Here is a 115,343-nt window from a genome sequence, read left to right as displayed (position 1 = left end):
CACCTACCATTACGATTTAGCGATTACCAATGCCCAAGTCATTGACTTGGAAACTGGAAATGTTGAACAACAAAACATTTACATTTCCAATGGGAGAATCCAAGCAGTTACCGCGATAGATTCCGTGGCTAATATCAAAGCTGATTCTACTATTGATGCCACCGGAAAATACATATTGCCCGGTTTTTGGGACAACCACATTCACTTAAGAGGAGGTGATTCATTAATTGCCAACAACAAGAATTTTTTGAAGCTATTTATAGCCAATGGAATAACTACGGTGCGTGATGCAGGTGGCGACCTTACCCATGCTGTGATGGAATGGGAACATCAAATTGCCGTGGAAGACCTTGTTGGACCTACTATTTTTACCGCAGGTCCAAAAATTGATGGTCCTGGTGCCACTTGGGCTGGCTCATTGGAAGTGGAAACCGAAGACGAAATCATAAAGGCATTGGATTCCTTGGAGGCCTTAAATGTGGATTTTGTTAAAATTTATGATAGCAGGATTTCACCCGAAAACTACCTCAAAACCATAGAAGAAGCCAAGAAAAGAGGGTTCACTGTATCGGGACACATGCCATTTACTGTTACTCTGGATGAAACCATAAATGCAGGCATGGATGGCATTGAACACCTTTACTACATTATGAAAGGGTGCGCCAATAATGAACTTGAGGTAACCGAGAAAATAAACAATGGTGAAATGGGATTTTGGGATGCTATGCCAGCACTCTTAAATGCCTATTCGGATAGTACGGCCCAAAATACCTTTAACAAGTTAAAAGAGAACGATGTTTTTGTGGTCCCCACACTTCATATTGGAAAAACCTTAAGTTATTTGGATGAGGTAGACCATACCAATGATAAGTACCTACGGTATATGGGTACTGGAATCATTGATACCTATCAACGTAGAATCCGATCAGCCTTAAATTCATCGGAAGAAGCCCGAGAAAACCGTAAACAATTGGATACCTTTTTTGGGGAATTGACAAAATCACTTAACGATGCAGGCGTCCAGTTATTAGCAGGTTCCGATAGTGGTGCATACAACTCCTACACCTACCCGGGCATATCGTTGCATAAAGAATTACAGATTATGGTGGAAAATGGGATATCGCCATTGGATGCACTTCGCACATCAACAGTAAATGGAGCCAAATTTTTAAACCAAAATGATAATTACGGAGCTGTTTCCAAAGGAAAAGTTTCAGATTTGGTCATTTTGGATGAGAACCCATTGGAAAACATCGAAAATACCCAGAAAATTTATTCCGTGATTAAGGGAACCCAAGTATTTTCTAAAAGACAACTGCAAGAATTATTGAACAACTCCGTGATAGATTAATTCCAAACAACCAGAACATGCAATCAAAACATTATTTTTTCTTACTTCTATTTTTGTGTTTGAACAGTCTACATTCCCAAACCCTATTAATTCCTGAACGGGTTTTTGATGGTATAGCAATGCATGAGGATTGGGTCGTAGCTGTAAATGAAAATCGAATTACCTACGCTGGCCCAATGGATGGCTTAAAAACAGCTGGTTCATACACCAAACATGAATTAAAAGGCATGACCTTAATGCCTGGTATTATTGAGGGACACTCCCATTTATTGTTGCATCCATACAATGAAACCGAATGGAACGACCAAGTACTGAAAGAATCTCCCACGGAAAGAGCAATTAGAGGTGTGGTTCATGCTAAAAAATCTTTAAGTGCAGGTGTAACATCCATGCGAGACCTAGGTTCTGAAGGAGCAGGATACACCGACGTCTATCTCAAAAAAACTATAGATGATGGAATCATTCCCGGCCCACGTACTCTAATGGCAGGTCCTGCAATAGTCGCCACTGGTGCCTATGGCCCAAAAGGATTCCATGATGGGGTTAAAGTACCGTTGGGGGCTGTGCCCGTAAGCGGTAGCGACAAAGCGATCAAAGAAGTACGTACCCAACTTGGTAATGGTGCCAATTTCATTAAAATTTATGCAGATTATCGATGGGGCTCGGGCGAGCCCTCCCAACCTACATTTCTGCAAGAAGAAATTAATGCCATGGTTTCGGCGGCCACTACTGCGGGACGTTATGTTGTGGCACATGCCAGTACTCCTGAGGGAATGCGACGTGCCATTTTAGGAGGCGTGGAGACCATTGAACACGGAGATGGTGCAACCATGGAAGTGTTGAAATTGATGAAAGAGCGCAATGTAGCCCTATGCCCTACCCTCGCAGCCGGCGATGCGATTGAGCAATACAAAGGTTGGAGAAAAGGTAAAGAAGCCGACCCAGAAAGGGTGGCCAAAAAGAAAATATCGTTTCAATTGGCTTTGGAATCTGGAGTCGATATTGTTTTTGGAGGTGATGTTGGTGTGTTTACCCATGGTGAAAACTACCGGGAATTAGAGCTTATGGTCGAATATGGAATGGAGCCCATCAAAGCTTTACAATCGGCCACCTCTGTGAATGCAAGAATCCTACATTTTGATGGATTGGGGAGTATTCAAAATGGGTATTTAGCCGATATTATTGCAGTGGAAGGCAATCCCTTAGAAGATATCTCACAAATGAAAAATGTTAAATTTGTCATGAAGGATGGTATTGTTTATAAAAACGAATAAACCTCTATATTCCTACGATGCTTCATTAACATCATTTTAAGAATTGAGGCAGGGGTTTTTGGTATCTTTAGGCGACTAATTAACGACCAAAATGAAAAAGCCTGTCTATATGTTGATGCTTCTTGCATCGATGACCTCGTTTTCCCAAGAAAAAAAAGACGATTCCAAATGGGATGTCACCAATCCCAAAGGAGATTTCAACTTCAAAGAACACCAATTCAGTACTGATGAAGGTACCTGGATGAACCTAGATGTAAGCCCTGATGGAAAAACCATTGTATTTGACCTTATGGGTGACATCTATTCCATGCCCATTACTGGCGGAAAAGCAACCGCATTAAGAACAGGAATTCCTTTTGAAGTACAACCTCATTTTAGTCCTAATGGAAAGAAAATCGCCTTTACCAGTGATGCGGGCGGCGGTGACAATATTTGGGTGATGAACATAGATGGTTCCGATGCCGAACAGGTCACCAAAGAAAAGTTTAGGTTGTTGAACAACTCGTATTGGATGCCGAACGGTAATTATTTGGTGGCTAGAAAACATTTTACATCGGGGCGCTCCCTAGGAGCAGGTGAAATTTGGCAATATCATATCACCGGTGGATCAGGAATTCAACTTACCAAACGAAAAAATGACCAGCAAGATGTAAACGAACCATGTATTTCACCTGATGGAAAATATCTTTATTACAGTGAAGATGTCTATCCTGGTGGATTTTTTCAATACAACAAGGACCCGAACAAACAGATTTATGCCATAAAACGCTACGATTTTGAAACGGGAAAGACCATTACAGTGACTGGTGGTCCTGGGGGTGCAGCGAGACCACAAATTTCACATGATGGCAAAACCTTGGCTTTTATAAAAAGAGTTCGAACAAAAACCGTACTGTATCTTCATGATTTAGAAACTGGTGAAGAATGGCCAATTTTCGATGACCTCAACAAAGATCAACAAGAAGCATGGGCCATATTTGGTGTTTATCCCAATTTTAGTTGGATGCCCGATGATAAAGAAATCGTATTCTGGAACAAGGGAAAAATTTACAAAATTGATGTAAGTACATTGGCGGTGTCCAACATTCCATTCACTGTTGATGCCAAAATCCAAATTGCAGAAACCCTACACAACTATTCCCCTGTAGCTCCCGACCAATTCACGGCTAAGGTTATACGCCATGCTGTAACCTCTCCCGACCAAAAAACATTGGTTTTTAATGCATTGGGACATATTTGGACCAAAAAATTACCCAATGGAAAACCTAAACGGTTGACAAACGGAAGCGATTTTGAGTTTGAACCCACCTTCTCCCATGATGGGAAAACCATCGCCTTTGTTACTTGGAACGATGAAAATTTAGGCGCCATTTACAAAATACCTGCTTCTGGTGGAACTATGATCAAGTTGACCACGGAAAAAGGAATCTACCGAACACCAAGTTTTAGTCCAGATGGAAATATGATTACCTATCAAAAAGAATCGGGCAATAACGACCAAGGTAGAAGCTTTACCAAAAAAACAGGAATTTACACCATGAATACGGATGGTTCCAATGTAAAATGGGTGATAAATAATGGAGCATATCCAACTTTCACTAAAGATGGGAAACGTATTTTTTATCAAACTGGTGGCACCTATTTTGGAAACCTCACCAAATCGCTCAAATCCGTTAACCTTAATGGAAAAGACGAACGAACCCATATCAAATCCAAATATGCCAACCGCTTGGTGCCCAGTCCTAACAATGAATGGATTGCTTTTACTATTTTGCACAAAGCCTATGTGGCCCCTTTGGTGATGAACGGAAAGGAAATTGATTTGGACAACAATTCCAAAGCAGTACCTGTTTCTCAAATTGCAAAAGATGCAGGCATTAATCTTCACTGGTCCAAAGACAGTAAAAAAATATTCTGGACCCTTGGTGAGGAGTATTTTACCAACGATATAAAAGACCGGTTTACATTTCTCCCCGATTCACCGGAGAAAATTGCCAAGATGGACAGTGTCGGTATCAAGGTAGGCCTGACTTCAAAAACGTATAAGCCTTCAGGAAGAATCGCATTTACCAATGCTCGTATAATCACGATGGAAAATGACGAGGTTATAGAAAAAGGAACCATTGTCATTAACGAGAATAAAATAGAATACCTTGGAAAATCCGATGAGATCAATGTGCCAAGCAATGCCAAAGTGTATGATGTATCCGGAAAAACCATAATGCCCGGTATTGTGGACGCCCATGCGCACGTTGGTGGCTTCCGCTATGGACTAACGACACAAAAACATTGGCAATTATATGCAAATTTGGCCTTTGGAGTAACCACATCGCATGACCCCTCTGCAAACACCGAATCCATTTTTGCCATGTCCGAGCTCATCAAAAATGGAGATATGATTGGTCCTCGTTTGTTCTCCACTGGAATTATTCTTTATGGAGCGGATGGAGATTTTAAAGCGGTCATCAACAATTTGGACGATGCACGTTCCGCTATTCGAAGAACAAAAGCCTTTGGTGCCAAATCCGTTAAAAGTTATAATCAACCCCGACGTGAACAAAGACAACAGGTAATCCAAGCTGCTCGTGAACTGGGAATCAATGTGGTGCCCGAAGGTGGTTCTACCTTCTACACCAATATGTCCATGATTATGGATGGACATACGGGAGTGGAACATAACATCCCAGTGGCACCGGTATACAAAGATGTTTTGGAACTCTGGAAAACAAGTAATTCAGGCTATACTCCAACCCTAATCGTGAATTATGGCGGAGTAAACGGCGAATACTACTTCTACCAAAAAGACAATGTTTGGGAGAACGAAAAATTATTGAAATATACCCCGCGTCAAATAATAGACTCACGTTCCAGATACCGGACTATGGTACCTGACGAAGAGTACGAAAATGGTCATATTCTAGTTTCTAAAACTGTAACCGACTTATCCAATGAAGGCGTAAAGGTCAATTTGGGAGCCCACGGCCAATTACAAGGACTAGGCGCTCATTGGGAACTTTGGATGTTGCACCAAGGTGGAATGACGAATATACAAGCCCTACAAGCTGCTACCATTAATGGTGCAAATTACATTGGTGCAGGAAACGATATAGGCTCATTAAAAGTGGGCAAATTGGCCGATTTAATTGTACTCGACAAAAACCCACTGGAAGATATTCGAAATACAGAGACCGTAAAATACACTATGGTCAATGGACGCCTTTTTGATACTGAAACCATGAATGAAATTGGCAACACCCAGTCTGAACGTTCACAATTCTGGTGGGAAAACAATAAGTATAATGCTGCTTTTCCTTGGCATCAAGAAGCTCAAAGCTTTACCAGACCAGGTTGCGGTTGTCATGTTGGACACAACTAAATTAAACTCAAAATAATAAACCCTACTAATGAAAAAATCAATTTTTCTCTTTTTCTTGCTAATTGCAACAAGTATTACAGCACAAGAATTAAACATGGACTTGGTTCAGGATATGAAACCAAGAAATATCGGTCCTGCTGGAATGAGTGGTCGTGTGACTTCGATAGATGTTGTCCATTCCAATCCAGATGTTATGTTCGTTGGAACTGCTTCGGGCGGGTTATGGAAATCTACTTCCGGTGGCATCAAGTGGGAGCCAGTATTTGATAACCAAGTGACAGCTTCAATAGGTGCTGTGGCCATTCAGCAATCCAATCCGTCCGTAATTTGGGTGGGAACTGGAGAAGGAAACCCGAGAAATAGCTTGAATGGAGGATATGGCGTTTATAAGTCCTTGGATGGGGGTAAAACCTGGAAATCCATGGGATTGGAAAAAACACGGCACATCCATAGGGTAATTATCGACCCAACAGACCCAGATATAGTATATGTAGGAGCCATTGGTTCCCCTTGGGGCGAACACCCGGAACGAGGTGTTTTTAAAACTACCGATGGTGGCGAAACTTGGGAAAAAGTATTGTTTGTAAACAACAAAACTGGTGTTGCCGATTTGGTAATGGACCCAAAAAACCCAAACAAACTGATTGCTGCCATGTGGGAACACAAAAGAGAACCATGGTTCTTTAACTCAGGTGGTGAAGGCAGTGGATTGCACATTACGCATGATGGTGGTAAGACTTGGAAAAAAGTGACCGCCGATGATGGCCTGCCCAAAGGGGATTTGGGAAGAATTGGTGTGGCCATCGCCAGTAACAAACCCAATATTATTTATGCCTTGGTAGAAGCCAAAAAGAATGCCTTGTACAAGTCAACTGATGGTGGCTTCAAATGGAAAAAAATCAATGATAAGAGCGATATTGGTAATCGGCCGTTCTACTATTCTGAAATCTATGTAGACCCTCAAAATGAAAATCGAGTCTATTCTGTATTTACGTATATCAATGTTTCTGAAGATGGTGGAAAAAATTTCACCCAATTGATGCCCGCATATGGTGTTGACAATGGGGTTCACCCTGACCATCATGCCTGGTGGATTCATCCGAAAAATGGCCAGTTTATGATGGATGGAAACGATGGCGGACTCAATATCACCAAAAATGGAGGTAAAACATGGCGTTTTATAGGCAATTTACCTGCTGCTCAATTCTACCACATCAGTACTGACAACGAATATCCTTATAATGTATATGGTGGTATGCAGGATAATGGTTCTTGGAGAGGACCTGCTTATGTTTGGAAAGCACAGGGGATTAGAAATAGTTATTGGCAAGAAATCGCCTTTGGCGATGGGTTCGACGTAGTTCCGGACAGGGATGATAGCCAATATGGCTACGCCATGAGCCAGCAAGGATTTGTGAGCCGTTACGATTGGAAAACGGGGGATGGATATATTGTACGCCCTACCCCACCCGATGCTGACACCATGCTTCGATTTAACTGGAATGCTGCCATTGGCCAAGACCCTTTTGATAACAGCACCGTATATTTTGGAAGTCAGTTTGTACATAAATCCACCGATAAAGGATTGACATGGGAAGTGATTTCCCCAGATTTGACCACCAACGACAAAGAGAAACAAAAACAGAGCGAAAGTGGCGGATTGACCATGGATGCCACTGGGGCTGAAAACCATTGTACCATTATTGTAATTGAACCATCACCCGTGGAGCAAGATATGCTTTGGGTGGGAACGGATGATGGCCGCGTGCATTACACCCTTAATGGAGGACAAACTTGGATAGATGTAACCAAGAACATCAAAGGGCTACCAGCAGGAAGCTGGATTCCACAAATCAAAGCCTCAAACAATAACAAAGGTGAAGCTCTTTTGGTTGCCAATGACTATAGAAGGTTTAACTATACGCCTTATGCATATCGAACCAAAGATTATGGTAAAACTTGGACTCGAATCGTAGATGAAAATGATGTTGAAAGCTACACGCTTTCCATAATTGAAGACCCAGAAAATCCAAACCTCATGTTCTTAGGCACGGATGATGGCCTTTATATTTCTTTAAATGCAGGAAGTAATTGGAAAAAATGGAATAAAGGTTTCCCAACAGTTTCCACTAAAGATTTGGCAATTCACCCAAGAGAGCAGGATTTAGTGATCGGAACTTTTGGAAGGGCCGCTTGGGTATTGGATGATATCCGTCCTTTGAGAAAATTGGCCGGCAACGCTTCCATCTTACAGAAAGAAGTTAGTTTGTTCGATAGTCCAGACGCATACCTAGCGGCTTATCAACAACCTACCGGAGGCCGTTTTGGTGGTGATGCCATTTATAGTGGAGAAAACAGGGAATCTGGCGCCATGATTACCTACTACCTTAAAGAAGGAAGTAAAAAGGCCAAAGAAGAGAAAAAGGATGAAAAGGAAGACGATGAAAAAGAAGCTGACGAAGAAAAGTCCAAAGAAAAAACCAAGGATTCCATCTTCTTTGAGTTTTATGATGGCGATAGACTCATTAGAACTTTGAAATACAAAACTCCTGAAAAAGCAGGTTTCCACAGAATTTATTGGAACTTGGATGAAAAAGGACCGGACAGACCATCAAGAACCATCAGAAAAAACAACCGTGAACGCGGTGGTGTAAATGTAAAACCAGGCACTTACAAAGTGAAAGTTATTTATGGCGAAACGTCCGATTCAACCTCGGTAACCGTGAAAACAGATCCAAGGTTGGATGTTAACATGGCCTCCATCAACGAAGTGTACGAAACCAGTAAAAAGCTGGAAGGCTACACACAAACCGCTGCAGATGCCGTAAAACAATTGGTTGAAAGCAAAGATTTAGCAAACAAGTTCAAAAAAGAACTTAAAGAATTGGACAAGGATAAGTTCAAAGAACAAATTAAAGCCTCGGAAGAAATCGTAAAACAGATTGATTCCGTTGTAGTACTCTATCTTGGCAAAGATGATAAACGCCAGGGTATTGTTAGAAATCCCGAACCTAATGTAATGTCTAGATTGGGCAATGCATCCTACTATGTAGGTTCTAGAAAATCAGGGATTACGACAACTGAAAGGAGAATGATTCAGTTCGCCGAGGAAGAGCTAAAGGCTGCATTGGACCAAACCAATGCATTCTTTAATGAAAAATGGAAATCGTACCGAACTTCCATTGAATCATTGGACCTTTCTCCTTTTAAGGAAACAGAAAGCTTTAATCTAAAGTAAAAAACATGAGAAAAATATTGGCCATTGCCCTAATTGCAAGTATTTGGGCTTGCAAAGAAGAGAAAAAGGAACTTTCCATCGCCGAAACGATGAAGACCTATACCATCTCCCAAATGATGGACAACGAATCCATCAGGGGAGGCAGTTTTTCACCGGACAAATCCAAACTGTTGGTTTCGAGTAACCGTTCTGGTATTTACAATATGTACACCATTCCAACTTCGGGTGGTGATATGATGCCTATTACACAATCGGACAGTTCTTCTGTTTTCGCTATTTCCTATTTTCCAAAAGATGAGCGAATGTTGTTCCGTATGGATAATAATGGGGATGAAATCTATCACATTTTTGTTCGAGATACTGATGGCAGTCATAAAGACCTGACGCCAGAAGAAGGGGCACGATCTCTTTTTTATCAATGGTCAGAGGACAAAACCGCATTCTTTTACGGTTCCAATAAAAGGGAAAGTCGATTTATGGATTTGTACAAGATGGATTTAGAGACCTTGACTTCGGAATTGGTGTTTCAAAATGATGACGGGTATGATGTTGGTGTAGTCTCACCTGATGAAAAATATGTGGCATTAAGTAAGTCCATCAACACTAACGATAGTGATTTATTTTTATTCAACTTGGAGTCTGATGAATTGATGAAAATCAATAAAAACCAAAGTGGAAACGCTCCACAGGATTTTTCTCCTGATGGCTCTGCCCTATATTACACCACTGACGATGGTAGCGAGTTTTCCTATTTGATGAAATATACGATTGCCGATGAATCCTACGAAAAGGCCATGGAGCGTGATTGGGATATTTCAGGAAGTTATTTTACCCAAAATGGAACCTACCAAGTAACCTACATTAACGAGGATGCAAAAAATACCATTGAAGTAATGGATGTGGCTACCGGGGAGAATATAGACTTGCCCACTGTGGAAAACATGGAGGTTACAAGTGTTAGCTTTTCCGATGATGAAACTATGATGCGTTTTTACGCAGGAGGTTCGCATACACCCTCTAACCTTTACGTATACAATCTAGAAACCAAGGAACAGAAAAAATTGACCGATGTGTTGAATCCAGAAATTCAGGGTCAGGACTTGGTAAAAGCAAAAGTGGTACGTTATAAATCTTTTGATGGACTGGAAATTCCTGCCATTTACTATTCGCCCCATCAGGCAACCGCAGAAAATCCGGTTCCTGCCTTGGTTTGGGTGCACGGAGGGCCGGGTGGTCAATCCCGCCAAAACTTTAGCTCCTTCATCCAATATTTGGTGAACCATGGCTATGCAGTTTTAGCAGTAAACAACCGAGGAAGTAGCGGATATGGAAAGACCTTTTACCAAATGGACGATTTAAACCATGGTGACAAAGACCTTAAGGATTGTGTAGAAGGCAAAAATTGGTTGGCTCAACAGCCCGAAATTGATGGTGAAAAAATTGGAATCATCGGAGGATCCTACGGTGGTTATATGACGATGGCCGCATTGACCTACACTCCCGAGGAATTTGATGTAGGTGTGAACCTGTTCGGGGTCACCAACTGGATAAGAACGCTAAAAAGCATACCGCCATGGTGGGAATCCTTTAAAGATGCACTTTACAAAGAGTTAGGAAACCCATATAGTGCAGATTCTGTTCGTTTAAAGCAGATTTCCCCTCTTTTCCATACGGATAATGTTACGAAACCTTTGATTGTGCTTCAAGGTTCGCAAGATCCAAGAGTACTGCAAGCAGAATCCGATGAAATTGTGGCAGGAGTCCGTAAAAATGGGGTTCCCGTGGAATATGTGCTTTTTGAAGATGAAGGGCACGGTTTTGTGAAGAAAGAAAATCAAATCACGGCATACAGTAAAATTTTAGAGTTTTTGGACGAGTATTTAAAAGAAGAACAAAGTACCCCAATAAAAGAAGAGAGTAAATGATCAGAAAAATAGCAGGCCTTTTTATCTTATTTGGATTAGTGAACGTAAATGCCCAACAACCCGGAGAGGATGAAACGGGTGCGTGGTATATGTATTTTGGGACCAACAAGGTTTCGGAACGTTTTAGTGTGCATACGGAAGCCCAGTTTAGGCTTTATGAAACCACAAGCAACTTCAACCAATTATTATTGCGAACCGGTCTCAACTACCATATCAATCCAAATGCTATTGCAACAGCCGGTTATGGATTTATAGACACCGATACCAATTTTTATGAGTTTGATGGCGAGGTGAATTTGAAAGAGCATCGAATCTTTGAACAGTTTATTCTAAAAAATAAGGTATGGGAATTGTTTTTTGAGCACAGATACCGATTGGAGCAACGCTTTCTGGATTTTGGAGAAACCACTGACACCCAACACAGGGCTCGTTATCGCATTCAAATGACATTGCCTTTAACGGACACTTTTTTCTTGAATTTTTATGATGAACTATTCATTAACCTTCAAGATGATTTGTTTGGTCAAAACAGATTGTATGGTGCGCTAGGAGTTAATATTACTGAAAACAGTAGTATTCAATTTGGATACTTGAGAAACCAATTTGCCAATGCGGTATATGACCGTTTACAAATTGGTGTTTTTTACAATCCTGATTTAAGGGGACTGTTCAAAAAGGAGAAACCTTAAAAATCCATTGGTAAATAGCTTGACTTGGGTATATATAATGACTAGTTTATAGGCTAATCATAAAAATTCATTTTAATGAAAAAAGTACAAATAACAGCGATAGCGCTACTATTTATAACAGCTTTTAGTTGTAAACAAGCAAAAAAGGAAGCCGAAGAAACAGCCGAAGAGGTTGAGGAGACCGTTGAACAAGTTGCAGAGCAAATTGACCCGGAAGTCATTACGTTCACAATGGAACCCAAAAGCGATAGTAATGTAAGCGGTGAAGTTGTTTTTACCCAAAATGAAGGAGAAGTAATCATGAGAGCTACCTTTTTAGGACTCGATGAAGGTGAACATGCTATCCACCTGCACGAAAAAGCCGACTGTTCTTCATCCGATGGAAAATCTACCGGAGGACATTGGAACCCCACCCATGAACCACATGGAAAATGGGGCTCCGAAGATGGATATCACAAAGGTGACATTGGTAATTTCACAGCAAACGCAGATGGGAACGCCACCGTGGAATTTTCCACGGACGAATGGTGTATTGGCTGCGGTAATGAGAAAAAAGATATTTTAGGAAAAGCTGTAATTGTCCATCAAGGAACAGATGATTACACTTCGCAACCTTCGGGTGCTGCCGGTACACGAATTGCTTGTACAGGAATCATTCAATAATATTTTAAAAACACCAAAGTAAAAAGCTGTCCTTTTGGGCAGCTTTTTTTATTGACACCCCTTTAAATATTGCCTAACTTGGACCTAAATTTAAAAAATCCGAAATGAAAAAAATTCAAATTGCCGTATTGGGGCTATCACTGGTAGTCGCTTTCAGCTGCAAACAAACAAAAAAAGAAGAAGAAAAGACAGAAGAAGCGGTTGCAACCTATAGCATAGTAGAGGATTCTACCAATGTTCGGTTTACCGCTTACAAAACTTCAGACAAAGTTCCCGTTGGTGGTACCTTTCAAGAAGTTAAATTGACATACGCCGCTGGTGAAACTCCAATGGAAACATTGGATGGCCTAGAATTCTCCATTCCAGTGAGCAGCCTTTTTACCAATGACCCAACAAAGACAAGGGATCCAAAAATCATTGAATTCTTTTTTGATAAAATGGCAGAGACCCAATCGATTACAGGTACCTTTACTTTTAAGGATGATAAAAGTTGTGCTGTACGGTTGAGCATGAACGGAATGTCTACCGAACTTCCAATGGAATATGAAATCACGGAGGACAACCATGTAAATTTCTCAGGAGTTATGGACTTGAAGCAATGGAATGCTTTAGACGCCTTGGCTTCCTTGAACGAAGCATGCAAGATATTGCACACTGGTTCCGATGGTGTCAGCAAAACTTGGGAAGATGTTGCCATTGAAGGTTCTGTTTTATTGGAGCAGAAATAAGCAATAGCTTTTCAACAAAGATTTATAAAGAGGGCTGCCACGAGCAGCTCTTTTTTTATATATTTCGCCAACTTCAATGGATCTGGACAACCTCATACAACAATTTCAGAAAAAGGATACGGTCGCTTTTGAGACATTGTATAACATGTATGCTGAAAATATTTGTGGGGCAATCAATGTAATTATCAAAGATTCGGAGCGTTCCCAAGAGATTTGTCAAGATGTTTTTGGGAAAATTTGGGAAAAATCGGAGCAGTACGACACTTCAAAGGGTCGTTTCTTTACGTGGATATTGAATATTGCCAGGAACGCCGCTATCGATGAAGTGCGCTCCAAAACCCATAAAAACCAAAAAAAGAACCTTCCTGCGGATTCTCTCGCAGGTATTTTTGAAAATGGTGAGGATTTAAACAGTAAAATGGACACCATTGGTCTTCAATCCCTTTTAAAAGGGCTAAAAGAAAAATGCATTTTACTAATAGATATGCTTTACTTTAAGGGATATACACAAAAGGAAGCTGCCAAGGAGCTAAATACTCCCATTGGCACGATAAAAACAAGGATTAGAAGCTGTATTTCCAACATTAGAAAAAATATGGCATGAGCATAGATGTGAAAGAGTACATAGCGTCTGGAATATTGGAACTCTACGTTGCTGGAGAACTGTCCCCTGAAGAAAATCTTGAGGTGCAACACTATGCCATACAGTATCCGGAAATTAAGAAAGAAATTGAGGAGATTGAGAAGGCCATTCTCAAACTTACAGGGGCAGCTTCACCAAAAATGCCACAAGATGGGTTTGCCAAGGTAAAAGCAGAAATAAGGGATATAATTCCGTTCACGCCCGAAGCTTCTTCTGGCAAGGGAACTCCATGGCGCAGTTATTTGGGTTGGGCGGCATCTGTTTTATTGGCAATAGGCTTGTTCTGGATGTATACGGAAAACTCCAAACTCAAGTCCGAGATAGAGCTTACCAATCAGGAAAGGCAAAGCTTGGAAAATATCCTAACCGATACGCAAGAAGAAATTACCAGTAAAGAAACCTTATTACAACAAATAAGGGATAAAAATGTAACCGTAATCGCTCTTGGAGGACAAACGGCGTCCCCTTCATCTTACGCAAAAGCGTATTGGAACAAAGAGGAACAAAAGGTGATTATTGACGCACAAGGACTTCCCGAACCACCTGATGGATTCACTTATCAAGTATGGTCATTAAAATTGGACCCGCTCACCCCTACCAGTATCGGATTGTTGGATGATTTTGCGTCGCAGGACACCAAGCTCTTTACTTTGGAAAACGCAAACGAATCTGAAGCCTTTGGTATTACGTTGGAACCTGAGGGAGGTAGCAAAACCCCAACCTTGGAACAATTGTACACCTTAGGTGCGGTAGGTTCCTAAATTTGGGCAAAAAAAGAAGGCAGCCGGATAAACCAAACTGCCTTCAAAACTTAAATTACCTAAAAAAACAATCGAATATTAAAGTTTAATACCTACACCAACACCGAATACCCATGGGTTGATGTCCACATCAGCATCCACAGTAGCTCCTAAAGCAGTAGTTGCATCAACAGTGGCGGTAGTGTTCAAGAACAACTTTTTAATGTCCAGATTCAAGAACCATTTATCGTTTAGCATAAAGTCAAACCCTCCTTGTAATGCAAAGCCAACAGCTGTATCGTACTCAACATCATCGGCGGTAGGACCTTCATCAACCCCATAAAACAGGGTTAGATTGGGACCAGCACCTAAATAAGGAACAAAATCACCTCCTGTAAAATGGTACTGGGCCGTAAGCGTAGGGGGCAATAACCATACATTTCCCAAATCAATATCACCTGCAGCAGTACCCACAGCCTCAACATCGTGTTTAGTGGTGGCCAAGATTAGTTCCAAAGACCAATTATCATCAAAAAAGTAGGTAATGTCGAACTCGGGAACAACGGAAGTGGAAATATCAACATCTCCCCCAATGGCTTCAATATCGGCACTTTCGTCGGGAGAGACCACAATTCCCCTCAATCTAAATTGCCATTTGCTTCCATTATCTGCTGGGGCATCCTGTGCTATTGCCAAATTGGACAACCCCATTAAAGCCATTACTGCTACTAGTATTTTTTTTCTCATCATGTCTTAATTTTAAAATGATGAGACAAATCTACCGAGCGACAATTGCCAAGAATATGATGTTTATCATTGGATAAAAACGAGTAATATCCTATCCAACCTGTTTATGAGGAAAATAAGAAGGCTAAAACCATTTTTTTCGCTTAAAAATGATGATGGAAATTACAGTGACCATGAGCATCAACCCCAAAAGGGTAAAATAACCGTAGGGCCATTTCAATTCTGGCATGTTTTCGAAGTTCATACCATAAATACCCGCCATAAATGTGAGGGGAATAAACACCACCGAGAAAATGGTAAGGGTCTTCATTACTTCGTTCAACCTATGGCCTTGTACACTAAAAAACAAGTTAATTTGACTTTCCAATTCCATAATATCGGAGTCTATATCTGTAATCAAACCGTTTATTTGCTCCCTAAGTTCGCTAAAGTATTTGGTCTGAAACCCTTTTACTTCTACCCTTTCCAACTTGATGATGATATCTCTTAGACCATGCGAAGCCTTTTTAAAATCTTGAATCAAAGCCTTTTTCTGTTCCACCTCGAACATAAACTCCGGTGTAGGCTCTCGTTTTACAATGGCATCCAATGCATTCTCCATCACCACGCTCTCCTCATATTTGTCCTTGTAATTAATTATCAGGGTTTCCAAGATAAAGAACAGGAGATAATCCGCCCGTTTTTTCCTTATAATGCCCTTGTTTTCAAATATCCGTTGCCGAATCCAATCGAAATGGTCACCCCGCTTTTCTTGTATGCACCAATTAAAGTCTTTGGATATTACAAAATACATTTGTTCGGATTCCATATTATGATGCTCAGTTTTCAAGATTCGGGCAGCTATAAATAGTTGGTCCTCCAATACGATTACCTTGTTCCCCAATTTTTGGTTCAATAATAATCGAAGTAAAAAATCATCCAGACCATTACCATCTACCATTCGCTTGAATTCCTCCATATATTCCAAACCGTAGGTATTAACCCAAGTAATGGATTTATCTCCCTTGGACAACTGCAGGTCTTCCTGTAATGAGAATTTTCGGTTATAATAATTGTCCGGTGAGTAATTTATCACCCATGAATTTTCTTCGAAATCTGTTTTCATGGCTTAGAAAGTGAAAGGGTTTATTCGTAGTTTAGAACCATAAGTTAATCCAAATTTACAGAACTACTATGATTGATCCAATGTCCTTCAAATCCGAGATTTTATTTACCGTTGTTCTTTTGGCTATAATTATTGCCCTGAATTCTTTGAGTAAAAGAGCTATTAGACGATTTGGCAGAACAAGTGCCATTGACATGAACAGTAGAAAAATTATTTTTTATTTAATCAACTTACTGTTCTATTTGGTAGCATTCATGGGCATTTCGTTGATATGGGGCGTGAATTGGAAAGATTTTTCGGTGTTCGTATCCTCCATCTTGGCCATATTGGGTGTTGGTTTTGTGGCCCAATGGTCCATTTTGTCCAATTTAACGGCGAGTGTGATTCTTTTTTTTAATCACCCTCTCCGTTTGGGTGATAGAATACGAGTTATGGACAAAGATTTTGATTGGACCGGCAAAGTTGAGGATATAAGCGGTTTTTATCTTTTTATGCGAACAGACGATGGTAAGCAGATAACCATACCTACCAATTTGGTCATTCAAAAAGGAATAGAAATTTTAAAAGAGAAAAAAACAGATGCCGAGGAAGTAATTTCCAACGAATAAAAAAACACCATGGCTTTAACACCATGGCGTACCTAAAAACATCAACCCAGTTGAAGCCTTAAAGGTTTCCAAGCTTGTTTTTTAAATTTCGTTCACTCTCACCTACGGAACCTTTATTGAGATGGGGTGGTTTTGATGTATCAAATTATCCTAACGGTTTTTTATCGATGTCGTATCCTTAGGATAATTAAAGTCAGAGAAATTGTTTTACTTTGACCCGCTAATACATTTAAATGAACCCTTCTGCCTCCGGTTGGATCAATAAGTTTGGTCATCTCGTAGAACAAGAATCTTCAAAATTTGAAGATTTCAATAGTCTGTACAGGGAACTCAAAAAAAGTGGGTTCGTTTACGGCGTTCATTTAAACATACCCTCCTTTATTGAAGTGGAGCACACCTTGAGTGAAGATGAAATTGCTAAAATCAATTTACTGACCGCTCTATACTTTACCTATACTTTTGAAGTAGGAAAGACTGATTTTGAAGATTTCGTCAATAAAGTGTTTGAGTATTACCAATCTTTGGATGTTAGTCGAATTTCTTTCCTTAACAAGATATTGACCGGGTCCAAAACAGTATCGCAACTGGAAAAATTAATCGACTCCAGAATCTATTTAAGCGATAATACTTTTAGTAGGGCCCTTGGAAATAGTTTGACCAACTCCCTACTGTATGTTGATATACTCATCTTCATAATTTATCTCAGGGGCGAAAAAAATATGATGGAACACGCCCAGCTTTTGGAGTATGTCACTATCAACATTGTCTACCATGCACTCAATTCCAAAGAGACCCATGATTCGGATGCAAAACTGATTCAATTGTTGGGATCATCTTTAACTTATGTAGATCTTGATAAAGCAAAATATGACGGTGATTTTTCCGATCTATTGAACCAAAATTTCACTGCAAACGAAAGGGATTATTTTTTGGATATGGCCTGCTTGACCATATGGGAAGATAAGACTTTGGACTACACCGAAACAGACTATATTTTTGGTTTGGGAAAGAATCTTGACAAGTCCAAAAAAGAGGTGGAATTGGAGCTGGAATTTGTGGAATATTTCTTTGAAGAGAACAAAGAAAAAATCGCCTATTTAAGCAACAAAAATTTGGCCGTTCAATTCTATGATGGGATGTCCAAAAATGTAAGTAAACTGATTCTTAGAAATAGCAAAAGATTAAAAAAAGAGCTTACCGAAAGTAGGGAGTTGGTAGCACTTTTATCGAAGTCAACGGTAAAAGATTTGAATGCTGAAGAGAAGAAAAAAGTACAGAATCAATTGCTGGATATTTTTAAAAGTATTCCCTCTTTGGCCATTTTTATGCTACCTGGTGGAGCAGTACTTTTACCGATTTTTATTAAATTGATACCTAAATTACTCCCCTCAGCTTTTGATGATAATCGTATTGAGGAAAACCAGTGATTTTAATGTAAAAAATTCACTATAAGAAAAACTTATAGTAAGTTTTTTAATATTATTATATTTTGATATTCAGATTTTTAACGCCACTCACTCTAACCATAACTTAAAGTCCCTTACACGTTCTCTACTCACTATCACTTCGTGCTCATTAAAGCAGTTAAATTTGATTTGAAGCCTTGAATTTGTATATGAAATGATATCATCTATGTGATTGATGTTCACGTAGAACTTCCTGCTGATTCTAAAAAAAGTTTGTGGTTCCAACTCCTCCTCCAACTGTTCCAAAGTGGCATCCAATAAATAATTTCTTCCGTCCGAAGTGGCGGCGTAAGTTCCCTTGTTTTCGCTATAAAAACATTCCACTTCGTCGGCATTTATAATTTTTATATGTTGACCAACCTTCGCTGTAAATCGTTTTTTGTATTCCCTCTCCAAGGGGTTTACCAAAAGCTTTTTTATGTCCTCAAAATCGATGGGTATTTTTTGATTTTCAGGCTTAAAATTTCGGTACTTTTTTACGGCACTTTCAAGCTCTTCTTCATCTATCGGTTTTAACAAATAATCAATGCTATTCAATTTGAATGCTTGGAGCGCATATTCATCGTAAGCCGTGGTGAAAATGATGGCACTTTTTACTTCGACCACATCAAAAATTTCAAAGGAAAGTCCATCGGACAATTGAATGTCGAGAAAGATTAAGTCGGGGTGTGGATTTTCTTGAAACCAGGTTATCGAATCTTCCACGGAATGCAACATGTTAGAGACCTCAATTTCCATTTCTGAGAGCAATCTGGACAACCGTCTTGCTGCTGGTTTTTCGTCTTCAATGATTAGGACATTCATGTAATTGTGGTTTGGTGTTTTCGTGTTCGGTATTTATGCTTATTTATACGTTTCGCCATTATCTTCATCCATATATTTCTGGATTTGGCGTTGCTCCCACTTTTTAACAAAAGTAAATTTATCCCGAAATAAGATCAGTGTGTGTACCACCAAAATAAGGGCCCAAATGATCACATTAGCGTTTATCCAATCGTAGTAATAAGATTCTTTTGGGAATGCTTCGGGCAACAAGGAAGTCAAAACACCTGTCTTTAGAAGATACAGGATGCCATTAACGATGACAAAAATGGTAATATGACTGTAGTACCCTTTGAGTTCTTTAACTCGCTTTTTAGCGGTCTCCCTGGCTATATTTTTATCTGTCATCATCTTATTTGTACTTGTTCATTTCCTCTTTGTCCTCGTCCATATATTTCTGGATTTGGCGTTCTTCCCAGCCTTTTCCCAACAGTGGGTTAAATCCAAAGGTTTTAGAGGCATGGAAAAGTATTCCGATGCCCCAGGCGACCAAGGTGATGAAATGCTCCCACTGCCAAAAACTATCGGTATTTAGATATAAATTGATCAAAATAAAGGTGTTTATCACCAAATAAATGGTCAAATGAATGTAAAAACCCTTGATTTCGTCCACCCTTTTTTTTGCCCTATCGTACTTTTCTTTATTTATATTTTCCATGATTACTTCCATTTATTGTTTTGCTCATCATCCCTCATGAACTCCTCTAATTTGCGTTTTTCCCATTGCTTACCAAAAAACGGGTTCAGGTCAAATGTTTTAATGGCATGAAAAACAATTCCGATACCCCAACCAAAAGCGGCCCATAAAAACCAAGCGTAAGCAAAGTGATTGGTAAAGTAGTTGATCAGGGCCAATCCTGAAATTACCAGGACATAAGAGGTCAGGTTACCATAAAACTTTTTGAGTTCTTCTACGCGTTCCCTTGCCCGTATATATTTATTTTCTTTATCTGAAGTTTCCATTGTGTTGTTATTTGATGCGATGTTGTAGCTAAAAATACTCATTCCTAAAATTCTTTGTCCTTCATAAACTCCTCAATCTTACGCTCTTCCCACTCTTTTCCAAAAAGTGGGTTTTGTCCGTAGGCCGTCATCCAGTGGCCTACCAAACCAAAACCCCAGCCAATGGTAGGGAAAATGGCCCACGGGAACTCGGTTGTTCTGAAATTGAGGTATACCAAGAGAGGTATTACGATACAATAAGCGATTAGATTATGATAGAACGATTTGATATTCTCCACTCTTTCTTTTGCTCTGGCGTAGCGATGTTCGTTTGAATTTTCCATGATTGTTCGGTTTTTAATATTGATTGCATGTCAAAATTCGGCATACCCTAATACAAAAAGAAAAGTGAATGCCCGAACTGTAATTTTAATAGGATGAATTGTGGTTGATGAGGGTGAAGGGTGGGAATCTAATCATCAATTTACACTGAACCATAAATAATGTAAATTGATGCTAACCTTAAAATTGATGCTTCGGTTTAAACATGCAATATATTTTCAATTGTACCCAAACCGATATCTGACAACTTAATTCTAAAAGTCGTCCTTTTCCATGAGCTCTTTAATTTTGCGTTCTTCCCAACGTTTGCCCCATAATGGATTGTAACCAAAAGCGGCCATTCCGTGAGCGGTTAAACCAAATCCCCAGCCAATGGTTGGAAAAAACGCCCATAAAAATTCCGTAGTGCGGAAGTTGAGCCACCACAGAAAAGGTATTACAATGCAATAGGCCATAAGATTGCTATAAAAATCTTTAATATTTTTGACCCGCTCTTTAGCGTTTGCATATCGTTTCTCCTCAATATAACTCTCTTGAGTTTCCAAAACGGTATATTTTTGGGTAAGCATAGGGAGGAAGACACTAAAATTCTTTTCGGTTTTTTCGATGATCATTTCGCGGTCCGTTAAAATATTATACCGCTGTTTTATATTCTGCAGCCCCACTCCACTGCTCTTTTTAACGACTTGCTTTTCCTGAAGATTGTTGCTCACGACCAACATACCTTGTTTTTCAAAAACCCTTATGTGCAAAGGTCGAGATGAAGTCACCACATTATGTTTTACTGCATTTTCCAACAAAAGTTGCAAGGACAAGGGTACAATTTTTGCTTCTGGCTGGGAACAGTTATCCGGAATATCAAAGATGATACTATCCTCAAAACGCATTTTCAAAAGTCTTACATAGGTTCTAGCGAACTTCAACTCTTCATCCACAGTAACCAAATCCTTATTTTTTTGCTCCAGCACATATCTGTACACTTTGGACAAAGAGGTTGTAAAGTTTTGGGCCTGATGAGGATCCTCTTCTATCAAACTCGTCAATACATTAAGGCTGTTAAACAAAAAATGAGGATCCAACTGGTTTTTTAATGCATCGAACCTAGCCGATGCCGAACCTGCGATTATCTTTTGTTCCTTGACTTGTTTTTCCTTGTAGTACTTGTAATAATAAGCGGCATAAAAAACAAGGGCCACAACCATCGCAATTAAAAAAGAAATGTAATACTCCCGCGGAGTTTCCTCTGAAAGAAAAACACCAAGGCTAACCTTATAGATCAATACCTTTAAAACCAAACGGGCCAAAAAGATACCGATAATGGATGCCACAATATTTCCAATGATTCCGTAACCAATGTATTTGCGGGTAAACAGCTCTTTGTCATACTTCCGCATAAGCATAATAAAAGAAGCGGCATTGCAGAGGTAGATAATCGTAGAAAATACTATAGTTTCCCAAAAATCCTTGGACAATTCCTTAAAGGTGAATTCCCAACCATTAACAAAGTAGATAATAAGGGACACAATAAAAATGGCCACACCTATCAACAATGCCTTTAAAATCTCTTTTATTAAAAGTTTCATCTTTTTCTATTTCCCACAGTTTGCCAAAACTTGTTTGGCCCTTTCTTTCCCCCAAGATGGGTAAAAAGGAGTTTCAGATTTAAAGGTAGCGAAAAGTTCCAAGGCTCTTTCCACATCCTTACAATATGGCGTGGTATCCTTGCCAAAGTAACGCGCTGACCCCATATCCCATTCTGCCTTGGAAAGGATAACCCTGGGATTGTTCGGTGCCAGTTCCATTGCTTTTTTATAGAGTTGCGTATTTATTTGGGATAATGTCATTCCGTAGGTAGCACCATCAAAAGCAATCCAAGCTGTGTTAATAAGCGCCTCTTGAATCAGGAGCTCAGGATTATCCGGAGAGATAGCCTTGGCTACATTCAAAAATTCTTTGGCCCTTTCCAGCTGTTTGCTCAGTTTATCCTCATCTTTTTCGCCGAAAGAAATTACCGTGTTTATTTGAGAAACATAATAATAGGGCAACCATTTATCGGGTTCCGCCGTGGCTATTCGCTCAAAAAGGTTCGAGGCTTCCACTACTTTTTGCGTTTGCCATAGCTCAAAAGCCTTTTCCATTCCGCTGGAGTAACGATCTTGCGCTTTTACGAAGGTGACACCTAGTAATACGATTGATAGAATCAGTTTTTTCATGACTGTCGTTTTATGATTATTGATGTCACAAAGGTGAATCGGAAACCCTGTTTTTAAAAAGAAGGGTTACCGAACCGTATGTTTTTAGGGATGAATTGTATGATAAAAAAGTTTTTACAATATCTGTTACAGACTTAGATGGAATTCTCCTCTGTTCAAAGTCCATTTATATTTGCCGCACCCTTATGTTTTACTTAAAATATATTAAAGCAATACTGATAGGTTTCCATTACACCATCAGAAGGACATGGTTAAATTTTGTAGGAAAATACATTTATAATGATTTATTTTCTCAAACTAACCCTATTTTAGTTTATATTTAAGTTGCTCATTTACAATATTTTATTATATTTATATAGTTGGGCTTTAAAATTTATTTCCCCACTAAATTCCAACGCTTTTCCTATTTAAAATAGACCTTTACTTGTGATTGAAATCCAATCCATGGATCAATAAAAACAAGTTGTACCCCAGATTTCGAGACAAACTTTTATTCCATCTAACGTAATCATCATAATGATTACTTATTCCTCTGGTTTCAAAATCAGAGTATGAACTGACTTCGATTATTCTTAGACCGAAGTTATCTATTAACATAATCAACAATAAAACCTAAAAAATGAAAAAAATCATTCTCCTAAGCATTATGGCAGTACTTACATTAAGTGCTTGCCAACAAGGTCCTGTTAGATATACACAGGACTCACCAGAAATAGATACGGTTAAAAATTTGATATCGAATTACAATAGTAAATCATTCGATACAAGTATGTATGCCGATACTTCCAAAACCTTTTACAACACCAATAAAAATCCCATGTCTCCCGGTCAGGCCATGGATTATCACAAACAAACAGATTCAAATTATGCATCCAGAGGTTTTCAAAATGACGACCAAGAATATGAAATGGTGGTTACCGATGATGGTGAAACTTGGGTAAACTGTTGGCTACAATGGAAAGGTACTTTGGCCGCCAACAATAAAGCAGTGGAAATTCCTGTACACCTGACCTATCAATTTGTTGATGGAAAAATTGTTAGGGAATATGGTTATTGGGACCCTACAGAAATTGTTTTAGAGCTGCAAAAAATTGAACCGGAAGCAAAAATGGCCGAAAAAGAAATGGAACCCACTGAATAATTCAAACTTAAAAACCTTAGAACGATGAAAAATTTACTCTTAATAGCTTTATTGCTTCCATTCTTAATGGGAGCACAGGAAAATCAACAAGCTCCTATGTTCATGAATGTTATCATGACACCCCATCCCGAAAGAATAGATGCATTTGAAGCAGGTGTGGCCGCACACAACAAAAAATACCATACTCAAGGCACCCAACAGGTAGGTATGTTTTGGATTGCCAGTGGTAAAAATTCAGGCAAATATGTTTGGAGCCTCGGACCGACTACTTGGGATGCCATGGACGAGTCTAACAATTACAATGAGGAACATACCAAGGACTGGAACAACAACGTCGCCGCCAATGCATTACCAGAAATGGAAACCACGTATTGGAAGAACGACCCTTCTCATTCCAATTTTACCAAGAATTTTGAGTTGAAGAATCTCTCCATTTTCATGTTGGACATTAAGCGATTTAAATACCAAGAATTCTCGGCAGTTTTGGATAAAGTTTACAAAGTATTCAAAACCAAAGATTCCGATCAGCAATGGGGTGTTTATTTTAACGAACTGGCAAACACTGGCGAAGGTGATTTTGTTTGGGTCGATTTTTTTGATAAATCCGCTTGGATGGGTCAAGAGGACAAATTCCCGCAATGGTTTGAGGAAGTCCATGGTGCGGGAAGCTTTGCTTCATTTTTAAAAGATTTTGAGGCAACGACCAATGGAGAAATGCAGGAAATATGGATTTATAGAGAAGACCTAAGCAGCAGAGATAACGCAGTTCAGACTCCCGATTAACCATAAACCTATATAAAGTTAAAAGGCCCAGTACAGGGCCTTTTTTTATGTATTATTTAAGGGTATACCACCATCTGGAATCTTCAAAAAATGAATACATAATTTATATCTTTAACCGCACAATCCCAGAATTAAGACAACATAATGTACACTCCAGCTCACTATAAAAACCAAGACCTTGAAGAAATCAAGAACTTTATCCGGCAAAATAGCTTTGGTGTTCTAATCAATATTGTTGACAACAAACCTTATGGCACCCATATTCCTTTGGAACTTGAATCCGACCCACAAGGAAATGATGTTCTGGTAGGTCATATTGCCAAGGCCAACCCACAATGGAACTATTTTGAGGCCAAGTCCGAGGTGCTTTGTATTTTTAATGGACCGCATGCCTATGTTTCTTCCTCGTGGTACAAAGAAGAGGAAGTGCCCACCTGGAACTATATAGCTGTGCATGTTTATGGAACCTTACAGATTTTGACGGAAGAAGAAACTATGCAATCGATGCATCGATTGGTGGATAAATATGAAAAAGCCTCTAAAAACCCGATTTCCCTTAAAAATCTATCTTCAAAAACCTTGAGACAGGTTAAAGGGGTGGTGGGATTCCAAATACGGGTTTCCGATATTCAGGCTACCTATAAATTATCCCAAACACGGGTGGATGACCACCATAAAATAATCTCGGAACTTGAGGAACGGCCAGATTCAGGGAGTCAAAGTATTTCCCAGCATATGAAAGGCCAAAAAGCCTAATAACACTATTCAATATCTTGGAAAATGGCATCTGCCCAATTGGAGTACCTTGGGTTCTCTACGTGCATGATCCAAATTTCATCTTGGTATTTTCCTTTCATTTGTGACCTATACGCAGCATAGGCCTTTTCATTTTCTTCATATTTGGCCAAATAAACATAGTTTAGTCCATTGTCCGGGTTTGTGAAGTATTGCGCCTCCAACCCTTTACGCTTTAAATCTGCCATGAAGTTTTTTAGGTATGTCTCGTTCTTAAAGACATTGGCCACAATATAATGTCCTTGCCCTATTCCTTCTAGGTTTATATATTTTTCAATAGGTTTAAAAGCCCCGCCATGAAAGGTTCCCTCGCTCTTTTTCTCAGTTTGTTCGGATACGGTTTTTGTGTTTTCTGCCAAGGCCGAGGAGGTTGAAACCTCTATTGAATTATAAACAGAATCTAATTTCTCATTATCCGCCAAATATAATTTTTGGGCTTTCTCCTCAATATTTGGTATTTGATTTCCATTATGTCTTTTAACGAGTCTCATCACCATTTCGAAACGTTTTTCCATGTCCTGCTCTCTACTTTGTTTCATGGAATCCATTTTAAAAAGCAAATCATCTATTACGGCATAACTATCTTCTTGCTGTTCTCGTAACCGAGCAATCTGTTCTTCCCAAAAAGCTCTATCCTCTTTATTTGTTGGTTTTAAAGTGGTTTGTACATCCAACTTGCTTTTTTGCGAAGCCTTACCATTCTCTTCATTTACCTCAGCTACAGCAGTGTTTTCAATCTTCTTTTTCTCTTCATCATCATTAGAAACAAAGGTGTTTTTAGAAAGATTGGGGACAAATGAATAGGCTATTGAAATCTCGTGGGTTACCCCAAGATTGGCAATGCTATTGCTAAGGCTTTTCTCAAAATTATATCCAAAGGACAGTCTTTGGTTCAAATTGAAGCCAGTACCCGCAGATGCCCCATAAAACTGGTCGTAACCGCCTTGAATCCAACCTAATTTAGGAAGATCTAGAATGATACCGCCTCCAAAGACAGGGTCTTCGTTTCCTACAAAACGGGCCCGTGCCAATGGCATTAACCGGCTATCCTCAAAAATTCCTCTTCCGTTTTCGAACTCATACACATACTGTACGTGGCCAGAAAAGGTTTTTTGATTGAGATTGGTCAGGGATTTTCCTGATTTAATATTATAATCCACCAGATTTTGAGCAAAGACACCAAAATCAAACTTTCCCAAACTAAGATTTAGACCTGGTTGAAAAGAGATTATGGAACTTTCATTAGCATCGGTCAACAATGGGTCTTCCTCGTAAGCAATTGCTCTACTTGGGTCGTAACTACTCACATAATATGGAATGTTGACCCCAAATGTTAGACTGCTCTCCTCCCCCAATTGGATACCATGGGAATAGTTGGCCATTACCCCTAAATTGGAGATTACTCCTGCTTGTTGGTTGTATAGGCTAAAACCAAGGCCTATTCTATCATTCAACCTACCGCTGTAACTTAAAAAATAATTCTGACGGTTATTGTCGAAATCAGCACCTTGGCTTCGGTGAAAAAAGTTTACGTATGATTTATCCTCTCGTATCGAAGAAAAGGTGGGATTGATCAAAAACCGGTTGAACTTCAACAAATTTTGAAATGGGACATCATAACTAACATAGGGATTTCCTTCCTGGGCCTGAAGTGGAATACCTAGAAGAACAAAAATCAAAAACGCATAAATACAACGCTCAAATTGGGTCGGAAATGTAAATTGGGGAAACGGGGGTAGTTTTATCTCCATAGCCGATTGGGATTAGTAGGTTAATTTTCCTGATTGGGTCAGGTTGATATGTTCTTAATGTTGTCATCAGCAAGATTTGGGACCTTGTAAGAATTTTATGACTAATTATAATGTAAATCTACATATTTTATCGTCCAACCGATAATTTTTTCGTTGAACGGTTTATCAAATTGATAGTTGGGTAGTTTCAGTTCATAGAAATTGAATTTCAGTTTACAATTTATTTTATAATTCGAGTTATTTTTACCTAGAAAACCATTCATACTTCTCAACATGGAGGCATCTTGTAAAATCGTTCCCTATTCCGACATCTATAAAGATGCCTTTCGGAACCTTAATGAGGAATGGATCAATACCTATTTTAAAATGGAAGAAATGGACCGTCTTACGCTCCATCATCCCAAAGAATACATACTGGACAAGGGGGGATATATCGCCGTTGCTGTACAAGGTGATGAACCCGTCGGTGTATGTGCCTTGATTCCATGCAAGTACGATGGCTTTGATTTTGAACTTTCCAAAATGGGCGTTTCGCCCAGAGCACAAGGAAAAGGAGTTGGCAGATTACTGGGGGAACATATTATTGAAAAAGCCAAACTTTTGGGAGCTAATAAGATATTTTTGGAGAGTAATCGAAAATTAGTCCCAGCACTTTCGTTATACAAAAAGTTGGGTTTTGTAGAAATGACAAAAATTTCGTCACCCTATGCCCGCAGCGACATTCAAATGGAATTGACATTAACAGGTTCTTAATGTTTATTTACACATAAGTATATACCAACCCTATTGTTTTTATAGGTTTTTGTACACTTTTCTTTTATAAGAAACTATAAATGAGTATCTTATATACGAAAACCTTAAACTTCATCGCCATGGGGTATATTAAAAAACTCAATAAATGGGCCAATGCGCATACAAACCTTGTTATAGATTTATTTCGGGTTGTTCTTGGAGTTGTCTTTTTTGTTAAGGGAATCGAGTTCATGACCAATTTTGAGGAGATGGAGAGATTGGCAAGTCCATTCCAAAATGTGCCGGGCGGAATGATTATTCTTCATTATTTGGTTCCCGCCCATTTTGTCGGTGGCTTACTCATCGTTGTTGGATTACTTACAAGGTGGGCCTCTATTGCCCAAATCCCTATTCTTTTTGGTGCCATACTCACTAACTTTTTGGGCGAAATGAATACCAACAACCTTATCTTAGCCATAATTGTTTCACTGCTTTGTCTTTTCTTTATTGTATATGGTTCCGGGAAACATTCTGTAGATTATTACCTTAAAATGCAACAGTGACCTATAGATTATCCAACTGGTTGCTTTTACCATCCGAGCTTATTGTCCAGAAAAAACCAACAAAGAAAAAACTATCCGCCGGCGGTGTAATCGCTCTTCTATTATACACCCCATTAATATCCGGAGTATCTGCATATTGGTAGTTACTTACATTATTAAAGCTTAAAAGATTACTCACTGAGAAATACAGAATCTTCTGCTTATCTAAAAGATAGGCCCAGTTGAAGCTTAGGTTATTGTAAGATCTTGTCCTTTCCATCATAAAATCCGGGGTGTTGGGATTATTGTAAGGCCTTCCAGAACCGTAGGAATAAGAAAATCCAACTTGCGACCTCAGCTTATCCACCCAATATTTGGTAACCAAGGATAGATTATGCTTGGGTGCGAAGTTTGGTGTGGCCTTTTCAGGAAAGTTTCTAAAGTCTCTCTCCGTATCCAAATAAGAATAGGACGCCCAATAATCCAAATTCTCAATACTCTTACTATCTCTCCAGAATACATCAACACCCTTTGCATAACCACTTCCCAAATTGGTGTAGTTAGAATTGAACTGTGGCATATCGGTATCGTATTTTACCAATAGGTCATAATCCTTATAATAAAGCTCGGTCCTGAAGGTTTTTCCATTTTTGACATATTGATAGTTAAGTATATAGTGAGATGCTTTTTCCATTTCCAAATTTTGACTGAACTTAACCACTTCAGTAATCGGTCTTTGATAAAAATCACCGTAGGCAAATGAAAACTGCCCGTCTTCTGCTGGTTTATAGGCCAAGGAAACTCTTGGTGATATTTTAAACTCATCCAGTAAATTACTCTGGGTTGCCCGAACCCCTAGCTTTATGGCGAACTTGTTGCTCAAGAAAATATCAGATTCTGCAAAAGCGGCCCATAATCCATCCTTATAATCACTTTTAAACTGATTATCATCGAGGTCTGTGTAGGTTTCATTATAATTTGAATGGAAATGTTCGGCTCCAAAGCTTAAGTCAAATCGATTGCTAAAGTTTTTTCGAGCCTTTACCTTTACATGGGATGACGTTTCCTTGGTATCGACCTTATCTTCCTGTATCCCTATATCGTTTGTATCCCATGCAATGGATGCTCCAGAAGTCAGACTCCAATCATTATTAAAAAAGTATTTGTAGGATGAATTAAAGTAAAGATTATTGTTCTTCAATCGAAATTGAACATAATCATCAAAATTGATGTCCTCTTGCTCAATATCCAAGTTGGCATGGTTGAACCCGGTATAGAGTTTAAGCATGCTCTTCTCCCCTTTGCTTCGAAAAACAGCCTCACCAGAAAGAGATTCATAAGGGCTGTTCCAGCGAACTCCTTGGGTTGATGGAATCAAGGTCTCATATGGTGCTAGATTCAGGTATGAGGTATTTATACTTAAGGATTGGTCGCCCCAAATTGTAGTATGGCCCAAACCACCTCCCACGCTCATAATTGAAATATCCGTTTTTTCCTGTACCGGAACATCCGTGGTATTCAACAACAATACACTGGACAAGGCTTGACCATATTCTGCTGAATAGCCTCCAGTACTAAAGGAAATTCCCTTGAAAAGAAATGGTGAAAACCTGCCTCGTGTTGGCATATTATTGGCTGTGGCATTGAACGGCTGAAAAACTCGAAGCCCATCTATAAAAACTTGGGTTTCCCCGGCAGTACCACCCCTTACGAACAATCTACCATCCTCGTTTACGGTTGTTGTTCCAGGTAATGTTTGCAATGCCGCCACAAAATCGCCGGCAGCTCCCGCCGTAGTTACAATATCCAACGGTTTTAAAACAGAGACTTTGGAGTTATCGCCTGCTTCAAAAGTTCCTGCTGTTAAGGTTACCCCCGTTAAAGAGTTTATGGATTCCATCAATTTTACATCAAGGTTCTTGAAGTAAGATACATCCCCAGCTTCGTAATGGGGCTCAAAGGATAACATGGAAACCACCAAGGTTTGCAATCCCTTCTCGGTTGTTTCAAAACTAAAATTACCATTGGCATCCGAAGAAGCACCATCGTAAGTGCCCTCCAAATAAATATTGGCTCCTTCAATAGGCTTGTTTTTGGTGTCGGTAACTTTTCCGGTTACGGTTTGCTGCGCAAACACAAAACCTGTGCTTAATAATAATGTGATTAGGTTGATTACAATTTTCATGACTGTTCGATTTTATTGATAGCGCAAAATTGCCCAGTCAATCAGAGTCATGCCAAAAGGAAATACCCAATTGTGGTTTTTTAAAGATGAATTGAAAACCCATTTCGACTATTACAACTCACTCCCAAAAATCAACATTTCAGTAGGTTGAAATTTTTTGGCAAAAGCTTCTTTCTCAATTTTGGGGCATACAAAACATCAAAAACAAACATTATGAAAACTGTTACATTAGCTTTAAGTTTCTTCTTTGTGAGTCTAATAGCAATGGCCCAAGAAAATTCAGGCGTCGATATTACTGTGACCATCGAGAATGTAACCAGTAATGAAGGAAAGGTTTTGGCCGGACTTCATACACAAGAAACATTTATGGCCGGTCCAGGAATGCAAAACGAACAAAGTACTGTGGAAAATGGAAAAGTGGTTCTAACTTTTAAAAATGTAACACCCGGAACTTATGCCATTATGGCCATGCACGATGTAAACGGGAACAACCGAATGGACTATCAGTCCAACGGAATGCCAAAAGAAAGTTATGGAATGTCGGGCAACGATATGACCATGGGATCTCCATCCTTTGAAAGCGCCAAATTCGAGGTAGGTACCGAAGACCTCGAATTACTTATTAGATTTTAAGACTTCATTCCAAGAATCATCGCCAAAAGCCCGCTAGAAGCGGGCTTTTTTTGGTAGCTATTATATTAAATACTACATTTAAAGTACTGTAAATCAACCTTCAATAGCAACCTATCAAACGAGCAGGTAAAATATTGCTTTTCATTTTTTTGGCCTGGAGCGCTATAGTGTTTGGCCAGACATCTCGTATTGATTCTTTGGAGAACAAATATAAAGTCGCCACTACCGATTCAAGTCGAGTACGCATCCTCAAGGACATTTCTTGGGAATACCTAAATAATAGGGGCAACTTACAACTAGCCGAAACGTATATTGATAGTATTTACAATATTAGCCAAAGTGGAAACTTACCCTGGGGTACCTCAATAGCCCACTACCAATATGCAGTCCTAAACCGACAAAAGGGAGATTATAGTGAAGCATTGGAACACATTGAGCAATTTCTGGATTATTCAAGGGAAATCAACAAACCATTTTCAATTGCCAACGGATTATATCAAAAGGCCTTAATACTGGATAATCAAGGAGAGATTGAAGAAAGCTTGGAAATTTACTACGACATTCTTAAAATTTACCAAGATCATGACGATCCTTTCAGTATTGCTACTACCCAAAATGCCATAGGTGAAATTTTGAAAAAGACAGGGAAGATGGAGCAGGCAATGGAAAACTACCAAAACGCTCTCGAAATCTTCACATCCTTGGATGATAAAATTGAAATTGCCAACTGCCTTTTTAATATCGGGGATACTTATCTGCAACAGCATAATTACATTGAGGCCCGTTCTTACTTTTTCCGTGCTTTACAATTGGATGAGGAAATGGATAGCGATTGGGGCAAAGCCTTTGATTACGAGGCCTTGGGCAAGGTATACGGTGAACAAAAAAGTTACACCCAATCCTTGAATTACCACCAAAGAGCATTGGAACTACGAGAAAAATTGGGCATGAAGCTGGAGCTGGCCATGAGCCACAACCAAATTGCACTGATTTATTTGGAGCTAGAAAATTACCCTCTTGCTGAGAAAAACATTAAAAAAGGCATCACCATTTCCGAAGAAATCGGGGCTAAAACCCAACTTCAGGATAATTACGAAGTACTTTCAAAAATCCACGAAGCTTCTGGTGAATACGAACAAGCTTTAGCTTTTAAAAATAAAGCCGTCACCTTAAAAGACAGTCTCTTCAATGAAGCTAAATCCAAACAGATTGAAGAACTCCAAGTTCGATATGACACCGAAAAGCAGCAAAATGCCATTGCATCGCTTCAAAAAGATGCAGAAATCAATGATCTAAAACTCGAAAGACAAAAAACATTACGGAACATCCTCATCGGTATCGCGATTGCCACTATTTTGGTCTTTTTATATGCTTTTAAACGCTACAAGCAAAAACAACAGGCCAAACAAGCCTTGGAAGAGAAAAAAAGAGCTATTGAAGAAGAAAAGAAGCGTACAGATATTGAAAAGCAAAGGGTGCTAGAACTAGAGAAAATCAATCGTTTAAAAGATGAGTTTTTAGCCAATACCTCCCATGAATTACGAACACCATTAGTCGGAATTATTGGGTTAAGCGAAAGCTTAAAAGATGGTGTCGCTGGTAAATTGCCAAAAGTGGCCAATGAGAATCTGGAAATGATAGCCAATAGTGGCAAACGGCTTTCACACTTGGTCAACGATATTCTGGACTTTTCAAAGCTCAAAAATGAGGACCTTAAACTAGCCTTAAAACCAGTAGATATTTATGCTATCTCAAATATCGTTTTAAGATTGTCACGGCCATTGGTACAGAACAAAAAGCTAAAGCTGATTAACTCGATACCAAAAGATATTCCGTTAATCGAGGGCGATGAAAACCGCTTACAGCAGATTATGCACAACCTTATCGGAAATGCCATAAAATTTACCGAGAAAGGATACATTACCCTTTTTGCCGAAGTGAAAAATGACATGCTGGCCATTTCTGTATCCGATACCGGTATTGGTGTCCCCGAAGACAAACTGGATTCAATTTTCGATTCATTTGAGCAGGTTGACAGCTCGTCGGAAAGAGCGTATGGGGGTACTGGTTTGGGCCTATCGATAACAAAAAAACTGGTAGAACTTCATTCGGGAACCATAACGGCTTCGTCTGAAGAAGGAAAAGGGTCCATTTTCACTTTCACCATGCCTTTGAGTAAACTTAACAGGAAAGATTATCAGGATTCGGACACCTACAAAACAGAAGTTGTCCCTAAACTTCAAGATTATTCCGTAGCAGATTCCAATACAGCGATTCCAGAAATAATTTCATCAAAAGATGCACCAACCATACTTGTGGTCGACGATGAACCTGTAAACCGTAGAGTTCTGGAAAATCACCTGACCATGGCCGGGTATCAAATAATAGAAGCTGGATCTGGAAAAGAGGCACTGGAAGCCATAGCAACAGAACCACAGATAAATTTGGTGTTGTTGGATGTGATGATGCCCGGAACTTCGGGATACGAAGTCTGTGAAAAAATCCGGCAGGATTATTTATCCACTGAATTGCCCATAATTTTACTCACTGCCAAAAACACGGTTTCGGATTTGGTCAGTGGTTTTAATGCCGGAGCAAATGATTATCTAACAAAACCCTTCTCCAAAGGAGAACTGTTGAGTAGAATAAAAACTCACCTCAACTTAAATACCATTCATCGGGCCACTTCGAGATTTGTTCCATCTGAATTTGTAAAATCAATAGGAAAAGAATCGATTACCGATGTGAAACTGGGCGACTACGCCGAGAAAGAGGTCTCCGTCCTATTTTCTGATATTAGGGATTATACCACTTTGGCAGAAAGTATGACCCCGCATCAAAACTTTAAGTTCGTGAACGCTTATGTGGGAAGAATGGGGCCTATTATAAAAGAAAACCACGGTTTTGTGAACCAATATTTAGGTGATGGCATCATGGCGCTATTTCCCGAAAGTCCAGAAGGAGCTCTCGATGCTGCTGTAGAAATGCAAAGAGCCTTATCATTGTACAACAAAAGACGTGTAGAAGAAAAGGGGTTCAAACCGCTTTCTATCGGTATTGGAATTCACACCGGCCCATTGATTATGGGAATTATTGGCGACACCAAAAGAAACGACCCAGCCGTAATTTCCGATACCGTTAATTGTGCTGCACGGGTAGAAGGCGTGACCAAAAATTTTGGAGCCAACATCATCATAAGTGGAGACACACTCAATCAAATTGAAAATCCAGCTGATTTTAATTTTAGGTTTTTGGGCAGGGTTCGAGTAAAAGGAAAACAAAAGTCCATAGAAATTTATGAGTGTATCGATGGTGATTCCATTCATAAGATCTCTTTGAAATTGGAAACAAAAAAACATTATGACGAAGGCATTTCACGGTATTATGATAGCCAGTTTAATGAAGCCTCAACCGCCTTTCAATGGGTGCTATACAAAAACCCGGGAGATACCGTTGCCCACTATTTTAACGAGCGAGCAAAGAAATATGCTGTTCTTGGCCCACCAGAAGATTGGACTACAGGCTCAGTCCTCATATAAACTTACCTAATAAACTTCTGTCAAGTTTAATCCAGCCATTCTTTCATATTTCAGAAAACGCTGATTCACAAAATTCTGCGCCAATTTTAAATCTTCGCAATTGTTCTTGGTGATAGGATTAAACCTCTTTTCCATGTTTAAATAGGCTTCAACAGGAATACTTGGTGTTGAGGAATCCAAAACCAGTGGAGTCTCTCCAGTGGGGTTACTACGGTACAATAACCATTGCCCTGAGGCTACCGCCGCTTTATGGTATCTTGAAGGATGTTTCATATCAATACCGTGTTCGGGACTATGGCAATATGCAATAATAATAGATGGTCCATCATGCTGTTCCGCTTCCAAAAATGCCTTTAATGTTTGCTCTTGGTCGGCACCGATTGCCGCAGAAGCCACATATACATTATCGTATTGCATGGCCAAAAGTCCCAAATCCTTTTTCTGTTTTAGTTTTCCATTCGCAGCGAACCTCGCTTTTGCCCCGTAGGGAGTAGACTTAGACATTTGCCCACCGGTATTGGAATACACTTCATTATCGAGCACCAGTAGGTTTACATTTTTGCCCGAAGCCAGTACGTGATCCACCCCACCGAACCCAATATCGTAGGCCCAGCCATCTCCCCCAACAATCCAAACACTTTTCTTTATTAGGCTATCGGCTATTTGCATTAATTTTTTAGCGTCAGGACTTGCAATAGTTTTTAATATGGATTTGAGTTGTTTTACACGATTTCGCTGTAATTCAATTTCCCTGTCATAAGTTTGATTGGATTTAAGAAGTTCATCCAAAAATACTTCATCAAAATAATGGGCCATTTTTTGCAACAACGATTTAGCTTCTTGCTGTTGTTGTTCTATCGATAACCGAAACCCAAGACCGTATTCAGCATTATCCTCAAATAAAGAGTTGGACCAAGCCGGACCACGACCATTCTTGTCCTTGCACCATGGGGTTGTTGGCAAAGCGCCACCAAAAATGGAACTTGCCCCTGTTGCATTCGCCACCAACATACTGTCTCCAAATAACTGACTCACCAACTTTAAATAGGGGGCTTCACCACAACCATCAACACCCATTGCATATTTAAATAAAGGTTCTTGCAATTGTTGTTGATCAATCCGGTTTACATCGATCTCTTTTCTATCCAATTCTGGGATTTGTTCAAAATAATTCCAATTTACTTGCCCTTTTTCAAGAACTGAATCTCTTTTTCTTACCTCCAATGCATCCTCAATACAAATATCCACGCAACTGTTGCACGCAGTACATTGGTCAGGATTAATTTGAAGGGTTAGATGTTGTAAATCCTTGTTTTGCAGTTTGATGTTGGATTTAGTGGATTGCCAATGTTGTGGAGCATTGGATTTCATATTATCATCATACACCTTAATGCGCAAAGCGCCAGACGGACATGCCATGGAACAAGCACCGCATTGCGTGCAGGCATCAGCATTCCATATCGGTAATTCTCCAACTGTTTTTCTTTTATTGTGTGATGATGTATTGGTTGGGTACACACCATCTATCGGAAGTTGGCTCACTGGAATTGCATTGCCCTTGTTCTGTAATAACTGTCCCAATAAACTGTTGGAAAAAATATCATCAAAATTATTTTCAACTCCATTTGTATCGGTTAGTTGGTGTTTTTCCACCTTTTTTATTTGGGAACGAAGGTCTTTTCTTGCTAATTCTTCACCCTGTTGAGCAAGTATCAAATAACACTCTTGTAATAAGTTAAAATGAAAGCTTGTATTCTTTGACATTTCATTTGACTCAACAATATACAGGTCGACTTTTTTGCTCCTAAATAAATTGCGAAGCCTAAGAGGTATTTTACTCCAAAATTCAGTCGGCGCTAGGTTTGACTGTACCAAAACCACTCCATTTTGTTTTACTCGAAGGGGTTCACCACTATCAATTAGCAAGGACAGATCTTCAAAACCTGCAAAATCTGCTTCCGAAATAAGATAAGGAGCCTTTATAATGTTGTCGGAATATCTAATATTCGAAATAACCTTGGAGCTTGACTTTTTATAATCGATTTCTATATACCCTTGAAGAAAATCAGAATTTGTTTCCCCGATCACGCTAATGAAATTTTGGAAATATTTCTGAGTCTGCTTTTTCTTGTATTCATAGAAGAGTATTTCTTCGCCTTGGAACGGAAGTTTATAATCTGATTCCGCAATACTCAAATGGGAAACATCATCCATGATTCCAATAGTAAATGGGTTTTTAAGAATCTCGTTTTTTAACTGATATACTACACCAGAAACCATTGCCGGTGTAAATTCTTTGGATGCCAGTCCATATCTTCCTCCAACAACTTTGGGAGTTTTATAAAAATGGTCGGATTGAAATACAGCCTGAACGACATCCAAATACAACGGCTCCCCACTGGACCCTGCTTCTTTTGTACGATCAAGTACTGCTATGGATTTACATGTTTTTGGAATACTTTCCAATAGTAAATCAGTATTGAAGGGTCTAAACAACCTAACTTTGACCAAACCAATTTTATCACCCCTACCATTCAAATGAGAAATAGTGTCTTCTATAGTTTCTGTGGCAGATGCCATTGCCACGATAATGTGCTCTGCTTCTGGATGACCTATATATTCAAATACTTTATACGCTCGTCCTGTTAGTTGGTGAAATTCATCCATTTTTTGCTGAACGATCAATGGGCAATTGGTGTAGTATGGATTAACCGCTTCACGACTTTGAAAGAATATATCAGGACCTTGAGCTGTGCCACTGATATGAGGGTTATTGGGATTCAATGCCTTATTTCGATGCTCCTGAACGAAATCATCGTTTATCATGGCTCGAATTACATCATCGTTAACTTTCTCGATTTTTGATACTTCATGCGAGGTTCTAAATCCATCAAAAAAATGAAGAAATGGAATTCTTGATTCCAATGTTGCGGATTGCGCGATTAGTGCAAAATCCTGTGCTTCTTGAACAGATCCCGAGGCCAACATGGCATAGCCCGTATTTTTTGCCGACATAACATCGCTATGATCTCCAAAAACCGATAATGCATGTGAAGCCACTGCCCTTGTAGCCACATGAATAACATTTGGTGTTAATTCTCCGGCAATTTTGTGCATATTGGGCAACATAAGCAATAAGCCTTGTGATGCCGTAAATGTTGCAGACAGCGACCCTGTTTGTAAAGCACCGTGCATAGCTCCCGCTACGCCTGCCTCACTTTGCATTTCGAATGCGGTGGGTACATTGTCAAAAATATTTTTTTGTTGATTAGCACTCCATTCCTCTACCAACTCCGCCATTTCTGAAGATGGTGTAATGGGATAAATGGGAAAAACCTCATTGGTCTTATACGCAATTTGGGCCACGGCCTGATTTGCATTTACAATGATGTGCTCTATGTTTTTCATGGGATGGAACTTAATGGAGAATTTTAAGAAAAAAGGCCACCTTGTTCATACTCGACAAGGCGGCCTTAAAAGATTTCCGATTACTTTTCGAATTCGATAGTAACTGGTGTTGGATTGGTCAACATGTCGAAAACTGGAGAGAATTGCGACAAAGCTCTCAACTGATCTTCGGAAGCATCACTCTTTACTTTGAATTTTACAGTGATTCCGTTGTACCCTTTTCTTACTTCAGGATCTAGACCCAAGAATCCGTGAAGATCAACATCGCCTTCCAATTTGGATTCCATTCCTTCAATTTCAATTCCATTAGCGGCTGCATGGTATGCCATTGCTCCGGTTAAACAAGAACCAAGTGCATGCAATACAATTTCTGCAGGGTTAGGCGCCTGATCTTTTCCTAAAAGTACCTCCACATGGTCGGCTTCCATGGTAAAGTCACCTTCACGGGTTGGGTGCTCTTCACCAACACCGTAATAATCTTTGATGCTTGTAACACAGTGGCCACCATCGATCCAGTTGTTTTTTGCCCTAAATTCGAACTTTGCCAATGAAGGGTTTTCTTGTACTGCGTTAATAGTTCCTACTAACTGATCTACGTTTACTCCGTTTGTAATGTTTGCTGTTGTAATCATTGCTTTTTTGATTTTTAGATTAATTGATTAACATTTGCCAAAGTAGATGCATTTGGCGTGCCAATTATTTCAATTAATTGATTATCAATATTTTACAATGATTACTATATAATTTTAAAGTAACGTAATTTCGTTAAATAACGAAATATCATGAATATTATAACGAAAAATCGTGAATTACATTGGCCTTTCTATACCAAATGCTTTTATTTTTGAAGTAAGTGTGGTTGCAGGCAGACCTAGGAGTTTAGCTGCTCCGTTTTCACCAGAAATTTTCCATTTTGTTTTTTTCAGAGCCTTTAAAATATTGTTCCGCTCCAATTGATTCAATTCTTCTGAAGTAAGAATATGCTCTGTTTCAACCTCAACCGATCCTTGACTTCCAATTTGTGAATTTGGAATAATATGCTCCCAGTCAATGTTACCGTCTTGGGAAACAATGACGGCTCGCTCTACCAAATTTTGAAGTTCCCGTACATTTCCAGGCCACCGATATTGTAATAATTGCTTTTTTTGGGTCGCGGTCAATTTATTGATGGCCTTGTTCATTTTCTTGCTGAAATGCTCCACCATGGTTTCGGCTATAAGGCAAACATCGTTGCCCCTATCCCTCAGTGCTGGTACTGAAATTGGAAATACATTGAGTCGGTAATACAAATCCTCCCTAAACTTTCCTTCCTTGGAAAGTTCCAGCAGGTTTCTATGGGTGGCGGCTACAATACGAACATCCACTTTTTGGGTTTTGGAGCTTCCAACAGGGTCAAACTCCCCTTCTTGAATAACGCGTAACAGCTTGGGCTGAAGATCTAAAGGGAGTTCACCGATTTCATCTAAAAAAATGGTTCCTTTATCTGCCATTAAAAATCTTCCTTTCCTACTACTGGTGGCTCCCGTAAAGGCACCTTTTTCATGACCAAACAACTCGCTTTCGATTAAATTGGCTGGTATGGCCCCGCAATTGACCCTGATTAAAGGGGCATCGGAACGATTGCTTGCATTATGAATCGCACGGGCCACAAGCTCCTTTCCAGTACCGGTTTCTCCATAAATTAAAACTGTTGCTGCTGTATGTGCTACCTGTTCGATTAATCCAAGTAATTTTTGCATGGATTTGTGTTGCGCAATAATACCGTGATCATTTGTGAGATCATTGAGCTCTTCTTGCAAATACTCCGTTTTATGTTGTAGTGAAGAAATTTTGTGTTCGGCCTTTATTCTATCATCAATACTTCTTAATATAATCGTGTAAAAGGAGTCATCGCCAGAACCATAGCTTCCTAATGTTCCTTCGTTCAAAGTTTGCTTGCCTTTGGAACCGATAACTTTTATGGGCTTGGGCAAATACAGGCTCATTCTACTTTTGTCGCCTTTTTCTTGAATCAAAGATTCGATCAGTTCGCTTCCTGCCTCATCAAAAAAGTACAATACATTGCGTTGCATCACATCTTCATTCTCCAACATCTTTTTTGCTGACCCATTGGCCAATATAACCCGGTAATTAGCATCAAACATCAGAATGGCATCCATTGCACCATCGATTAGACCGCTCATTTTAGCATGGGAGAGCTCGATTTCCTTTTTAGAAACCGCCAATTTTTCTTGGGTAATATCCAACTCTCGGTTTCGTTTAATCAATACGGATAGTATGCCCGAAACAAAGCCTTTCTCGGTTTCTATGAGCTGCCGAAAATGTGAAGATGTTATTTTCAACACCTTTGTATCCTCCAGGGCCGTGACTGAAACTGACCTTGGATTGGAATCGAGCAATGCATATTCTCCGAAGCATTCACCTTGGCCCAGCGTACCAAACAGATGGTTTCTGTCATGTACTTTCACCTTACCTTTTAAAATGGCGTACATACCATCCCCTACTTCTCCTTTTTCTATGATACGATTATCTTTTCCAAAAAGCTGCTCATCGGATTCCTTACACAATTGTAGCAGAGAAACCTTATCCACTTCGGAAAAAAAAGGAATTTCTTGTAAGAAATTCACCAAATCAAGAAGTTTTGCATTAGACATGGTCTGTGGTTGAAGGTGCTTTATCAATTAAATATAAAGATTTGACATCAAACCGTTTGAATGATAATTTCTTTTTACAATGTCTAACAAAAGAAAAGTGAATGACTACGATTAAAATTATAAATTAAACTGATGGTTTTTTATACTTTTATGCTCTAAATTTATAATTGAATGACGATTACCCAGCTACAATATGTATTGGCCGTAGCAGAACACAAGAACTTTACCTTGGCCGCAGAAAAGAGTTTTGTCACCCAACCTACCTTGAGCATGCAAGTGCAAAAATTAGAGGACGAACTCGATGTCCTCATTTTTGACAGAAGCAAAAAACCAATCACCATAACCGAGGTCGGTCAAAAAATTGTAGATCAGGCCAAGAATATTGTTGCCGAGGCAGAACGAATCAAAGATATTGTTGATCAAGACAAAGGATATGTTGGAGGAGATTATACCCTTGGAATAATACCTACAGTAATGCCCACATTGTTACCTATGTTCTTAAATGCTTTCATAAAAAAATATCCCAAGGTAAACCTGATTATAAAGGAACAATCCACGCAAACTATGATCAAGAACGTTATGGATGGTCATTTAGATGCAGGAATTGCCGCTACACCACTTGAAATAGAATTTATAAAAGAACGTCCATTATATTATGAACCTTTTGTGGGGTATGTGCCAAAAAATCATCGTTTGTCTTCTGAAGCTGAATTAACTACAGACCATTTAGATATTAGCGATATTCTTCTTTTGCAAGATGGACATTGTTTTAGAGAGGGTGTAATCAACCTTTGCAAGGCTTCCAAAACTAGACTCGGAGAGCAATTTAAAATAGAAAGCGGAAGTTTTGAAACCTTGGTGAGTTTAGCGGATGAGGGTATGGGCATGACATTACTTCCTTATTTAAACACCCTTCATTTGGAGAAAGACAAAAAAGAAAACCTAAAGACTTTTAAAAACCCGGTCCCAGCAAGGGAAATAAGCTTGATTTATCACAAAAGTGAACTGAAAATACAGATTACCGACGCTCTTAGAGAAGTGATATCCAGCATCGTCCGTGGAGCCATTGCTTTTCAAGACGTGAAAATCATAAGCCCACTGTCCAAAAATTAAAAGAGCCGCTGAAAAGCGGCTCTAGTTAGTGTTTATGCTTTTAACAATAATAATGTTGGTTGTAATTCTGGTTTGTCCACAATATAAAATTGCAACCAGATTCTAAGTTCATCAACTTCACTGGGTAATAATCTAGTAATAGCTTTCTTAAGTTCCCTAGCGAAGAGTTTAACATCAAAACTAACCTTTTGTAGGATGGTTTTGGTGTAATCTAACATGGCTCTAGGCATATTAATTTGATTAAATTGGGTAATTGGTTGTCTTCTAAATTAGTAAAAAAGATGTTTATAAAACCTAAGTTCCAGTTAAAAATTGAATAACTTGGTGTTAAAATCGATGAACCGCACAAATGCATAGATTGCAAAGAAACTCATTTAAGGTGTTGATAATCAACATCTTTATGTTTATTTTTTTATTGACTGGATGTAATTCAATAAAAAAAACACTGGACTCCCAATTAGAAAATAAGCATCTGGAAAGTTCCTTTCATGGTCTTGTGGTAATCGATGCAGATACCAAGAAAGAAATCTACAATCAGAATGGCAACAAATACTTCACCCCTGCCAGCAATACAAAGATTGTAACCTTTTACACGGGATTGAAATTACTACCTAAAAACATTCCTACGCTGAAATATGCCGTGGCCAACGATACCTTGTTTATTGAAGGTACAGCTGACCCGTCTTGGCTTCACCCCTATTTTAAGGACAGTACAGCAATACATTGGTTAAGAAACCAGCAAACCATTGCACTTTATACCAAAAACCGTAATGAGAATCGTTATGGACCAGGTTGGGCCTGGGAAGATTATGACACCTATTTTTCACCTGAAAAGTCCGCCATAACCCTATACGGCAATGTGGTAACCATTTCCAATATTGAAGGATTGGATGTTTCTCCCAAAACTTTCTTTGATAAAACATCGGTGAAGGATACTACCTTAAAACGGGTGGAATTCCGCAACCAATTTTACATTGCCCCAACAGAACAAGATACTTTGGAAGTTCCCTATGTAACAGATGATAGCCTTACTCAAAAACTGTTGGAATCAGCGGTTGGGAAAAATATTTTCTTGAGCCCGCATTTCCCGGAGGGCAAAAAGCAAACTTTGTATGGCATTGAAACCGACTCCATATACAAACGCATGCTTTTTAAAAGTGATAATTTTTTGGCCGAACAATTGTTATTGGCCGCCTCGGGTATTCTTTCCGATACCCTGAGGTCCAAAAATGCTATTGATTACATGCTTGAAAATGAATTATCCGATTTGGAACACCAACCACGTTGGGTAGATGGTTCGGGACTTTCACGATATAATTTGTTTACCCCAAGGTCCTTTGTTCAAATATTAGAAAAACTGCACGAAGAAATTCCAGAGGAGCGCCTTTTCTCCATTTTTCCGATGTGGGGACCAGACAGCACGGTCGAAACATGGGAAGACCCGACTACAGAACCATTTCTCTTTGCCAAATCGGGATCTGTGGGCAACAACTATAATTTAAGTGGATATGTGAAGACGAAATCGGGCAAACTGCTCATTTTTAGTTTTATGAACAATCATTTCCGTATTCCATCTGCTGAAATAAGGAAAACAATATACGCCACGATGAAAAACCTTTATGAAAATTACTGATGGAAAATATTGTTCACTTGAGCGTATTGCAGTAACATAATGGTCTTGGCATCTTTTATTTCACCCGTTTTCATCATTTCGAGTGCTTCTGTAAAATCGAGCTCCAACACCTCAATGTTCTCGGTTTCATCCTCAGCACCACCACCTTCGCTTACTTTCATGGCATCATTGTATTCACCAATAAAAAAGTAGAGTATCTCTGTAACCGAACCGGGTGACATGTATGCTTCCAAAACCTTTTCCACCTTGTCAATTTCATACCCGGTCTCCTCCTCCACTTCCATTTTAATGGTCTCCTCTGCATTGCCTTTTTCCAACAGTCCAGCGCAAGCCTCAACCATCATTCCATCCTTGTTGCCATTTAAATAAGTGGGCATTCTAAACTGTTTGGTCAATACTACCTTCCCTTTTTCCACATTGTAAAGAAGTATGGCCGCCCCGTTGCCACGGTCGTAAGCTTCACGTATTTGTTTTTCCCATTCTCCATCTTCTTTTTGATACTCGAAAGTTACTTTGTTCAAAGTATACCAATTGTCGGATAAAATCTCTTTTTTGATATTTCTTACATTTCCGTATTTCATGGTCCGGTTTAAACAGTTACTGCTTGGTTTAAATACTGGCGAAAAGGAAGCATCTCTTTGTACACCTCAATGATTTTTTTCTTGAAATCGTCGCTGAGAACATCCGCTCTCGTCAACCCATATTCCACAGCGAAGGTTTTATTGCGCAATAATTCGATATGTGGATGGTCATTGGAAAATCCTTTGGGTGATGACACTAGCTTCTCGTCTTCGTAAAGTCCACCGAACATTTTTTTGAAAGATGGCTTATCCAATATCTGTTGCAGCTCCTCGCCATTATAATCGATGGCATCGCGGATACTGCGAAGGGTTTTGGAATCGGGTCGCCAACGGCCACCTGCCAACAAACAATGCTTAAGTCCAATTTCGATATAAAAATCGGCTGAATCAGGAGCCTTGTCCAAGCCCGCACCAAAATGATCCTTGTAAATAGGCTTGTTTGGATGGAACATCAAATTATTGTTGATTCGATTGATGCCTTTTTTGCCGGGAGTTGGGTAATAATCGTCGTGGAGCTGGGCCATGGTCATATCCAAATCATCCAGCCAAGTGATATAATCATTGCGAAGGGATTTGTACCACTTGCGGTTCGCATCCATCCATTCCTTATTATTGTTTTGTTGTAGTTCTTCCAGAAAGTGGAACAGGTCGTTGAAATTCATATCCGCAAAAGAACTAATTTTTTTCAGATATAAGACATCAGCCTTCAGATATCAGATTCTGACTTCTGACTTCTGACTTCTGACTTCTGACTTCTAAAAATCTAGAATCTATTATCCCCATCAAGCAAATCACCAAGACCACCCAAAATGCTACCTTCGCCTTTATCTTTTCCTCCACCACGAGGTGCAGCGGCCCACACACGGCTGGCCAATCTACTAAATGGTAGAGATTGGATATAAACGGTGCCAGGACCACGAAGTGTAGCAAAGAAAAGTCCTTCCCCACCGAATACCGAATTTCGGATACCTCCGATGAATTCAATATCATAATCCACGGTATGGGAAAAACCAACAATACAGCCCGTATCTACTTTTAAGGTCTCGCCAGGTGCCAATGTTTTCTTGGCCATGGTTCCGCCAGCGTGCACAAATGCCATTCCATCGCCTTCCAACTTTTGCATAATGAACCCTTCGCCACCGAAAAAGCCACGCCCCAAACGTTTGGAGAATTCAATGCCTATAGAAACACCTTTGGCCGCACATAGGAAAGCATCTTTTTGGCAGATGAACTTGCCTCCTTTTTCAGAAAGGTCAATAGGAACAATTTTACCCGGATAGGGCGAAGCAAAGCTTACCTGTTTTTTTCCTTGGCCAACATTTAAAAAGGCGGTCATAAAAAGGCTCTCTCCCGTGAGCAAACGCTTACCTGCAGAGAACACCTTGCCCAAAACACTGGTATCTTGGTTGGAACCGTCGCCAAAGATGGTATCCATTTTAATATCGGAATCCATCATCATAAAAGTGCCTGCTTCGGCAACCACAGCTTCCTGTGGGTCCAGTTCTATTTCCACATATTGCATTTCTTCGCCGTAAATGTGGTAATCTATTTCGTGTGCGTTCATTATTTGATTGTTTTTTGATTTCTGTTTATATGTTGGGAAAATGGTTGTTTTGTTACAGTTTAAGGAAATCCGATGTACTCCAACTTTTTACCTTAGCCTTTAACCATAACTATCCCTTCACCTTGACCGTCCACTCAAAATGAAAAGTGGATACTTCTACCCCATCTTGGTTTACCCCTACCGCTTTCATCCAGCATGTTTGTCCCTCACCAGTTTCTACGGTTTTTTGAATGGCATCGGCAATCAATTCACCATCCTCACACGTAAAGTTGATTCTCCCCGTAGCTTTTTTGGTAAAGGTAGCTTTGTTGTTCGCCACGAGCATGGATACTTTTTTACCGCTCTTCTGGATTTCGTTCATCACCAATGCACCCGTACTTAGCTCGGCAGCCATTCCTTGAACGGCCCAAAACATGGATTTAAACGGATTTTGGTTCATCCATTTATGCTTTACCATGGTAATTGCTTTTTTTTCATCAATATACTTGAGCCGTACCCCGCACCACCAGGCTGAAGGAAGCTTTAAAAACGTGAATGTGTTGATTTTACTGGGTGTCAATGCCATAACTTAGGTTTGTTTGGCTTAAAAATAGGCAAAAAGATGATACTTATAATTGTTAATTTTATGTTAAATTATAGTACTTTGTTTTGCATAGTACTGTCTTTTGGATATATATTTGCATGGTAAGCTAATAGGTTAACCCCTTTACAATCAAAAAACATCAATCAAAAATGGCAACTACAATCACCAAACACGAACGAAATTTATCCGCGATCATCCATGCGTCCATGTTCTCGAAGTACTTTATTCCTTTCGGGAATTTTATACTCCCTTTGATACTATGGACGGCCAATAAGAAGCAGCATGAGTTTGTGGATTATAATGGTAAACAGGCATTAAACTTTCAAATTAGTATGTTGCTTTATTCCATCGTGGCAGGTTTGATCACCATTCCTTTTTTTATTGGATTTTGGCCAGACCTGTTCGATTGGAATTTTTTCGGGTTTCACGACCTGAGCGATTTGAACAACCTAAACATTCATATAGATAGTGATAATTTTAGGTTAGGACGACTGATTTGGCCTGTGGGCATATCGGGATTATTACAGGTGTCCCTTGGTATCGTAAACATTGTGTTTACCATTTTGGCCACAATCAGAACCAACGAAGGAGAATATTTTAAATATCCCTTTACCATTAAATTCATCAAGTAATATATATAAAGGAGCTTAATCACCTCCACAGCAATTATCATCAATCAAAGAAAAACGGAGTTTAACCATCAATCAAAAAACGAAAAAACATCAAATCATCAATCAAAGAACCGTTTCCACTCCCCTGCCCAATTCAGGGGAATGGAGTGGAAACGTTACCAAACAAAGTTTGGCAGAACAAAAACGAACAGTTAATTTAATAGAACCATGAAATTATGAACATAGAAAACACAAAAGCACAGATGCGCAAGGGGGTTCTAGAGTATTGCATCCTGTCCATCCTAAGGGATGACGACAAGTATGCCTCAGAAATTCTGGGAGCCTTAAAGGACGCAAAGATGTTAGTAGTGGAAGGTACCATATATCCTTTGCTCACAAGGCTAAAGAATGCTGGATTGCTCAACTATCGTTGGGAAGAATCCACATCGGGACCACCCCGCAAATATTACGCCCTTACAGAAACAGGCCAGTTGTTCCTTAACGAACTTAATGGTACCTGGGATGAACTTAGAAATGCAGTCAATCTGGTAACCAACACAAAATAGAATCAAAAAATGAACAAGACAGTAAATATAAATTTAGCAAATACGCTCTTCCACATAGACGACGACGCGTATAACAAGCTGAGACGGTATCTGGAGTCCATAAGACGGTCATTTTCAGGTACCAAGGGAAGCGACGAGATCATTGCCGATATCGAGGCAAGGATTGCCGAGCTCTTTTTGGAGAAAATGGAGAACGAGCGACAGGTAATCACCCATAAAGAGGTAGACCAAGTAATCGAAGTAATGGGGCAACCCGAAGATTATATGGTCGATGAGGATATTTTTGAGGACGAACCCAAAAAATCCCATGCAGAACCTGCCGGTAGGGCCAAAAAGCTATATAGGGACGTAGACCATAAATATATCGGTGGTGTTTGTGCCGGTCTGGAACATTATTTGGGTATTGACTCCCTATGGATAAGGCTCATATTTATCCTTATGGCCATTTTCACCAGTGGTTTTGGTCTAATCGCCTATATCCTGCTTTGGATTTTGGTTCCCGAAGCTGCTACCACCTCGGAAAAATTGGATATGCGGGGGGAGCCCGTCAACATCAGCAATATAGAACGCAAAGTTAAAGAGGGGTTTGATGATGTTGCCGAAAAAGTAAAAAGTGTTGACTACGACAAAGTGGGCAACAAGGTCAAAAGCAGCTCCAAGACCTTTTTTGATACAATCGGGGACATTATTCTGTTCCTTTTTAAAGTGTTCGGTAAGTTCATAGGCATCCTATTGATCATCATCGGGGCATCTACTTTAGTAGGTCTGTTCTTCGGTCTGTTCACCGTGGGTATGTTCGATGCGGTTCATGTTCCGGGTATTGATTTTTATGAGATCGTGAACACCTCCGGAGCACCAGTTTGGGTTGTATCCATCTTATTGTTCTTTGCTGTGGGCATACCGTTCTTCTTCCTACTTTATTTAGGACTGAAGATCTTGGTAAACAACCTAAAGTCCATTGGTAACATTGCCAAGTTCGCTCTTTTGGGGCTTTGGTTGATATCCGTGGGTACACTAATCGTGCTGGGCATACGCCAAGCTGCTGAATTCTCTTTTACCGGAAGTGTAAACGATAGAAGTGAACTGGTCATGGAAGTTCCCTCCGATACCTTGATTATTAAAATGAAGGATATTGACATGGATTACAGCAGAGACGATATTCATTTTGGTAGAATGACCTTTGGTTATGACGAAAATGACAAGCGTGTATTGATGTCAGACGAAGTTGACATCAAAATCAGAAAGTCGGATGACGATACCATGAGTGTTGCCGTGAGAAAAGATGCTGATGGAAGTTCAACCCCTGCAGCGCGTGACCGTGCCAAAAATATTGAGTATGGTTACACAGTTGATGGAAACGTAATTGTACTGGACAAGTATTTGGTTACGGATATATCCAACAAGGCTAGAAACCAAGAAGTAACGGTGACCATTTACGTACCTGAATCCAAAACGGTACATTTTGATAATTCCACAAGCAGATTTGTTGGACGTGGTATAAAAAATGACCAAGGTTATTACAGAAGTGGTTTGGTTGGACACCATTGGTTAATGGGTGATGATGGGGAATTAAATTGTTTGGACTGCCCTATTTCGGATGAAGATGATGAAGATTCAGATGGAAATGGCAAGATCATTATCAATGAAGATGGTATCGATATCGACATTAAGGACAATGAAGATTCCTTTGAAATGAAAATCAATGAAGATGGCATAAAAGTTAAAGCAGGGGAAAAAAGTAACAATTGAGGCACCTAAATCGTCAATTGGGTAACTCAAAGTTTATAAAACACATAGTATAACAGACATTTACACTGAATTTATTTTCAGTATTGAACAAATTATTTATCAAAATCAATCAATTGATGCCCAGTCAAGCTGAGCATAAAAAACAACAATCATGACAACACTAGCAAGATTAGCAATCGCAGCACTCCTATCCTTATTTGCATCCTCATGCATGATGGATATGAACTTTGGAAACGGAAAAACGGGTAACGGTGAAGTAGTAGAAGAAACTCGTAATATTACAGAAGAATTCGACGTTGTGTTGGCTTCGGAAGGTATTGATGTTTTCGTAACACAAGGCTCGGAATTTAAAATTTCCGTAGAAGCCGACGAGAACATTATTGACCTTATCGGGACCGATATCAAGGATGGAAGACTTAAAATCCATGCTATAGAGAACATTGGAAGAGCTACCAAAAATGTTTATGTGACCCTTCCAGAGATTACGGCATTGGAAAGTTCCAGTGGAGCCGACCTTATTGCCCAAAATGTGATAAAGGCAGAGAACATTGAACTTGATTCCAGTAGCGGTGCCGACCTTCATGTAGAAGTAGTGGCAGGTGAAGTTTCTGCAGATGCCAGTAGTGGTGCCGATATCAAGATTTCCGGTCAGGCAGATGCGCTTTTCGCCGATGCCAGTAGTGGTTCAGATATTAAGGCACAAGACCTGATGGTAAAAAGATGTAACGCAGATGCCAGTAGTGGTGCCGATATCTCCGTAAATGTTTCGGAGTCCTTGGTGGCCGATGCCAGCAGTGGAGCGGATATTAAATATACTGGGGAGGCAAGTGTCCAAACCAAAAAATCTGTTTCCGGAAGCGTTCGCAAATATTAATCCATTCCCTTTAAATATGCAAAGGCCCACTGATTTTTCAGTGGGCTTTTGTCTTTATTATGTTTAGCCGAAGTCCTATCTTAGCATGACTCAATTCATAATAACCCATGCAGATAACGCTTAAAAAGTATACGCTTCAACTTGCCCACACCTTTACCATTTCGAGAGAATCCAGAGACGAACAGGATACATTGATTGTTTGTTTGTCGCTTAATGGGCAAACAGGTTATGGCGAAGCCACTTCCAACCCATACTATAAAATTACCATAGAAGGGATGATGGCAGAAATAGAAAATGTCAGAAAGCAAATCGAAGGTTATACTTTTGACACTGCTGAAAACTTTTATGAGCATTTAGAATCGTTAGGCCTCCATAAATTTACCCTTTGCGCCCTGGATTTGGCCGCAAACGACCTGTATGGCAAACTTAAAGGCAAACCGCTCTACGAAATCTGGGGTGCCAATACCGATAAATATCCCATTACGAATTACACCATCGGTATTGACACTATTGAAAAAATGGTGGCCAAACTCCAAGAAAAACCTTGGCCCCTGTATAAAATCAAATTGGGAACCCCCGACGATGTTGCCATTGTAAGGGAACTCAGAAAACATACAGATAGTATTTTCCGAATCGATGCCAACACAGCATGGACCGCAGAGGAAACTATCAAGAATGCCCCTTTATTAAAAGAACTTGGCGTAGAGTTTCTGGAGCAACCCCTTAAAGCTGATGATTGGGAAGGTATGGCTTTGGTCAAGGAGCAATCCGTTCTTCCCGTTATTGCTGATGAAAGCTGCATTGTAGAAAGTGATGTGGAGCAATGTGGCCCCTATTTTCATGGCATCAATATTAAATTGACCAAATGCGGAGGGTTAACTCCAGCAAGACGCATGATTAATAGAGGTAGGGAATTAGGGCTACAACTGATGGTAGGCTGCATGACAGAATCTACCGTGGGAATTTCCGCCATAGCACAATTATTGCCCCAGCTCGATTATGTGGACATGGATGGCGCTATGCTGTTAAAAGGAGACATTGCAACTGGGGTAAAAATCCAGGAAAATGGCAAAGTTATTTTTCCAAAGTTGAATGGTAGTGGAGTAGCGTTGCTATAATGGCTTATTCAATATCTCACATTCCGGACAGACAAATCTTAATCGATGGCAAACCTTATTTATATTTTGGCGGCACCTCTTATTTAGGACTTCAAAACTATGAGCCCTTCAAAGATGTATATCTTCAAAACGTACTGAAATATGGTATGCACTATGGCGCATCACGAAAGTCCAATATATCGCTAGAAGTATATGGCAAGGCCGAAAACTATTTGGCGAAATGGGTGGGCAGTGAAAGTTGTCTTACGATGTCCTCTGGTTATTTGGCGGCACAATTGGTAGTTCAGACGCTATTGGAAAAAGGGCACACGGTATTTGCTGCACCGCATGCCCATACCGCACTTCTGATAAACGGTGTAAAGACAGCATCAAGTATGGATGAATTGGGTCGGCTTGTATTGAAAGAGGTTGATAAGAACAAACTGTTGCCCGTTGTACTTTTTGATACTATTGATTTTTCAGGTCATCAATATCCCGATTTTAAAAGTCTTACAAAGCTCCCCTTGGATAAAGTGATTTTAATCGGTGATGATTCCCATGGAATTGGAATCGTCGGCAATTATGGCGATGGTTGTTATCGGATGCTTAAATTGCTAAACTCAGCTAAATTGATGGTTTGTTGTTCCTTGGGCAAGGCTCTGGGTATACAAGCAGGAGCCATTTTTGGAGACGAAGAAGATATTCAATTATTGGAATCTACAGCGTTTTATGGTGGTGCAAGTCCAGCATCGCCTTCATTTATGGGGACACTATTGGATGCCAAAGAATTGTTTTCCGAACGATTGCAAACACTCAAAACCAACTACCTTTATTTTAAATCACAATTAAAAAAACCATCATTTTTCAACCATATGGAAGGCCATCCAACCTTCGAGTTTCAGAATACCGAAGTTGCATCTGCCCTAAAGAATAATGGTTTTGTCTTTACCAACTTTAACTATCCCGATGAAAACGGACCTATGGTCAGTCGCATTGTTTTGAGTGCATATCACAAAAAAGCAGACACTCAAAAATTGGTAAAAAGCCTGAACAGACTTGCAGGTTAATCAGCATATCTCATTAATTGGTTATTTTGCAGACATTGACCCAACTCAAACAAAATAAAATTAGTTTATGACATTTCCTTCTTTCCGTATAGCTGGATTCCATTTTCTTGTACTGCTTACGATTATTTTTTCTGCTTGTAAAACAGACGTGGCAACAACCCCTAATAAAGTGGATGATGTAATTTCTTCCCTTAAGGAGACATACGCTCCAGATAAACGCGTAGCTCTTTTTGCTATAGAATCAAAGGAAAGTGCCTCCGGCTATATCATCAAGGGCAAAACAAATTTACCAGAAGCACTGAACGCTTTGCACCAAGAATTGAAAGCTAAACAAATTGCCTATACAGATAGCATAGAGGTACTGCCAGCTACTAATTTGCAAGGAAAAGTTTATGGGGTCATCACCAATTCTGTAGCAAATTTAAGGTCCACCCCTTCCCATTCTTCAGAATTGGTGACGCAGGCTACTTTAGGAATACCACTGAACGTATACCAAAAAGATAGAAGCTGGTACCAAATTCAAACGCCTGATAAATACCTAAGTTGGGTAGACGGCGGCGGTATAGAATTGATGACCAAAGCTGAATTTGATGCCTGGCAGGCATCAGAAAAATTGATCTTTACCAAAATTTATGGAAACTCCTATAAGAACACTGATGAGCAATCTCAAGTAGTCTCGGACCTTGTAGCAGGCAACATCCTAAGTTTAGTCTCGGAAAAAGCATCTTTTTATGAGGTGAAATACCCAGATGGAAGGATTGCCTTTGTGCCTAAATCGGATGCAGTACCATATTTGAAATGGAAATCAAACTTGACCTTTGCAAAAGAAGATTTGGTAGAAATTTCCAAAACCATGCTTGGTGTACCCTATCTATGGGGAGGAACTTCCATAAAAGGTGTGGATTGCAGTGGTTTTACAAAGACCATTTATTTTATGAACGGCATGATTATACCTCGTGATGCTTCGCAACAAATACACGAAGGAATTTTAATTGATGACTCCAAAGAATTTGGCAAGCTTATTCCAGGTGATTTACTCTTTTTTGGAAGAAAAGCTACAGACTCGAGTCCAGAACGTGTGATCCATGTAGGGATGTGGATTGGCAACAATGAATTTATCCACTCTTCTGGAAAGGTTCGTATTAGTAGCATGGATAAGGAATCAGAAAATTTTGACGAGTACAATTACAACCGTTACCTGCGTACCAAGCGCATTTTGAACGAGATTGATGAGGGGCTCATCTATTTAACACAAAGCGAGGTTTTTTAGATTCAAAGAACACGGGTGTTTTAATGCCGAACATTTCTTTGATTTTGTCTAAAGAAGCTCATTATCAATTTCTCAAAAATAACATGAAAAACATGAATTAGATTCATCTTTGAGCCATAATAATTTAATAATGTTAAAATTTATTCTTACCTTTTAGATATTCTAACACTATTAAAAGTAGGGCATTATGAAAAAATCAGTTTTACTTTTCACTCTCGTTTTTGTTTTCTTGATTGCAGGAAGCTTTAAAGGAAACGAAACAACCAATCCAAGTATTGAAGGTACTTGGGAGTTACAAAGTTTTTACAACTATGATGGAGAAAACGTAATTGATACCATTAAAAAATCGGATGGATACAGACAGGTTAAAATGTATTCCAAAGAAAAAATTATGTGGACCCGATATGTGCCTGATGATCCCAATGGAAGATTTGGGTATGGTTCTTATAGGGTAACGGACAACACTTTGATTGAAGTTATTGAATATGGTGACGACAATATGATGAAAGCATTGGATACCATGCGAAACTTTACGTTCGAGCTTATTCTAAAAGAAGATACATTCAGTCAAATTACCGTTGACTCGGATGGAAACAGAACTTTTTCAGAGAATTACAAGCGGATTGATTGAGTTACAATCAACAAAAAAGGCACTGATTTCCAGTGCCTTTTTTATTTTCTAATGTAATGGTTTTTACGATGCCAACATTTCCTTGCTCTCAACAGCTGCCAAGTATCTTTCTGCATCTAATGCGGCCATACATCCCGTACCCGCAGCAGTAACCGCCTGTCGGTATATTTTATCCTGCGCATCGCCACTTGCAAAAACACCAGGCTTGTTTGTTTTAGTGGATTTTGGTTGGGTTGTAATGTAACCTGTTTCATCCATATCCAATTGTCCTTTGAACACATCAGTATTGGGTTTATGTCCAATAGCAATAAACAATCCCGTTACTGGAATTTCTTCTTTCTCCCCAGTTTGGTTGTTCACCATCCTAATACCTTCTACGACTTGATCTCCCAATACTTCGTCCACTTCGGTATTATACCGGATTTCAATATTATCAATACTATTTACTCTATGTTGCATGGCTTTTGAAGCTCGCATATGATCTTTACGCACCAACATGGTCACTTTTGAACAAATATTTGCCAAATAAGATGCTTCTTCTGCTGCAGTATCCCCTGCTCCAACAATGGCTACATCCTGACCTTTATAGAAAAAACCATCACAAACGGCACAAGCAGATACTCCACCTCCCCTTAAGCGCTGTTCGCTAGGTAAGTTCAAGTATTTGGCAGAAGCTCCAGTAGAGATAATAACGGTTTCTGCTTCCAATTCCGTAGCGTTATCTACCGTAATTTTATGAATACCTCCTATCTCATCGCTTAGTTCTACAGCAGTTACCATACCGATTCTTACTTCGGTGCCAAACCTTTCGGCCTGTTGTTGCAACTGCATCATCATGGCAGGTCCATCGATTCCCTCTGGATAGCCTGGAAAGTTATCCACCTCGGTAGTGGTGGTCAACTGACCGCCAGGTTCCATACCCGTATATAATACTGGTTTTAAATCTGCCCTAGAGGCATAAATCGCCGCAGTATAACCTGCTGGCCCTGATCCAATAATCAATGTTTTGATTCTTTCCACTTGATCTGACATAAATCTTCTTCCTGAAATGTTACTTTACAAAAGTAGGTTTTTTGTCCAAAAACTTACACCCAAGATTTTTTTGGTTTTCTTAAAAGATGTGAACAATTGTGAATGAAGTGGTCTTATGGCGCTATTTGAAAGTCCTCTGAATAAAAAAGAGCCGTAAAAACGGCTCTTTTTCGAAAAAGTAGGTCAAATTTATGGGAACATAAATTGATTACGAAAACCGTTACAACCAAGGGGCTCAACCTCAAAAACCCCTTGGAGCAACGTAAACCTTGTTAGAAATAAGATATTAGGTAAAGAACACTGAGTACCCTATAATCACCCCATCCTATTGAAGGTTTTAACTTAAGCTGTAAAGCTTTGCGTTAACTGAGACAAACATACTATAGTCCTTTGATTCGGAAGGGGTACAATTAACAAATGGGGCTTCTCCGTTAACGGATGCCCGTTTTCAATTTATATTCGGATATTTAGAGTGCTGTGTAAGAAAATACATCTAAAAATAGGTAGCTTGTTGAATTCCAATCAATTGAAATCCATAGATGGATTTATTGTTTGTATTTCAGTTTTTTCTCGATGGTCTCGATCATAACATTGGCAATATCTTTTCCAGTAGTATTTTCGATACCTTGAAGTCCAGGTGAGGAGTTTACTTCCAACAACAAAGGTCCTTTGTTGGAACGAATAAGGTCTACCCCTGCAACATCCAAATTGAACACTTTTGCAGATTTGATGGCCAATTTGCGCTCCTCTGGGGTTATCTTAACTTTTGCCGCAGCACCGCCTTGATGAATATTTGCTCTAAACTCTCCCTTTTGCGCCGTTCGTTGCATAGAAGCGACCACTTTTCCATTCACCACAAAGCAACGGATGTCATGCCCATTGGCTTCCTTAATGAATTCCTGTACCAAAATATTGGTCTGTACACTTTTAAAGGCATTGATTACACTCTCGGCAGCCTTGTTGGTTTCGGCAAGAACCACACCTTTACCTTGGGTACTTTCCAGCAATTTAATAATCAATGGAGCTCCACTCACCATACGAATAAGGTCTTTGGTATCCATTGGAGACTTGGCAAAGCCCGTAGTGGGTATGTGAATATCATTTTTTGAAAACAATTGGGAGGCAAAAAGCTTATCTCTAGATCTACCAATGGAGTCGGCCGAGTTCAAACAATATACCCCCAAGGTATCAAACTGTCGCAACAGGGCACAACCGTAAAAAGTTACGGCAGGTTTTATTCTTGGAATCACAGCATCGAACTTATCCAAAATGTTTCCGCCCCGATACCTGATTTCAGGAGTAGCGGCATCCAGTTTCATATAAACGTGCTCCACATTCAGAAAAACCACTTTATGGCCTCGCATTTCACCGGCTTCAATAATTCTTTTGTTGCTGTAAAGGTTCGGATTACTTGCCAAAAGTCCTAGGCGAAGTCCCTTCTTTTCTGTCGTAAAGGGTTGGTATTTTTCGTCAAACTCTTCATCGGAAATATCACCTTGCACAAAACTTTGGGAAGGATCCACCAAATATCTACCATTGATCGCCTCACGACCCAGTAACATACGGTATTCCATGGTATCCCTATTGGCCAGGGTCAATTCAATTTCAAAAGCATCGCCATCAATATTTACTTTGGTTTTGATTACAGGACGCTCCTCTGCAATACCTTGCGAACTTTTAACGCTGCGCACATCGAACAACTTGGCCTCACATAATATGGAAATACTTCTGTTGTCTTGAACAGGATTTACCTCGAACCGTACCCACTCTTCCAATCCTTTATTAAAAATCTTGATCTTACTGGCTTGAATGGATGATGTTTTTGCTCCGGAATCCACTCTGGCCTTTATGGCCGGAATTCTCAAATCATCAAACTGGCACCATTCTTCGCTACCCAATATTTTAAAATCGCTCAAAACTACTATGTATTTAATTGATTAATCGCATAATAAACAAGTCCACGACCTCGACCAAGATCAAAATTATAATGATCCACTCGAGCCTACTACTTTCCCTATGGTCCATAATATTCATGAACAGGCTTAGATTTTCTTTGATCACAACACCTTGCTCCTTTATATTTCGGTACCGTTCCTTTAAATCAAAGATTTGTTTTAAACCTTTGTCCAATCGGTCGAGTTCCTGATCTTCCCACACTACTTCGTGGGAATCAAAAATATAGAGGTTTTCAGAAATTTGGTTGTTAATGTTCAATACCTTGGCAATATGCCTTTTCAACTTCTTTCCTCCTATGTCCAACTTTCCATTTTGTTCCAGATAGGTGGTGTGCTGTCGAGTTTCCTTCATCGCCTGGTCCGATAGCCCCGCAAAATGGTCCAAGGCCACCGATTGTGACAAATGCAACAATGCCAAACGTATACCTTCCACATTGGATTTTAGCAAAATCAACTTGTCATTATCTATCACTGTCTTTTCGTGGTCGGGCACCAATTCCATTTTCATGGTCTCGGTAATGTCGGATTGCCTCCATTCCTCACAAAACGGTTTGATTTCCATCAAAAGTTGTGATATTTCCCCTTCGGTGTACCCAAAAAAGGAAACCACACCATATCGGAAGACATAAAGGTAACGTGATGCATCGGAATAAAAAAGCTCATCCCTGTCGCCAAAAACAAGTTCCTTGTTCAAAGCGCTCCTGCATGCTGGAATATTGATACTCGCTGCCAAGTGCAGGGCCATTGCTTTTGATACCATTGTGGTAAGTTGTTAGATGTAAATATTGATATGATTAAAAACCGTCAGTTCGAGTTTTTTCAGAAGGAAAAAGTATCGAGAACCAGGTTCATGCTTACAAAAATTTTTCTCATACATTTTTTGACCTGCGGTTCAAAAACACTCGAAATGACCATTCTTCAGCAAAATGTGCTTTAGACTGGTATTATTCTTCTTCGGAACCTTCCAGTTCTTCGGTATCCAAAGATGGCTCATCATCCTCGTTTTCAGATTCTTCGTAATCCTCCATGGCCATTACCAAACGTTTACTTACTTTGATCAAGTAAGCAGTGTCTTCGGTGCGAACCTCAACGCATTCCACTACTTCGTTACTAGCATTTCTGTAAGTAACAATGTCATCATCATCGTACCCATCAGGGAATTTTTCCACAAGAAGATTGAGGATGTTATTATCCAGCTTTTTATAATCAACTATCACTCTTTTTAAAACAGTTGTTTGTGCTTTTCTCATGGTTACATGTTTAAAAGGTAAGCGAAAATCAACGGTGCAACGATGGTCGCGTCTGATTCTACGATGAATTTGGGCGTATCGATATCCAGTTTGCCCCAAGTGATTTTCTCGTTGGGCACAGCTCCAGAATATGACCCATAACTTGTGGTGGAGTCACTGATTTGGCAGAAATAGCTCCAAAATGGGGTTTCTGTTTGTTCCAAATCCTGATAAAGCATCGGTACAACGCATATAGGAAAATCCCCTGCGATACCTCCGCCAATCTGGAAGAATCCAATACCATTCTCCGAGTTTTTGGAATACCATTCAGCCAAAAAGGTCATGTACTCAATACCTGATTTCACGGTGCTCGCTTTTAGCTCTCCTTTAATTACGTAGCTAGCGAAAATGTTCCCCATGGTACTGTCTTCCCAACCTGGGACCACAATAGGCAGGTTTTTTTCTGCTGCTGCATACATCCAAGAATCCTTGATATCTATTTCGTAGTACTGTTCCAAAACACCGGAAAGCAATAATTTGTACATAAACTCATGCGGAAAATAACGCTCTCCATTTGCTTCGGCTTCTTTCCAAATATCGTAGATGTGTTTTTGCAGTCTTCTAAAGGCTTCTTCTTCGGGAATACAAGTATCTGTAACTCGGTTAAGACCTTTCTCCAAAAGGTCCCACTCCTCTTGCGGGGTAAGATCCCTGTAGTTAGGTACTCTTTTATAGTGACTATGTGCCACCAAGTTCATTAAATCTTCTTCAAGGTTGGCTCCTGTGCAGGATACAATATGAACTTTATCGGTACGGATAATTTCCGCGAATATTTTGCCGAGCTCGGCAGTACTCATTGCCCCTGCCAAGGAAACCAACATTTTGGAACCCTTGTTTAATTGGTCTTCGTAGCCTTTGGCCGCATCTACCAAGGCGGCAGAGTTAAAGTGCAAAAAGTACTTTTGTATGAATTGTGATATTTCTCCTTTGTTGCTCATCATAATTGATATGTTTTTGGAATTTTTGAAGCCTTTGTATTTGCTTCAAATCTTTACTCCGTGAATTCGTTGTTTTCTGAAAATTTATAGCTCAGCATCTTGTAGTAGAGTTTTGCTGCCAGGAAATCTGATGATTTGTCGATATCATTCGGACATAACTCCACAATATCAAAACCAACCACATTCTTTTCTTTAAAAACCCGACGCAAAAAGTCAAGGGTTTCGTACCACAGCAATCCGCCCGGTTCCGGTGTTCCAGTTGATGGCATAATGGATGGGTCAAATGCGTCCAAATCAAAAGTGATGTAGACATTGTCCGTCATTAAATCCAACGCAGCATCCATCCAAAAATCATCGGAAACCATCTCGTGGGCAAAAAACACCCTATCACGATCCATTACCAATGTTTCAGCATGGTCCATGCTGCGAATACCCACCTGTACCAAATTGGTAGTCTCGTTGGCTTCATACAGCGCACAAGCGTGATTGTATTTTGTTCCTTCGTACTCTTTGCGCAAATCAGCGTGGGCATCAATCTGAAGTACGGTGAGGTCTTCAAAACATTCATTAAAAGCCCTGATGGAACCAATAGAAATGGAATGCTCCCCCCCCACCATAGTTACCAACTTATTTCGGTTAATGTATTCTTTCACAATTTTGTGCACTGCCTCAACCATAGTGTCTGGAGTTTCAAAATCGGCTACGGCTTCTGCCAAGTAAATTCCTTGCTTGTACACCTCGCTATCCGTTTCAATATCGTACACCTCCATATTTTCTGAGGCTTCCAAAAAGGCTTCCGGACCTTTGTCCGCACCTTTTCCCCAAGTACTGGTACCATCATAAGGAACTGGTAACAATACTACTTTGGCCTTTTCGGCCGTGCCGTATTCCTTTGGAATACCAGCATATGTTTTTTCTGTTTTCATCTTTTATGATAATTCCTTTTTTAATTATTGCTTGGCACTGACAATTCATTGGCCTCTACCAGCACCTCTGCAGGTTTTTTGCTTCCATATCCCAAAATCGATAGAAACTCGCCAGCGGTTTGCTGCTCGGCAAACACTGAGGTTTTTATATTCCCTTCCTCGTCTTTTTTAATGAGAATATGTTTTGGGGTGGGAATCAAACAATGCTGTAATCCTCCAAAGCCTCCAATGGTTTCTTGGTAAGCCCCTGTATTAAAGAAACCAATGTAAAGCGGCTTATCTTTTTTGTATTTGGGAAGGTAAATAGCGTTCATGTGCTGCTCCGAGTTGTAGTAATCGTCGCTATCGCAAGTAAGTCCACCTAAAAGTACACGCTCGTATTCCTCGTTCCAGCGGTTTACGGCCAACATAATGAACCTTTTACTGATTGCCCAAGAATCGGGCATGGTGGTTATGAACGATGAATTGATCATGTTCCACTTTTCGCGGTCGTTTTGTTGCTTTTGATACAGGACTTCATAAATGTTTCCGCTACTCTCACCAACCGTAAAGCTTCCAAACTCGGTAAAAATATTTGGAACGTCCACTCCTGCCTCATCACACGCCTGACCTATTTGATGAACAATTTCATCCACCATATAGGCATAATCATAATCGAACACCAAGGAGTTTTTGATCGGGAACCCACCACCGATGTTAAGGCTATCCAAAGTAGGACATTCTTTTTTTAAGTTGATGTATACCTTTAAGCATTTTAATAGTTCGTTCCAATAATAGGCCGTGTCTCTAATACCCGTGTTGATGAAGAAATGAAGCATCTTCAACTCGACTTGGTCGTTGGGCTTTATGGATTGATTGAAGAAAGGAACAATATTCTTATAACCAATACCTAATCTAGAAGTATAAAACTCAAACTTGGGTTCTTCTTCTGATGCAATTCGGATACCGATTTGGAATTTTCCTTCTATTGCTTCTCCCAACAAACTGATCTCCTCATAGTTATCAATTATTGGAATACAGTTACGATGCCCCCCGTTGATCAGTCCGGCAATATTTTGAATGTATTGATCACGCTTAAAGCCATTGCATATCACATAAGTGTCTTTTGTGATTTTACCTGCACTCTTCAAATGCTCCACAATATTAATGTCAAAGGCTGACGAAGTCTCGATATGAATATCGTTTTTCAGAGCTTCGTTGAGCACATGCTCAAAATGGGAGCTTTTAGTGCAATAGCAGTAGTTGTATTTACCGGCATAGCTATGTTTTTCAATAGCTGAGTTGAACCAACCCTTCGCCCTTTGGATATTATCCGATATTTTGGGCAAATAGGTAAACTTCAATGGCGTTCCATAACGCTGCACCAACGCATCGAGATCAATTCCGTGAAACTGTAATTTGTTGTCCTTTAATTGAAATTCCTCTTGTGGGAAATCATAAGTCTGCTCGATTAAATCGATGTATTTCGTTTTCATTTGAATTTCGTAATGATGTAGTAATAAAATGGATAAACAATCAGTCTGAAAATGGGTGATTCTCAGATACGAAATTCAAATACGGTATAGGGTACAAAGTAAGGCTCCCGCGAAAAATCACGGTTAAAATGATGTAGTTCTTCGAAAGTCAGCCCGTGTATTCGGTGTCTTAATCTTAAGACGGCTTTTTGGGTAGACTTTCTTATCCCCAAAAGCCCGAACATGAAAAAAGTCTTCAAAGCTTATAGGCAATGCGTCCAGAAATAATGGACTCATTTATAGAGCAAACATAGATAAAAAATTGACATGACAATTTTTTTTATGAAAAATTTTATCTATTTCAACTAATTGAATATCAATATTTTATATTTATAAATTTAAAAATAGTATTGTCACATAAAAAAACTGGCCAGTAGAAAACATCTACTGGCCAGTTACTATTTACATTTTTAAATCAATATGATTTAACCCACCAATGGCGGCTTATCATTTATGAATGGTTGTTTGTAGTAACGTCTTCCCGTTGCCTTGTACAAAGCATTGGATAATGCTCCAATGGCCGGTGGCAGTGAAGGTTCACCCAAACCGGTCGGGTCTATGCCATTATCCACAAAATGTACTTCTATATTTTTGGGTGCTTCGGAATGGCGCATGAGACGATATTTATCAAAATTGGATTGCTCCGGTCTACCGTCCTCAAAGGTCATGGCGCTAAAGGTCGAATGACCAATACCATCGATCATACCTCCTTCTATCTGGTTTTTGGCGGCCAATGGATTAATTACGATGCCGCAATCCACCGCGCACGTTATTTTATCAACCCTTGGCATATCGCCACCGTCTTCCAGTTCCAACACTTGGGCCACATAGGAATTATGGCAGTAGTATGCCGCAACACCTCGTGCTTTACCTGTTTCGGAGCCCCAATTGGCTTTTTCCTTAACAAGTTTCAACACGCCGGCATATCGTTCTGGGTCGTAATCGTTCTTTTCCGGGTCGCCTACAGGATTGTTGATCGCTCTATCAAATAGCTCCAAACGGAACTCCAATGGATCTTTTCCGGCAGCTTCCGCTACCTCATCCATGAATGCCTGTTCTGCACCTGCGATAAAGTTAGACCTTGGTGCCCTCCATGCTCCTGTTGTCACATTGGTTTGTAAACTATGCTTTTCTGCAAGATAATTGTCCACAGCCCCTGCTGGGAAGCGATTTTCAAAAATCAAATCATCATTGGTACCTGCTCCACGCACATGCCAAGCGATAAGATTTCCATTTTCATCTAGTCCAGCTTTGTATTTTACTTTGTAAGATGGACGATAGGTACCTTGGGTCATATCATCTTCCCTGGAATACACCAATTTAACGGGAGCATTCATTTTTTGGGAAATTGCAGCTGCTTCTACAGCAAAAGTCCCATACAAGCGACGACCAAAACCTCCACCCATACGGGTCATCATAATATCTATCTTTTCTGCCGGCATACCCAATCTGGATACCAATGTTTGCTCTAAATATTCCGGAGTTTGTATTGGACCAAGCAATTCAGCCTTTTCTGGCGTAACATGTGCAAAAAAGTTCATGGGCTCCATAGTGTTATGGGCCAAATAGGGTGCTGAATAGGTGCTTTCCACAATTTTTGCGGCTTTTTTGAAAGCTGCTTCCACATCCCCATCCTTTCTTGCCGGCTCTTCTTGGGCTTTATCCAAAAGTGATGCAAGGGCTTCGTCATGGTAAGAAGTGTTCTCCAATTTAGATACTTCTTCCCATTCCACATCCAATGCTTTTTTTGCTTGCATGCACTCCCATGTGCTATCCCCCACAATGGCAACCAATTCTGGTATAGCACCTCCATCCGACCATTGCTTTTCAACATCTTCAGGGTATGCTTCAAAGTGAAAGACATCTTTTATTCCGGGCATCGACTTTACCGATTCTGCATTCATGCTCTTGAACTTCATACCAAAAGCTGGTGGATGAACAATCATGGCCGTCAGCATCCCTTCTTTATAAACATCCAATCCATACAAGGGTTTACCGGTAACAATCTTTTTACCATCCACGTTTTTCTTGTCTGTACCAATAATGGAAAAGTCTCCATTATCTTTCAACTGAACTTCTTCGGGTACTTCAATACTGGTTGCGGCAGAGGCCATTTCTCCATAGCCTGCCGAATTTCCACTTCCTTCATGGGTGAGTACACCATCCTTTGTTGTAATTTCATCTGCAGAAACGCCCCAAGCTTGCGCTGCGGCTTCTTTCAACATATGCCTTGCGGTGGCTCCCGCCATTCGTAAACTTTCCCATCCTTGTCTAATGGACTGGCTGCCTCCTGCCAATTGTCTTGTAAAAATATCAGTGTTCAGCGGAGCCTGTTCCACCAATACATTTTTCCATGCTACGTCAAGCTCTTCAGCCACGATCATAGGCATGGATGTTTTTACGTTTTGACCTATTTCAGGGTTAGGTGACATGATGGTTACCATGCCATTATCCCCCACTTTAAGGAAACCGTTGAGATCAAACCACTCATCTGGCAGGCTGTTTACCTGCTCTGGAGTCATTTTACAAGAAGCTAACCAGCTAAACCCGATAACAAGTCCACCACTAGCCAATCCTGTATTCCTAATAAAGGCACGTCGTCCTATTTTCGTCTTTACAAGTGTCATTATACTAGTTTTATGGGTTATGATTTAGCCGCTAGTTTCACGGCCTTTTTGATTCTGGTATAGGTACCACAACGACAGATATTGCCGTTCATGGCCATTTCAATTTCTTCGTCCGTTGGGTTTGGATTTTTATCCAAAAGTGCTGAAGCGGTCATAATTTGACCGGCTTGACAATACCCGCACTGGGGTACATCCACCTCTAACCAGGCTTTTTGCACTGGGTGGTCGCCTTCTTCAGACAATCCTTCTATTGTTGTGATTTTAGAGTTCCCTACGGATGAGACTGTTAGCATGCAAGCTCTTGTCGCTGTTCCATCCAAATGAATGGTACAGGCACCGCATTGGGCAATACCGCATCCATATTTTGTCCCTACTAAATTTAAGTGGTCCCGCAGAACCCAGAGGACCGGAGTGGACGGATCCACGTCGACCTCTTGTTCTTTTCCGTTGATGTTTAGTTTAAATGTTGCCATAATGTTGATTAATTCCCTTTGAAGTTAAAGATTTCTTACAACATATGACACCGTAACTTAAAACATCACTATAAAATTAACATTGTTTTTAGTTTTTTTGAGACTACTTAAAACCAGTATAAATAACTGATTTGAAAGAAAGTAAATCTATAGGGTTTAAACCCAAACCAATCAATATTTCAGTCGAGCAAAAACAGGAAGGTGATCCGAAGGATATCTGCAATCTTTGGAGTCGCTCAAAATAGCACTTTTTAGCACCTGAAACCTAGAAGAAACAAAAATATAATCGATTCTTCGCTCCACGGGTTTAGTGAATTCAAAACCGTTAAATGTTCCCTCGGGGCCAAAGGCATTTTTACCTGCGGCGATGTGCGCATCTGCCATTTCGGCCAAAATTACTTGCACCCCTGGGCTATCACTTTCCAAATTGAAATCGCCCGTTAAAACCACCGGATAGTTTTCGGTGTTCAATTCCTTTATTTTTTTAAGAATGAGTTTGGAGCTTTCCTCTCGAGCCTTTACTCCAACATGATCAAAGTGAGTGTTGAAGACCATAAACCTGGTCCCATCACTTTTGTTTACGAAAACACCGTATGTGCAAGTCCTTGGCAGGGCTGCATCCCATCCTTTGGATGGTTTATCTGGGGTAAGGGATAACCAAAACGTAGATTGATCAAGAAGTTTTAACCGTTGCTTATTATAAAACACAGCCGTATGCTCTCCTCTTTCATCACCGTAATCACGTCCCACACCAAAATAAGCGTAGTCTTGCAATCCTTGATCCATCTCCTTAACTTGATGAATTAATCCTTCCTGAACTCCAAATACATCGGGATTATAAAAATTGAGTTGGGAGATTAGAAACTCCTTTCGATTGTCCCAATTGTTTGGGGCATCATCTGGGTTGTCATATCGAATATTATAAGAAATAACGTCAATAGTTTGGGCCTGAACACTTAGTATTGGGCCCACTAGAAATAAAAATGGTATTAAGCTTCTCATTGGTTGTTTGTTCCCTCGGGTATTAAGTTTTAAAAATGACTCTGCAAACTATTCATTTTTTAGGGTACCAAGGTTACGATATCTTTATATTCTTTCAACCTCCCATTCTTTCCCGTTGATGCGAAATGGCAAAAAACATGACACCTCTCATAAAAATTGAACTGGGTTTGGAATTCATTAACCCAAATTAATCTTTATACAATCCTATTACCTTTTTCATAATGTTTTTTGGGGTTTCCTTAATCCAAAGCCTTGCACCATAGTTCTATTTTAGCCCGCAAAGTTTTCACAAACAAACTATTATAAATCAAAACCATAATTGCTTCTTGAGCAATCCATCCAAATTTATCTTATGACAATAAAAAAACTTCTTTACCATCCGCACCTTTTCCATATAAGAAAGGTTGGTCGGATTATGTCACTCCTTGGGATGTTGGCATTGTTATATCCCATGGAATCCTTAAAAGCCCAAACACCATCCGATGCCCTTATGATGCCCTCCAAGAACATTTGCGTTCTGTTTTCTTATGATATGGGCACTTTTGACAGATATTGGGAGGGTTCGTACCTAAGGTCCAATGAAACTATTGCTACGGTTGACCGAAACATGGTACTACCCATGGCGGCAATTGGTATTTTGGACAACCTTAATTTTTATCTGAGCTTGCCCTACATAAGCACGGAATCTTCAGAACCCAATGGTGGTAAATTTACTGGGGCCAGAGGGTTTCAAGATATTGGCTTTGCTTTAAAATATAGACCTATTCGAACAGAACTAGGTCCAGGTCGAATATCCCTTTTAGGAACGGCCGGTTTTTCAACTCCGTTCACCAATTATCTTTCCGATTATAGACCTTACAGTATTGGTTCCGGGGCTCCAGAATTTTCTCTACGTGCCATTGGTCAATATGAATTGAACAGCCAACTCTATTTTCGTGCATCGGCGGCACATCTTTGGAGAGGCTATACCAAGGCGGAACGAGACTATTACTATAACAATGGCAGTTATTATACAGCTTGGATGGATGTTCCCAATGCATGGACCTACGAAGCAATTCTCGGGAAATGGCTTTTTAACACTTCCCTAAAACTGGAGCTGAGCTACTCTAGCCTTACCTCCACTAGCGGTGATGATATTAGGGCCTATAATGCCGCACAACCCACCAATAAAGTCGAGGTTGACCGATTAGGATTTTCGGCACAGTATTATTTCAAATCCATCAAAGGTTTGGGTGTTGTGGCCTATCACAATCGGGTGGTCAATGGCAGAAACACACCTAAAATGAGCAACACCGGGTTTGGATTAACCTACCAGTTCAACGTAATCAAAAAACAAACTGATGAAGAAAATGCGCAATAACACATACTTTATGCTTTTGGTCGTATTGGCCATGACCACGATATCCTGTGAAAAAGATACACCGCAATACCTTCCTTATGAAGGGTATACCTATTCTGAGCTCAATACCAATGGTGGTGATTGGATTCCTGTACTCCAAGATTCAGGATCTTCCATTGATGTTGCAGCCCCTTCGTCAACCAATTCTCAGGATTATCTTGATGAACTCGAGGAAGTGAAAGAAGCCATGGCAGACATAACATCTGCTCAAAAAAAGGCTATTACATATTGGACCAATAATCCTGCAATTCGCTGGAACGAGATTGCCTTGGAACTCATTGCCAAGTACAACCTAATCCCTGGACCAAATACAGATGGAACCTATACATTGCCTAACCCTGCAAACCCAAAAGGTCCACCGGCATTTCCATTCGCACATCCTCCATATGCATGTAGAGCATTGGCCTATATGTCCGTTGCACAGTTTGATGGACTTATCTCGGCTTGGCATTACAAATATGAGTATAACCGGCCTGCGCCTTTTCAACAAGATGAAGGTATTGATTATGCCTATGAAGAAAACCAAATACCTTCTTACCCTTCAGATGGTGCAGTAATTGCCCGGGCATCCAAGAACATTCTTACGGCCATGTTTCCTTTGGAAGAAGAATATCTTCAACAAGTGGAAGAGGAACATTTGGAAAGCTTACTGTTATCCGGGGGCAATGTCATGAGCGATATCACAGCAGGATTAGAAATAGGAAATGTCGTGTCCGAAACGGCATTGGCCAGGGCCTCCAACGACGGAATGAAAAATGCACAGACACCTAAAGCCGTATCAGATTCGATTAAGCAAGCTGCATATGAAAGGTTTGGCTGGGCTTGGGACAACTTGGAAATTCCGGAACGCCCTGTTGGTTTAACTCCCTTGTTTAGCCAAGTAACCATGTGGAGCATTGATGATGTTGAAAGTGTACGCCCAATTGCCCCTCCACAATTGGATTCACAAGAATTTTTGGACGATGTGGAACTACTGAAGGACTATGCACGTAACATGACGGATGAAAAGCGAAGAATTGCCAATTTTTGGCAAGATGGCCTTGGCACCTATACCCCACCCGGCCATTGGAACCGTATTGCAAATGAAATAATTGTGGAGAAAAAATTAAACCCACTGCAGACTACACGGACCTTGGCCTATATGAACATGGCCATTATGGACTCAGGCATTAGTTGTTGGGATGCAAAATATTATTACCATTACCCTAGGCCCATTCAAATGATAGAAGGTTTTGAAACCATTGCGGGAACACCCAATTTCCCTAGTTACACCTCGGGGCATAGTGTCTTCTCTGCAGCAGCATCAGAGGTACTGTCTTATATATTTCCCGAAAAAGCCCCTACACTAAGGGCATGGGCCGAAGAAGCTGCAATTTCTCGAGTATATGGTGGTATCCATTGGAGTTTTGATGCAACCGTGGGAACAGACCAAGGACGAGAAGTCGCGCAATACACTATTGACAGGGCAAAAGCAGATGGAGCAGACCAATAGAAAAAATCTACTTTACAATTTTCCTGAAAGTTAGGTTAATTCTAGGTGTTCCAACCTTTTTTGTAGGTGGTAAACGGTGCAACCAAAACGATTGGGTTGCACCTTTCATCACTAAAAGGCTGCCGTGGTCCAGTACCAATTCAACTTTCTCTTTTGTTGTTTTATGCTTAAACACAAACTTTCGTTCCGCTCCAAAACTCAAAGAGGCAATGGCTCCATTTCGTTTGAGTTCTTTTTCATCATCACTGTGCCAGCCCATTCCCTCTTCACCGGAATGATACAAATTGAGCAAGCACGAATTATAGATTTCTCCAGTAAGGGTTTCGGTGAGCTTTTTTAATTCCAATAGTTCTTGCGTCCAAGGCAACGCCTTTTTTGTAATGTTGGAATAGGAATATTCAAAAGGGTTGTCGCCATACCAAGTCACCTTTCTTTTAGTTATGATGCACTTACCGAACATATGGATTACATCATTTTCCCAAGGTATCGTAATTCCAAAATTGTTGAAAGTAACCATCTGCTTTTGACTTGTCCAAAATGGAGCCAAAATAATTTACGGTACCATCCTTGGGCAATAAATTCTGCTTTGGGGCTATTTGCCTTGTGAACAAATCCATTTTCTATTCAAAATACTAGTTGGACAACATTTCCCGGCTTTTGGTCAAAAGTTCCAGGACACGCTCTTTTAAGCTATCAGGTTCAATAATTTTAGCGTAGTCCCCAAACATCAGGTACCATCTGGCAAAACCATTTTTCCAATCGGTGGTCATAAAGGTCATTTCCACTTCCTTTCCTTTTATTTCTTCGGAAATTAATCCGTAATACTTGCTCTGACCGCGAATATATTTGGCCACAGACTTATTGACCAAAATCTTCACTTTGGTTTTACTGACTTCATCCCTTTTCTTACGATGTTCATCAATGGTACCGTGTTCCAGTAAAAATTCAAGCGATGTTCTTGCTATTTTATGAATTCTATCTGTTCTAAAGTGCCTGTAATCTGCACGTAGATGGCAATATCCTAAAATGTACCAAAATCCATTCTCATGAAAGAGACCAACGGGTTCTATTCGTCGTTCCGATGGAGTCTCCTCCCGTAATGATTCGTACCGCAAAAACACTTGTTTACGTTCCGCGATGCTTTCAAATAATATCTCCAGGGCATTGGGCACGTCGGCATTGAACAAAACTTGACCAGGTACTATGGATACTTGGGATTCCAAAGCCTCCACCCAATCCTTTTCTCTACCTCGAAGCACAGATTTTAACTTGAACATGGCCGATTCGTAATAAGCTCCAAGCGATTTATCTGTGAATTTTTGCATCAGCTTTTCTGCAGCCACAAAACTTCCGGCTTCTTCACGGGTAAACATTACAGGAGGCAATCGATAGCCCTCCATAATGGAATAGCCCACCCCCGCTTCACTCACAATGGGCACTCCAGAGGCTTCCAAGGTCCTAATATCCCTGTAAATGGTTCGCAAGCTCACATCAAATCGGTCTGCAAGTTCCTGTGCCTTTACAATTCGCTTGGTTTGCAGCTGTATTAAAATAGCCACTATTCTATCAAAACGTTTTACGGTATCCATTCCCATAATTGCTTGAGCTATCTCCCAAAGATAGGATTTCAATCCGTGGATGGAAGTTCTTTCCAAGCTCATGTTTAATCATTTATTCAATGACAAAGCTATGCTTGCCTTATGACAACAGCTTGTCAACAACTTTTTTTTGATTTCAATTTTCACTACTGACAAAGGGCTGTCACACCCCCCTCCTAATTTTGAATCCAGAAACAATAAACCTTTAAATCACAATTTCATGGAAAACACCATTAATGAACAGACAACAACACAAGTGATGACGCCGGCACAGTTTTTAGAACATTACCAAGGGCACAGAAGACTTACCAGAAAGATTATCGAGGCATTCCCAGAAAAAGAGTTCTTTAATTATAGTATTGGAGGTATGCGTCCTTTTGCCGAGATGGTAAAGGAGCTTTTGGCCATTGCCGTTCCTGGACTTACAGAAATCGTATCGGGCAAAACCGGTGAATTTGACGAAAATAGGGACTATGGCAACTCAAAAGCCGAATTTTTGAAAAAATGGGACCAAGACACGGAGCAAATCAATAAACTATGGAAACAACTTAGTATAGAACGATTTCAAGAGCGTGTTAAACTTTTTGGCCAGTATGAGGGTTCCGTACTATCCAATATTCAATATTTTGTGGATAACGAAATTCACCACCGTGGTCAAGGGTATGTGTATTTACGCGCTTTGGATATTGAGCCACCATTTTTTTACGACCGAAGCTAAAGGATGATGACAGTCCATGTATTTAAAACTTCGGTGAAGCGAAAAGGCGAGGTGAAAAAGCTTCAGCCTTCGTTGAACAAGTTGATCGACAATAATGGCTGTTGGAATTTTGACTTGGAGGATTGCGATAATATTCTCCGTGTTGAAACTCAAAGTCTGATTGCACCCAAGATTTCTTCGTTATTGAAAAACCAAGGTTTCCATTGCGAAGAGCTGCACTAAATACTTTCTCTATGTAAAAGAAAAGAACTGTCTGTCAGATGGAGCGCAGTCGAAACCCTCATAGTGTGGTCCTCGACTGCGCTCAAACTGACATGTTTAATTTTTGTTCAGTCTTATATTTTTAAAAGCTAAGCCCCTGCTCAATCTCATTGAACTGGGTCAACAGCTCCTGATAGCTATCTTTTTCCTCCTGTCCCGGCACCTTGTCCGAACCGCTGACTATATAGTACAAGTATGAAATTTGCGACACCATCACCACTTCTGGGTAGGCTCCTTCATCATTTTTGAGTTGCTTTAAGGCATCCTTGTATTGCTTTAAGGTAGCTTCGCTCGCCTTATTTTTTTCCAGCTCCTTGATTTTGTCTTCAACCTTATCCTGAAGCATTCGTGCCTCAGACAACAAATCAATCACTTTAAACTGAAGTTCCTGTTGTTCCTTCATATCGGATAAGGAAACTTCATCGCCCTCAAGTTTTGGGTCCATAAGGACTTCAAAGGGTTTCTCGAAAGATTTATCCCCAACGGTTAGTTTAGCGGTGTATTTACCCGGCAAAACCATTGGACCGTTTCTAAATCGTCTCTTCTCGTTCTTTGCCCATGCACCTTTTTGCTGCAAGTTCCATTCAAAACGATTCAAGCCTTTTTTGGTCTCCAATTTTTCGTCCATGTAAACAAAGGTCATGCTAAGGCTCATATCCTCTACCTTTTCGGTGGTGGATTTCAATTTTGTGGAATCACTGACAATAGTTGCCACCTCTTTACCTTGCGCATCCATAATTTGAAGACTTACCCCATCTTTTATGTCGGATGGTAGGTAATAATCAATAATCACGCTGGTTGATGGGTATTCAGGGAAATCTCCTCCACCCCATGGCGTTTGGTATCTGTAGGTATTATCCGGTTTGAATAAAACTGGAGTATCACCCAGTTGGGTAATGCTTTGATCCCGAAGCGTGGTCACCTTATCCAAAATCCAAAATCCACGCCCCATAGTACTTAAAATTAAGTCTCCTCGGAACAAGGTAATGTCAGTGATTGGGGTCACCGGTAGGTTTTGCTGAAACTCTTTCCAGGTTCCGCCATCATCAAAGGATACAAACATTCCATACTCGGTACCAGCATACAATAGGCCTTCACGAACAGGATCTTCTCGTAAAACCCTAGCAGTATAATCTGACGGGATTCCGTTGGAATCCGTACTGATCAACTCCCAGCTCTTACCATAATCATCTGTTTTGTAGAGATATGGTGTTGTATCTCCCAACAAATGACGGTCCACTGCAATATAGGCTTTGGCCGGGTCAAATTGAGATGGATCAATCGATTCTACCCTACCTCCTTTTGGTAATTTTTTTGGTGTGACATTATTCCAAGTTTTGCCACCATCTTTGGTAACAGAAATAATACCATCATTGGAGCCCGTCCAGATTAAGCCTTTACTAATTTTTGATTCCCTGATGGAATACAGTGTACTGTAATATTCTTCCCCTGTGATATCGCGTGTAATTGGGTTACCTGAAATGACTTGCTTGTCGGGTTCATTGGCCGTTAGATCTGGAGAAATAATTTCCCAGTTTTTACCACCATTGCTGGTTTTGTGCAAGAACTGAGAACCCATATATACCACTCCTGGGTCATATGGCGAAACATGAATAGGTGCTACACGCTGAAATCTATATTTTAAATCCTTTGGATTGTGTCCGTAAATGTTGGATGCGCCGATGGAATACTCACGGCTTTGTCCTGTTTTTTTACTGTACACGCTAAATCGTCCCTTACAGTTGTTATAAACAATATAATGGTTGCCCGGCATTGGTATTACTGGTCCAGTTTCACAGCCTCCAACACTCATCATTACACTTCCATTTGCAGGAGATGATGCTTTGGGCGCCATACTTGGAATAGCAATAGTGGTGTTATCTTGCTGAGCTCCATATACCCAATATGGATATTGGTCGTCCACCGCAACTTGATAAATTTCCGCTGTAGGTTGATTGTATTGGGTAGACCATGTTTTTCCGCCATTATGGGAAATATTGGCACCACCATCATTACATTGTATCAACAAATCTGGATTGTTAGGGTTCAACCAAATATCATGGTTGTCCCCGTGGGGCACGCTCATACGCTTCCAAGTTTTTCCACCATCCGTGGATTTAATCAATGGGTTGGCATTTGAGTAAACAATATCGGGGTCGGTCGGGTCCAATTCAATATTGGTGTAATAAAAAGGCCTATTTACCAGCCTAATATCATCAGAAACATGAGTAAATGATTTTCCTTGATCTATGGATTTATACAATCCTCTATCTTCAGTTGGAGCCTCAATAACGGCATACAAAATTCTAGAATCTACTTGGGACACCGCCAAATCAATTTTACCGATAAGTCCTTCGGGAAGGCCTTCTTCCAATTTTTCCCAGTCTTTTCCTCCATTAACGGATTTGTAAATACCGCCTTCGCTGTTTTTGCCACCGGAATCAATGGTCCAAGGCGTACGGCGTGCTTTCCAAGCGGCTGCATAAACTACGTTTGGGTTTCCTGGAAGCAATTCTAGATCTGCAAAACCAGTTTCATCAGAAACGTAAAGTACTTTTTCCCATGTTTTACCTCCATCGGTAGTTTTAAATATACCTCGTTCCTCATTGGATTTGAAAGCATTTCCTATGGCAGCGACCCAAACTATGTTACTATTTGTGGGGTCGATTTCCACGGCACCAATTTGGCCAACATCATCCAAGCCAATATGTTCCCAAGTTTTTCCGGCATCTATGGATTTGTACATCCCTTTACCTTCGATAATGTTACTTCGGATTCCATCAGAACCTGTGCCCACATAAACAATGTTAGGATCGTTGGCTGCTATTTCAATGGCTCCTATGGAAGGTGTTTTAAAGAAACCATCGGAAACGTTGTTCCAAGTAGTTCCGTAGTCATCTGTTTTCCAGACACCAGCACCTGAGGCACCAAAATAAAAAGTTCCCGGGAGCATGGGTGTTCCCGTCACTGTGGTTACCCGACCACCCCTAGATGGTCCAATGGTTCGATATTGCAGTGCTTCAAAGTCTTGTGCAAAGGTTGTAAAGCTGAATAAAAATGAAAAAAGAAGATAAAAAGAATATTGCTTTAAGCTCATGAGTTGGTAGTATAGTTTGGTTTCTCCAAATCTACTAAATACCTAGCCAATCTGAAATGGTCTACGACGGAATTATAAGCTTTTCGATTGAAACGCGGGTTGATTACGGATTCCACAACTGTACTGTTTTTAATTGAAGCTCGCTTAAACGACCGAATTCAACTTTGATCGAAACGAATTTTATCAATCTATCCTTATGTATTTATAACTGCAACCTTCAATACAAATGACACTTAAAGGAGTCAAAAGGAATTCATTTTCACCAAGTTCTATCTGATAGGTAATCAGCCCTTCTTCATTTTCCATTTCAGATTCAAAACCTTCACAATTAAAATCAAGGGTAAGAATATCTTCATCGACCATAAACTCTCCAGCGGTGCATTCGGTATACCTGTCGGAAGAAAAGTTACCGCTATCCAAGAACACAATTTCCTCCCCGTCTTCAATATTGACCCAATATTGTGGCCCTCCAGCGCTAATATATGCTTCGGTCAACTTCCATTTTCCCAAAATGGATTGTTCTTCAATGATATCATCACTCCCATTTGAGTCGCATTTTACCAAAACACTCAGCAATCCAAAACAAAGTAACCCAATGAACCATCTTTTCATAACAACGATTTTATTTTAAGATAGCTATTTGTCAATGAGTTGCGTATTTATTGCACAAATGGTGATATGTTCCCTGCTTTTGGTGTAATGCCGAAAAGTTCTGGAAAAAGAAAAACCTCCAGCCAAACTGAAGGTTTATAGATGTCGGGATGACTGAATCATCGACAAAATCTTATATTGCTGAAAATCATTGTTTTACCACTGTTACCTTGACGATATTCCCGTTAAGAACACGGAAAGCAAAAAACAACTTTTGAACACAATTTTAATGTGTTTAACTAGTATAAAAATAGTAATAATATTCAAGCTATTTGTTTTCAACTTTAAAAGATTAATTCTCAAATCAATCTATAGTTCAGTGCTTTGTAACACTTTTATTGAAAAGTGGAACCGATATCTGTTATAACCAAGAGCTTTTGAGGCATAACAATCCTCAGATCACCATAATCAATAACTAAATAGAGGTTAATGCATAGTTCAAGGACACGGAAAAGGTCTTCCATAAAATTTAATTAGATTGGTCAAACCCCATGAATTAATGGTGCCATATGAATCCTAGAACCAAGAAAAGGACTATCTTGTAAAGGCTAAACCTCAACCATTAAGAGCATTGCGAATAAACAGCGGCCATAAAGGCCTTGTTCGATTACCTCTATTCACAATAATAATCCTGATTTTTTGTATTGGGAATTATTTATCTGGTCATGCCCAAAATTCATCCACGGCCCAGAATAGATTTTCATTTAATGATCTTACGGTAAATGATGGTCTTTCCCAAAATAGTGTAGTCAGCATTGCACAAGATACTACTGGTTTTCTTTGGTTTGCCACACAGGACGGTCTCAACCGGTACGATGGCAGGGAGTTCAAAATTATTCAAGAGCAGTTCGAAGACGTCACCAGACCATCCTATGCCAAACTGGGCAAAGTTTATATTGATGGAAAAAATGTCTTATGGGCCATTACCAACCCTGGAACCCTAAAATATTACAATACCAAAAGTGAAAAGTTCCAAAAAGTAGAGGTCATAGACAGCGCCAGTGTTCTCTATGAAGATACCAAGAAAAATCTTTATGTGGGCACTTTCGGAAAAGGCCTGTACAAAATATCCCGCGATATGGCGGACACTACACAGGTTTTGGACAAGATGGGGCAAAACTTGAGCATTTATGACCTGATCGAGCACAAGAACGATATCTGGATTGCAGCTTCCGAAGGGGTATTCAAACTGAACCCAAAAGAGAATACCTTAAACGATGTTCACAGAATGTCTAGCACCAATTTTAGCTCTTTTGCCCAGAAGAACAATAAAATCTATGTGGGAAGTTATGGAAAAGGACTCTTCATTTCTTCAAACGCTGATGATGGTTTGGAACAGTTCAAGGGATTTCATAGGCAAATGTTCCCCAAAGATTTGGTGATTCTTGACCTATTGGTCGACAAACAGAATAAACTTTGGGTGGCCACCTATGGTCAAGGGGTGTACATCATTGATTTCACTACCGAAAGCATCAGTCATTTTATGGCGGACAAGAACAACCCGAATGCCATTCACTATAACGACATATTATCTTTATTTGAAGATGCGTCCGGAACAATTTGGCTGGGAACAGATGGCGCAGGTCTCAGCTATTTTGATCAATACTTGGCAAAATTCAGCACCCTTACCAATAAGCAGCTCCCACAAGACATCCATGTTGATGTTATCCGGGCCATTGCGGAAGAAAATGGAACTATCTGGCTTGGAACTTCAGGAAAGGGGCTGACAAAAATCCGTTTGGATAGGCAACAGTACAAAACAATAAAGGCGGAAAGCTCCAATTTATTGGGAGACCGCATCATGTCCCTGTACTATGACGGCACTACACTATGGATCGGTCATCAGGATCATGGCCTACAAATGATGGATCCCAATGGCACAATATCCAATGCTCCAAAAACTCAAAACCTTACCATTTGGAGAATTCTAAATGCCCCAAAAGACCGTTTATGGCTGGGTACGCGTAACCACGGATTGATCCTTTATGATAAAATGAAAGGAAGAACAATCCAATATACAACAGATAACTCACCTCTGACATCCAATAACATACGGACTGTTGAACCCGGAAAGCAAAATATTCTCTGGATAGGAACAGAGCAAAATGGTCTCTTTTTCCTGGATATGGCAAGCAACACCATAACCGAGGTCAAATCGGTGACCGATAAAATCAAATCCCTGTATTATGCAAAAGACACCCTTTGGATAGGCACCAACGGAAATGGGTTGAAATCTTTTGTCCCATCCAACGGAAATATCCAACATTTTACCACCCAAGACGGTCTCCCAAACAATGTTGTCTACGGTATTCTGCCAGATGCACGGCATAATTTATGGTTGAGCACCAATAGGGGGATTTCCAAACTATCCATTATACATGGAAAACCCTCCATAGAAAACTATGAAAATTATGATGGCCTGCAATCTTATGAATTCAATACTGGAGCCTACTTAAAAGGAAGCGATGGCATACTGTACTTCGGAGGGTTGGAAGGACTCAACTGGTTTAAGCCCAACCAACTGGACACCAATCCCTTCAAACCTAAAACCGTAATCACCAACGTGAAGGTTTTCAATGCCAGTCGCAACCTTACCGAGAATGTCCCTTTGAAGCACACACAAAATACCATCACATTCACTTTTTCATCCCTGCAGTTTTCACAACCCAAATTAAACGAGTACAAATACCGTTTGACCGGCCATGATGAAGATTGGGTCTATGCAGGAAACAACAATGAAGTTCGCTATACCAATTTACCTCCTGGCAAATACAATTTTCAGGTAATTTCCAGCAATTATGATGGCATTTGGGGCGATGTACCCGCTACATACGATTTTGAAATAGAACAGCCATGGCACTTTACCAACATGGCCGTGGCCGTATTTACCACATTTATCTTCCAAGGGTGTTTTATTGCCATTGGTATTTTTATGCTACTGCTGTATTTTAGGTTAAGGAAACAGGACTATCTATTGTATGGTGTTTACATTTTAATATTTGCCGCTTACTTCTTTTTAAGAATAGACCTTGAACTGGAATTACAGCTTTTTTTTAAGAATTATGACACCTCCTATTATTTTTTAGCCCCGTTGGTGTTTCTACTGTCGGGGGTTTTCATTGCCTTTGTGGACTCATTCGCAGAAATTCGCGAACATCACGCCAAATTTTCAAGGGAACTCAAATGGTTTTCCATCGCCACCTACTTAGCTGCAATTTCCATATTCTTTTATGTGCTTCTCACCAAAGATTTTTTATTGGTGAAAAGACACTTGAACTTGCTTTTACTACCCTTACATCTTTATGGCATATATGCCGTAATCAGAGCCTTCATTGTGGTAAAGTCCCCTTTACGATATTATATTCTTTTAGGGAATTTTTTCCTGATCGGGTTTAGCATGGTGGGATTGAACTTAGGCAATCAGCATGCATTTTCTGGGGGCGTGGAGTCCAATAATGTCTTTGGCTTTTACAGTTTTAATATTACCCAATTAGGAGTTTTCTTGGAACTACTTGTATTTTCACTGGGACTGGGCCACAAATTTTACCTTATTGAAATAGAGAAAAATAGATTTCAAAAGCTTGACGAACTGAAGACCAAGCTCTACACGGATATTTCCCATGAAATACGGACCCCGCTTACCCTTATTTCAGGGCCAATAGAGCATCAACTGGGACGGACAGGACTCTCCAATGACGATAAAAAAGAACTATCCATCATCAAAAACAACGCCCAAAGGCTCCTAGGGCTGGTCAACCAAATGCTGGACCTCTCCATGATAGATTCGGGACACCTACAACTCAATATAACCAAAGGAGACCTCAGGGGATTGTTGGTACAGTTGATAGAGGCTTTTAGGTATATCGCCAAAGAGAAACACATAACCATAACTTATGACTTCAAAAAAATTGACAATGCATGGTTTGATAGGGATGTGATGGAAAAAATAGTATCCAATCTATTGTCCAATGCCGTAAAATATGCTCCAAAGAATAGTGAGGTCTTGGTGAATGCGGAGCAGACAGAGGACAGTTTTGTCTTTTCCGTTCTCAACTCCACCAATGGAATGGAAATCGAAGATTTGGGAAAATTGTTCAAGCGTTTTTACCAGAACAATGAATCCACAGAAGGGGTCGGGGTTGGTCTGGCCCTAGTGAGGGAACTGGTGGCCCTATCTAAGGGAAGTATTATTGCGAACAATGTTGGAGCGGACAAAATCCAGTTTACCCTGACCTTGCCCATTTCCCATATAGACTCTTCGGACCACTCCTTTATAGAAAAAAGGGAATCTTCCAACTCCGTTCAATCCATACCGGAACCCAGTCAAAAAGCTTCTTTGCTCATTGTTGAGGATGACAAGGATATCCTAAAATATATCATGTCTATTTTTAAAGATAGCTATAGGATTATGAAGGCCAGAAATGGAAAAGAAGGTTTTGAAACGGCCCTGAAAAATCTTCCCGACCTGGTTATCAGTGATGTCATGATGCCTGTGCTGAACGGTATTGAACTCTGTCATCACATAAAGAGCAATGAGCTTACCAGTCATATTCCCGTACTGTTGCTTACCGCAAAAGCCAGTGAGGAAAGTCAGCTTACAGGGCTTAAAACGGGGGCGGATGCCTATGTGACCAAGCCTTTTAACCCCAATATTTTAAAGGTACGGGTAGAAAAGCTTCTGGAGAACAGAAAGCGGCTTCGGGAACACTACTCCAAAACCTTCAAAGTAGACCCAGGGCTTGTTCCCACTAAAACCGAGGCCGAATTTTTAAAGCGGCTCCAACAGGTTTTGGACAATCACATTACCTCCCCTGAATTTACGAGCGAAAAATTCTCCAAGCTCATGCATATGAGCCGCTCACAATTGCACAAGAAACTCGGTGCCATCACAGGGATGTCCACTACAGAATTTGTAAGGGCGCAACGCATCAATCTGGCCACGGAACTCTTGTGTAAATCCGATGCTTCCATTTCTGAAATTGCCTATCAGGTAGGATTCAACACCCCCTCCTATTTCAATAAATGTTTTAAGGAAATCCGAGGGTGTACTCCTGTTGAATTCCTCTCCAAACAGTCCTAAAACAGTCTTTTTACACTATTTAGAAACATATGTTACATCATTGAAAACATATGTTCCATACCCGATTTACACCTTAAGATACCTTTACAACATGTATCATTTTTAGGCATAGGCCACCTCAGGTACCATGAAAAATAAAACGGGACACAACAAAATTTACTTAAGTATAGACCATCTGAAAAATGGAAAATACCAGCTGAATATTTTATTGGCAAACAAGGTTGTACAGACCTTGGAAATCAATAAAGAAGAAATGTAATATCAAAAAAGTAACGGAAAGGCATAGCCCCTCCCCTTATCCGTTGCCTCAATTAAACATAGAACCATTAAAACGCACATTATGAAAAGAAGAATGAAACTATTGTTGATATGTAGTCTGGCCGTATCCTTTTCCACACAGGCCCAGTTTCTCAAGAAATTGAAGAAGAAAGCAAAAGAAGCGGTTGAACGCACCATTATGGAACGCGTGGATAAAGAAGTGTCCAAAGGAACCGATAATAGCATTGATTCCCTTAAGCAAATTGGAAAAGGAAACAAGAAGGACTCCACAAACATTGGCGAGACCGAAAAAAACCTGGACCAAAAGAAAAATGATGCTAAAGAAGCTGCTATACAGAAAAAAATGGCAGGTATGTTGGCAGGAGCATCTGGGCTAAAAGGAATCCCTGAGGTTTATAAATTCTCCTACAGGGCCACCATGAAAATCACCACCCAAAAAGAAGATACCGAAATCCAGTATTGGATGGAGCCCGGCCAACGCTATTTTGGCAACAGGTATGATCAAGGTGATACCAACACCGCTACGGTTACGGTTATGGATATGGAAAACCAAGCCATGGTCATGTTCACCGATGATGGGAAACGCAAAACCGCCATGAAAATTCCTTCCAGTAAAAAAATGATGGAAAAACTGACCAAAAAAATGGAGGAAAAGAACCAAAAGGCCATGGAGGACATTAAAATCACTCCCATTGCTGACAAGACCATTTTGGGCTACACCTGTAAAGGTTACCAGATTACCAGCAAGGATGGTATTTCCAAGGTATGGATCACCAATGAGACCCCAGTGGGGTATTTGGGCGGCATAGCCAATGCCGAAAGCCTTCCATCGAGCATTTTACCGCTTGGCGAAAACACCATGTTCATGGAAATGCAGTTTGAATCGACCAAGAAGAAAAAGGACAACTTTAGTATGGTATGCACCGAGCTCAAGGAAGAAGGTATGACCATAAAGAAAGAAGAATACACCACCATGAGTGGTTTTTAATAGGATTGAACCACTAAAATGTACCACATGAAAAAAATATTGGGATACGCCGTACTCTTTTTGTTCATAAGCACCGGGGCAAGAGCACAAGACTTTGACCTGGGAGACGTTATGGGCGAAGCGCAGGAATTTTTTGGAGAGGCGCAAAAAAAAGCAGAACATCAAGCAGCAGATACTGAGGCCCAAAAAGAGTTTGAGGCCGCTTTTAAAGCCAAATTCAAAAAAATGGGAGCATACTTGAAAGAACTGGACAACTATTCTGCCGAGACCAAATGCACCTATATGATACTTAAATATCAAATGTCAGTCGATTCCTTGATAGCAGCAACCGCAGCAGAAAAGAATTGTAAAAGAAAATATGATCTGTATGGTATGCAACTTATGGCCAAGATGTCCTCCACTAGTATAATGTACTGTACAGAGGATTTGTTCAATATGTTCATGTCAGACCTTAACACAAATGAAGAAAAGGAAAAAATAAATCAATTAACAACCGACATAGCTGAAATAATCGACAAGGGCGGAAGAATGATCGTGTCTAGAATGTTTGGTGGAGGCGACCCAGCGGATACACCTGACTTTTTTAAAACGTTTGTTATGACTTATGCAGAAAATGAAGGGATTATGGATGATTCATTATCCTATGATAGAAAAAAAGAAATCGTTGGCAGACCTATCGAATTAGCATTGGCGAAGTACTTCCACCCTGTAAGCCTTCTTCGATCTACTGTCGAAATAAGCAAACAAATGGATAAACTCAAACCCTGTGCTGGTCTTTAACATCAATCATAACATCATGAAAATCCACACATCATACTTCATCTCCTTAATCTCACTCCTACTCATTTCATGTGGAAGCAAAGAAGGGAATAAAACAGAACCGGAAACATCCAGCACCGTTGATCTCGTCAAAACAGCGAAGGACATGCAGGAAAACAAGGAAACGCTGGTCCATGAAACACCGCTTACCAAAGAGCAGTTTGCAGCTTGGTTGCCCCAAACGGTGTTGGGCATGCCCTTGACCTCTTCCACCATTAACATGATTCCAGGAATGGGTTCCTGTGGTGGCACCTACAGTGTAGACAACAGAAGGGTAAGGGTAATGATTTTGGACGGCGCCGGCGAAAAGGGAAACAATGCGGTGAACACCTACCGGTTTTCCAGCACTAGGGATTATGATGAAAAAGGATCATGGGGCTATACCAAAAGTAACATGATCAACGGCATCAAGGTAAAGGAATCCGGCTTGAAGAGTGGTAAATATAATCTGTCCATATTTTACGGCGATAGATTTGCCATTGATGTGGAGACCTATGAGGTAACCCAGGAAGAATTGGAGCCGCTGCTCGCAGATTTGAATTTGAATAGGTTACTCAATTAAACCAACAACTTTTATGGGCGATTTCCACACATCACAATTAGCAGATACTTCCCGTAGGGATTTTTTTAAACAATTGGTATTGGGTGGTTCAGGACTGTACCTATCCCCTTTATTGTTTCAAAGTTGCGATACCGAAGATTTGGGGAGACCACCTTTTGGGGTTTGGGAAGATATGATCAAAATGCTGGAACAAAGCCCGGACCACCTGGTCGGTCGGCGCAAGGCCCTTGTGGCCTCCAAAGACCCTAAGGCCATGACGGAGTTCGTTAGGGACAGCTTTCAGATACTGCCGTCCAACCGTGATTTTTTAAAATATATGGCCACCGAAACCTTGTACGGGACCCAAATGGCACTGCGGTGTGGTCTGGCAACGCCAAGGGAAAAGGCCGAAATACTCAAAAACATGTTAGTGGAAGCCGGTTTTGAGGCCAAAGTGGTGTGGGAGACCACCACTATTTCGTTGGACCAAGCCAAGGACATTACTTTTAGACAATACATCCCGGAATTCGACCCGCCCATATCCAATAGGAGAATGCGCAAATGGCATAAGGCTTTGGGCATCGAGGAAACCAACGCTAATGTGGAACTCATTCTCAATTTCATGGAACGTTCCGAGACATTGGCCAACAATCTCTTGGCAAGTATAGATGAAAAATACATAAAAGAGAAACCCGTTAAACAAGGGTTTGATGAAAAGCGAGTTCCAACAGTGGTCTATTACGATAATGGCGAAGAAAAATATGCCCACGTCTTTGACCCTGAAGTTCCTTTTGGTCAGTTACATCCCACCAACACCGCTAAGGAGTTCAAGGACGCCAAGGCGCTAAAAGAACCCAAGGAGCAGGACATTTCCATTACCCTTTCGTGCAGGAACGTTATGGATAAATGGAATGAATCGACTTTGGTTACAGGGACCTGGAAATTGTCGGAACTATTGGGCAACCAGCTACAGATACAGTTTCTCAACAACATGGCATTTGGGGACCAGGCCACAAAAACGGTTTCACAAATCAGCAATTTCACACCCTGCTTGGCCTTACAGGACATCAATAAAGATGTAGCCTATTTAGAGGAACGGTCATACTTGGGAGAACCCATTACTTTGGAAGGTGAAAAAGTACTGGAACGATACACTCCTACTGTACAATCTGACGAGGATTTGGCGGCTGCTGTTGGCAAAATTCATTTATTGGAGGGAAAAGTAGATCCGAAGACTTATCCAAAGGTAAGATTGGAATTGGAGCCCAAAGATGCTGATGGAAACATTATCGGAGGGCTTTCCATGGGCAATTTTGAACTTGTGGACAATGGGCAATCCGTAACAGGTTGGATGAAACAAAACTCCATCTCTCCAAGAATACTTTTAATGTACGACACATCCGGCAGTATGCCCAAAGCCTATCGTGGAGACGGTATCAAAGCATTTTTGGCAGAAACCCGTAGTATGATCAGTGAAGTTTACCCATCGGCCCAAGTATTCCTGCAAGAAACAGATTCAACACTCTATACCTCCTTATTGAATGGAAAGCAATATGATGCCGATCTGATTATTTATGCTACGGACGGAGAGAACAGTGATGAGTATGATGCTTCATATCAATCCATATATAATTCCGGCCCACCAGCCATCTTGCTCAATGTATATGACAAAGACACACACTATAAGCGATTAAGGGAAAACATAGACTTTACGGAAATAGCTGCCGATGACCAGCAAACCACCATAACAGAAATTAAAAAATATGTAGATCAGTTAAGTTTTCTCACCTATGTAGTTACCTATAATTCTTTTGATGAGGATAAGGACCACAAGCTTACGCTAAAGATCAAAGACACTGAGCATCAAATTGAACTGCCTTTCAAATTTCCCATGAACAACAATGTTTTGGGAAACCGGATAATCGGACTCTACCTTACCCTTAAAGGAAAAGGTATGAAAACCATAACCAGGGTCTTGGCGGGTTATGAACCACAACTTGACCGTAATGGGAATAAGATCATCCCGAACCGTCAAATGATACAAGAAGTGCATGAAATGCTTTTGGGTGGAGCGGTCATGGCTTTTGAACGGGAAGCACCTACCCTATCAGTACAACTCACCGAATACTTACAAACTTTGATGAGCAATCGGGGGTGGTATGAGGCATATCAGGATAATAACATGGATAGGGCCATAGAAGAACTTGGGAAGGGTACTTTAAGTTACCCCCAGATTCTATTGTCCATGATGCAGCGACTACAAAATCAGGTCACTGAAAATGCCGTTACCTACCCTAAAGGATTTAGAGCGTGTATCATAAAGGCCATACCTGGCTATTACAATAAAAAAACAAGTATGTCCTTTGACTACTTGCCGACTTCTGAATATCTCTCAATAATGCGGAATGGAGAGCAAGGCTTTAGGGAAACCATCAAAAAAACTGCACAACTGGCCATTTTGGAGGGTCATATGTTTGATGACAGCGCGTACTCTCAGTTACATGAAAAGCCCTTAATTCTGAACATGGCCAGTGGCAGCAACAAAGAATTTGTTAAAAATGCATTGGCGGATAACTTCCCATATTACTACCCATTGGTTAATGGACGCTCCACATTAAAGTTTATCGACACTTCGTTACAGACAAAATCGTATTGGAACATAAATCCATGGAGCGGGGAGCTCTATGGTATTTTGCCCGATCAAACCGGTGGTGGATTTAGCACCACCAAAGAACAACTAGAGGAATTGCAAGTTGTGATACGCGAATATTCAAAATTGGTTGCCCAAATGAACCTTGGTATGACGATTACTGGAGTCGGTACCATGCCCATTGGTATAGTTGCAACATATAGCCTTACCCTTGTCAAGTTATATGCCTTTGCCTCACAAGCCTTAATACTGATGGATGCAGGCGGCATAGATGAAAAAATAAATGAAGCCTTGGGAGAATTAGCCTGCAATGTTTACAAAGAGATTCTTTATTCCAGCATGGGCAGAATCGGTACTGCCATAAGTACGCTTGAAAATGTTGATGCAGCTTCTCCTGGGAACAGCACCATTAAAAAACTGATAGCCTGTTTTTCAGTTTCATGTCCCTGATCATTAAAATATTAACCATTAAATACAATAGAAATGAAAAATTATACCCACCTGATAATAGGGAGTGCCCTTTCGCTTTTTATGCTCTTTTCTTGCTCAAAAGATAACGATGCCCCAAAAACAGAACAAATAAAGTTAGGCCTTACTGTTTATGAAGATGATATTGAAAAAGGCAACACGGTAACTTTTAGGATAACAGCCAACGAAGAAGCTGTTACTGATGCAGAAATTTATATAGACGAACAGCCCATTACCGGTCTTGAACATACGTTTTCCGATAAAGGGAGCTACACCGTTGTGGCAAAAAAAAGCGGTTATACTGCAAGTGACCCCGTTACCGTAAATGTTTATCAAACCGACATATATGCTGCCGGGCACGAATACTCCAGCAGTAGGTCTACGTATATTGCCAAATATTGGAAAAACGGCAAGGCTGTGCTATTGAGCGATGGTGCACAAAATGAATATGCCCTCTCTATTTTTGTAACCGATGACAGCGATGTATATATTTGTGGTAGAGCAGTTGATATTGCGAGATATTGGACAAACAACGCTCCTGTAGATTTACCAACATCCACCACAGCGCAAGCCATCAAGGTATATAACAACAGAGTTTACATTGTGGGAAGAGAGTGGAACGGCTCTACGCATTTTGCAAAATTGTGGACTGACGGCAATGTTACCACTCTAAACAATGGGTTAGGTTTCTCTGTCGCTTCTGATGTATTTATAAACGAAAATGACGTGTATGTTTCGGGTAAGCAAGACAATGGTAATTTTTACCAGCCTGTTTATTGGAAAAATGGTATCCTACAAATTTTAGGAAATGGCATTACCTTTGGTTCGGCTGAATCCATATACGTCGTGGAAGATGATGTGTACGTAGCCGGGAACGAATTCAACGGTTCAACTAATGTGGCGAAATATTGGAAAAATGGCGTACCCCATATCCTTACCAATGGTAGTAACAGCGCCATAGCTAACGATATTTTTGTTGACCAAACCGATGTATATGTAGTAGGAAGAGAAACAATATCTCCTAGATCAACAGCTATTGTTTGGAAAAATGACAACAGAGAAGACCTGACCAATGGCAACAACGATGCAATTGCGAATTCGGTTTATGTAATGGATGGTGATGTCTATGTTGGGGGCTTTGAAGTAATCAATGGCCTCAGGGTAGCCACGTATTGGAAAAATGGTGTCCCGGTGAGGTTGAGCGCAAGCGACCCTGCAAATAGCACAGAGGTAACTTCAATCTTTATTAAAAAACAATATTAATCTAATCCCAAACCAAAAAATTGAAACCTTAAAGCCTTAGTAGTCCATCGAGGTAAAACCATGCCCAGAGTAAATAAATGAAGTCCTTCAGTGCGCCAACAGTGACTAAATGTAATTTAATCCCGTAATTTTTAATCCCTATACCGTATATGTGAATACGTCAACTAATAGTTTACTATTATGATAATAAATCAAGAGTCACATTTATATGGAAAAAACAAGGGAAATTGAACATTACTTAAGGTGGAAGTTCAAATTAAGAGTGTAACCTTTCCTAAAAATGTAAGCTCCGCTTTTAATCGAACTGTTCGAAAATATTAGAACAAAAACCCCAAATCTTACCTCCAACTTTTGCGCATGGATCCTGTCGGGTTTTTGTAGTGTTCCGATAGATAAGCGTAAAGCAAAAACCCGATAGGGCACAACCTACTTTTGGATTTCAATACCCCATGTCCTCACCCGCTCCCCTAGCTTTATCGATACCCCTTCCAAGGGCTTTGATGATCTTGGCAGCCATCTGTACTTTGTTGGTCGGTATACTCGGAGCCTTTACCCCCATTGTTTTAAGTAGTTTGAAGGCCATGTCCTTTTCCTTGGTGGGCAGTCCCATCACCTTGGCAAAGAACTTCCCCGGTTCCTTGGCATGGGCCTTTCTCCCTACATAGGATTCCACATAATTCCGCTTGAAGCCAGTTGTCCTGTCAAAGGTCTTTTCGGCTGCTTGGTAAAAACTATCCCTATCAAAGCCTCTCTTGACGGTCTTTCCGTTCAGATCCACCTGTGGGGCTTTGTGGTACGTTTCAAGCTTTATCGCCCAAGACCAAAATAATAGGAGTGGAGCCTGAAGGTGCGCCATCCTTTACATAGGCCTCATAAAGAATGAGTACCATTTCATAGGTAGGTCGGATACTGGTCTTTTCCATGTTCTTGATAATGGCAATGAGCCTGTCGAATTTTTTCATCATCTGTCGCTCCAATTTTTTGATACTGTCAATGATGATCTTTGTTCCCTCTCCAAAAGGGTCAAGGTTGTTCTCCTTGAAGTATTGTATCATTCCATCCAACACTTCGCTATGGGACTTGTTGAACCTTTTGGAATAACTGCAAAAGCGTATGGCCGTTTCCTTCTTTATGGTAATGTTGGAATAACCACCTGTCCCTTTCTTTGTTCTACCGTTTGTAGATTGCTTTTCCATAGGTGCGATTTTGTTTTTTCGTCAATTTGCGTCAATTTTTTCGTCAAAAATTTCCAGTATTTATAGGGCTTCCGAGGGGATTTACTGTAGATTTCGGAAAAGTCTACTGTAGCCACTGATTTTGTACAGTATTCCAAAACCTGTTCAATTGACTGGTTTTCAACTTGTTGAACACCCGAAAACAACCGTGATGGCGCAATTTGCGCATCACCCTCTTGCTATTCCTTCGTCCCGCGAGCGGGACCGAATAAATACAGCATGATTGGAAATCAGCTGCCCTTTAATTTTATATTGATCCGTACGGGCTTTTGGAAAGTCAAATCAAATATGTGCCGTACTAATTTGTGTTTTAGAACACATGATAATATACTGAACTTTATCTATTGTTCGGGAATTCGTTAATCCAATGAAACCCTCTTTTCATAAGATAAAACTCATTCTTATCCTTTATCTTACAATCTATCCTAATGCTATCTTTACCTTTGGTTCCAGTAAAGACCAAAACACTGTCCCTTAACTCGTATTGGAAGTTAAATGTTGAAGGTTCTTTAAATGGTTTTATTTGAATCGTGGTGTTGATGGTATCCACCACACTTTCAGCATAAAGAATATCACCATTCATTTTGGTTATGTTGGAACTGTACCTATCGACTATAAATCTTCGCCATCTATTTTCGTCGGTCAACAACGGTTCAATGGTGTCATTGTTCACAATAAAAGTTTCAACATTATAAATTCCGTATAGACTTGGCATCTCTGCTTTTCTCCCGTACTTCCATTGGTTGCTATAATTATTTGAAACCATTACCGAAGTGATAAAGAGAATGATAAAGCCTTTCACAAAAAAACCGATTTTAACATATCTCCTGTTTTTAAAGTATGGTTCTATTTTATTGGCAGGAACCGGCTTGTTCAAAACGAAAAAATTCAAAAGTCCCGTAATGTCCTTTGATAGTATAATTATGGACAGTAATACCAAATGAAATGAGAAGAGCTTTACAGGTACATCGTAACTCATGTTCAAAACAAAAACATTGAGCATTATTCCAAACGCCAAAATTGCTCCAAGTCTAGTGGTCTTTCTGAAAAAAAGAAGTACGCCTGCCATTACCTCCATTACACCAGTGAAAATGATATAGGGAACAGAATACCCCATAAACTTCCATAGTAACCCCATTGGAGAAATTTCACCAAATGGCCTTAACATATCGGTTAGACCAGGTTCCCAAAATTGATTAGGAAACACTTTGGCTAGGCCATAGGTCAACATTGTGAATGCTAAATAATAACGAATATAAACGGCGGCAAACCTCTTAATTCTTCCAAAGAAATCCCTTGCTTTATCAAGAATAAGCCAAATCGTCGCAACAATGGCCGAAATTGCCCCTTGCACAAGAAGTTTAAAAAAATGGTAGCTCGTATCCCCGCTACCATTGACACGTGTAGCAATATCACCTTGATAGCCTACACCGTCCTTTACCAATAACAAAACCAACCACTGCCAAAACTTATCTACATAAGATGAAATGCTTTCTCCAACTTTGAACGGTAGCCATTCCAAAGGAAACGGAAAGATGTATAAAAAGAAATAGGTAATTAGAAACAGTGTTCCCCAAAAGGTAAAATTATCAAATATCCTCTTCATAGTTGTGTTGTCATTGATGGCTAATATGTGATTAAATTGGAGAAACTATCTTCTCAAATATAGTTATAACTAAACAATTAGTTTAAACATCATTGTTGGAGATTACTATTAGCTTCCTGTAGAATCTTTTTGCTCATTTTTTTCCATATGATCAATAAGGTTCTGCATGTCCTCCCCTATCTTGTGTTCCAATACCCTGGCATAGATTTGTGTAGTGGAAAGTTTGGTATGGCCGAGCATCTTTGAGACAGTTTCTATAGGGACTCCATTGGAGAGTGTTACCGTTGTGGCAAAAGTGTGCCTAGCAGTATGGAATGTTACCTTCTTGTTTATCCCACAAGCTTTGCAGATTTCCTTTAAGTAATAATTGACTTTTTGATTGCTATAAACAGGTAGTAGGACTTTCGTTATTCTCCTTTCGGCTGAATCTTCATATTTCTTGATGATTTCCTTTGCTCGTGGTAGTAGGGGGATTTTGAGTTTTTCGTCTGTTTTTATCCTTTTGGTAAACAACCAGTCGTTACCGTCTATTCCTTTAAGCAGATGGTCTGGGGTCAATGCCTTGACATCGATATAGGATAGTCCAGTATAGCACGAGAATAGAAACACATCCTTACATTTCTCAACCCCCTCTTTTGTGAACGTGGTTTCTTCTATCAACCTCAATTCCCGTTTGGTCAAATATTCCCGTTCGGTTTTCTCAAAACGCAGTTTATAGTTTTCAAAAGGGTCTTTTGTTATCCAATCCAACCGAACGGCCAACCTTGACATTTTTTTAAGCCGTTCCATATGTTTCATGGCCCCGTTATTTGTGCACTTGGTTCGTGTAGATGGTCTGTACTTTCTTAGATACTGCTCAAAGTCCGATATAAAACGGTAGTTCAATTTTTTGAGCTTTATGTCCTCAACTCCATATTCCTCTTTTAAAAATAGGCCCACGCATCGTTCGGTGATGTGGTAATTCTTTCTGGTTCCCGGACGTAAAGAAGTGTGCATGGTTCCATTGTGGTAGGCAATCAATTGTTTCAATGTTTTTCCGCCCTCATCTTCCCCAAAAAATCTTGCTTTGATAGATAGTGGAGTGATTACTTTTTCTTCTGCCATCATCAATCTATGGGCCTCATGTAGTCCTGTATAAATTTGGTCCAGGTACTTGTTCAGGGAAATCACATAACTGGAAAAACCTTTGCCCCTTTTACGGTTATTATCCCATAAATTGGATTTTATCTCCCGATTTATGCTAAAATCGGTGCGCGCTCCATCGATGGTGATCCTACAATAGACAATTAGGTTCTCGGATTGAACCTTGTGCTTTCTAATAAAGAAATTGATTGTTAAACGATTGTTTTTCTGCATGTTGTAACCTTTTAGAGTGTGAATACTGTGAAAGTCAAAACACAAGAAAAATGGTTCTAAAAGTCATTTAAAGTTACAACAAGAACTGTAAGTGTTTGCTCCCGATGGGAACACGCTTGATATGATTTTAGATGGTTTTAAATGAATTCAAACGATATGCCTGAAAACACAAAACACTGAAAATCATAAGATTAACAGTGTTTTGATTTTACTTAAATAAGGTAAGTCGGGATGACTGACCTCTTGACGAGGTGCTAACCCATTAATATCCAGAATATTATGTCGATTTTACCAAAATAGGACATCCCATAGGACATCTTCGTGTGAAATAATGATTTTCACAACGTAAATATCGATATTTAAAATCAAACCACACCATCTTGTTTTATTTAATTTTAAATCAAAATAGACAAAGGAATTTTTGTGAGTTCAAAAGCTCATCACAAACAAGTTAAGCATCTATTCGGCCTATCGACAAGCAGATATAATAAGAACTTTGATTGTCAATTTTAACCTAGCCGTATAAATTACAAGATTTAGATTTTTGCCACCGGTGTTCCAGCCAAGCCATTACTGGTCCACCTTACATGATGGACACGATCGAGTTTAGAGATTTTGATTGCAGTGATACCTGAATCTTGTGATGTTTTCAATACTACCAATGACCATGCCTATACCGAAGTTGTGTAGAAAAATCCAATAAACTTATACAACCCGAATAGGATTAAGGTAACCCCCAATCCTATTCGAACCTTTTAATATATTCTTCTGGACGTTCCTTTTATTTCTTGGTCAAATGATATCCAGCCGATTCAACGGCAGAAGTGATTTCCTCTTCCGTGGCACTTGTGGTCTGTACGATCAACAATTTGTCTTGGGAAGCAAAGTCTACAGACCAATCGGTCACGCCATCCACCTTATCCAAAAATGGTTTTACGGTATTGGCACACCCACTGCACTTAATATTTGATTTGAATTGTAATGTACTCATGTTCATCGATTTTAAATTAGAAAATTACTATAGTTTAATCGTTTTAAGCCTCAAACTGTTCAATACGACCGATACACTGCTAAAGGCCATAGCGGCACCAGCTATCATCGGGTCCAACAAAAATCCATTGATCGGATACAGCAGCCCTGCAGCTATAGGAATTCCAATGATATTGTATATAAAGGCCCAAAAAAGATTTTGTCTTATACCTATAACGGTCTTATGGGAGAGCTTCAGCGCTTTGGGAATCGCATTTAAATCAGAGGTGATCAGGGTCATTTTCGCGACATCCATGGCTATGTCGGACCCTTTGCCCATGGCGATGCTGACATCTGCTTGGGCAAGTGCCTGCGAATCATTGATACCATCGCCCACCATGGCGACCACCTTTCCACTTTCTTGAAGACTTTTTACAAAATCAGCTTTCTCTGATGGGAGCACTTCGGCTTCATAGCTTTTGATACCCACCTGTTGTGATACGGCTTCGGCTGTCATCTTGTTATCACCGGTCATCATGTAAACTTCCATACCATTCCCCTGCATTTCCCGTATGGCTTCCTTTGAGGACTTTTTTATGCTATCCATAATGGCCAAAATCGCCTTTACCTTGCCTCCACCGCCAAAGTATATGACCGTTTTGGCCTCCTGCTCTAACCCTTCGACCATGTGCCCCAGGTTGTCATCCATGGCGATTCCTTTTTCGACCATCAACTTATGATTGCCCACAAGGTATTGGGTTCCATCCAATGCCTCAGCTCGAACACCTTTTCCTGTAATACTATTGAAGTTCAAAATTTCGATCGGATTTACCTTTCTATTTTTTAAAAAGGAGACCACGGCTTCAGCCAAGGGATGTTCGGACTGTCCTTCCATGGCATATAAAATTTGCTCCAGGCCCCTGTGATCGGTCACATGGTCCGCAAAGACCATATCGGTCACCACTGGCTTTCCTTCTGTTATGGTTCCCGTTTTATCCAGGACAATGGCATTTACTTTGTAACCCAACTCCAAACTTTCCGCATCTTTGATGAGGATATTGTGTTCGGCCCCCTTGCCGATTCCCACCATGATGGCCGTGGGGGTTGCCAAACCCAGCGCACAAGGACAAGCTATTACCAATACGGCAACTGCGGTCAACAGTGCATGGGTAAAAGCGTCCTCACCTCCCAGGAACATCCAGGTGATAAATGTCACCACTGAAATCGTCATTACCACGGGAACAAAAATACCGGCAATCCTGTCCACCAATTTTTGTACGGGCGCCTTGCTCCCCTGTGCTTCCTGCACCATCTTGATGATCTGGGACAAAAGGGTCTCCCCTCCCACCCGGTCAGCTACAAACTGAAAGCTTCCTTTTTGGTTTACGGTACCGGCAAAAACTTTTTCACCCTTTGTCTTTTCTACAGGGACGGGTTCGCCCGTGATCATACTTTCATCAACATAGGAACTTCCTTTGGACACTGTTCCATCCACAGGGATTTTCTCTCCCGGTCTGACCAATATCGTTTGACCTACCTTGACCGAAGAAATAGAGATTTCCCTTTCCTCCCCATCTTCTATCACCTTTAAGGTCTTGGGCTGCAACCCCATCAATTTCTTTATGGCGGAGGATGTATTTGATTTCGCCTTTTCTTCCAATAATTTCCCCAATGAAATAAAGGTGATGATCACTGTGGCCGCCTCATAATATACATGGGGTTCCATGCCTTTACTGAGCCAAAATTCAGGAAAAAAGGTATTGAATGCACTGAACAAAAAGGCAATGCCCGTACTGAGTGCGACCAAGGTATCCATATTGGCCTTACCGAATCTGGCCTGTTTGAGGGCATTTATGAAAAAACTTCGGCCAAACCAGAACAGGATAGGAACGGCAAGTACCAACGAAATCCACCTACCCAGGACCCAATCCATAAAAAACATCCCCAGAAGGAAAATGGGAAGTGTCAAAATAGCGGACCAAAGGGTTCGCTTTTTTATGGATACATAATGCTTTTTCGAAAGCTCTTCCTGTACTTCGGTAGGATCCTCGGCATCGACAATTATATCATAACCGATTTGACGTACCGCATTTTGAAGATCGCTTAGGTCCATAGCACTGTCATACTCCACAAGGACCGTACTATTGGCAAAGTTGACACTGGCATTGTAGACCCCTTCCGTATGGCCCAGCATGGATTCCACGCTGGATGCACAGGCAGCACAGGTCATTCCAGTGACCGGGAAAGATTTTTTTGACACCGTCTTCGGTTTCCTTTCGGTGTCCTCAATAATATCGATTGCATCCATTTTCTACTCCGATTTGTATGGTACAAATTTCAGAATAGACCTAAAATGCACTGTTACGTTATTTACTGAAAGAGTTGTAGAATTTTCCGAAAAATCAACCTTTACCTTTCTTCGTCAAGTACTTAACCTTAATTGGTGAGTGGTTTTTAGAATTCGGCAACATCTATGAGATCAGGTTCGCCCACGTCAATCTTTTTTGGAGAATTTGCCCCGATCAGTTTAGAATATATTCGATAGGACAAACCATTGTAGTGAACTTGGGGCAAAACGAAAGCATTGGTAGTAAGTAATCGCCTCTCATTCGGCCAGATTCTTTGTTTCTTCGCTAAGCGATCCCTCGAATTTAGGAATAGGCCGCTTTTCTTTCCCAGCTTCGGTTTCCACTATTCCATTTTCCTTGATGTCGTTTATCAACCATTGCATTTCCATTATCTCCCTGCGTTGTGCCTTGATAATTTCATTGGCAAGCTCACGTACCCTGACATCTTTTATTTGAGAACGTTCACTGGTCAAAATAGCAATGGAATGATGGGGTATCATTCCTTCCATGTAGTCGACTCCTGAAACGGTAACCTGACTCCTGACCAGCCATATCCCACCTGCAATCAACAAAACACCCAAGGCTAAAATTGACATGTTCTTGCGTCGGTCTTTATACATCTGTAGCATATATAGCAGCATAATAATGATCATCGATCCCCCCATTATCAAAGTCATGAAAAATCTAGTCTCACTATACCAAAAATGATCAATGATTTGATATGAGTGGGTGTACATTAAAAAAAACATGGCGACCATTGAGGTGCCAATCATCGCAAAAAACTTTAAATAATTATTGGATTTCCTTTGACTATCTTCCATTGTGCAAATTTTATCTGGTTATTGTGATTATTCCTTGACTTTCGATTATTGTATTGTTCCATTCCAATTGTAGGCCTGACAATTTACCTGTCCCAGTTATCATATATTGGTTCAATTGGCTTTGCTCATCGCTTGTATTTTATATTGACCTCCGTTATTTTCCAATGCCTTTTGTAGATTTTCAAGGGGGACCTCAAATTGCGACTCCACTGTAGCTTCTGCGTTTTTTAGATTGACCGCTACATCGGCTACACCGGCCACATTGAAAAGAGCTTCTTCAACGTGCCCCCTACAGCCATCACAAGTCATTCCTTCTATTTGGTATCTTCTTTTCATGTTGTGATGATTTTATATTTTAACAATTTTACACATAGAATCAACAATGTTGGTTCCAACACGTATGGGAAAAGTAACACTTTCTGTATAAGGGCATTGTTTGAAAAAAAACAAACCTTGACCCATTTGCGAAGAAAGATGTTTTTTAAATAGCGTTTAGGAAGCTGGTTCCTTGGAAAGGTATTGCGCCCTTAATGGTAGAGGTTAAATATCATCAAGCGATATTCTATTTTGAATGGCACTTTTCTTAAATTGTGTAGGTGTCATTCCAGTTACTTTTTTAAATTGGTTGCTTAAATAGGCAACGCTGCTATAGTCCAATTGAAACGCTATTTCCTTTAAGCCCAATTCGTCATAAACAAGAAACTCTTTGATCTTTTCAATCTTTTGGTTGATGATATATTGCTCCAAGGTAATGCTTTCCACCGCGGAAAACAGCGAACTAAGATACTTATAGTCAAGATGCAATCCATCGGAAAGGTATTCGGGCCATTTGACCTTTTCCATGGGTCCGGTGTAGTGTATCGCCTCAATCACTAGGTTTTTGATCTGTTCTATCAACTGACCTTTACGATCGTTGATGATCGTAAATCCAATTTTCTCAAGTCGTTCGTTGAGACCTTCCCGTTTTTCAGGCGTGATTTTCCCATTGAGGGTTATTTCACCCAACGACACATTCATATAGGGAATGCCCTCATCGTCCAAAATACCTTTGACGGCCATGATGCATCTCGGACAGACCATGTTTTTGATGTACAACACATCTTTCGATTTACTGGACCCAACTTCCATATCATGCAGTGAATTTCCACAGGGCCTTCAAAAAAATGACGACCACTGCCAATATAATGATCAATATCAAGGCCAATATGCCAAGGATTTTCATTCTTTTTTCCTTTCTTTTCTTGGCCGAATCCCGTTTCTTTTTCGCCAGATCCCTTTTTTTCTTTCGTCTTTGCCTCCTAAGTTCGCTCATTTTTCCCAAAATGGTTCAACTGGCACAATAGTCAACTATTTGCTCCTAACAGGAGTCCTTTGCCAAATAAGTATGTCAATGTGTTTGAACTATCGCCTTTTCCATAATTTTCTGATCGTTGGTGAGCTGACATACCACAACAAGAATCCGCTCAAAACGGTAATCAATCCCATCAGGGAAAAAATCCGTAAAACCATGGTGTTAAAATCGTCCCGTCCCTCATAGTCCATGGTATGGGTCATCCACAAAAAATCGAACCATCTCCAGGACCGATACCTTACACGTTGAAACGACCCATCGGTCTCTGAGACATACGCTTTTAGGTTTTCATCCGTTTCATAGGTGATCACATAGGCCGGTAATGGACGTCCACGATACTCGTGCTGCCCACCTGTTTGGGTGAGTCTTTCGACACTTTTGACCTTAAGTTCGGGCAACATATACTGTGAAGCAACGGCCAAGGCCTGTTGTTCATCGATACCCTTTTTGATCTCCCCCGTTTGTGCATCCATCAAAACCCCACCATTGATCCAATAATAGGGACTTCCCCCTATATTTCTCATTTCCAAAGATTTGATTTTAACGTTCCCGTGTCCATTGGGAGCAATTAAATTCCCAAATTCTGACTGGTCCGGATGCTCCTTGATGAATTGATCTCCATGGATCTCGTCAATGTCCGTCCAACTAAAATATAGTCCACTGATGGTCCACATTAGGAACTGGATCCCAATAAATAGGCCAAGATATCTATGTATCTTTCTGACCTTCATCGATGTTTTTCTTCCGACCATTAGTTCTTCCCGTTGTTCCGTGAGGAGTTATGCATCTTTACAATTTTCCAATCCCCATCCGTTTTTTTAAGGATGGTGGTGGCAACCCCTTTTCTGCTGATCGTTTTGCCCTCACCTCCATTTTCCGATTTTAGGCCAATGGTATAGACATAGCTTTCCGAAGTAAAGGCAAAGGGTAGCTCCACCTTCACTTCAATGGTATAATCCGAGAACTTAAAACTGTTGAAATGTCCAAGTTCTGGACCTATATGATGGTCGTGATAATGTTGATAGGTGCCTTCCACGCCCCCGGATTCAAAAACTTCGGAATCTTCCGCAAAAAGCTCCAAGGTACCTTCCGTGGTCAAGTTTTGCAGTGCTTCTTTATAGCTTTCCAATATCCTCAGCACAGCGGCCCTGTCCTGGTCTAGGTTTTCCTTGTTAGGGTTTGTTTGGCCAAAGCTTGTCCCTGTGAGAAATACGGCCATTAGAAAAATCTGTAAAGTAATACGTTTCATTGGTTTGTTTTAACATTGTTTAGGTTAGTATATATTGTATGATAAAGGCTCCCAGGACAATCGAAATGACGATCCCATACAGGATATGGGCCAACCATTTTTTTAAAATGGCCTTTTTCGGCTGCACAGGTCCATTGTCACGACAACAATCTTTCATCCTTTTTTTCCATTAGTGCCTGACAAGGGAAGGGAACGATTAACTAACTAACTCACCAACCAATCAACTTTGGGTGTTCCCCTCCCTTTCAGGACTTTATTTCCTCATTCATAGTAACCGGACATGACCAACAACAATAGCAATATCGTTTGTCCCGGTTTTAGGGTAATTTCCATGTCATTTTCAATTATCCAATTCTTCCATTAGATCATTTACCAAGGTCAATATCCGTTCTTTCTCTTCCACCGATAATTTTGCATCCTTATGGATCAGGGTATAGGAAGATAGGGGCATCTTATCGTCTTCGATCTGACTTGCGATGGACTTTAGTTTGCTCCTTTTTCTTCGATCCGAATAGTCGCCCCATTCATTGAAATTGAGTTCTTCCTTTCCCTCTTTGATGTGTTCTTCCAAAAACCAGGCGATGGGTTGGACCTTATTGTACCACGGGTATTGGGTGTTGTTACTGTGGCAATCATAGCAAGATACCCGCAAATCGTGTTCGATATCCTTGGCAACCTGGTTCACCGACATGAAGTCCGTATCGGGAACCACATCGCTCAAGTTGGGTTCTGTGGGCACAAACTGGATGCCCACAAATCCCAATAGCACTACCAATGCTATGATTTTCAGCACTTTCATTTAATTGATTTCCTTTTGCACCTTACCACAGGTCAACATCTTACTTCCAAAAAATGGATTCTGGATTTCGTTGCTTGCGCTGAGCCACGTTCCTCCTTGGTTGTTGTTGTACATGGGGCAGAATTGTTGGTACAAGGTTTTGGAAGTCCCGGTTATGGCAATAAAATCGACCATATCCTTGCCCAGTCCCTCAAAGTGTTCCCGTTGGTGACCGATATCACTTTTGGCGATATGCTCCCCATGTTCCTTGGCCACTTCAATGATATCGGACAGCTCCTTCTGTTGCTGTTCATCGTATCCGCTGATATCAAAGCTGCCCAAGGCACTGGCCAAGGCTTGGCCCGATTTGGCCGCTTCATCCTTATTGTCCGCCACCAGGGCATCCTTCAGTTGGAGGTAGCTGTCGATCACAGATGTGCCCTGTGCATCGGACGAACCCATATCATGGTCCATGGTCCCGTGGTCCATTTCCCCCGCAGAGCTCTCATGGTGATGGCCCTCTTCCGTTCCCATCTCCATATGGGCTCCTTCCTTGTCATTTGTTTCCTTCTTACCGTCCTTACAGGAAATCACGGTAATGGTCAAAAGCGCAATGGCAATTGTACTTAATGTAACTGTTGTTCTTTTCATTGTAATTGATTTTAAGATTAATTCCTCATTTTGATTGCCCAGGGTCGGCATATTTGTATTATCCCCCATTATTGTTGCTATTTTAATTTTTTCATCTAATTTTCCATTTCTCCCACGCAGGCACTCTACCCTTATTCTTCCTCGACCGTACGCTTTTTCCCCAAAAACAATCGTTCCCCGAAAAAAATAAGCACCATCAATACCAGGGCAACAATGACCACCAAAAGATCACTACCGGCCTTTGACCAAATAAAGGCGCCCAACACCAGTACATCCAGCACAAGGGCCGTAATGAGGATAATGGGATTTGCACCGATTTCCTTTCGTAGATTGTTTAGGACCCCCCAATGGATCCCGATATCCATGATCAAATAAAAGATGGCCCCCAATGCAGCGATCCGGCTCAGATCGAACAACATGGTGAGCCCTATGGCAATCACCACGGTATACACCAACATATGTTTCTGTATGTCCCCGGGAATCCCAAAATGTCGATGTGGTATCAATTCCTTTTCAGTGAGCATGGTGGTCATCCGGGAAACGGCAAAAATGCTGGCAACGACCCCGGAAACGGTGGATATGATCGCCAGACCAACGGTGAACCAGACCCCATATTTTCCAAAAGCGGGTCTGGATGCCTCGGCCAGCGAATAGTCCTTGGCCGCAATGATTTCCTGGATGGAAAGATTGGAAGAGACCGCAAATGCCACCATGAGATAGACCAGGGTACATATCACCAAAGAAATGACAATGGCCCGTCCCACGTTACGTTTGGGATCGACGATCTCATCCCCACTATTGGTAATGGTGGTAAAACCCTTATAGGCCAATATCGACAGTGCCAATGCCCCCAAATAATCCACCAGGGAATGCTCGGTCAAGGACTGGGAAGGAACGACCTGATCAAAGGTAAATCCAGCTGCCCAAAGGCCACCAATGGCAAAAACCGCTATCCCGCCGATTTTTAGTATGGCCATGACCAAGGACGATCCCCCGATAGCTTTGTTTCCCATCACATTGACAATAAAGGCTGTGATCAACAACAATACCCCAAGGATCGGGGGCCAGAATCCTTTCGACTCCACATCAAAAAGCTCCAATACGTAGGTCCCGAACGTCCGGGCCACCAAACTCTCATTGATGACCATGGAAAGGGCCATCAGCAGTGCACCGGTAGCGGTCCAGGCCGTTTTACCGTAAACCTTTTTGAGGTACATGCCAATGCCCCCGGCAGAGGGGTAGGTATTGGACATTTTGACATAGGTGTAGGAACTGAAACCTGAGATGACTGCCCCGATTAAAAAAGCAAAGGGAAACCATTGGCCGGAGAGTTCGGCAACCTGACCCAAGAGCGCAAAAATTCCCGCACCGATCATCACACCGGTTCCCAAAGCAATGGTATTGGTCAGACTCAGGCTATTTTTTTTGTATTCTGCCATTTAAAAACGGGCTAGCAGGCCTCCGCCCCAACCATATCGGTTGTTGTAATTGGCCTGGATTGAAAAATTACGTGAAAGGATATAGGAGGCCCCTACCAGCCATTGGGTCTCACTTTCATAGGATGAATTCCCCAAATCGTTGACCCATCCAAAATCGGCCCGAAATTCATATTCCCCCTCGAGGAAAATCCTGGGAAAAAGCAATAGTTCCCTATCCAACCTTATTCTTGGACGCAGCTGGTGGTCCATACTCACATCCATATTAAAGCGGTATGGGGTAAAATACTTGACCCCTATCAGTCCCACTGTATTGAAACGGTCATAGGAATCAGGGATGGAGGTTTCCGTGTTTACCCCTGCATAGACCCGTACCCAGTCATTGAGATACCTGTTATAATTGACTTCCACCTCGGCATTTTGGTCGTAGTCAAATTCTGCCCGTACCCCAAATTCATTCCTGATATTACTTGAAACAAGGAAGAGTTCATTAAAATTGGAACCCAATCTGGCAGCACCCCAAGCATAATAATGGTCAGTTTCATCTACCAACTTTTGAACAGGAAAATCCTTCATCCTCAGATCCCTTGGGGTATCATAACTGAAAACCCTGGCCATGCCCCCCATCATGTGGTAGAGGATATGACAGTGGAAAAACCAATCCCCGTACTCTTCATTATAAAATTCGATGACCACTTTCTGCATGGGCGGCACATTGACCGTATGTTTCAAGGGTGACTTTTCACCATTCTCATTGATGACCCTGAAATAATGCCCATGGAGGTGCATCGGATGGTGCATCATGGTCAGGTTGTTGAGGGTGATCCGGGTTACTTCCCCACCTTTGATCTTGATCTTATCGGTTTCTGAAAGTGGCACACCGTTCATACTCCAGATATACCGTTGCATATTTCCCGTCAGGTTCAACAGAATGTCATTGACGGGCAGATCGGCATTATAGGTAGTACTTTCCTTTGCTTTTAAGAAGTCATAGTTGAAATACGTTTTACGGGTATCGTAATCAAAAGCTGAAGTGTCTTTCTGCATCATTGGCATAGTCTGAACCATAGGGTTTTCCATCTTGTCCTTATGTCCGGTGGATTTCATTGACGTTGAATCCTTTTCCATTCCTGCCATATCCCCCATCTTTTTATCCATCTCCATGTGCCTATGATCTTCATTCGCATTCATAGGCCTTTTATCATCCATCTTCGCAATGGGTTTATCCTTTTGACCGCTCATTTCGGTCTTATCCATCGACATCCCATTGTGCATACCCATATCCATGCTGCCATCCTTCATGTCCATCTGCATCCCATACTTTTGCATCAAATATTCGGGTGTATTTTTCTTCTTGTTGCCGGCCATTGCCGGAGCTCCCATTTTCATGTCCATTTGGGCCATTTGTTTCATCATCGCCACTTTGTCGGGCCTATCGATGGTCGTTGCGGGAAAAAGCGTTCCCTGCCCTAAATGCAACGAGGTATGCCCGGAGCCGTCCTGTGCCGTGGCCGTTACCTCCAAAGTGCCTTCAGGAACGGTCACGATGACATCATAGGTCTCGGCAATGCCAAAAAGAAAACGACTTTTGGAAACAGGCTCCACATCGACACCATCCCCGGAAACCACCATGGGGTTACCGCCACCGAAATCTATCCAATAATAGGTGGAGGCAGAGGCATTGACGAACCGGAGCCGCACTTTTTCCCCTGGTTTGAAATCAGGGTATTCGGCCAATGTTTTCCCATTGGTCAAAAATGCGGGGTAGTAGATATCCGCAATATCCGCTCCTTCCATACGATCTCGCCAAAATTTGAGTTGTGCACCTAGTGCACCTTCCTTGATGACCCTGCTCAAGGGCACCGCGGTCCCTTTTTTGACCTGGTACCACTCGTTTCCCCGTTTAAGGTTTCGGAGCACGTTCATGGCCTTTTCGTTCGTCCAATCGGAGAGCACCACGACCAAATCCTTATCGTAGTCCAACGTCTTTTCCTTGGGATGGATCAGTATCGAGCCATACACCCCCTTTTGCTCTTGCAGCATGGTGTGGGAATGGTACCAATAGGTACCTGATTGGTTGATCGGAATCCGATATTGGAAAGTTGTGCCAGGTTCTATGGGCGGTGTGGTCAAATAGGGAACCCCGTCATAAAAATTGGGCAAGATCAATCCATGCCAGTGTACGGAGGTTTCCACATCCATCTTATTGGTCACGTTGATCAGGGCGAAGTCACCCTCGTTGAATTCCAAGACCGGTCCCGGAATACTCCCATTGATGGTCATTGCATCGGCAGTGACCCCACCGAGGGTCAATTTGTTCTGTTCCAGTACAAGATTGTATTCCCGAACAGGTCTACCTTCCTCTTTTCTGTCCTCACCATTTGTCCCCACTTGCCCAAAAACATGGGTCGTCAAGGCAGTTAGGACAAAAAACAAGATTTTAGATTTCAATATTTTCATCATTCATTCATTTACATTTGTTCAATTACATTTCATCGGTGATTTCACCGCAGGTCAACATAGCCTCTCCGAAATAGGGATTTTTGATCTCTTTGGTCGTACTCAACCAATAGGCACCTTTGTTGTTATCGGCCATCGGGCAAAACTGTTCGTATATCTTTTGATCGACCCCAAAAAGCTTGACACCTTTGGATAGATGGGCGGACAGATGTTTAAAATGATCGCGTTGGGCTTTGATATCCGATATCTTTGAAATGGAATTCGCCGAATTGGAGATTTCCTTCGATATCGTCATCCAATGGCCGTGCGCCTTTTTGTCCGTCAATTGTTTCATATCCACATGTTCCAAGGCCGACAACACTTTTTTTGCAGCGGCATTGGACTTGGCGGCATTATCATTGACAAGCGCATCCTTTAACTCCAAGTAGGCGCTCAACACCTGTTTTAATTGGTTTTTAAAAGTCGCTGTCGCCGTCATTCGCTGGTTCATATCAGAATGGTCTGTTTTGTTTTCCAAGCCGGGATCCCCCATATCCATTTCCGAATGATCGCTACCGCCTGTACCCTTGTCATCCCCCATCTTCATGCCTCCGTGGTTATGTCCCGTCATGGCGGGCCCACCTTCAGGATTCATCATGCTCGGTTTCCCGGCCAATTGGGCCGCCGCGTCGATACTAAAGGTCCCGTTTACCGCGATCTCATCCCCTTCTTGCAGCCCCTCCTTGACAATGAAACCATTTCCCAACGATGGTCCCAAGGTGACATCGCGCAACACAAAATTCACCCCATTGGATGTGGTATTCTTGATGTATACCACAGAACGTTCCCCGGTCCACATCACTGCCGACTTAGGAATGGTTATCGCTTCTGATGCAATGGGCTGTTTTGCTTTTACGGTTCCGGAAGCGAACATTTCCGGCTTTAACCTTAAACCGGTGTTCCCGATCTCGATTCTGGCCTTGGCAACCCTTGTCATGGGATTGATCACCGGGTCGATATAGGAAATCCTGCCTTTGAAGTTTTCGCCCGGGAGCGAGGGTATGGTAAAGACCACTTCATCGCCTTTTCTTACCCAGGGCATGTCGGACTCATAAATATCGAACAGTACCCAAACGCTGTTCAGGTTGGCAATTTGATATAATGCCTTGCCCTTGTTGACATAGTCGCCAAGGTTTACCATTTTTTCGGTAACGTAGCCTGAAACATCGGCATGTATCGGCAATTCCTCCTTAACGGTCCCGGATTGAAGTATCTGTGCGATTTGGTTGTCGGAAAGCTTCCAGTTTTTTAATTTTTCCTTGGCGGCATTAAAAAACTGCGGTTGGGTGTCCGCCACCTTTCTTGCTTCAAAAAGTTCCTCTTGTGCAGTGACCAGATCAGGGGAATAAATATAGGCGATGATCTGCCCCTGCTTGATATACTCCCCTGTAAAATTCACCATTAGCCGTTCCACCCTGCCGGGAATATGGGAAGATTGGGAATAGATCGATCGTTCATCCGCTTCCACCTTGCCATTAAGATCGATCAATTTGACCGGGGCGGTCTTGCCCACGATTTCCGTAGTGACATTGGCAAGCTGCATGGCGGTTTTCGACATGCTAACGGCCATGGGGTCCAGTTCCGAACCGTTGTCATTTTCCAAAGGGATCAAGTCCATCCCACAAATGGGACAATCTCCCGGTTCCGTCTGTCTGATCTGGGGATGCATGGAGCAGGTCCAAATGGTTTCTCCCGATACTTCCGAAGTATGTTGGTGTTCCTCTGTGGCATTGCCCTTGGAGCCCCCGAACAATAGCCATCCCAGCAAAAGTCCAAGAACCAAGGTGGACAAGGCTATTTTTACTATTTTTTGTGTTTCTGATTTCATCTGATTATTTTTTTGCCGTGATATAGTTAAACTTGGCCAACGCTATTTCATATTGCGTCAATGCGCTTATTTTCAATTTAGTATACTTCAACAATTGTTGCTGCATTCGTAACACCTCCTCGAAGTCCTTCCCGGAATTCCCATAGGCTGTGAACAACAGATTGAGTGCTTGTTCCGATTCCATGATCTGTTCATCAAAGAGGGAAATCAAATCCGTCTGCTGCCTTATGTCAAAAACGGCCATTTCATAATTGGTCTTCAATGTATTGGTGACTTCCTTTTTTTGCAGTGCATAACTTTCCTGCATCAATTGGGCCTCCTTTTCGGCTGCCCTGTACTTACCCCTGAATAGGGGCAGGCTCAAGGTAACCATGGGCATCAATACATCCTTGCCATTATCGGGAACCACCATGTCGGTACGCTTATCAACCATTACATAGTCCAGTCCGACCCCCACTTTTGGCAGGCCTTGTTTAAGGGCTGCCCTTTCGGATGCCGCTGCAGCCTTGACCTTTAATTCCAGGGAATTCAAGAGCGGATGGTCCACTACCAAGGAATCTTTGACATAATCAATGGGCAGTACATTGACCCCAAAGGTCTCAGGGATGTTTATTTGTTCATCTTCCTTACGGTCCAATAGTTTATTGAAGGACGCCAAAAGGGGGATTTCCTTATGTTTAAGGATACCCAGATTCGTCCGGGCTTCCTTTAAAAGCACGTCCACCCTTAAGACATCGACCAATGATCCCAAGCCATTTTTGAATTTCGTATTGGAAACCGTCCTGTAGGATTCCAGAATGGCAATGTTGTCCTCTTCGATCCGTACCCACTCCTTAAGTTCGTACAATGGAAAATAAGCTGCTGAAACCTCGTAATAAAGTTTGTTCCTGGCATCCAAAAAAGACTGGTACTTGGCCTCTGCCATAAGTGCAGCGGCATCACCTTGGGCCTTTAAGGTTCCAAACCAAGGAAACATCTGAGTCAGTGAAAACCTTGCCTTTTGGGGCCCTACCCGGGTTTCGACCGGGGAGATGAAGTACCCAAAGGACAGGTTTGGATCTGGTAAAGCCTTCACCTGCGGTACTTTTTGTAACGCCGCCTCAAAATCTTTGTACTGTGAAAGCAACCCTGGATTGTTCTCAGCCGCTACCTTAAAGTAATCCTCCAAGGTCTGGCCGTTGGAAAGGATACTTGTCAAGACAAATATGATGGTCAATACATTTTTCATTTTACTGTATTTTTTTCAATGCTTTGTTGCGATTTATAATGACTGTTTCCCTCCAATAGGCTTGGAGTACCGGGACCACGAACATGGTCATGATCTGAATGGCCATTCCCCCAAAAGTCGGGATGGCCATGGGAATCATAATGTCGGCCCCTTTTCCGGTAGAGGTCAGCACGGGCAAAAGGGCGATGATGGCCACGGCGGCCGTCATCATGGCGGGACGGACCCTTTTTTTCCCTGCCTCCAAAACCGCCGCTCTTACATCCGGTACGGTTTGAGGGTTCTTTTCCTCAAAAACCTGGTGGATGTACGTACCCATGATGACACCATCATCGGTGGCAATACCGAAAAGTGCGATAAAACCAACCCAAACCGCAACGCTTAAATTGATCGTGTGCATTTGGAACAGATCCCGCATGTTGACCCCTGAAATGGCAAAATTCATGAACCAATCCTGACCATAGAGCCAGAGCATTATGAAACCTCCCGCAAAAGCAACAAAAACTCCGGAAAAATGGATGGAGGATGCGATGACCGTCTTGAACTGAAAAAACAGGAGCAAGAAAATAACGATCAAACTGATCGGTATGACAATGGACAGTCTTTTCACTGCCCTGATTTGGTTCTCATAACTCCCAGAAAACTTATAGCTTATTCCGGCGGGAACCGTTAATTCACCTGCATCGATTTTTTTCTGGATGGCTTCCTGGGCATCGTTCACCACATCGACTTCCGCAAAACCGTCCCGTTTATCAAAAAGCACATAGCCCACCAAAAAGGTGTTTTCGCTCTTGATGGCCTGAGGCCCGCGGACATATTCAAAATCCACCACTTGGGATAAGGGAATTTGCGCCCCTACCGGTGTGGGAATCAAAATTTTCTTCAACGATTCCGGGTCGTCCCTCAATTCCCTCGGGTAGCGCACCCGCACGGGAAAACGTTCCCTACCTTCAACGGTGGAGGTGATTTTCATCCCACCGATCGCTGTTTCGATGCTTTGCTGCACATCTTCAATGTTCAAACCATATCGGGATATCCCGTCCCTGTTGATATTGAGGTGCAAATAAGGTTTGCCCACTATTCTATCGGCGAATACGGCTTCTGCCTTGACCGAGGGCACTTCCTTCAAGATACCTTCCAATTGCATCCCAAAATCCTCGATGGTCTTCAGATCGGGACCAAAAACCTTGATCCCCATGGGAGCGCGCATTCCGGTCTGCAACATCACCAACCGGGTTTCTATGGGCTGTAATTTGGGAGCAGAGGTTATGCCCGGGATCTTGGTGACCTTTACGATCTCATCCCAGATATCGTTGGGGGATTTGATATGAGGCCTCCAGTTTCGGAAAAACTCACCGTCCTCATCCACGATCAGGTCCTTCTCGGCAATCCCTAACTGCAAGGCCTCCTCATTGGTCAAAGTGTCTTTATGCTGGGTAATGAACCTGTCCTTTCGATCTACTTTATAACGGACCCTATGTCCGTCTTCATTCACAATGAATTCAGGTTTATAGTTGATGATGTTCTCATACATGGAAATGGGTGCAGGGTCCAGTGCGGATTCAACGCGACCGAGTTTACCGACAACCAAGTCCACTTCGGGTATGCTTCCCAAGAGCATATCCAACTGTCCAACCACCCTTTTGTTGTATTCCACCCCTGAATGCGGCATGGATGTCGGCATCAACAGGAACGAACCTTCATTGAGCGATGGCATGAACTCGGATCCTATGCCCGGGAATCTCTTGGAAGCTGCCTGCCATCCCGAGGTCTGTCTGACACTTTTCCAACCTACCGATTCAAAGCCTTTGGCCACGATTCCAAAGGTGCTATCGAACCCCAGCCAAACCAATACCCCAAAAAACAGGGTCACGAATGGGATGAGCATGAACTTTCCTTTGTTTTCCAGACACCACTTTAGGACCGGGGTATAGAAATGTACGATTCCCATCAAAGCGGCCAGGATAATGCCCACTAGGAACAACACAAAAAAGTAGTTGACCACAATACCGTTTTGGGGTCCCAAGGGCATCCATTCCTCGGTCAGGAAGAAGGAAGCGATAAAAACGGTCAGTCCCAAATTGATATAGTTGGGAAACGATTTATAGTGCTCCGGCCATTTGGGTTCCATCAAATTGTTCAACCCAATGAGTGAAATGACCAATGGCAACCACATCTGGGCATAAAATGCAAAAATAAGCCCGGTGGATATCAATAGAATGGACCAAAACCGTCGCACCCGTTTCTTGTCATAATCCACCCCCATTACAAAATGGGCCAATGCCGGAAGCACAACGATTCCCAGCACAAAGGCGCTCAACAGGGCAAAGGTCTTGGTAAAGGCCAAGGGCCTAAATAGCTTCCCTTCTGCCGATTGCATGGCAAAGACAGGCACAAAGCTCACGACGGTGGTCGCCAATGCGGTCGTAATTGCCGAGGCCACTTCCACGGTGGCCTTATATATTACCTGAATGAGTTCCTTGCCCTTGGCACCATGGTTCTCGGGCATTTCCAAATGACGGATAATGTTCTCGACGAACACGATCCCCACGTCCACCATCACCCCTATGGCAATGGCTATCCCGGAAAGGGCCACCACATTGGCATCTACCCCGGCATATTGCATGACAATAAAGGTCATTAGGACCCCGACAGGCAATAGACTGGATATGATCACAGAGGCCCTCAGGTTGAGGACAAGTACCAGTACAACGATGATGCTGATCAGTATTTCGTGGGACAGGGCATTTTCCAAAGTACCTATGGTCTCGTGGATGAGCTGTGTCCGGTCATAAAACGGGACCACGGTCAATTGGCTTTCCACACCATTGGCCAATGTCTTTTTGGGCAAACCGGGTGCGATTTCCTTGATCTTGTCCTTCACATTATTGATGACCGCCAAAGGATTGGAACCATAACGGGCGACCACGACGCCACCTACCACTTCGGCGCCCCCTTTATCGAGCACGCCCCTTCGTGTGGCCGGTCCCAAGCTGACCACCCCAATATCCTTGACCCGAACCGGGACATTGTCAAAGACGGCAACCACGGCCTTTTCTATGTCTTCCGTATTTTTGACATATCCCAAGCCCCTGACCAAATATTCTGCTTGATTGACTTCAATGGTCTTGGCGCCCACATCCCTGTTCGACTTCCGTACGGCCTCCATGACCTTGTATAAAGGAATATTATAGGCTTTCAGGGCATCTGGATTTACATCCACTTGATATTCTTGGACGAAACCACCGATCGAAGCCACTTCGGACACCCCGTCCACGGCATTCAACCCGTATTTCACATAAAAATCCTGGGCAGTCCGTATTTCGTGCAGATCCCATCCTCCTGTAGGGTTCCCATCCTTGTCCCTTCCTTCCAGGGTATACCAATATACCTGTCCCAATGCCGTGGCGTCAGGACCCAAAGTCGGGGTTACCCCATCGGGCAACAGCCCTGCGGGAAGTGAATTCAATTTTTCAAGGATCCGGGAGCGCGACCAATAAAATTCCACATCATCATTAAAAATGATATAGATACTGGAAAATCCAAAGATGGATGAACTACGGATCGTTTTCACCCCTGGAATTCCAAGTAAATAGGTCGTCATTGGATAAGAAATCTGATCCTCGATATCTTGTGGCGATCGCCCGGGCCATTGCGTGAAAACAATTTGCTGGTTTTCCCCAATATCGGGAATGGCATCCACGGGCACCGGGTCTTTTGGGAGAAAGCCCGTATTCCAATTGAAGGGGGAAGTGACAATCCCCCAGGTAACCAACGTTATTAAAACGAGAACGGTCACCAGTTTGTTCTCTAAAAAGTATTTTATGATTTTATTAAGCATATCATGAGTTTATTGTGTTGGAAATAGTGAAAATGTTCCAAAGGCAATAAATACCTAGGGCCATGCCAAAAACCATAGCACGGCCAAACGTCATCGATATGCTCTTAAATAAGGAAAGTTTGATCAAGAATCTGAATATCCTTGACCAAAAGGGGCGGAGGGTAATGTACGACAGGAACTATATTTTCCTGTAATCCCTCAAAAAGATTGATGTAACTGTAGGTGAAGGCAACCAGGAACTGATGCTCCCCAACACTTAAATTTTCAACGGAAAGCAATAGATCCCCATTTCCTTGTACGGAAAGCGTTTCGTCATCGCAACACTGTTTTTTCTGCAGCTTGTGCTGGTGTGAATCCGATGGCTGCTGCATATCCATTCCACAGGATTCCGCTTTACCGAAGAAGGAAAAATCAACAAGATCTTCCCCACAATAGTGTTGTGCCACCGCAAAGGAAAAGGTGGATGCCAGCACGTTGAGTGCCATAAAACAAGATAATATTTTGAACCAAAATATTCTCATAAGCGGTTACAAAACTACAAAAATTTTAACAACCTCATTAAATTTAACACAATTTATACAAGGATTCCGCATAAAGCCCCTGCTTTTCAAAGTACCGACCATGGCACCCCATACTTTTGATCTTCAAACATTTATACGACCATCGTATCTGCTCCGGGACGGTATAAAGCACTTCGTGGTTCGAAGGCCCTCCTTACTGGCAACGGATGGAACCCTGACCAATAGCATTGTATTTTCAACCCGATTAAAGGTGGAACCCTTGTCTTCAATCGAACCATAACAGACCTTAAAGTTCCTCGATACCGAATCCGATCGTTGGACAGCTGACGGTCATTCCTTTCCCCACATATTGTATACCAGTATAGTATTGTGATCCTTGTGGTGGCCCAATGCCAGTACTTTTGGTAAACCTGATATTTGTCATGTTTTTTCCGAATCCCATACCTTACATTTGGAACCAAATCCTGCTGAAATCACACACAAACAGTAATCATATGGATAACTGCATAATTGATTACAGTTTGATTTTTAGCGAGTTAAACAAAATTTAGTAACTTTAGGAAGTGAAGCAAACCACATCGAAAATATTGTCCCTGTTTCTGGCCTGTTCTGTATTGATCAGTACCACTTCCTTTGCATCGAATGCCCATTTTTGCTGTAACAAGTTGGTCAGTTTTTCTGTGACCGGCAAAGCAAAACCCTGCGACCAAAAGCTTCAAAATCCCAAAAACACCTCAAGGAAGTGCTCTTTGGAACAAAAGGATTGCTGCAGCACCGATACCTATGCCAATATTGGCAAGGATGACCTGATGCTGGATTCCTTTGACCTTGATTTCGGCACACTTGTATTTCTAAATGCCTTTATTTTTTACCATATCGATCGTTTCGAAGGGCTACAGGAAAACATAATCCCTTTTAAAGACTACGATCCCCCGTGGATCGAACAGGATCTCCTTGTCCTTCATGAAACTTTCCTAATTTGATTTTTACACTGGCGGAACGTCAATGCAATCGTTCGCTCTTCACATTGGTCATGGCCACTAAATGACCTTTTTTGTCGTGTGCTATCTCCACGACGGCATATCCTGATCGATTCTCCTATCGGGTTTTGACCCGATATTATTTACGCTTAACAATAACTCAGACACCATGGATTCCAAAAAGGAATACTGGATAAAGCATATGGTCTGTAGGCGATGCCTCAAGGTCATAAGACAAGAATTGCATGACCTGGGCATTGAGGTTCTATCCCTTGAACTGGGGAAACTTACGGTAAATGCCCCGGAAATAGGGATTGCCGAAGTTGACCAAAAAGTCGTGGACGTCCTACATTCCAATGGCTTTGAAATAGCCAAAAGCGAAGAGGAAATGATCGTTGAGAAAATCAAGATAGGCTTGATTTCCTTAGTGACCAACGTCCCGATTAACCACAAAGGGAACACCTCGGACTACCTTGTCGATTTATTGCATCGCGATTACAAAGTACTGAGCAAGGTTTTTTCCAGAAATGAAAACATCACGATCGAAAAGTACTTTATCAAGCTCAAGATCGAAAAGGTAAAGGAGCTTATCCAACTGGGACAATATTCATTTTCCGATATCGCCTATATGCTCGATTACAGCAGCGTCAACCATTTGTCCGCACAGTTCAAGGAAATTATGGGGATGAGCATGACGGATTACAAAAACGGACAAATGTGGCAAAGGGATTTTCTTGACGAAATAATATAAAAATCCAGGAATATTATGAAGATGGCCTGTCAGGTCAAACAGTAGTTTTAACGCAACAACCTAACAAATAATAAAATGAAACTTACACAAAAAAAATCAATACCCATAATGCTAACGTTCCTAATGACCCTTTTGGCCCTACAGGCGACCAGAGCACAGACCCAATGGGAAGCCCCGGCCAGTGCGGACAATTTGAACAATCCCTTAAAAAATGATGCCACGGCGACAGAAAGCGGCAAACGGACCTTCAGAATGCTCTGTGTGATCTGCCACGGGGCCAAGGGTAAGGGAGACGGCATGGGCGGAGCCGGATTGACCCCAAAACCCACCGACTTGACCAGTGCCAAGGTACAGTCCCAATCGGACGGTGCCCTATTCTGGAAATTGACCAACGGTAAGCCCCCTATGGCTTCCTATGAAACCGCACTTCCCGAAAACAAGAGATGGGAATTGATCAACTATATCAGAACCTTGAAAAAATGAAAAAACTACTAATGACCCTAATTATATTAGGGTTGGGATCTTCGGCTTTGGCCCAGACCTACAACACCTTTGAACCCAGTAAGACGCAGTTCATGCTGCGTGGTTACGGACACACCGGATTTGAATATTTGGATACCGGTGGTGAACAAGAATCCACCTTTCTAGGGGCCACATTCGCCCCTATATTCCTCTACAAGCATTCCGACAAGCTCATGTTCGAGGCCGAACTGGAGTTTGAGCTCGAAGGAAATGAATTGAAAACGGGACTGGAATATGCCGATGTGATGTATGTGCTCAACAAGCACATGACCGTAAGGGCCGGTAAATTCCTGCTTCCCTTTGGAACCTTTATGGAGCGTTTGCACCCTGCATGGATCAACCGACTTCCAAGCAGACCCCTTGGATTTGGTCACGACGGAATTGCACCGGCCTCCGATATCGGTGTCGAACTCAGGGGGGCATTCGATCTGGGCGGTCCCAAAATGAACTATGCGGTTTATGTGACCAACGGTCCGCGCATCAAGGATGGAAGTGAGGAGCCTGAAGAAGCGGGTATGCTGGATTTCGGTTATTATGAAGATGTGAACCTGGCCAAGGCCTTGGGTGGCAGGATCGGCCTACTCCCGCTCTCGGATTCATCCATGGAATGGGGGATTTCCGCCTATACCACCAACAGTACCGGCGCAGAGGACTCCGATTACAAGGAAGTGGGTGCCTTTCTTTGGGCGCTGGATCTTTCCTATGTAAAATCGATCACCCCCTTACAAGGGGTTGTGGACATCAAGGCCCAGTACAACAGTTCCAATGTGGATACCGCCACCTACTATGAAATCGAAGATGGGATTTCCGAACCTTACTCCTTTGACAACCAAAGCAGCTCCTTTTATACACAATTGAGCTATCGCCCCATCATGTCGGGAAGCGACTTTATAAAGCAACTCGAATTTGTGGGTCGATATTCCGATTTTAACGCCCCTGAAGGAGCGGAGTGGGAAGAGAAGTCAACGCAGTACGCTTTTGGTTTGAACTATTGGCTGAGTTGGCGTTCCGTGGTCAAACTCAGCTATCAAACCACCAAGATGGAAGGTGGTCATGACAGTGATGGCACGACCCGAACCAATGGATTGTTTGTGCATTGGGCCATTGGATTTTAAAATCAAAAAAAGAAAGTGAAATGAAAACAACAACGAATTTTAAAGCAGCAATAATCCTGTCCGTCATGGCATCGATCATGGTCGCCTGCTCCTCCAATAAAAAACCCATTGCGACGGATACCGCGACCGAGGTGGCGGGGAGTGAAGTGGATTTCAAAATTGAAAAATCCGGGGCGCAGCTCTGGGGCGAGGTGTGCAACCGATGTCATATCGCCCCTTCACCCGCGGATTACAACGATACCGATTGGGAAACCATAAGCCTGCACATGCGGGTTCGGGCCAACCTGACGGAAGAGGAGATCACCAAAATCGAAACCTTTCTGAAATCAGCCAATTGACGTATAATCTTTAATTCATATACAATGAGAACTTTAGTAATTTTTTTTTCAGTGATGGGTCTTATGTCCTTAAACGGTTGCAAACAATCAACCGATGTAGAAGCCTTGCTTCAAAACGAGGAAACAAGAAGCGAGATCCTTAAAGATCTGGTACAAAACCATGATTATATGATGGAATTCATGGAACAGATGCAAGGGAGCGACCATGCCATGCAAATGATGCAGGGAAACAAAAAAATGATGGGCACCATGATGAAGGGACAAGGCATGCAAATGATGATGGGCGACAGCACCATGATGAACCAAATGATGGGCAACAGACAAATGATGCATTCCATGATGAACGGAATGATGAAGGATGGCGAGATGATGGGCGAAATGATGCAAATGATGCATGACAAAGGGATGATGAGCGAGGAATGCATTCAATCCGGCATGAAAATGATGGGGGACAAAGGAATGGGGATGAACCATTAGACCATGGGTTCG

Annotated in this window: 98 protein-coding genes and 1 pseudogene (1 of these 99 only partly in view); 47 read left to right on the top strand and 52 right to left on the bottom strand. The window is 41.1% G+C overall.

Annotated elements, in window-relative coordinates:
- The 10 genes from ACQQ5U_RS00760 to ACQQ5U_RS00715 all read left to right on the top strand — a co-directional run.
- Nucleotides 1-1,351, top strand: the 3' portion of a protein-coding gene (locus ACQQ5U_RS00760; protein ID WP_437395014.1) for an amidohydrolase family protein. 59 nt of this gene lie to the left of the window's left edge; only the last 1,351 of its 1,410 coding nucleotides appear in the window; the start codon falls outside the window, past its left edge; its stop codon occupies nucleotides 1,349-1,351.
- A 17-nt stretch (nucleotides 1,352-1,368) separates the two neighbouring features.
- Nucleotides 1,369-2,625 carry an amidohydrolase family protein gene (locus ACQQ5U_RS00755; protein WP_437395013.1) on the top strand — a complete coding sequence of 419 codons (1,257 nt, stop codon included), beginning with the start codon at nucleotides 1,369-1,371 and terminating at the stop codon, nucleotides 2,623-2,625.
- Nucleotides 2,626-2,716: 91 nt separating this feature from the next.
- Nucleotides 2,717-6,001 (top strand): amidohydrolase family protein, encoded by a 3,285-nt coding sequence (locus ACQQ5U_RS00750; protein WP_437395012.1) that lies wholly within the window; start codon nucleotides 2,717-2,719, stop codon nucleotides 5,999-6,001.
- Nucleotides 6,002-6,029: 28 nt separating this feature from the next.
- The gene (locus tag ACQQ5U_RS00745; protein ID WP_437395011.1) at nucleotides 6,030-9,239 is read left to right on the top strand and encodes a WD40/YVTN/BNR-like repeat-containing protein; all 3,210 of its coding nucleotides are present in this window, start codon (nucleotides 6,030-6,032) and stop codon (nucleotides 9,237-9,239) included.
- Between the two features lie 5 nt (nucleotides 9,240-9,244).
- Nucleotides 9,245-11,164, top strand: a complete 1,920-nt coding sequence (locus ACQQ5U_RS00740) for an alpha/beta fold hydrolase (protein WP_437395010.1) — start codon at nucleotides 9,245-9,247, stop codon at nucleotides 11,162-11,164.
- Entirely contained in the window at nucleotides 11,161-11,853 is a 693-nt protein-coding gene (locus tag ACQQ5U_RS00735) for a DUF2490 domain-containing protein (RefSeq protein WP_437395009.1), read from the top strand. The genes ACQQ5U_RS00740 and ACQQ5U_RS00735 overlap by 4 nt, the downstream gene beginning before the upstream one ends.
- A 75-nt stretch (nucleotides 11,854-11,928) precedes the next feature.
- On the top strand, nucleotides 11,929-12,516 hold the full coding sequence (locus ACQQ5U_RS00730) for a superoxide dismutase family protein (protein ID WP_437395008.1): 588 nt from the start codon (nucleotides 11,929-11,931) through the stop codon (nucleotides 12,514-12,516).
- Nucleotides 12,517-12,620: 104 nt separating this feature from the next.
- Nucleotides 12,621-13,244, top strand: a complete 624-nt coding sequence (locus tag ACQQ5U_RS00725; protein ID WP_437395007.1) for a hypothetical protein — start codon at nucleotides 12,621-12,623, stop codon at nucleotides 13,242-13,244.
- Nucleotides 13,245-13,320: 76 nt separating this feature from the next.
- The gene (locus ACQQ5U_RS00720; protein ID WP_437395005.1) at nucleotides 13,321-13,848 is read left to right on the top strand and encodes an RNA polymerase sigma factor; all 528 of its coding nucleotides are present in this window, start codon (nucleotides 13,321-13,323) and stop codon (nucleotides 13,846-13,848) included.
- 2 nt (nucleotides 13,849-13,850) lie between these two features.
- Nucleotides 13,851-14,648 carry an anti-sigma factor gene (locus ACQQ5U_RS00715; protein ID WP_437395886.1) on the top strand — a complete coding sequence of 266 codons (798 nt, stop codon included), beginning with the start codon at nucleotides 13,851-13,853 and terminating at the stop codon, nucleotides 14,646-14,648.
- A 78-nt stretch (nucleotides 14,649-14,726) separates the two neighbouring features.
- Here the strand turns inward: ACQQ5U_RS00715 and ACQQ5U_RS00710 are convergent, their stop codons facing one another.
- Nucleotides 14,727-15,377, bottom strand: coding sequence for an OmpW/AlkL family protein (locus ACQQ5U_RS00710; protein WP_437395003.1), 651 nt, complete (start codon nucleotides 15,375-15,377; stop codon nucleotides 14,727-14,729).
- Nucleotides 15,378-15,498: 121 nt separating this feature from the next.
- Nucleotides 15,499-16,479 (bottom strand): CorA family divalent cation transporter, encoded by a 981-nt coding sequence (locus tag ACQQ5U_RS00705; protein ID WP_437395001.1) that lies wholly within the window; start codon nucleotides 16,477-16,479, stop codon nucleotides 15,499-15,501.
- A gap of 68 nt (nucleotides 16,480-16,547) precedes the next feature.
- On the opposite strand from ACQQ5U_RS00705, the gene ACQQ5U_RS00700 reads away from it, so the two are divergent.
- On the top strand, nucleotides 16,548-17,087 hold the full coding sequence (locus ACQQ5U_RS00700; protein WP_437394999.1) for a mechanosensitive ion channel family protein: 540 nt from the start codon (nucleotides 16,548-16,550) through the stop codon (nucleotides 17,085-17,087).
- Between the two features lie 233 nt (nucleotides 17,088-17,320).
- On the top strand, nucleotides 17,321-18,514 hold the full coding sequence (locus ACQQ5U_RS00695) for an LETM1-related biofilm-associated protein (RefSeq protein ID WP_437394998.1): 1,194 nt from the start codon (nucleotides 17,321-17,323) through the stop codon (nucleotides 18,512-18,514).
- 87 nt (nucleotides 18,515-18,601) lie between these two features.
- Here the strand turns inward: ACQQ5U_RS00695 and ACQQ5U_RS00690 are convergent, their stop codons facing one another.
- From ACQQ5U_RS00690 to ACQQ5U_RS00660, 7 genes are all read right to left on the bottom strand, one after another.
- Nucleotides 18,602-19,357, bottom strand: a complete 756-nt coding sequence (locus tag ACQQ5U_RS00690; protein ID WP_437394996.1) for a LytR/AlgR family response regulator transcription factor — start codon at nucleotides 19,355-19,357, stop codon at nucleotides 18,602-18,604.
- A 39-nt stretch (nucleotides 19,358-19,396) separates the two neighbouring features.
- Nucleotides 19,397-19,726 carry a 2TM domain-containing protein gene (locus ACQQ5U_RS00685; protein ID WP_437394994.1) on the bottom strand — a complete coding sequence of 110 codons (330 nt, stop codon included), beginning with the start codon at nucleotides 19,724-19,726 and terminating at the stop codon, nucleotides 19,397-19,399.
- A gap of 1 nt (nucleotide 19,727) precedes the next feature.
- The gene (locus ACQQ5U_RS00680; protein WP_437394992.1) at nucleotides 19,728-20,033 is read right to left on the bottom strand and encodes a 2TM domain-containing protein; all 306 of its coding nucleotides are present in this window, start codon (nucleotides 20,031-20,033) and stop codon (nucleotides 19,728-19,730) included.
- A gap of 2 nt (nucleotides 20,034-20,035) precedes the next feature.
- Entirely contained in the window at nucleotides 20,036-20,338 is a 303-nt protein-coding gene (locus ACQQ5U_RS00675; protein WP_245980563.1) for a 2TM domain-containing protein, read from the bottom strand.
- A 44-nt stretch (nucleotides 20,339-20,382) separates the two neighbouring features.
- Nucleotides 20,383-20,661, bottom strand: a complete 279-nt coding sequence (locus tag ACQQ5U_RS00670) for a 2TM domain-containing protein (protein WP_437394991.1) — start codon at nucleotides 20,659-20,661, stop codon at nucleotides 20,383-20,385.
- 252 nt (nucleotides 20,662-20,913) lie between these two features.
- A complete protein-coding gene (locus ACQQ5U_RS00665; RefSeq protein WP_437394989.1) occupies nucleotides 20,914-22,242 on the bottom strand; it encodes a 2TM domain-containing protein in 1,329 nt (442 codons plus the stop codon).
- A 6-nt stretch (nucleotides 22,243-22,248) separates the two neighbouring features.
- Complete coding sequence (locus ACQQ5U_RS00660; RefSeq protein ID WP_437394987.1) at nucleotides 22,249-22,872, bottom strand: hypothetical protein; 624 nt, start codon at nucleotides 22,870-22,872, stop codon at nucleotides 22,249-22,251.
- 619 nt (nucleotides 22,873-23,491) lie between these two features.
- On the opposite strand from ACQQ5U_RS00660, the gene ACQQ5U_RS00655 reads away from it, so the two are divergent.
- From ACQQ5U_RS00655 to ACQQ5U_RS00645, 3 genes are all read left to right on the top strand, one after another.
- Complete coding sequence (locus tag ACQQ5U_RS00655; protein ID WP_437394985.1) at nucleotides 23,492-24,013, top strand: nuclear transport factor 2 family protein; 522 nt, start codon at nucleotides 23,492-23,494, stop codon at nucleotides 24,011-24,013.
- Nucleotides 24,014-24,037: 24 nt separating this feature from the next.
- The gene (locus ACQQ5U_RS00650) at nucleotides 24,038-24,796 is read left to right on the top strand and encodes a hypothetical protein (RefSeq protein WP_437394984.1); all 759 of its coding nucleotides are present in this window, start codon (nucleotides 24,038-24,040) and stop codon (nucleotides 24,794-24,796) included.
- A gap of 144 nt (nucleotides 24,797-24,940) precedes the next feature.
- On the top strand, nucleotides 24,941-25,552 hold the full coding sequence (locus ACQQ5U_RS00645; RefSeq protein ID WP_437394982.1) for an FMN-binding negative transcriptional regulator: 612 nt from the start codon (nucleotides 24,941-24,943) through the stop codon (nucleotides 25,550-25,552).
- Between the two features lie 5 nt (nucleotides 25,553-25,557).
- Here the strand turns inward: ACQQ5U_RS00645 and ACQQ5U_RS00640 are convergent, their stop codons facing one another.
- Nucleotides 25,558-27,342: a PorP/SprF family type IX secretion system membrane protein gene (locus ACQQ5U_RS00640; protein WP_437394980.1), complete on the bottom strand. Its 1,785-nt coding sequence runs from the start codon at nucleotides 27,340-27,342 to the stop codon at nucleotides 25,558-25,560.
- Between the two features lie 273 nt (nucleotides 27,343-27,615).
- On the opposite strand from ACQQ5U_RS00640, the gene ACQQ5U_RS00635 reads away from it, so the two are divergent.
- Nucleotides 27,616-28,095, top strand: a complete 480-nt coding sequence (locus ACQQ5U_RS00635) for a GNAT family N-acetyltransferase (RefSeq protein WP_437394979.1) — start codon at nucleotides 27,616-27,618, stop codon at nucleotides 28,093-28,095.
- Nucleotides 28,096-28,214: 119 nt separating this feature from the next.
- Nucleotides 28,215-28,637 carry a DoxX family protein gene (locus ACQQ5U_RS00630; protein ID WP_437394978.1) on the top strand — a complete coding sequence of 141 codons (423 nt, stop codon included), beginning with the start codon at nucleotides 28,215-28,217 and terminating at the stop codon, nucleotides 28,635-28,637.
- Nucleotide 28,638: 1 nt separating this feature from the next.
- On the opposite strand, the gene ACQQ5U_RS00625 is transcribed toward ACQQ5U_RS00630, so the two are convergent.
- Nucleotides 28,639-30,801, bottom strand: coding sequence for a TonB-dependent receptor (locus ACQQ5U_RS00625; RefSeq protein ID WP_437394977.1), 2,163 nt, complete (start codon nucleotides 30,799-30,801; stop codon nucleotides 28,639-28,641).
- A 213-nt stretch (nucleotides 30,802-31,014) separates the two neighbouring features.
- Between ACQQ5U_RS00625 and ACQQ5U_RS00620 the strand changes: the two genes are divergently transcribed.
- Together ACQQ5U_RS00620 and ACQQ5U_RS00615 are read left to right on the top strand one after the other, a co-directional pair.
- Nucleotides 31,015-31,434 (top strand): DUF2141 domain-containing protein, encoded by a 420-nt coding sequence (locus tag ACQQ5U_RS00620; RefSeq protein ID WP_437394975.1) that lies wholly within the window; start codon nucleotides 31,015-31,017, stop codon nucleotides 31,432-31,434.
- 134 nt (nucleotides 31,435-31,568) lie between these two features.
- Nucleotides 31,569-34,973 (top strand): tetratricopeptide repeat protein, encoded by a 3,405-nt coding sequence (locus tag ACQQ5U_RS00615; RefSeq protein ID WP_437394973.1) that lies wholly within the window; start codon nucleotides 31,569-31,571, stop codon nucleotides 34,971-34,973.
- A gap of 6 nt (nucleotides 34,974-34,979) precedes the next feature.
- Here ACQQ5U_RS00615 and ACQQ5U_RS00610 read toward each other — a convergent pair whose 3' ends face one another.
- From ACQQ5U_RS00610 to ACQQ5U_RS00600, 3 genes are all read right to left on the bottom strand, one after another.
- Nucleotides 34,980-38,381 (bottom strand): 4Fe-4S binding protein, encoded by a 3,402-nt coding sequence (locus ACQQ5U_RS00610; RefSeq protein WP_437394972.1) that lies wholly within the window; start codon nucleotides 38,379-38,381, stop codon nucleotides 34,980-34,982.
- An 80-nt stretch (nucleotides 38,382-38,461) separates the two neighbouring features.
- Nucleotides 38,462-39,013: an OsmC family protein gene (locus ACQQ5U_RS00605; RefSeq protein ID WP_437394970.1), complete on the bottom strand. Its 552-nt coding sequence runs from the start codon at nucleotides 39,011-39,013 to the stop codon at nucleotides 38,462-38,464.
- 177 nt (nucleotides 39,014-39,190) lie between these two features.
- The gene (locus ACQQ5U_RS00600) at nucleotides 39,191-41,035 is read right to left on the bottom strand and encodes a sigma 54-interacting transcriptional regulator (RefSeq protein ID WP_437394969.1); all 1,845 of its coding nucleotides are present in this window, start codon (nucleotides 41,033-41,035) and stop codon (nucleotides 39,191-39,193) included.
- Between the two features lie 171 nt (nucleotides 41,036-41,206).
- Between ACQQ5U_RS00600 and ACQQ5U_RS00595 the strand changes: the two genes are divergently transcribed.
- On the top strand, nucleotides 41,207-42,148 hold the full coding sequence (locus ACQQ5U_RS00595; RefSeq protein ID WP_437394967.1) for a LysR substrate-binding domain-containing protein: 942 nt from the start codon (nucleotides 41,207-41,209) through the stop codon (nucleotides 42,146-42,148).
- A gap of 32 nt (nucleotides 42,149-42,180) precedes the next feature.
- Here the strand turns inward: ACQQ5U_RS00595 and ACQQ5U_RS00590 are convergent, their stop codons facing one another.
- A complete protein-coding gene (locus tag ACQQ5U_RS00590; protein ID WP_437394965.1) occupies nucleotides 42,181-42,378 on the bottom strand; it encodes a hypothetical protein in 198 nt (65 codons plus the stop codon).
- A gap of 170 nt (nucleotides 42,379-42,548) precedes the next feature.
- Between ACQQ5U_RS00590 and ACQQ5U_RS00585 the strand changes: the two genes are divergently transcribed.
- On the top strand, nucleotides 42,549-43,781 hold the full coding sequence (locus ACQQ5U_RS00585; RefSeq protein WP_437394964.1) for a D-alanyl-D-alanine carboxypeptidase: 1,233 nt from the start codon (nucleotides 42,549-42,551) through the stop codon (nucleotides 43,779-43,781).
- Here ACQQ5U_RS00585 and nudK read toward each other — a convergent pair.
- The 4 genes from nudK to ACQQ5U_RS00565 form a co-directional block, all read right to left on the bottom strand.
- Nucleotides 43,775-44,362: a GDP-mannose pyrophosphatase NudK gene (gene nudK / locus ACQQ5U_RS00580; protein ID WP_437394962.1), complete on the bottom strand. Its 588-nt coding sequence runs from the start codon at nucleotides 44,360-44,362 to the stop codon at nucleotides 43,775-43,777. The two genes, ACQQ5U_RS00585 and nudK, sit on opposite strands and share 7 nt — an antisense overlap.
- 8 nt (nucleotides 44,363-44,370) lie before the next feature.
- Nucleotides 44,371-45,024, bottom strand: a complete 654-nt coding sequence (locus tag ACQQ5U_RS00575) for a DUF2461 domain-containing protein (protein WP_437394961.1) — start codon at nucleotides 45,022-45,024, stop codon at nucleotides 44,371-44,373.
- A 101-nt stretch (nucleotides 45,025-45,125) separates the two neighbouring features.
- Complete coding sequence (locus ACQQ5U_RS00570) at nucleotides 45,126-45,926, bottom strand: TIGR00266 family protein (RefSeq protein ID WP_437394959.1); 801 nt, start codon at nucleotides 45,924-45,926, stop codon at nucleotides 45,126-45,128.
- A gap of 109 nt (nucleotides 45,927-46,035) precedes the next feature.
- The gene (locus ACQQ5U_RS00565) at nucleotides 46,036-46,491 is read right to left on the bottom strand and encodes a DUF4442 domain-containing protein (RefSeq protein ID WP_437394957.1); all 456 of its coding nucleotides are present in this window, start codon (nucleotides 46,489-46,491) and stop codon (nucleotides 46,036-46,038) included.
- A 167-nt stretch (nucleotides 46,492-46,658) separates the two neighbouring features.
- On the opposite strand from ACQQ5U_RS00565, the gene ACQQ5U_RS00560 reads away from it, so the two are divergent.
- The 8 genes from ACQQ5U_RS00560 to ACQQ5U_RS00525 all read left to right on the top strand — a co-directional run bounded on the left by ACQQ5U_RS00560 (nucleotide 46,659) and on the right by ACQQ5U_RS00525 (nucleotide 54,374).
- Nucleotides 46,659-47,141, top strand: coding sequence for a DUF4870 domain-containing protein (locus ACQQ5U_RS00560; RefSeq protein ID WP_437394955.1), 483 nt, complete (start codon nucleotides 46,659-46,661; stop codon nucleotides 47,139-47,141).
- A 215-nt stretch (nucleotides 47,142-47,356) separates the two neighbouring features.
- Complete coding sequence (locus ACQQ5U_RS00555) at nucleotides 47,357-47,686, top strand: PadR family transcriptional regulator (protein WP_119608048.1); 330 nt, start codon at nucleotides 47,357-47,359, stop codon at nucleotides 47,684-47,686.
- A gap of 9 nt (nucleotides 47,687-47,695) precedes the next feature.
- Nucleotides 47,696-49,435, top strand: a complete 1,740-nt coding sequence (locus ACQQ5U_RS00550) for a PspC domain-containing protein (protein WP_437394954.1) — start codon at nucleotides 47,696-47,698, stop codon at nucleotides 49,433-49,435.
- A 151-nt stretch (nucleotides 49,436-49,586) separates the two neighbouring features.
- Nucleotides 49,587-50,309 carry a head GIN domain-containing protein gene (locus ACQQ5U_RS00545; protein ID WP_437394953.1) on the top strand — a complete coding sequence of 241 codons (723 nt, stop codon included), beginning with the start codon at nucleotides 49,587-49,589 and terminating at the stop codon, nucleotides 50,307-50,309.
- A 107-nt stretch (nucleotides 50,310-50,416) separates the two neighbouring features.
- Nucleotides 50,417-51,427: a dipeptide epimerase gene (locus tag ACQQ5U_RS00540; protein WP_437394951.1), complete on the top strand. Its 1,011-nt coding sequence runs from the start codon at nucleotides 50,417-50,419 to the stop codon at nucleotides 51,425-51,427.
- The gene (locus ACQQ5U_RS00535) at nucleotides 51,427-52,473 is read left to right on the top strand and encodes a pyridoxal phosphate-dependent aminotransferase family protein (protein WP_437394949.1); all 1,047 of its coding nucleotides are present in this window, start codon (nucleotides 51,427-51,429) and stop codon (nucleotides 52,471-52,473) included. The genes ACQQ5U_RS00540 and ACQQ5U_RS00535 overlap by 1 nt, the downstream gene beginning before the upstream one ends.
- Nucleotides 52,474-52,540: 67 nt before the next feature.
- Complete coding sequence (locus tag ACQQ5U_RS00530; RefSeq protein ID WP_437394948.1) at nucleotides 52,541-53,743, top strand: C40 family peptidase; 1,203 nt, start codon at nucleotides 52,541-52,543, stop codon at nucleotides 53,741-53,743.
- Between the two features lie 187 nt (nucleotides 53,744-53,930).
- Entirely contained in the window at nucleotides 53,931-54,374 is a 444-nt protein-coding gene (locus ACQQ5U_RS00525; RefSeq protein ID WP_437394947.1) for a hypothetical protein, read from the top strand.
- 63 nt (nucleotides 54,375-54,437) lie between these two features.
- Here ACQQ5U_RS00525 and trxB read toward each other — a convergent pair whose 3' ends face one another.
- From trxB to ACQQ5U_RS00475, 10 genes are all read right to left on the bottom strand, one after another.
- Nucleotides 54,438-55,406 (bottom strand): thioredoxin-disulfide reductase, encoded by a 969-nt coding sequence (gene trxB / locus ACQQ5U_RS00520; protein WP_437394946.1) that lies wholly within the window; start codon nucleotides 55,404-55,406, stop codon nucleotides 54,438-54,440.
- A 545-nt stretch (nucleotides 55,407-55,951) separates the two neighbouring features.
- The gene (gene rimK / locus ACQQ5U_RS00515) at nucleotides 55,952-57,322 is read right to left on the bottom strand and encodes a 30S ribosomal protein S6--L-glutamate ligase (RefSeq protein ID WP_437394945.1); all 1,371 of its coding nucleotides are present in this window, start codon (nucleotides 57,320-57,322) and stop codon (nucleotides 55,952-55,954) included.
- A gap of 13 nt (nucleotides 57,323-57,335) precedes the next feature.
- The gene (locus ACQQ5U_RS00510; protein WP_437394943.1) at nucleotides 57,336-58,121 is read right to left on the bottom strand and encodes an RMD1 family protein; all 786 of its coding nucleotides are present in this window, start codon (nucleotides 58,119-58,121) and stop codon (nucleotides 57,336-57,338) included.
- 184 nt (nucleotides 58,122-58,305) lie between these two features.
- Nucleotides 58,306-58,611 carry a hypothetical protein gene (locus ACQQ5U_RS00505; protein ID WP_437394942.1) on the bottom strand — a complete coding sequence of 102 codons (306 nt, stop codon included), beginning with the start codon at nucleotides 58,609-58,611 and terminating at the stop codon, nucleotides 58,306-58,308.
- A 2-nt stretch (nucleotides 58,612-58,613) separates the two neighbouring features.
- Nucleotides 58,614-59,588, bottom strand: coding sequence for a deoxyhypusine synthase family protein (locus ACQQ5U_RS00500; RefSeq protein WP_437395885.1), 975 nt, complete (start codon nucleotides 59,586-59,588; stop codon nucleotides 58,614-58,616).
- A gap of 53 nt (nucleotides 59,589-59,641) precedes the next feature.
- Entirely contained in the window at nucleotides 59,642-60,514 is an 873-nt protein-coding gene (gene speB, locus ACQQ5U_RS00495; protein ID WP_437394940.1) for an agmatinase, read from the bottom strand.
- Nucleotides 60,515-60,534: 20 nt separating this feature from the next.
- Nucleotides 60,535-61,989 carry an arginine decarboxylase gene (locus tag ACQQ5U_RS00490; RefSeq protein ID WP_437394939.1) on the bottom strand — a complete coding sequence of 485 codons (1,455 nt, stop codon included), beginning with the start codon at nucleotides 61,987-61,989 and terminating at the stop codon, nucleotides 60,535-60,537.
- Nucleotides 61,990-62,453: 464 nt separating this feature from the next.
- Nucleotides 62,454-64,655, bottom strand: a complete 2,202-nt coding sequence (locus tag ACQQ5U_RS00485) for a molybdopterin cofactor-binding domain-containing protein (protein ID WP_437394937.1) — start codon at nucleotides 64,653-64,655, stop codon at nucleotides 62,454-62,456.
- Between the two features lie 17 nt (nucleotides 64,656-64,672).
- Complete coding sequence (locus ACQQ5U_RS00480; protein WP_437394935.1) at nucleotides 64,673-65,128, bottom strand: (2Fe-2S)-binding protein; 456 nt, start codon at nucleotides 65,126-65,128, stop codon at nucleotides 64,673-64,675.
- Between the two features lie 171 nt (nucleotides 65,129-65,299).
- The gene (locus ACQQ5U_RS00475) at nucleotides 65,300-66,130 is read right to left on the bottom strand and encodes an endonuclease/exonuclease/phosphatase family protein (protein WP_437394934.1); all 831 of its coding nucleotides are present in this window, start codon (nucleotides 66,128-66,130) and stop codon (nucleotides 65,300-65,302) included.
- 352 nt (nucleotides 66,131-66,482) lie between these two features.
- On the opposite strand from ACQQ5U_RS00475, the gene ACQQ5U_RS00470 reads away from it, so the two are divergent.
- Together ACQQ5U_RS00470 and ACQQ5U_RS00465 are read left to right on the top strand one after the other, a co-directional pair.
- Complete coding sequence (locus ACQQ5U_RS00470) at nucleotides 66,483-67,490, top strand: transporter (RefSeq protein ID WP_437394933.1); 1,008 nt, start codon at nucleotides 66,483-66,485, stop codon at nucleotides 67,488-67,490.
- Nucleotides 67,480-69,021, top strand: coding sequence for a phosphatase PAP2 family protein (locus ACQQ5U_RS00465; RefSeq protein WP_437394932.1), 1,542 nt, complete (start codon nucleotides 67,480-67,482; stop codon nucleotides 69,019-69,021). The genes ACQQ5U_RS00470 and ACQQ5U_RS00465 overlap by 11 nt, the downstream gene beginning before the upstream one ends.
- Before the next feature lie 7 nt (nucleotides 69,022-69,028).
- Here the strand turns inward: ACQQ5U_RS00465 and ACQQ5U_RS00460 are convergent.
- Nucleotides 69,029-69,638, bottom strand: a pseudogene (locus ACQQ5U_RS00460) (alpha-ketoglutarate-dependent dioxygenase AlkB family protein).
- 15 nt (nucleotides 69,639-69,653) lie between these two features.
- Nucleotides 69,654-70,616, bottom strand: coding sequence for a helix-turn-helix transcriptional regulator (locus ACQQ5U_RS00455; protein WP_437395884.1), 963 nt, complete (start codon nucleotides 70,614-70,616; stop codon nucleotides 69,654-69,656).
- Nucleotides 70,617-70,839: 223 nt separating this feature from the next.
- Between ACQQ5U_RS00455 and ACQQ5U_RS00450 the strand changes: the two genes are divergently transcribed.
- Nucleotides 70,840-71,337 (top strand): DinB family protein, encoded by a 498-nt coding sequence (locus tag ACQQ5U_RS00450; RefSeq protein WP_437394931.1) that lies wholly within the window; start codon nucleotides 70,840-70,842, stop codon nucleotides 71,335-71,337.
- A gap of 3 nt (nucleotides 71,338-71,340) precedes the next feature.
- Nucleotides 71,341-71,559, top strand: a complete 219-nt coding sequence (locus tag ACQQ5U_RS00445) for a hypothetical protein (RefSeq protein WP_437394930.1) — start codon at nucleotides 71,341-71,343, stop codon at nucleotides 71,557-71,559.
- A gap of 121 nt (nucleotides 71,560-71,680) precedes the next feature.
- Here ACQQ5U_RS00445 and ACQQ5U_RS00440 read toward each other — a convergent pair whose 3' ends face one another.
- Complete coding sequence (locus ACQQ5U_RS00440; RefSeq protein WP_437394929.1) at nucleotides 71,681-74,695, bottom strand: WD40/YVTN/BNR-like repeat-containing protein; 3,015 nt, start codon at nucleotides 74,693-74,695, stop codon at nucleotides 71,681-71,683.
- Nucleotides 74,696-74,878: 183 nt separating this feature from the next.
- On the bottom strand, nucleotides 74,879-75,307 hold the full coding sequence (locus tag ACQQ5U_RS00435; protein WP_437394928.1) for a hypothetical protein: 429 nt from the start codon (nucleotides 75,305-75,307) through the stop codon (nucleotides 74,879-74,881).
- Between the two features lie 610 nt (nucleotides 75,308-75,917).
- On the opposite strand from ACQQ5U_RS00435, the gene ACQQ5U_RS00430 reads away from it, so the two are divergent.
- The 7 genes from ACQQ5U_RS00430 (at nucleotide 75,918) to ACQQ5U_RS00400 (ending at nucleotide 87,434) form a co-directional block, all read left to right on the top strand.
- Nucleotides 75,918-80,426, top strand: coding sequence for a two-component regulator propeller domain-containing protein (locus tag ACQQ5U_RS00430; RefSeq protein ID WP_437394927.1), 4,509 nt, complete (start codon nucleotides 75,918-75,920; stop codon nucleotides 80,424-80,426).
- Nucleotides 80,427-80,553: 127 nt separating this feature from the next.
- On the top strand, nucleotides 80,554-80,685 hold the full coding sequence (locus ACQQ5U_RS00425; RefSeq protein ID WP_437394926.1) for a hypothetical protein: 132 nt from the start codon (nucleotides 80,554-80,556) through the stop codon (nucleotides 80,683-80,685).
- Between the two features lie 81 nt (nucleotides 80,686-80,766).
- The gene (locus ACQQ5U_RS00420) at nucleotides 80,767-81,693 is read left to right on the top strand and encodes a DUF4412 domain-containing protein (protein WP_437394925.1); all 927 of its coding nucleotides are present in this window, start codon (nucleotides 80,767-80,769) and stop codon (nucleotides 81,691-81,693) included.
- Between the two features lie 27 nt (nucleotides 81,694-81,720).
- Nucleotides 81,721-82,473 carry a hypothetical protein gene (locus tag ACQQ5U_RS00415; protein ID WP_437394924.1) on the top strand — a complete coding sequence of 251 codons (753 nt, stop codon included), beginning with the start codon at nucleotides 81,721-81,723 and terminating at the stop codon, nucleotides 82,471-82,473.
- A 16-nt stretch (nucleotides 82,474-82,489) separates the two neighbouring features.
- Nucleotides 82,490-83,074 carry a hypothetical protein gene (locus tag ACQQ5U_RS00410; RefSeq protein ID WP_437394922.1) on the top strand — a complete coding sequence of 195 codons (585 nt, stop codon included), beginning with the start codon at nucleotides 82,490-82,492 and terminating at the stop codon, nucleotides 83,072-83,074.
- Between the two features lie 13 nt (nucleotides 83,075-83,087).
- Nucleotides 83,088-86,153, top strand: coding sequence for a hypothetical protein (locus ACQQ5U_RS00405; protein ID WP_437394921.1), 3,066 nt, complete (start codon nucleotides 83,088-83,090; stop codon nucleotides 86,151-86,153).
- A gap of 33 nt (nucleotides 86,154-86,186) precedes the next feature.
- Entirely contained in the window at nucleotides 86,187-87,434 is a 1,248-nt protein-coding gene (locus ACQQ5U_RS00400; protein ID WP_437394920.1) for a hypothetical protein, read from the top strand.
- A 439-nt stretch (nucleotides 87,435-87,873) separates the two neighbouring features.
- Here ACQQ5U_RS00400 and ACQQ5U_RS00395 read toward each other — a convergent pair whose 3' ends face one another.
- The 19 genes from ACQQ5U_RS00395 to ACQQ5U_RS00305 all read right to left on the bottom strand — a co-directional run bounded on the left by ACQQ5U_RS00395 (nucleotide 87,874) and on the right by ACQQ5U_RS00305 (nucleotide 111,148).
- Nucleotides 87,874-88,212, bottom strand: a complete 339-nt coding sequence (locus tag ACQQ5U_RS00395) for a DUF5712 family protein (RefSeq protein ID WP_437394919.1) — start codon at nucleotides 88,210-88,212, stop codon at nucleotides 87,874-87,876.
- Nucleotides 88,213-88,234: 22 nt separating this feature from the next.
- Nucleotides 88,235-88,630: a BfmA/BtgA family mobilization protein gene (locus tag ACQQ5U_RS00390; protein ID WP_437394918.1), complete on the bottom strand. Its 396-nt coding sequence runs from the start codon at nucleotides 88,628-88,630 to the stop codon at nucleotides 88,235-88,237.
- Between the two features lie 376 nt (nucleotides 88,631-89,006).
- Nucleotides 89,007-90,275: a DoxX family protein gene (locus ACQQ5U_RS00385; RefSeq protein WP_437394917.1), complete on the bottom strand. Its 1,269-nt coding sequence runs from the start codon at nucleotides 90,273-90,275 to the stop codon at nucleotides 89,007-89,009.
- A 108-nt stretch (nucleotides 90,276-90,383) separates the two neighbouring features.
- Nucleotides 90,384-91,631 carry a site-specific integrase gene (locus ACQQ5U_RS00380; RefSeq protein WP_437394916.1) on the bottom strand — a complete coding sequence of 416 codons (1,248 nt, stop codon included), beginning with the start codon at nucleotides 91,629-91,631 and terminating at the stop codon, nucleotides 90,384-90,386.
- Between the two features lie 781 nt (nucleotides 91,632-92,412).
- Nucleotides 92,413-92,622: a heavy-metal-associated domain-containing protein gene (locus tag ACQQ5U_RS00375; RefSeq protein ID WP_090297511.1), complete on the bottom strand. Its 210-nt coding sequence runs from the start codon at nucleotides 92,620-92,622 to the stop codon at nucleotides 92,413-92,415.
- 27 nt (nucleotides 92,623-92,649) lie between these two features.
- On the bottom strand, nucleotides 92,650-94,908 hold the full coding sequence (locus tag ACQQ5U_RS00370; RefSeq protein ID WP_090294906.1) for a heavy metal translocating P-type ATPase: 2,259 nt from the start codon (nucleotides 94,906-94,908) through the stop codon (nucleotides 92,650-92,652).
- 297 nt (nucleotides 94,909-95,205) lie between these two features.
- On the bottom strand, nucleotides 95,206-95,544 hold the full coding sequence (locus ACQQ5U_RS00365) for a DUF305 domain-containing protein (RefSeq protein WP_234414759.1): 339 nt from the start codon (nucleotides 95,542-95,544) through the stop codon (nucleotides 95,206-95,208).
- Nucleotides 95,545-95,880: 336 nt separating this feature from the next.
- Nucleotides 95,881-96,105 (bottom strand): heavy-metal-associated domain-containing protein, encoded by a 225-nt coding sequence (locus ACQQ5U_RS00360; RefSeq protein WP_090294903.1) that lies wholly within the window; start codon nucleotides 96,103-96,105, stop codon nucleotides 95,881-95,883.
- A 204-nt stretch (nucleotides 96,106-96,309) separates the two neighbouring features.
- Nucleotides 96,310-96,897, bottom strand: coding sequence for a helix-turn-helix domain-containing protein (locus ACQQ5U_RS00355; RefSeq protein ID WP_036383511.1), 588 nt, complete (start codon nucleotides 96,895-96,897; stop codon nucleotides 96,310-96,312).
- A gap of 273 nt (nucleotides 96,898-97,170) precedes the next feature.
- Nucleotides 97,171-97,872, bottom strand: coding sequence for a PepSY domain-containing protein (locus tag ACQQ5U_RS00350; protein WP_067035945.1), 702 nt, complete (start codon nucleotides 97,870-97,872; stop codon nucleotides 97,171-97,173).
- A complete protein-coding gene (locus tag ACQQ5U_RS00345; RefSeq protein ID WP_437394914.1) occupies nucleotides 97,872-98,369 on the bottom strand; it encodes a YybH family protein in 498 nt (165 codons plus the stop codon). Before ACQQ5U_RS00345 ends, ACQQ5U_RS00350 begins: the two co-directional genes overlap by 1 nt.
- Before the next feature lie 340 nt (nucleotides 98,370-98,709).
- Nucleotides 98,710-99,168 carry a heme-binding domain-containing protein gene (locus ACQQ5U_RS00340; RefSeq protein WP_090294899.1) on the bottom strand — a complete coding sequence of 153 codons (459 nt, stop codon included), beginning with the start codon at nucleotides 99,166-99,168 and terminating at the stop codon, nucleotides 98,710-98,712.
- On the bottom strand, nucleotides 99,169-99,798 hold the full coding sequence (locus ACQQ5U_RS00335) for a DUF3347 domain-containing protein (RefSeq protein ID WP_090297508.1): 630 nt from the start codon (nucleotides 99,796-99,798) through the stop codon (nucleotides 99,169-99,171).
- Between the two features lie 131 nt (nucleotides 99,799-99,929).
- Nucleotides 99,930-101,237, bottom strand: coding sequence for an APC family permease (locus tag ACQQ5U_RS00330; RefSeq protein WP_036385867.1), 1,308 nt, complete (start codon nucleotides 101,235-101,237; stop codon nucleotides 99,930-99,932).
- Nucleotides 101,238-103,694, bottom strand: a complete 2,457-nt coding sequence (locus tag ACQQ5U_RS00325) for a multicopper oxidase domain-containing protein (RefSeq protein WP_090297505.1) — start codon at nucleotides 103,692-103,694, stop codon at nucleotides 101,238-101,240.
- A 25-nt stretch (nucleotides 103,695-103,719) separates the two neighbouring features.
- The gene (locus tag ACQQ5U_RS00320) at nucleotides 103,720-105,561 is read right to left on the bottom strand and encodes an efflux RND transporter periplasmic adaptor subunit (RefSeq protein WP_036385873.1); all 1,842 of its coding nucleotides are present in this window, start codon (nucleotides 105,559-105,561) and stop codon (nucleotides 103,720-103,722) included.
- A 4-nt stretch (nucleotides 105,562-105,565) separates the two neighbouring features.
- Entirely contained in the window at nucleotides 105,566-106,789 is a 1,224-nt protein-coding gene (locus ACQQ5U_RS00315; RefSeq protein WP_090294896.1) for a TolC family protein, read from the bottom strand.
- A 1-nt stretch (nucleotide 106,790) separates the two neighbouring features.
- Nucleotides 106,791-110,627: an efflux RND transporter permease subunit gene (locus ACQQ5U_RS00310; RefSeq protein ID WP_036385877.1), complete on the bottom strand. Its 3,837-nt coding sequence runs from the start codon at nucleotides 110,625-110,627 to the stop codon at nucleotides 106,791-106,793.
- A 104-nt stretch (nucleotides 110,628-110,731) separates the two neighbouring features.
- Nucleotides 110,732-111,148: an HYC_CC_PP family protein gene (locus ACQQ5U_RS00305; protein WP_437394912.1), complete on the bottom strand. Its 417-nt coding sequence runs from the start codon at nucleotides 111,146-111,148 to the stop codon at nucleotides 110,732-110,734.
- 100 nt (nucleotides 111,149-111,248) lie between these two features.
- Here ACQQ5U_RS00305 and ACQQ5U_RS00300 point away from each other — a divergent pair, with 100 nt between their 5' ends.
- The 7 genes from ACQQ5U_RS00300 (at nucleotide 111,249) to ACQQ5U_RS00270 (ending at nucleotide 115,331) form a co-directional block, all read left to right on the top strand.
- Nucleotides 111,249-111,428 carry a hypothetical protein gene (locus tag ACQQ5U_RS00300; RefSeq protein ID WP_437394911.1) on the top strand — a complete coding sequence of 60 codons (180 nt, stop codon included), beginning with the start codon at nucleotides 111,249-111,251 and terminating at the stop codon, nucleotides 111,426-111,428.
- A 283-nt stretch (nucleotides 111,429-111,711) separates the two neighbouring features.
- Nucleotides 111,712-112,131, top strand: coding sequence for an HYC_CC_PP family protein (locus ACQQ5U_RS00295; RefSeq protein ID WP_036385880.1), 420 nt, complete (start codon nucleotides 111,712-111,714; stop codon nucleotides 112,129-112,131).
- A 166-nt stretch (nucleotides 112,132-112,297) separates the two neighbouring features.
- Entirely contained in the window at nucleotides 112,298-112,879 is a 582-nt protein-coding gene (locus tag ACQQ5U_RS00290) for a helix-turn-helix domain-containing protein (RefSeq protein ID WP_036385881.1), read from the top strand.
- Nucleotides 112,880-112,954: 75 nt separating this feature from the next.
- Nucleotides 112,955-113,362 (top strand): c-type cytochrome, encoded by a 408-nt coding sequence (locus ACQQ5U_RS00285; RefSeq protein WP_036385883.1) that lies wholly within the window; start codon nucleotides 112,955-112,957, stop codon nucleotides 113,360-113,362.
- On the top strand, nucleotides 113,359-114,516 hold the full coding sequence (locus tag ACQQ5U_RS00280) for a hypothetical protein (RefSeq protein ID WP_090294894.1): 1,158 nt from the start codon (nucleotides 113,359-113,361) through the stop codon (nucleotides 114,514-114,516). The genes ACQQ5U_RS00285 and ACQQ5U_RS00280 overlap by 4 nt, the downstream gene beginning before the upstream one ends.
- Nucleotides 114,517-114,536: 20 nt before the next feature.
- A complete protein-coding gene (locus tag ACQQ5U_RS00275) occupies nucleotides 114,537-114,854 on the top strand; it encodes a hypothetical protein (protein ID WP_139150385.1) in 318 nt (105 codons plus the stop codon).
- A 24-nt stretch (nucleotides 114,855-114,878) separates the two neighbouring features.
- Entirely contained in the window at nucleotides 114,879-115,331 is a 453-nt protein-coding gene (locus ACQQ5U_RS00270) for a hypothetical protein (protein WP_090294890.1), read from the top strand.
- Nucleotides 115,332-115,343 lie beyond the last annotated feature (12 nt).

The organism is Flagellimonas lutimaris, from assembly GCF_051494225.1.
Lineage (GTDB): Bacteria > Bacteroidota > Bacteroidia > Flavobacteriales > Flavobacteriaceae > Flagellimonas > Flagellimonas lutimaris_A.
This window is presented reverse-complemented; position numbering and strand designations above follow the sequence as displayed.

What these genes read in the sequence shown, in the direction of transcription:
- ACQQ5U_RS00450 (WP_437394931.1), top strand. Translation starts at nt 70,840, where the DNA reads ATGGAAAACACCATTAATGAACAGACAACAACACAAGTGATGACGCCG.
- ACQQ5U_RS00500 (WP_437395885.1), bottom strand. Translation starts at nt 59,588, where the DNA reads ATGAGCAACAAAGGAGAAATATCACAATTCATACAAAAGTACTTTTTG.
- ACQQ5U_RS00710 (WP_437395003.1), bottom strand. Translation starts at nt 15,377, where the DNA reads ATGATGAGAAAAAAAATACTAGTAGCAGTAATGGCTTTAATGGGGTTG.
- ACQQ5U_RS00300 (WP_437394911.1), top strand. Translation starts at nt 111,249, where the DNA reads ATGGCACCCCATACTTTTGATCTTCAAACATTTATACGACCATCGTAT.
- ACQQ5U_RS00735 (WP_437395009.1), top strand. Translation starts at nt 11,161, where the DNA reads ATGATCAGAAAAATAGCAGGCCTTTTTATCTTATTTGGATTAGTGAAC.
- ACQQ5U_RS00550 (WP_437394954.1), top strand. Translation starts at nt 47,696, where the DNA reads ATGAACAAGACAGTAAATATAAATTTAGCAAATACGCTCTTCCACATA.
- ACQQ5U_RS00465 (WP_437394932.1), top strand. Translation starts at nt 67,480, where the DNA reads ATGCGCAATAACACATACTTTATGCTTTTGGTCGTATTGGCCATGACC.
- ACQQ5U_RS00380 (WP_437394916.1), bottom strand. Translation starts at nt 91,631, where the DNA reads ATGCAGAAAAACAATCGTTTAACAATCAATTTCTTTATTAGAAAGCAC.
- ACQQ5U_RS00620 (WP_437394975.1), top strand. Translation starts at nt 31,015, where the DNA reads ATGAAAACTGTTACATTAGCTTTAAGTTTCTTCTTTGTGAGTCTAATA.
- ACQQ5U_RS00350 (WP_067035945.1), bottom strand. Translation starts at nt 97,872, where the DNA reads ATGGTCGGAAGAAAAACATCGATGAAGGTCAGAAAGATACATAGATAT.
- ACQQ5U_RS00720 (WP_437395005.1), top strand. Translation starts at nt 13,321, where the DNA reads ATGGATCTGGACAACCTCATACAACAATTTCAGAAAAAGGATACGGTC.
- ACQQ5U_RS00360 (WP_090294903.1), bottom strand. Translation starts at nt 96,105, where the DNA reads ATGAAAAGAAGATACCAAATAGAAGGAATGACTTGTGATGGCTGTAGG.
- ACQQ5U_RS00340 (WP_090294899.1), bottom strand. Translation starts at nt 99,168, where the DNA reads ATGAAAGTGCTGAAAATCATAGCATTGGTAGTGCTATTGGGATTTGTG.
- ACQQ5U_RS00560 (WP_437394955.1), top strand. Translation starts at nt 46,659, where the DNA reads ATGGCAACTACAATCACCAAACACGAACGAAATTTATCCGCGATCATC.
- ACQQ5U_RS00725 (WP_437395007.1), top strand. Translation starts at nt 12,621, where the DNA reads ATGAAAAAAATTCAAATTGCCGTATTGGGGCTATCACTGGTAGTCGCT.
- ACQQ5U_RS00355 (WP_036383511.1), bottom strand. Translation starts at nt 96,897, where the DNA reads ATGGAAGTTGGGTCCAGTAAATCGAAAGATGTGTTGTACATCAAAAAC.
- ACQQ5U_RS00555 (WP_119608048.1), top strand. Translation starts at nt 47,357, where the DNA reads ATGAACATAGAAAACACAAAAGCACAGATGCGCAAGGGGGTTCTAGAG.
- ACQQ5U_RS00420 (WP_437394925.1), top strand. Translation starts at nt 80,767, where the DNA reads ATGAAAAGAAGAATGAAACTATTGTTGATATGTAGTCTGGCCGTATCC.
- speB (WP_437394940.1), bottom strand. Translation starts at nt 60,514, where the DNA reads ATGAAAACAGAAAAAACATATGCTGGTATTCCAAAGGAATACGGCACG.
- ACQQ5U_RS00660 (WP_437394987.1), bottom strand. Translation starts at nt 22,872, where the DNA reads ATGAAAAAACTGATTCTATCAATCGTATTACTAGGTGTCACCTTCGTA.
- ACQQ5U_RS00540 (WP_437394951.1), top strand. Translation starts at nt 50,417, where the DNA reads ATGCAGATAACGCTTAAAAAGTATACGCTTCAACTTGCCCACACCTTT.
- ACQQ5U_RS00290 (WP_036385881.1), top strand. Translation starts at nt 112,298, where the DNA reads ATGGATTCCAAAAAGGAATACTGGATAAAGCATATGGTCTGTAGGCGA.
- ACQQ5U_RS00440 (WP_437394929.1), bottom strand. Translation starts at nt 74,695, where the DNA reads ATGAGCTTAAAGCAATATTCTTTTTATCTTCTTTTTTCATTTTTATTC.
- ACQQ5U_RS00745 (WP_437395011.1), top strand. Translation starts at nt 6,030, where the DNA reads ATGAAAAAATCAATTTTTCTCTTTTTCTTGCTAATTGCAACAAGTATT.
- ACQQ5U_RS00695 (WP_437394998.1), top strand. Translation starts at nt 17,321, where the DNA reads ATGAACCCTTCTGCCTCCGGTTGGATCAATAAGTTTGGTCATCTCGTA.
- ACQQ5U_RS00425 (WP_437394926.1), top strand. Translation starts at nt 80,554, where the DNA reads ATGAAAAATAAAACGGGACACAACAAAATTTACTTAAGTATAGACCAT.
- ACQQ5U_RS00270 (WP_090294890.1), top strand. Translation starts at nt 114,879, where the DNA reads ATGAGAACTTTAGTAATTTTTTTTTCAGTGATGGGTCTTATGTCCTTA.
- ACQQ5U_RS00675 (WP_245980563.1), bottom strand. Translation starts at nt 20,338, where the DNA reads ATGGAAACTTCAGATAAAGAAAATAAATATATACGGGCAAGGGAACGC.
- ACQQ5U_RS00455 (WP_437395884.1), bottom strand. Translation starts at nt 70,616, where the DNA reads ATGGGAATGGATACCGTAAAACGTTTTGATAGAATAGTGGCTATTTTA.
- ACQQ5U_RS00610 (WP_437394972.1), bottom strand. Translation starts at nt 38,381, where the DNA reads ATGAAAAACATAGAGCACATCATTGTAAATGCAAATCAGGCCGTGGCC.
- ACQQ5U_RS00630 (WP_437394978.1), top strand. Translation starts at nt 28,215, where the DNA reads ATGGGGTATATTAAAAAACTCAATAAATGGGCCAATGCGCATACAAAC.
- ACQQ5U_RS00650 (WP_437394984.1), top strand. Translation starts at nt 24,038, where the DNA reads ATGAAAAATTTACTCTTAATAGCTTTATTGCTTCCATTCTTAATGGGA.
- ACQQ5U_RS00390 (WP_437394918.1), bottom strand. Translation starts at nt 88,630, where the DNA reads ATGGAAAAGCAATCTACAAACGGTAGAACAAAGAAAGGGACAGGTGGT.
- ACQQ5U_RS00730 (WP_437395008.1), top strand. Translation starts at nt 11,929, where the DNA reads ATGAAAAAAGTACAAATAACAGCGATAGCGCTACTATTTATAACAGCT.
- ACQQ5U_RS00705 (WP_437395001.1), bottom strand. Translation starts at nt 16,479, where the DNA reads ATGAAAACAGATTTCGAAGAAAATTCATGGGTGATAAATTACTCACCG.
- ACQQ5U_RS00680 (WP_437394992.1), bottom strand. Translation starts at nt 20,033, where the DNA reads ATGGAAAATATAAATAAAGAAAAGTACGATAGGGCAAAAAAAAGGGTG.
- ACQQ5U_RS00470 (WP_437394933.1), top strand. Translation starts at nt 66,483, where the DNA reads ATGACAATAAAAAAACTTCTTTACCATCCGCACCTTTTCCATATAAGA.
- trxB (WP_437394946.1), bottom strand. Translation starts at nt 55,406, where the DNA reads ATGTCAGATCAAGTGGAAAGAATCAAAACATTGATTATTGGATCAGGG.
- ACQQ5U_RS00375 (WP_090297511.1), bottom strand. Translation starts at nt 92,622, where the DNA reads ATGAGTACATTACAATTCAAATCAAATATTAAGTGCAGTGGGTGTGCC.
- ACQQ5U_RS00625 (WP_437394977.1), bottom strand. Translation starts at nt 30,801, where the DNA reads ATGAAAATTGTAATCAACCTAATCACATTATTATTAAGCACAGGTTTT.
- ACQQ5U_RS00600 (WP_437394969.1), bottom strand. Translation starts at nt 41,035, where the DNA reads ATGTCTAATGCAAAACTTCTTGATTTGGTGAATTTCTTACAAGAAATT.
- ACQQ5U_RS00665 (WP_437394989.1), bottom strand. Translation starts at nt 22,242, where the DNA reads ATGAAACTTTTAATAAAAGAGATTTTAAAGGCATTGTTGATAGGTGTG.
- ACQQ5U_RS00670 (WP_437394991.1), bottom strand. Translation starts at nt 20,661, where the DNA reads ATGGAAAATTCAAACGAACATCGCTACGCCAGAGCAAAAGAAAGAGTG.
- ACQQ5U_RS00530 (WP_437394948.1), top strand. Translation starts at nt 52,541, where the DNA reads ATGACATTTCCTTCTTTCCGTATAGCTGGATTCCATTTTCTTGTACTG.
- nudK (WP_437394962.1), bottom strand. Translation starts at nt 44,362, where the DNA reads ATGAAATACGGAAATGTAAGAAATATCAAAAAAGAGATTTTATCCGAC.
- ACQQ5U_RS00605 (WP_437394970.1), bottom strand. Translation starts at nt 39,013, where the DNA reads ATGATTACAACAGCAAACATTACAAACGGAGTAAACGTAGATCAGTTA.
- ACQQ5U_RS00585 (WP_437394964.1), top strand. Translation starts at nt 42,549, where the DNA reads ATGTTTATTTTTTTATTGACTGGATGTAATTCAATAAAAAAAACACTG.
- ACQQ5U_RS00525 (WP_437394947.1), top strand. Translation starts at nt 53,931, where the DNA reads ATGAAAAAATCAGTTTTACTTTTCACTCTCGTTTTTGTTTTCTTGATT.
- ACQQ5U_RS00595 (WP_437394967.1), top strand. Translation starts at nt 41,207, where the DNA reads ATGACGATTACCCAGCTACAATATGTATTGGCCGTAGCAGAACACAAG.
- ACQQ5U_RS00410 (WP_437394922.1), top strand. Translation starts at nt 82,490, where the DNA reads ATGAAAATCCACACATCATACTTCATCTCCTTAATCTCACTCCTACTC.
- ACQQ5U_RS00575 (WP_437394961.1), bottom strand. Translation starts at nt 45,024, where the DNA reads ATGAATTTCAACGACCTGTTCCACTTTCTGGAAGAACTACAACAAAAC.
- ACQQ5U_RS00285 (WP_036385883.1), top strand. Translation starts at nt 112,955, where the DNA reads ATGAAACTTACACAAAAAAAATCAATACCCATAATGCTAACGTTCCTA.
- ACQQ5U_RS00385 (WP_437394917.1), bottom strand. Translation starts at nt 90,275, where the DNA reads ATGAAGAGGATATTTGATAATTTTACCTTTTGGGGAACACTGTTTCTA.
- ACQQ5U_RS00545 (WP_437394953.1), top strand. Translation starts at nt 49,587, where the DNA reads ATGACAACACTAGCAAGATTAGCAATCGCAGCACTCCTATCCTTATTT.
- ACQQ5U_RS00310 (WP_036385877.1), bottom strand. Translation starts at nt 110,627, where the DNA reads ATGCTTAATAAAATCATAAAATACTTTTTAGAGAACAAACTGGTGACC.
- ACQQ5U_RS00750 (WP_437395012.1), top strand. Translation starts at nt 2,717, where the DNA reads ATGAAAAAGCCTGTCTATATGTTGATGCTTCTTGCATCGATGACCTCG.
- ACQQ5U_RS00565 (WP_437394957.1), bottom strand. Translation starts at nt 46,491, where the DNA reads ATGGCATTGACACCCAGTAAAATCAACACATTCACGTTTTTAAAGCTT.
- ACQQ5U_RS00275 (WP_139150385.1), top strand. Translation starts at nt 114,537, where the DNA reads ATGAAAACAACAACGAATTTTAAAGCAGCAATAATCCTGTCCGTCATG.
- ACQQ5U_RS00280 (WP_090294894.1), top strand. Translation starts at nt 113,359, where the DNA reads ATGAAAAAACTACTAATGACCCTAATTATATTAGGGTTGGGATCTTCG.
- ACQQ5U_RS00330 (WP_036385867.1), bottom strand. Translation starts at nt 101,237, where the DNA reads ATGGCAGAATACAAAAAAAATAGCCTGAGTCTGACCAATACCATTGCT.
- ACQQ5U_RS00370 (WP_090294906.1), bottom strand. Translation starts at nt 94,908, where the DNA reads ATGGATGCAATCGATATTATTGAGGACACCGAAAGGAAACCGAAGACG.
- ACQQ5U_RS00320 (WP_036385873.1), bottom strand. Translation starts at nt 105,561, where the DNA reads ATGAAATCAGAAACACAAAAAATAGTAAAAATAGCCTTGTCCACCTTG.
- ACQQ5U_RS00490 (WP_437394939.1), bottom strand. Translation starts at nt 61,989, where the DNA reads ATGAAAACGAAATACATCGATTTAATCGAGCAGACTTATGATTTCCCA.
- ACQQ5U_RS00335 (WP_090297508.1), bottom strand. Translation starts at nt 99,798, where the DNA reads ATGAAAAGAACAACAGTTACATTAAGTACAATTGCCATTGCGCTTTTG.
- ACQQ5U_RS00505 (WP_437394942.1), bottom strand. Translation starts at nt 58,611, where the DNA reads ATGAGAAAAGCACAAACAACTGTTTTAAAAAGAGTGATAGTTGATTAT.
- ACQQ5U_RS00475 (WP_437394934.1), bottom strand. Translation starts at nt 66,130, where the DNA reads ATGAGAAGCTTAATACCATTTTTATTTCTAGTGGGCCCAATACTAAGT.
- ACQQ5U_RS00480 (WP_437394935.1), bottom strand. Translation starts at nt 65,128, where the DNA reads ATGGCAACATTTAAACTAAACATCAACGGAAAAGAACAAGAGGTCGAC.
- ACQQ5U_RS00755 (WP_437395013.1), top strand. Translation starts at nt 1,369, where the DNA reads ATGCAATCAAAACATTATTTTTTCTTACTTCTATTTTTGTGTTTGAAC.
- ACQQ5U_RS00590 (WP_437394965.1), bottom strand. Translation starts at nt 42,378, where the DNA reads ATGCCTAGAGCCATGTTAGATTACACCAAAACCATCCTACAAAAGGTT.
- ACQQ5U_RS00325 (WP_090297505.1), bottom strand. Translation starts at nt 103,694, where the DNA reads ATGAAAATATTGAAATCTAAAATCTTGTTTTTTGTCCTAACTGCCTTG.
- ACQQ5U_RS00315 (WP_090294896.1), bottom strand. Translation starts at nt 106,789, where the DNA reads ATGAAAAATGTATTGACCATCATATTTGTCTTGACAAGTATCCTTTCC.
- ACQQ5U_RS00365 (WP_234414759.1), bottom strand. Translation starts at nt 95,544, where the DNA reads ATGTCAATTTTAGCCTTGGGTGTTTTGTTGATTGCAGGTGGGATATGG.
- ACQQ5U_RS00640 (WP_437394980.1), bottom strand. Translation starts at nt 27,342, where the DNA reads ATGGAGATAAAACTACCCCCGTTTCCCCAATTTACATTTCCGACCCAA.
- ACQQ5U_RS00305 (WP_437394912.1), bottom strand. Translation starts at nt 111,148, where the DNA reads ATGAGAATATTTTGGTTCAAAATATTATCTTGTTTTATGGCACTCAAC.
- ACQQ5U_RS00435 (WP_437394928.1), bottom strand. Translation starts at nt 75,307, where the DNA reads ATGAAAAGATGGTTCATTGGGTTACTTTGTTTTGGATTGCTGAGTGTT.
- ACQQ5U_RS00535 (WP_437394949.1), top strand. Translation starts at nt 51,427, where the DNA reads ATGGCTTATTCAATATCTCACATTCCGGACAGACAAATCTTAATCGAT.
- ACQQ5U_RS00400 (WP_437394920.1), top strand. Translation starts at nt 86,187, where the DNA reads ATGAAAAATTATACCCACCTGATAATAGGGAGTGCCCTTTCGCTTTTT.
- ACQQ5U_RS00655 (WP_437394985.1), top strand. Translation starts at nt 23,492, where the DNA reads ATGAAAAAAATCATTCTCCTAAGCATTATGGCAGTACTTACATTAAGT.
- ACQQ5U_RS00415 (WP_437394924.1), top strand. Translation starts at nt 81,721, where the DNA reads ATGAAAAAAATATTGGGATACGCCGTACTCTTTTTGTTCATAAGCACC.
- ACQQ5U_RS00405 (WP_437394921.1), top strand. Translation starts at nt 83,088, where the DNA reads ATGGGCGATTTCCACACATCACAATTAGCAGATACTTCCCGTAGGGAT.
- ACQQ5U_RS00635 (WP_437394979.1), top strand. Translation starts at nt 27,616, where the DNA reads ATGGAGGCATCTTGTAAAATCGTTCCCTATTCCGACATCTATAAAGAT.
- ACQQ5U_RS00690 (WP_437394996.1), bottom strand. Translation starts at nt 19,357, where the DNA reads ATGAATGTCCTAATCATTGAAGACGAAAAACCAGCAGCAAGACGGTTG.
- ACQQ5U_RS00740 (WP_437395010.1), top strand. Translation starts at nt 9,245, where the DNA reads ATGAGAAAAATATTGGCCATTGCCCTAATTGCAAGTATTTGGGCTTGC.
- ACQQ5U_RS00570 (WP_437394959.1), bottom strand. Translation starts at nt 45,926, where the DNA reads ATGAACGCACACGAAATAGATTACCACATTTACGGCGAAGAAATGCAA.
- ACQQ5U_RS00645 (WP_437394982.1), top strand. Translation starts at nt 24,941, where the DNA reads ATGTACACTCCAGCTCACTATAAAAACCAAGACCTTGAAGAAATCAAG.
- ACQQ5U_RS00345 (WP_437394914.1), bottom strand. Translation starts at nt 98,369, where the DNA reads ATGAAACGTATTACTTTACAGATTTTTCTAATGGCCGTATTTCTCACA.
- ACQQ5U_RS00485 (WP_437394937.1), bottom strand. Translation starts at nt 64,655, where the DNA reads ATGACACTTGTAAAGACGAAAATAGGACGACGTGCCTTTATTAGGAAT.
- ACQQ5U_RS00685 (WP_437394994.1), bottom strand. Translation starts at nt 19,726, where the DNA reads ATGATGACAGATAAAAATATAGCCAGGGAGACCGCTAAAAAGCGAGTT.
- ACQQ5U_RS00700 (WP_437394999.1), top strand. Translation starts at nt 16,548, where the DNA reads ATGATTGATCCAATGTCCTTCAAATCCGAGATTTTATTTACCGTTGTT.
- ACQQ5U_RS00510 (WP_437394943.1), bottom strand. Translation starts at nt 58,121, where the DNA reads ATGGTATCAAAAGCAATGGCCCTGCACTTGGCAGCGAGTATCAATATT.
- ACQQ5U_RS00445 (WP_437394930.1), top strand. Translation starts at nt 71,341, where the DNA reads ATGATGACAGTCCATGTATTTAAAACTTCGGTGAAGCGAAAAGGCGAG.